At 59.6% G+C, this 114256-nt stretch carries 106 protein-coding genes (2 of these 106 running past the window's edge); 25 read left to right on the top strand and 81 right to left on the bottom strand.

The window, feature by feature from the left end:
• The 5 genes from ACP7BS_RS12100 to ACP7BS_RS12080 all read right to left on the bottom strand — a co-directional run.
• Positions 1-510, bottom strand: partial view of an OmpP1/FadL family transporter gene (locus ACP7BS_RS12100; protein WP_426238305.1) — the beginning only. Its footprint begins 732 nt before the window's first position; 510 of the gene's 1242 nt are visible here — the first part of the coding sequence; the start codon lies at positions 508-510; its stop codon lies off the left edge, out of view.
• Positions 511-967: 457 nt separating this feature from the next.
• Positions 968-3808 (bottom strand): valine--tRNA ligase, encoded by a 2841-nt coding sequence (locus ACP7BS_RS12095; RefSeq protein WP_426238304.1) that lies wholly within the window; start codon positions 3806-3808, stop codon positions 968-970.
• A gap of 127 nt (positions 3809-3935) precedes the next feature.
• Positions 3936-4778 carry a DUF2497 domain-containing protein gene (locus ACP7BS_RS12090; protein WP_426238303.1) on the bottom strand — a complete coding sequence of 281 codons (843 nt, stop codon included), beginning with the start codon at positions 4776-4778 and terminating at the stop codon, positions 3936-3938.
• Between the two features lie 221 nt (positions 4779-4999).
• Positions 5000-6421, bottom strand: a complete 1422-nt coding sequence (locus ACP7BS_RS12085) for a TolC family outer membrane protein (protein WP_426238302.1) — start codon at positions 6419-6421, stop codon at positions 5000-5002.
• Positions 6422-6634: 213 nt separating this feature from the next.
• A complete protein-coding gene (locus tag ACP7BS_RS12080; RefSeq protein WP_426238301.1) occupies positions 6635-7300 on the bottom strand; it encodes a protein-L-isoaspartate O-methyltransferase family protein in 666 nt (221 codons plus the stop codon).
• A gap of 266 nt (positions 7301-7566) precedes the next feature.
• Between ACP7BS_RS12080 and ACP7BS_RS12075 the strand changes: the two genes are divergently transcribed.
• Positions 7567-8154 carry an acyloxyacyl hydrolase gene (locus ACP7BS_RS12075; protein WP_426238300.1) on the top strand — a complete coding sequence of 196 codons (588 nt, stop codon included), beginning with the start codon at positions 7567-7569 and terminating at the stop codon, positions 8152-8154.
• Positions 8155-8184: 30 nt separating this feature from the next.
• Here ACP7BS_RS12075 and exbD read toward each other — a convergent pair whose 3' ends face one another.
• The 3 genes from exbD to ACP7BS_RS12060 all read right to left on the bottom strand — a co-directional run bounded on the left by exbD (position 8185) and on the right by ACP7BS_RS12060 (position 12345).
• Positions 8185-8610, bottom strand: coding sequence for a TonB system transport protein ExbD (exbD, locus tag ACP7BS_RS12070; RefSeq protein ID WP_426230210.1), 426 nt, complete (start codon positions 8608-8610; stop codon positions 8185-8187).
• A 3-nt stretch (positions 8611-8613) separates the two neighbouring features.
• A complete protein-coding gene (gene exbB, locus ACP7BS_RS12065) occupies positions 8614-9621 on the bottom strand; it encodes a tonB-system energizer ExbB (protein WP_426238299.1) in 1008 nt (335 codons plus the stop codon).
• 225 nt (positions 9622-9846) lie between these two features.
• The gene (locus ACP7BS_RS12060) at positions 9847-12345 is read right to left on the bottom strand and encodes a ComEC/Rec2 family competence protein (protein ID WP_426238298.1); all 2499 of its coding nucleotides are present in this window, start codon (positions 12343-12345) and stop codon (positions 9847-9849) included.
• A gap of 312 nt (positions 12346-12657) precedes the next feature.
• On the opposite strand from ACP7BS_RS12060, the gene gltA reads away from it, so the two are divergent.
• On the top strand, positions 12658-13947 hold the full coding sequence (gene gltA / locus ACP7BS_RS12055; RefSeq protein WP_426230207.1) for a citrate synthase: 1290 nt from the start codon (positions 12658-12660) through the stop codon (positions 13945-13947).
• 30 nt (positions 13948-13977) lie between these two features.
• On the opposite strand, the gene lpxB is transcribed toward gltA, so the two are convergent.
• The 14 genes from lpxB to ACP7BS_RS11985 form a co-directional block, all read right to left on the bottom strand.
• The gene (gene lpxB / locus ACP7BS_RS12050) at positions 13978-15162 is read right to left on the bottom strand and encodes a lipid-A-disaccharide synthase (protein ID WP_426238297.1); all 1185 of its coding nucleotides are present in this window, start codon (positions 15160-15162) and stop codon (positions 13978-13980) included.
• Positions 15159-16040: an LpxI family protein gene (locus ACP7BS_RS12045; protein WP_426238296.1), complete on the bottom strand. Its 882-nt coding sequence runs from the start codon at positions 16038-16040 to the stop codon at positions 15159-15161. The genes lpxB and ACP7BS_RS12045 overlap by 4 nt, the downstream gene beginning before the upstream one ends.
• Positions 16041-16045: 5 nt before the next feature.
• A complete protein-coding gene (gene lpxA / locus ACP7BS_RS12040; protein ID WP_426230204.1) occupies positions 16046-16858 on the bottom strand; it encodes an acyl-ACP--UDP-N-acetylglucosamine O-acyltransferase in 813 nt (270 codons plus the stop codon).
• A 2-nt stretch (positions 16859-16860) separates the two neighbouring features.
• Positions 16861-17328, bottom strand: coding sequence for a 3-hydroxyacyl-ACP dehydratase FabZ (gene fabZ / locus ACP7BS_RS12035; protein ID WP_426230203.1), 468 nt, complete (start codon positions 17326-17328; stop codon positions 16861-16863).
• On the bottom strand, positions 17321-18388 hold the full coding sequence (gene lpxD, locus ACP7BS_RS12030; RefSeq protein ID WP_426238295.1) for a UDP-3-O-(3-hydroxymyristoyl)glucosamine N-acyltransferase: 1068 nt from the start codon (positions 18386-18388) through the stop codon (positions 17321-17323). The genes fabZ and lpxD overlap by 8 nt, the downstream gene beginning before the upstream one ends.
• A gap of 48 nt (positions 18389-18436) precedes the next feature.
• Positions 18437-20785: an outer membrane protein assembly factor BamA gene (gene bamA, locus ACP7BS_RS12025; protein ID WP_426238294.1), complete on the bottom strand. Its 2349-nt coding sequence runs from the start codon at positions 20783-20785 to the stop codon at positions 18437-18439.
• A 248-nt stretch (positions 20786-21033) separates the two neighbouring features.
• Positions 21034-22167 (bottom strand): RIP metalloprotease RseP, encoded by a 1134-nt coding sequence (gene rseP, locus ACP7BS_RS12020; protein WP_426230200.1) that lies wholly within the window; start codon positions 22165-22167, stop codon positions 21034-21036.
• A 28-nt stretch (positions 22168-22195) separates the two neighbouring features.
• Entirely contained in the window at positions 22196-23029 is an 834-nt protein-coding gene (locus ACP7BS_RS12015; protein WP_426238293.1) for a phosphatidate cytidylyltransferase, read from the bottom strand.
• Positions 23029-23772 (bottom strand): isoprenyl transferase, encoded by a 744-nt coding sequence (locus ACP7BS_RS12010; protein WP_426238292.1) that lies wholly within the window; start codon positions 23770-23772, stop codon positions 23029-23031. Before ACP7BS_RS12010 ends, ACP7BS_RS12015 begins: the two co-directional genes overlap by 1 nt.
• Before the next feature lie 37 nt (positions 23773-23809).
• Entirely contained in the window at positions 23810-24370 is a 561-nt protein-coding gene (frr, locus tag ACP7BS_RS12005) for a ribosome recycling factor (protein ID WP_426230197.1), read from the bottom strand.
• 49 nt (positions 24371-24419) lie between these two features.
• Entirely contained in the window at positions 24420-25142 is a 723-nt protein-coding gene (pyrH, locus tag ACP7BS_RS12000) for a UMP kinase (RefSeq protein ID WP_037100954.1), read from the bottom strand.
• A 210-nt stretch (positions 25143-25352) separates the two neighbouring features.
• Positions 25353-26279 (bottom strand): translation elongation factor Ts, encoded by a 927-nt coding sequence (gene tsf, locus ACP7BS_RS11995; RefSeq protein WP_426238291.1) that lies wholly within the window; start codon positions 26277-26279, stop codon positions 25353-25355.
• Between the two features lie 255 nt (positions 26280-26534).
• Positions 26535-27302 carry a 30S ribosomal protein S2 gene (gene rpsB / locus ACP7BS_RS11990; protein WP_264218918.1) on the bottom strand — a complete coding sequence of 256 codons (768 nt, stop codon included), beginning with the start codon at positions 27300-27302 and terminating at the stop codon, positions 26535-26537.
• 193 nt (positions 27303-27495) lie between these two features.
• Positions 27496-28323 (bottom strand): cell envelope integrity EipB family protein, encoded by an 828-nt coding sequence (locus tag ACP7BS_RS11985; RefSeq protein ID WP_426230195.1) that lies wholly within the window; start codon positions 28321-28323, stop codon positions 27496-27498.
• 154 nt (positions 28324-28477) lie between these two features.
• Between ACP7BS_RS11985 and ACP7BS_RS11980 the strand changes: the two genes are divergently transcribed.
• The 4 genes from ACP7BS_RS11980 to ACP7BS_RS11965 are packed head-to-tail and all read left to right on the top strand — an operon-like array spanning position 28478 to position 31332.
• Entirely contained in the window at positions 28478-28945 is a 468-nt protein-coding gene (locus ACP7BS_RS11980) for a RidA family protein (RefSeq protein ID WP_426126181.1), read from the top strand.
• A gap of 14 nt (positions 28946-28959) precedes the next feature.
• Positions 28960-29685, top strand: coding sequence for a glycerophosphodiester phosphodiesterase (locus ACP7BS_RS11975; protein WP_426238290.1), 726 nt, complete (start codon positions 28960-28962; stop codon positions 29683-29685).
• A gap of 3 nt (positions 29686-29688) precedes the next feature.
• Positions 29689-30882, top strand: a complete 1194-nt coding sequence (locus ACP7BS_RS11970; protein ID WP_426238289.1) for a GNAT family N-acetyltransferase — start codon at positions 29689-29691, stop codon at positions 30880-30882.
• 24 nt (positions 30883-30906) lie between these two features.
• Entirely contained in the window at positions 30907-31332 is a 426-nt protein-coding gene (locus ACP7BS_RS11965) for an HIT family protein (protein WP_426238288.1), read from the top strand.
• Here the strand turns inward: ACP7BS_RS11965 and ACP7BS_RS11960 are convergent.
• The 9 genes from ACP7BS_RS11960 to ACP7BS_RS11920 form a co-directional block, all read right to left on the bottom strand.
• Positions 31329-32252, bottom strand: coding sequence for a phosphatase PAP2 family protein (locus tag ACP7BS_RS11960; RefSeq protein ID WP_426238287.1), 924 nt, complete (start codon positions 32250-32252; stop codon positions 31329-31331). The two genes, ACP7BS_RS11965 and ACP7BS_RS11960, sit on opposite strands and share 4 nt — an antisense overlap.
• 74 nt (positions 32253-32326) lie before the next feature.
• Positions 32327-32671 (bottom strand): AzlD domain-containing protein, encoded by a 345-nt coding sequence (locus tag ACP7BS_RS11955; protein WP_426238286.1) that lies wholly within the window; start codon positions 32669-32671, stop codon positions 32327-32329.
• Positions 32668-33405 (bottom strand): AzlC family ABC transporter permease, encoded by a 738-nt coding sequence (locus ACP7BS_RS11950; RefSeq protein WP_426238285.1) that lies wholly within the window; start codon positions 33403-33405, stop codon positions 32668-32670. Before ACP7BS_RS11950 ends, ACP7BS_RS11955 begins: the two co-directional genes overlap by 4 nt.
• A gap of 80 nt (positions 33406-33485) precedes the next feature.
• Entirely contained in the window at positions 33486-36005 is a 2520-nt protein-coding gene (gene clpA, locus ACP7BS_RS11945; protein ID WP_426238284.1) for an ATP-dependent Clp protease ATP-binding subunit ClpA, read from the bottom strand.
• A 9-nt stretch (positions 36006-36014) separates the two neighbouring features.
• The gene (gene clpS / locus ACP7BS_RS11940) at positions 36015-36368 is read right to left on the bottom strand and encodes an ATP-dependent Clp protease adapter ClpS (RefSeq protein WP_426230187.1); all 354 of its coding nucleotides are present in this window, start codon (positions 36366-36368) and stop codon (positions 36015-36017) included.
• Between the two features lie 249 nt (positions 36369-36617).
• Positions 36618-36971: a phasin family protein gene (locus ACP7BS_RS11935; RefSeq protein WP_426238283.1), complete on the bottom strand. Its 354-nt coding sequence runs from the start codon at positions 36969-36971 to the stop codon at positions 36618-36620.
• Positions 36972-37203: 232 nt separating this feature from the next.
• Complete coding sequence (locus ACP7BS_RS11930; RefSeq protein ID WP_426230185.1) at positions 37204-37407, bottom strand: DUF3126 family protein; 204 nt, start codon at positions 37405-37407, stop codon at positions 37204-37206.
• 95 nt (positions 37408-37502) lie between these two features.
• Entirely contained in the window at positions 37503-38330 is an 828-nt protein-coding gene (cysE, locus tag ACP7BS_RS11925; RefSeq protein ID WP_426126172.1) for a serine O-acetyltransferase, read from the bottom strand.
• A 102-nt stretch (positions 38331-38432) separates the two neighbouring features.
• Positions 38433-39218 carry an alpha/beta fold hydrolase gene (locus tag ACP7BS_RS11920; protein ID WP_426238282.1) on the bottom strand — a complete coding sequence of 262 codons (786 nt, stop codon included), beginning with the start codon at positions 39216-39218 and terminating at the stop codon, positions 38433-38435.
• Between the two features lie 164 nt (positions 39219-39382).
• Here ACP7BS_RS11920 and ACP7BS_RS11915 point away from each other — a divergent pair, with 164 nt between their 5' ends.
• Entirely contained in the window at positions 39383-39628 is a 246-nt protein-coding gene (locus tag ACP7BS_RS11915; RefSeq protein ID WP_037100916.1) for a zinc-finger domain-containing protein, read from the top strand.
• Between the two features lie 18 nt (positions 39629-39646).
• A complete protein-coding gene (locus tag ACP7BS_RS11910; RefSeq protein WP_426238281.1) occupies positions 39647-40807 on the top strand; it encodes an FAD-dependent monooxygenase in 1161 nt (386 codons plus the stop codon).
• Positions 40808-40810: 3 nt separating this feature from the next.
• Here the strand turns inward: ACP7BS_RS11910 and ACP7BS_RS11905 are convergent, their stop codons facing one another.
• Complete coding sequence (locus ACP7BS_RS11905) at positions 40811-42001, bottom strand: cystathionine beta-lyase (protein ID WP_426238280.1); 1191 nt, start codon at positions 41999-42001, stop codon at positions 40811-40813.
• 345 nt (positions 42002-42346) lie between these two features.
• Here ACP7BS_RS11905 and ACP7BS_RS11900 point away from each other — a divergent pair, with 345 nt between their 5' ends.
• From ACP7BS_RS11900 to ACP7BS_RS11885, 4 genes are all read left to right on the top strand, one after another.
• On the top strand, positions 42347-43372 hold the full coding sequence (locus ACP7BS_RS11900; protein WP_426238279.1) for an amino acid ABC transporter substrate-binding protein: 1026 nt from the start codon (positions 42347-42349) through the stop codon (positions 43370-43372).
• Positions 43373-43468: 96 nt separating this feature from the next.
• Positions 43469-44662, top strand: coding sequence for an amino acid ABC transporter permease (locus tag ACP7BS_RS11895; RefSeq protein ID WP_426230180.1), 1194 nt, complete (start codon positions 43469-43471; stop codon positions 44660-44662).
• Between the two features lie 4 nt (positions 44663-44666).
• Positions 44667-45824, top strand: coding sequence for an amino acid ABC transporter permease (locus tag ACP7BS_RS11890; protein ID WP_426238278.1), 1158 nt, complete (start codon positions 44667-44669; stop codon positions 45822-45824).
• An 18-nt stretch (positions 45825-45842) separates the two neighbouring features.
• Positions 45843-46619, top strand: a complete 777-nt coding sequence (locus ACP7BS_RS11885) for an amino acid ABC transporter ATP-binding protein (RefSeq protein ID WP_113243548.1) — start codon at positions 45843-45845, stop codon at positions 46617-46619.
• A gap of 91 nt (positions 46620-46710) precedes the next feature.
• On the opposite strand, the gene ACP7BS_RS11880 is transcribed toward ACP7BS_RS11885, so the two are convergent.
• The 5 genes from ACP7BS_RS11880 to ACP7BS_RS11860 all read right to left on the bottom strand — a co-directional run bounded on the left by ACP7BS_RS11880 (position 46711) and on the right by ACP7BS_RS11860 (position 55317).
• Positions 46711-48252 (bottom strand): caspase family protein, encoded by a 1542-nt coding sequence (locus tag ACP7BS_RS11880; RefSeq protein ID WP_426238277.1) that lies wholly within the window; start codon positions 48250-48252, stop codon positions 46711-46713.
• On the bottom strand, positions 48252-49790 hold the full coding sequence (locus tag ACP7BS_RS11875; protein WP_426238276.1) for a caspase family protein: 1539 nt from the start codon (positions 49788-49790) through the stop codon (positions 48252-48254). Before ACP7BS_RS11875 ends, ACP7BS_RS11880 begins: the two co-directional genes overlap by 1 nt.
• A complete protein-coding gene (locus ACP7BS_RS11870; protein WP_426238275.1) occupies positions 49791-50687 on the bottom strand; it encodes an OmpA family protein in 897 nt (298 codons plus the stop codon). It abuts the gene before it with no gap.
• Positions 50688-50759: 72 nt separating this feature from the next.
• Entirely contained in the window at positions 50760-54014 is a 3255-nt protein-coding gene (locus ACP7BS_RS11865; protein WP_426238274.1) for a c-type cytochrome, read from the bottom strand.
• 43 nt (positions 54015-54057) lie between these two features.
• Positions 54058-55317 carry a ferredoxin reductase family protein gene (locus ACP7BS_RS11860; protein WP_426238273.1) on the bottom strand — a complete coding sequence of 420 codons (1260 nt, stop codon included), beginning with the start codon at positions 55315-55317 and terminating at the stop codon, positions 54058-54060.
• Between the two features lie 278 nt (positions 55318-55595).
• Between ACP7BS_RS11860 and ACP7BS_RS11855 the strand changes: the two genes are divergently transcribed.
• Positions 55596-56216: a GntR family transcriptional regulator gene (locus tag ACP7BS_RS11855; RefSeq protein WP_426238272.1), complete on the top strand. Its 621-nt coding sequence runs from the start codon at positions 55596-55598 to the stop codon at positions 56214-56216.
• 82 nt (positions 56217-56298) lie between these two features.
• On the opposite strand, the gene ACP7BS_RS11850 is transcribed toward ACP7BS_RS11855, so the two are convergent.
• From ACP7BS_RS11850 to cysG, 5 genes are all read right to left on the bottom strand, one after another.
• The gene (locus ACP7BS_RS11850) at positions 56299-57111 is read right to left on the bottom strand and encodes a ferredoxin--NADP reductase (protein ID WP_426238271.1); all 813 of its coding nucleotides are present in this window, start codon (positions 57109-57111) and stop codon (positions 56299-56301) included.
• 137 nt (positions 57112-57248) lie between these two features.
• Positions 57249-57746, bottom strand: a complete 498-nt coding sequence (locus ACP7BS_RS11845) for a DUF934 domain-containing protein (RefSeq protein ID WP_426230171.1) — start codon at positions 57744-57746, stop codon at positions 57249-57251.
• Positions 57747-57763: 17 nt separating this feature from the next.
• Positions 57764-59437: a nitrite/sulfite reductase gene (locus tag ACP7BS_RS11840; protein ID WP_426238270.1), complete on the bottom strand. Its 1674-nt coding sequence runs from the start codon at positions 59435-59437 to the stop codon at positions 57764-57766.
• A 14-nt stretch (positions 59438-59451) separates the two neighbouring features.
• Positions 59452-59766: a DUF2849 domain-containing protein gene (locus ACP7BS_RS11835; protein ID WP_426230169.1), complete on the bottom strand. Its 315-nt coding sequence runs from the start codon at positions 59764-59766 to the stop codon at positions 59452-59454.
• Between the two features lies 1 nt (position 59767).
• Positions 59768-61246, bottom strand: a complete 1479-nt coding sequence (gene cysG / locus ACP7BS_RS11830; protein ID WP_426238269.1) for a siroheme synthase CysG — start codon at positions 61244-61246, stop codon at positions 59768-59770.
• 246 nt (positions 61247-61492) lie between these two features.
• Between cysG and ACP7BS_RS11825 the strand changes: the two genes are divergently transcribed.
• Both ACP7BS_RS11825 and mazG read left to right on the top strand, forming a co-directional pair.
• A complete protein-coding gene (locus ACP7BS_RS11825; RefSeq protein ID WP_426238268.1) occupies positions 61493-62080 on the top strand; it encodes a deaminase in 588 nt (195 codons plus the stop codon).
• Positions 62081-62085: 5 nt separating this feature from the next.
• Positions 62086-62919 carry a nucleoside triphosphate pyrophosphohydrolase gene (gene mazG, locus ACP7BS_RS11820; RefSeq protein ID WP_426238267.1) on the top strand — a complete coding sequence of 278 codons (834 nt, stop codon included), beginning with the start codon at positions 62086-62088 and terminating at the stop codon, positions 62917-62919.
• Positions 62920-63135: 216 nt separating this feature from the next.
• Here the strand turns inward: mazG and hflX are convergent, their stop codons facing one another.
• The 8 genes from hflX to dusB form a co-directional block, all read right to left on the bottom strand.
• On the bottom strand, positions 63136-64461 hold the full coding sequence (hflX, locus tag ACP7BS_RS11815; protein ID WP_426238266.1) for a GTPase HflX: 1326 nt from the start codon (positions 64459-64461) through the stop codon (positions 63136-63138).
• Positions 64462-64539: 78 nt separating this feature from the next.
• On the bottom strand, positions 64540-64782 hold the full coding sequence (gene hfq, locus ACP7BS_RS11810; protein ID WP_018325164.1) for an RNA chaperone Hfq: 243 nt from the start codon (positions 64780-64782) through the stop codon (positions 64540-64542).
• 110 nt (positions 64783-64892) lie between these two features.
• Positions 64893-65756 carry a D-amino-acid transaminase gene (locus tag ACP7BS_RS11805; protein ID WP_426238265.1) on the bottom strand — a complete coding sequence of 288 codons (864 nt, stop codon included), beginning with the start codon at positions 65754-65756 and terminating at the stop codon, positions 64893-64895.
• Positions 65757-65788: 32 nt separating this feature from the next.
• The gene (locus tag ACP7BS_RS11800) at positions 65789-67153 is read right to left on the bottom strand and encodes a sigma-54-dependent transcriptional regulator (RefSeq protein WP_426230163.1); all 1365 of its coding nucleotides are present in this window, start codon (positions 67151-67153) and stop codon (positions 65789-65791) included.
• Positions 67143-69416 carry an ATP-binding protein gene (locus ACP7BS_RS11795; RefSeq protein WP_426238264.1) on the bottom strand — a complete coding sequence of 758 codons (2274 nt, stop codon included), beginning with the start codon at positions 69414-69416 and terminating at the stop codon, positions 67143-67145. The genes ACP7BS_RS11800 and ACP7BS_RS11795 overlap by 11 nt, the downstream gene beginning before the upstream one ends.
• A 217-nt stretch (positions 69417-69633) precedes the next feature.
• Positions 69634-71088 carry a nitrogen regulation protein NR(I) gene (gene ntrC, locus ACP7BS_RS11790; RefSeq protein ID WP_113315674.1) on the bottom strand — a complete coding sequence of 485 codons (1455 nt, stop codon included), beginning with the start codon at positions 71086-71088 and terminating at the stop codon, positions 69634-69636.
• Positions 71085-72242 (bottom strand): two-component system sensor histidine kinase NtrB, encoded by a 1158-nt coding sequence (locus tag ACP7BS_RS11785; RefSeq protein ID WP_426230161.1) that lies wholly within the window; start codon positions 72240-72242, stop codon positions 71085-71087. Before ACP7BS_RS11785 ends, ntrC begins: the two co-directional genes overlap by 4 nt.
• The gene (dusB, locus tag ACP7BS_RS11780; protein ID WP_426238263.1) at positions 72239-73264 is read right to left on the bottom strand and encodes a tRNA dihydrouridine synthase DusB; all 1026 of its coding nucleotides are present in this window, start codon (positions 73262-73264) and stop codon (positions 72239-72241) included. Before dusB ends, ACP7BS_RS11785 begins: the two co-directional genes overlap by 4 nt.
• Positions 73265-73508: 244 nt before the next feature.
• Between dusB and ACP7BS_RS11775 the strand changes: the two genes are divergently transcribed.
• Both ACP7BS_RS11775 and ACP7BS_RS11770 read left to right on the top strand, forming a co-directional pair.
• Entirely contained in the window at positions 73509-74723 is a 1215-nt protein-coding gene (locus tag ACP7BS_RS11775) for a bifunctional 2-C-methyl-D-erythritol 4-phosphate cytidylyltransferase/2-C-methyl-D-erythritol 2,4-cyclodiphosphate synthase (protein WP_426238262.1), read from the top strand.
• Positions 74720-75220, top strand: coding sequence for a CinA family protein (locus ACP7BS_RS11770; protein WP_426238261.1), 501 nt, complete (start codon positions 74720-74722; stop codon positions 75218-75220). Before ACP7BS_RS11775 ends, ACP7BS_RS11770 begins: the two co-directional genes overlap by 4 nt.
• A 7-nt stretch (positions 75221-75227) precedes the next feature.
• Here ACP7BS_RS11770 and ACP7BS_RS11765 read toward each other — a convergent pair whose 3' ends face one another.
• The 18 genes from ACP7BS_RS11765 to ACP7BS_RS11680 all read right to left on the bottom strand — a co-directional run bounded on the left by ACP7BS_RS11765 (position 75228) and on the right by ACP7BS_RS11680 (position 91989).
• Positions 75228-75680: a type II toxin-antitoxin system RatA family toxin gene (locus ACP7BS_RS11765; RefSeq protein ID WP_426238260.1), complete on the bottom strand. Its 453-nt coding sequence runs from the start codon at positions 75678-75680 to the stop codon at positions 75228-75230.
• 83 nt (positions 75681-75763) lie between these two features.
• Positions 75764-77179, bottom strand: coding sequence for a pyridoxal phosphate-dependent decarboxylase family protein (locus ACP7BS_RS11760; protein WP_426238259.1), 1416 nt, complete (start codon positions 77177-77179; stop codon positions 75764-75766).
• Between the two features lie 63 nt (positions 77180-77242).
• Complete coding sequence (locus tag ACP7BS_RS11755; protein ID WP_426238258.1) at positions 77243-77809, bottom strand: AAA family ATPase; 567 nt, start codon at positions 77807-77809, stop codon at positions 77243-77245.
• Positions 77799-78380: an AAA family ATPase gene (locus ACP7BS_RS11750; protein WP_426238257.1), complete on the bottom strand. Its 582-nt coding sequence runs from the start codon at positions 78378-78380 to the stop codon at positions 77799-77801. The genes ACP7BS_RS11755 and ACP7BS_RS11750 overlap by 11 nt, the downstream gene beginning before the upstream one ends.
• Positions 78381-78445: 65 nt before the next feature.
• Positions 78446-79423 (bottom strand): lipoyl synthase, encoded by a 978-nt coding sequence (lipA, locus tag ACP7BS_RS11745; protein WP_426126144.1) that lies wholly within the window; start codon positions 79421-79423, stop codon positions 78446-78448.
• Positions 79424-79518: 95 nt separating this feature from the next.
• The gene (lpdA, locus tag ACP7BS_RS11740; protein WP_426238256.1) at positions 79519-80964 is read right to left on the bottom strand and encodes a dihydrolipoyl dehydrogenase; all 1446 of its coding nucleotides are present in this window, start codon (positions 80962-80964) and stop codon (positions 79519-79521) included.
• A gap of 20 nt (positions 80965-80984) precedes the next feature.
• Positions 80985-81566: a GNAT family N-acetyltransferase gene (locus ACP7BS_RS11735; protein WP_426238255.1), complete on the bottom strand. Its 582-nt coding sequence runs from the start codon at positions 81564-81566 to the stop codon at positions 80985-80987.
• Positions 81567-82208 (bottom strand): SGNH/GDSL hydrolase family protein, encoded by a 642-nt coding sequence (locus ACP7BS_RS11730; RefSeq protein ID WP_426230150.1) that lies wholly within the window; start codon positions 82206-82208, stop codon positions 81567-81569.
• Positions 82209-82212: 4 nt separating this feature from the next.
• Positions 82213-82728 (bottom strand): hypothetical protein, encoded by a 516-nt coding sequence (locus ACP7BS_RS11725; protein ID WP_426238254.1) that lies wholly within the window; start codon positions 82726-82728, stop codon positions 82213-82215.
• 21 nt (positions 82729-82749) lie between these two features.
• Positions 82750-84099, bottom strand: a complete 1350-nt coding sequence (locus tag ACP7BS_RS11720; RefSeq protein WP_426238253.1) for a pyruvate dehydrogenase complex dihydrolipoamide acetyltransferase — start codon at positions 84097-84099, stop codon at positions 82750-82752.
• 14 nt (positions 84100-84113) lie between these two features.
• Positions 84114-85496, bottom strand: coding sequence for a pyruvate dehydrogenase complex E1 component subunit beta (locus ACP7BS_RS11715; protein WP_426238252.1), 1383 nt, complete (start codon positions 85494-85496; stop codon positions 84114-84116).
• Between the two features lie 21 nt (positions 85497-85517).
• Positions 85518-86564 carry a pyruvate dehydrogenase (acetyl-transferring) E1 component subunit alpha gene (gene pdhA, locus ACP7BS_RS11710; protein WP_426230146.1) on the bottom strand — a complete coding sequence of 349 codons (1047 nt, stop codon included), beginning with the start codon at positions 86562-86564 and terminating at the stop codon, positions 85518-85520.
• Positions 86565-86711: 147 nt separating this feature from the next.
• Positions 86712-87020, bottom strand: a complete 309-nt coding sequence (locus ACP7BS_RS11705) for an FtsB family cell division protein (RefSeq protein ID WP_426238251.1) — start codon at positions 87018-87020, stop codon at positions 86712-86714.
• Between the two features lie 134 nt (positions 87021-87154).
• Positions 87155-88429, bottom strand: a complete 1275-nt coding sequence (gene eno, locus ACP7BS_RS11700; protein WP_113315658.1) for a phosphopyruvate hydratase — start codon at positions 88427-88429, stop codon at positions 87155-87157.
• 133 nt (positions 88430-88562) lie between these two features.
• Positions 88563-89405 (bottom strand): 3-deoxy-8-phosphooctulonate synthase, encoded by an 843-nt coding sequence (gene kdsA / locus ACP7BS_RS11695; protein WP_426126350.1) that lies wholly within the window; start codon positions 89403-89405, stop codon positions 88563-88565.
• Positions 89405-90298 carry a VOC family protein gene (locus ACP7BS_RS11690; protein WP_426238250.1) on the bottom strand — a complete coding sequence of 298 codons (894 nt, stop codon included), beginning with the start codon at positions 90296-90298 and terminating at the stop codon, positions 89405-89407. The genes kdsA and ACP7BS_RS11690 overlap by 1 nt, the downstream gene beginning before the upstream one ends.
• Before the next feature lie 147 nt (positions 90299-90445).
• Complete coding sequence (locus ACP7BS_RS11685) at positions 90446-91186, bottom strand: SDR family oxidoreductase (protein ID WP_426238249.1); 741 nt, start codon at positions 91184-91186, stop codon at positions 90446-90448.
• A gap of 38 nt (positions 91187-91224) precedes the next feature.
• Positions 91225-91989, bottom strand: a complete 765-nt coding sequence (locus ACP7BS_RS11680; protein ID WP_426238248.1) for an SDR family oxidoreductase — start codon at positions 91987-91989, stop codon at positions 91225-91227.
• 140 nt (positions 91990-92129) lie between these two features.
• Between ACP7BS_RS11680 and ACP7BS_RS11675 the strand changes: the two genes are divergently transcribed.
• The gene (locus tag ACP7BS_RS11675; RefSeq protein ID WP_426238247.1) at positions 92130-93041 is read left to right on the top strand and encodes a LysR family transcriptional regulator; all 912 of its coding nucleotides are present in this window, start codon (positions 92130-92132) and stop codon (positions 93039-93041) included.
• A gap of 10 nt (positions 93042-93051) precedes the next feature.
• On the opposite strand, the gene ACP7BS_RS11670 is transcribed toward ACP7BS_RS11675, so the two are convergent.
• From ACP7BS_RS11670 to ACP7BS_RS11660, 3 genes are all read right to left on the bottom strand, one after another.
• Positions 93052-93624, bottom strand: a complete 573-nt coding sequence (locus ACP7BS_RS11670; RefSeq protein WP_426238246.1) for a transglycosylase SLT domain-containing protein — start codon at positions 93622-93624, stop codon at positions 93052-93054.
• A gap of 118 nt (positions 93625-93742) precedes the next feature.
• Positions 93743-95434 carry a GH32 C-terminal domain-containing protein gene (locus ACP7BS_RS11665; protein WP_426238393.1) on the bottom strand — a complete coding sequence of 564 codons (1692 nt, stop codon included), beginning with the start codon at positions 95432-95434 and terminating at the stop codon, positions 93743-93745.
• A gap of 666 nt (positions 95435-96100) precedes the next feature.
• Positions 96101-96694 carry a TetR/AcrR family transcriptional regulator gene (locus ACP7BS_RS11660; RefSeq protein ID WP_426238245.1) on the bottom strand — a complete coding sequence of 198 codons (594 nt, stop codon included), beginning with the start codon at positions 96692-96694 and terminating at the stop codon, positions 96101-96103.
• Between the two features lie 154 nt (positions 96695-96848).
• On the opposite strand from ACP7BS_RS11660, the gene ACP7BS_RS11655 reads away from it, so the two are divergent.
• Together ACP7BS_RS11655 and ACP7BS_RS11650 are read left to right on the top strand one after the other, a co-directional pair.
• On the top strand, positions 96849-97247 hold the full coding sequence (locus tag ACP7BS_RS11655; protein ID WP_426230137.1) for a RidA family protein: 399 nt from the start codon (positions 96849-96851) through the stop codon (positions 97245-97247).
• A 203-nt stretch (positions 97248-97450) separates the two neighbouring features.
• Positions 97451-98455, top strand: coding sequence for a methyltransferase (locus tag ACP7BS_RS11650; RefSeq protein ID WP_426238244.1), 1005 nt, complete (start codon positions 97451-97453; stop codon positions 98453-98455).
• Between the two features lie 89 nt (positions 98456-98544).
• Here ACP7BS_RS11650 and ACP7BS_RS11645 read toward each other — a convergent pair whose 3' ends face one another.
• From ACP7BS_RS11645 to tpiA, 3 genes are all read right to left on the bottom strand, one after another.
• Positions 98545-100173 (bottom strand): CTP synthase, encoded by a 1629-nt coding sequence (locus tag ACP7BS_RS11645; RefSeq protein WP_113318494.1) that lies wholly within the window; start codon positions 100171-100173, stop codon positions 98545-98547.
• A 153-nt stretch (positions 100174-100326) separates the two neighbouring features.
• Positions 100327-100806 carry a preprotein translocase subunit SecG gene (gene secG / locus ACP7BS_RS11640; RefSeq protein WP_426238243.1) on the bottom strand — a complete coding sequence of 160 codons (480 nt, stop codon included), beginning with the start codon at positions 100804-100806 and terminating at the stop codon, positions 100327-100329.
• A 267-nt stretch (positions 100807-101073) separates the two neighbouring features.
• Positions 101074-101844: a triose-phosphate isomerase gene (gene tpiA, locus ACP7BS_RS11635; protein ID WP_426238242.1), complete on the bottom strand. Its 771-nt coding sequence runs from the start codon at positions 101842-101844 to the stop codon at positions 101074-101076.
• Positions 101845-102037: 193 nt separating this feature from the next.
• Between tpiA and ACP7BS_RS11630 the strand changes: the two genes are divergently transcribed.
• The 3 genes from ACP7BS_RS11630 to ACP7BS_RS11620 all read left to right on the top strand — a co-directional run bounded on the left by ACP7BS_RS11630 (position 102038) and on the right by ACP7BS_RS11620 (position 104016).
• Positions 102038-102604: a cytochrome b gene (locus ACP7BS_RS11630; protein WP_426238241.1), complete on the top strand. Its 567-nt coding sequence runs from the start codon at positions 102038-102040 to the stop codon at positions 102602-102604.
• 64 nt (positions 102605-102668) lie between these two features.
• On the top strand, positions 102669-103262 hold the full coding sequence (locus ACP7BS_RS11625; RefSeq protein ID WP_426238240.1) for a YceI family protein: 594 nt from the start codon (positions 102669-102671) through the stop codon (positions 103260-103262).
• Between the two features lie 277 nt (positions 103263-103539).
• Positions 103540-104016, top strand: coding sequence for an OmpA family protein (locus ACP7BS_RS11620; RefSeq protein ID WP_426238239.1), 477 nt, complete (start codon positions 103540-103542; stop codon positions 104014-104016).
• A gap of 73 nt (positions 104017-104089) precedes the next feature.
• On the opposite strand, the gene ACP7BS_RS11615 is transcribed toward ACP7BS_RS11620, so the two are convergent.
• The 6 genes from ACP7BS_RS11615 to ACP7BS_RS11590 form a co-directional block, all read right to left on the bottom strand.
• Complete coding sequence (locus tag ACP7BS_RS11615; RefSeq protein WP_426238238.1) at positions 104090-105541, bottom strand: aspartate aminotransferase family protein; 1452 nt, start codon at positions 105539-105541, stop codon at positions 104090-104092.
• A 17-nt stretch (positions 105542-105558) separates the two neighbouring features.
• Positions 105559-106569 (bottom strand): NAD-dependent epimerase/dehydratase family protein, encoded by a 1011-nt coding sequence (locus ACP7BS_RS11610; protein ID WP_426238237.1) that lies wholly within the window; start codon positions 106567-106569, stop codon positions 105559-105561.
• Positions 106566-107006 carry a transporter gene (locus ACP7BS_RS11605; RefSeq protein WP_426238236.1) on the bottom strand — a complete coding sequence of 147 codons (441 nt, stop codon included), beginning with the start codon at positions 107004-107006 and terminating at the stop codon, positions 106566-106568. Before ACP7BS_RS11605 ends, ACP7BS_RS11610 begins: the two co-directional genes overlap by 4 nt.
• Before the next feature lie 115 nt (positions 107007-107121).
• A complete protein-coding gene (locus tag ACP7BS_RS11600) occupies positions 107122-108444 on the bottom strand; it encodes an FAD-binding protein (RefSeq protein ID WP_426238235.1) in 1323 nt (440 codons plus the stop codon).
• On the bottom strand, positions 108441-109883 hold the full coding sequence (locus ACP7BS_RS11595) for a UbiA family prenyltransferase (protein WP_426238234.1): 1443 nt from the start codon (positions 109881-109883) through the stop codon (positions 108441-108443). The genes ACP7BS_RS11600 and ACP7BS_RS11595 overlap by 4 nt, the downstream gene beginning before the upstream one ends.
• A gap of 125 nt (positions 109884-110008) precedes the next feature.
• The gene (locus tag ACP7BS_RS11590) at positions 110009-110893 is read right to left on the bottom strand and encodes an alpha/beta hydrolase (RefSeq protein ID WP_426238233.1); all 885 of its coding nucleotides are present in this window, start codon (positions 110891-110893) and stop codon (positions 110009-110011) included.
• Between the two features lie 240 nt (positions 110894-111133).
• Here ACP7BS_RS11590 and parE point away from each other — a divergent pair, with 240 nt between their 5' ends.
• Complete coding sequence (gene parE / locus ACP7BS_RS11585; protein ID WP_426238232.1) at positions 111134-113212, top strand: DNA topoisomerase IV subunit B; 2079 nt, start codon at positions 111134-111136, stop codon at positions 113210-113212.
• A 105-nt stretch (positions 113213-113317) separates the two neighbouring features.
• Here the strand turns inward: parE and ACP7BS_RS11580 are convergent, their stop codons facing one another.
• Positions 113318-113776 (bottom strand): GNAT family N-acetyltransferase, encoded by a 459-nt coding sequence (locus tag ACP7BS_RS11580; RefSeq protein ID WP_426238231.1) that lies wholly within the window; start codon positions 113774-113776, stop codon positions 113318-113320.
• A gap of 249 nt (positions 113777-114025) precedes the next feature.
• Here ACP7BS_RS11580 and ACP7BS_RS11575 point away from each other — a divergent pair, with 249 nt between their 5' ends.
• Positions 114026-114256, top strand: partial view of a hypothetical protein gene (locus ACP7BS_RS11575; RefSeq protein ID WP_426238230.1) — the 5' portion only. The gene runs 216 nt beyond the window's last position; only the first 231 of its 447 coding nucleotides appear in the window; its start codon is at positions 114026-114028; its stop codon lies off the right edge, out of view.

Here is a 114256-nt window from a genome sequence, read left to right as displayed (position 1 = left end):
GAAACCGCCAACTTCCTGGTAAAAGCCACCACCGATTATGCGGAACTGCCCTTTGCCCGCATCCCATTTATAGGAGCAGGTGGCCGCGTAGTTGTCGCTCTCGATCTTGGTTTCAATATTGTCGTTGGCACCCGCCCAGCTTGAGCCCGGGTTGGTATGCGCACCCCATGGCTGCGAATAGTCTGCCATGCAGTCGATGCTGTCGCCGAAACCGGCCTTCACGCCGATGCGCGGCACCCAATACCCCTCAGTTTCACCAACACCATTGGTCTGACCGCCGCCAATACCATTGGAACCAAGGCCGTTCGCCGGATTTACGTCCACCACATTATCAAGCTCGCGCTGCGGATTGACGTATGTGGCCGCGGCCTCAGCGGCATAGGTCGATGGATCAAACAGCAGGTCAATATTGTAGCCGCCGCGCTCGAGACCGCCAGCATTTGCGGCCGTGCTCGTCAAAAGCACAGCAAGCGCCGCCGTGATCGTCGCCTTGATTTTCGTGTGGATCATCCGTTTCCCCCCTGAACACAGATCATTGGCCGACGCGAACGCCGACCTGTCGAAAAGAACTATCGACTGCGAATGGCGAATGGCAAATACCTAGATCTCGCAATTGGACACATCAGCGCAACAAAAATTTACGTAAGAAAATCCAGATTCGCGTCAAAATGAGAAGATGGGGTAAATAATTTTACCTTTGCATCACGAAATCGCCGAAAAAGGAATAATCCTCCATAAATCACGGCGACTGTAACTTCGACACAACAATGCCATTTTTTGCCCCCCAGCCGCGGCGTCGAAGACATGAGGAGAGGCAGAGGGCACGTTTTCGGGCGTCAGAGGCTCTGCGGCATGGAAAAATAGAAACAGAAAAAGGCGGCCGAAACCGCCTTTTATGATCATTTTCAAATATATATCAGTGGCATAAGCATGCCGAACAGCATGCCTCCCCGTAGATGCTTCAACCTCAAACGGCGTCAGCGACCGTCGCCAACGCGACGGCGAGAGACGCCTTCTGGCCATCGAGTTCAGCCAGGCGTTCACGCTCGGCATCGACCACATCCGGGCGGGCGTTGGAGACGAACTTCTCGTTCGACAGCTTGCCGAGGATGCGCTCGCGCTCCTGCTCGACCTTGCCGATCGCCTTTTCCAGCCGCAGCTTTTCAGCCGACAGATCGACCAGGCTGCCGAGTGGAAGGCAGACCGTTGCCTCGCCAACGACGATCTGCGCGCTCCCCTTCGGCGCAGCCGCCGCAAGATCGATCGCATCGACACGCGCCAAACGGCGGATAGCCGCGGCATGGCGTTCCAGGCGTTCCTTTGTCACCATGCTGGCTTCAACGACAACCAGGGGCGCGATCGCAGCCGGGGGAACGTTCATTTCCGAACGGACAGACCGGATGCCCGACACCAGGTCGATCAGCCAGTTGATCTCACCGGCAGCAGCGTCATCGGCATAAGACGCAGCCGGCCAGTCTGCGTGGCAGAGCAGGCCGTCGCGTGCCGTGCCTTCGCCTGCGGTCTGGGCCCAAAGCTCTTCCGTCATGAACGGCATGAACGGATGCAGGAGCTTGTAGGTCTCATCGAGGATATAGGCAACGCAGGCCCGCGATTCGGCCTTTGCGGCCTCATCATCGCCGCCGAAAACGGGCTTCAGCAGTTCCAGATACCAGTCGCAGACCTGGTTCCAGACGAACCGGTACAGGCTGCCCGCAGCTTCATTGAAACGGTAGTTCTCGATCGCCTCGGTGACGTCGCGGATCGTGCGCGACAGCTCGGTGAGTATCCAGCGGTTGATCGTCAGCGAAGATGTTTCGGGCACGAATTTCGGATCGTTGGCGACACCGTTCATGCCGGCAAAGCGCGTGGCGTTCCAGAGCTTGGTACCGAAATTGCGGTAGCCGGCGATACGGGCCGGATCGAGTTTCACGTCTCGCCCCTGCGCCGCCATGATCGCCAGCGTGAAGCGCAGCGAATCGGCGCCGTACTCGTCGATCAGGTCGAGCGGATCGATGACGTTGCCCTTGGACTTCGACATCTTCGCGCCGTTCTTGTCGCGAACCAAGGCGTGAATATAGACGGTATGGAAGGGTTCCACCGGATTTCCGGCATCGTCCTTCATGAAGTGCAGGCCCATCTGCATCATCCGGACAACCCAGAACGGGATGATGTCAAACCCGGTCACCAGAACATTCGTCGGATAATATCTTTCCAGCTCCGGCGTCTTGTCGGGCCAGCCCAGCGTCGAGAATGGCCAGAGGGCCGAAGAAAACCACGTGTCGAGAACATCTTCGTCGCGCGTCAGAATTTCACCCGGCCGAAAGTTCTCCAACAGATCCTCGACATAGGCCTTCATTGGCCCTTCATGGGAGAGATAATGCTGAATGGCCGCATGCAGCGCTTCTTCTTCGCTCTTCTCGACGAAAACCTGGCCATCCGGGCCATACCAAGCCGGTATCTGGTGTCCCCACCAAAGCTGCCGGGAAATGCACCAAGGCTCGATGTTTTCCAGCCACTGGAAATAGGTCTTTTCCCAGCTCTTCGGAACGAACTGCGTGCGGCCCTGCCGAACCGAGGCAATGGCCGGCTTGGCCAGCGTCTTGTTGTCGACCCACCATTGTTCTGTCAAACGAGGCTCGATCGGTACACCGCCGCGGTCGCCGTGCGGAACCGTATGCTGGTGCGGCTCGATCCTGTCGAGAAGGCCACGCTCCTCGAACATCGTGACGATCGCCTTGCGCGCAGCAAAGCGCTCGACGCCATCGAGCGCCGAGACAACGGCCTCCAGCTCGTCGGTGGCCGGCAGGCCTTCGAGAAAATCCTCGTTGCCGGCAAGCGTCAAATGGCCCTCGATCGTCAGGATGTTGACCTGGCGGAGATGACGGCGCTTGCCGACCTCGAAGTCGTTGAAGTCGTGGGCCGGCGTCATCTTGACGGCGCCGGTTCCGGCCGTCGGATCAGGATATTCGTCGGCGACGATCGGGATGAGACGGCCGACCAGCGGCAGAACGACATGCTTGCCGACGATCGCCTTGTAGCGCTCGTCGTCGGGGTGAACGGCAATGCCGGTATCGCCCAGCATGGTTTCCGGCCGGGTCGTCGCCACGACCAGATAGTCACGCGTTTCCCATTCCGTCGCCTTGCCGTCCTCGTCGAAGGCGATGGGGTGCTGATAGGTGACGCCGTCTTCCAGCGGATAGCGCAGATGCCAGAGACTGCCTTTCATCTCGACCTGCTCGACTTCCATATCGGAGATCGCGGTCAACAGCTTCGGGTCCCAGTTGACCAGCCGCTTGTCCTTGTAGATCAGGCCGTCCTTGTAGAGCGAGACGAAGACTTCGAGGACGGCTTTCGAAAGCCCCTCGTCCATGGTGAACCGTTCGCGCGACCAGTCGCAGGAGGCGCCGAGACGTTTGAGCTGATTGAAGATCAGACCACCGGATTCGGCTTTCCACTCCCAGACCTTGTCTATGAAGGCCTCACGGCCCATCTCGCGGCGGTGCAACTGCTGTTCCATCAGCTTGCGCTCGACGACCATCTGCGTGGCGATGCCGGCATGGTCCATGCCGGGCTGCCAGAGCACGTCCTTGCCGCGCATGCGCTCGAAGCGGACCATGATGTCCTGCAGCGTATTGTTCAGCGCGTGGCCCATATGCAGGGAGCCCGTGACGTTTGGCGGCGGGATGACCACGCAGAAGCTCTCGGCGCCCGGTTTTGCCCCTGCACCTGCACGGAAGGCGTCCTCGTCATCCCAAATCTTGGCGATGCGCGGTTCGACAGCGGCGGAATCATAGGTTTTTTCAAGCATTTTGGAGCCAAACTTGCTGATTGATATCGGTGGTTTGTAAATCTGAACGGGGCATTGCTGTCAACAATAACAGCAAAAAAGCCGCCAGTGTGATTGCTGGCGGCTTTGCAGGGAAGAAATGCGTGGTCTAACGCCTCGGACCGCGCGCAACGCGCTCGATTTCCTCGCGCACGAGCCGCTCGACGAGCGGCGGCAGGTTGTCGTCGAGCCATTCGTGCAGCATCGGGCGCAGCATGTCTTCGGCGATTTCATCGAACGAACGGCGGGAGCTGCTATCGACAGCGAGGGCCAGATCGCCAAAGGAGCGCGCGACCTGTTCGCCGACGGCAGGCGAAACAAGCGCCGCAACATCCTTTTCCGTCACGATGGACAGCGGCTGGCGCAGCACCGGCGCCTGTTCAAAAGGAACGGCAACGGGTTCAACCGCTTCACTGCGCACTTCGGGAGCAACAATCGGCTGAACCACGGAAACCGTGGGTGCCGCTGCCGTATCCGGCTTGCTCTCAGCCTGCAAAGGCAAGGACGATGGTGCCATACGTGATGTGACCATCGGATTATCGGATTTGGCACGGGGCGCGGCAGGCTGGTTTTCCGGCTCGCGAAACGGTGCCGAATGCCGCTCAGAGGCTGCCCGAACGCGCGCGGCGACATCGGCAAGCGACATTGGCGGCGCGGCTACAGCTGGTTTTGCGTTGACGTCTTCAAACGCACGCACCGGGGGTTCGGCGGGGGTAAAATGCTTCTGCTCCTCGTCTTCGAACTCTTTTGCAAGAACCTCGTCGTCGATCGTCAGGTGAATGTCTTCGGCGGCTTCGTCCTCGTCATAGCCGCGATAGGCATTGTCCGGAGCCGGGCCGAGATCGTTGGCGGGGAAACCGGGAATGCCGGGCTCGTTGCTTTCGATGATCTTTCGAATGGACGCCAGAATTTCGTCCATCGAAGGTTCACGCGCTACATTGGGCTGTGCCATCATTATCCCCGTTTCTGCGGTCGCGCTTGATCGAAACATTGCCGCGCAGTCAGTGGCCGGACTGTATGCGAGTTCGGCGCCGAACAAAACGCTGCGAATCATCTAGTTGGAATCTTGCACAGATTTGTTGGCGGCGTCACCTATCACATGGCGGCAGCACAAAGCCGCCCGGGTGGCATGCGCGGACGGCTCAGAAAATAGGCTGACATCAGGCGCTGCGGTCAGCGACCATCGACGGTTCTCAATCCGAACCATTTGTCCTTGACGGCTTCGTAATGTTCTTCGGCACGGTACTCGACAACCTGAAGATTCTGGCTCTGGATTGTCAGACGGCCCATGGCGGCAAGCAGCGAATAGCTGGCAACGACGGCATTGCGTTGCGATGTCACGAGGCTCTCTTCGGCCACCAGCACGCTCTGCTGCGCGTCGAGCACGTCAAGCGTCGTGCGCTGGCCAACCTTGCGTTCCTCTATGACCCCCGCCAAGGCTTGGTTTGCCGCGCCGACCTGGGACTTATTGGCGGCAGTCGTGGCAAGGGCTGCCTCAAATTGCGCATGGGCGGTGATAATCGTCTGCTGAACTTCGGCGCGAGCCGAATCGACCAGAATGCGCTGCTGGCCCATCCGTTCCTTGGCCTGGCGAATCTGCCCGTATTCGGCACCACCCTGATAGAGCGGAACTTCAAGCCTGGCGGTGATGGAGGCGTTCGCGGAGTCGCTGCCATTATCACGATCGGTCGTGTTGCGTGACACTGATCCCTGCACCACCACACCTGGCAGCATTGTCCCTTCGGCAGACTTCACCCGGTATCCAGCGGCATCGACATTGTACTGCGCGGCGGCAATGGACGGATGATCGCGCAAACCTGCGGCAACAGCCTGATCAAGGCTTTTCGGAAGTGCTTTCGATGCCGGTGCTGGTTGCTTTATACCCTTTGGCACATCGCCGACGATCTGCACGTAGACGGCCTCGCTCTGTTTCAATTGCGCTACGGCATTGACGAGAATAGCCTGGGCTCCTGCCAGTTCCGCTTCGGCCTGGCTGACGTCGGTACGGGTCCCCTCGCCGACGTCCAGCCGTGACTTCGCGGCACTCAACTGCTCCCTGAGAAAGGCAAGGTTCTGCTTGCGAATCGACACGATGCGTTGATCGCGGGCGATGTTGGCATAGGATTGCGCCGCCGCCAAAAGGATGGAAATCTCATTTGCCTTCAACGTTTCGCGACTTGAAAATACCGTGGATTCTGCGGCCCGAACGTTGTTCAGGGTTTGAAAGCCATCGAAAATCTGTTGAGTAATGGTGATCCCGGCAGATCCATCGGTAAAGTCTTGGTTGATAAGCGGAGTTCCGGGCCGAAAGCTCTCCTCACCCAGCCGTGTCGCTGATCCGGTCACGGTAGCCGAGATTTGCGGACGGTAACCGGACTTGGCGATCGGCACACCTTCGTCGGTGGCGCGAAGCCCGGCACGCGCGGCATTCAAATCCGGGTTGTTCTGATAGGCCTTTGCCATTGCGGCCGAAATGGTTTCCGCAAGAACGGTATGCGGCACAAGCCACAAGGCGGAGGAAAAGGCGGCCGCCACAGCCGTTTTACGAAAAATCGACACTAAACTCACTCCAAAATAAAGGCCGGCAGGGCACATCCTATTTGCGAGAACGTGACGCCCCGGCTATGCCGGATTTGCTTGTCACGCCTTGTCCCGTCGCGATATCGAGGAAAAATGGTCAAAGTGTCGCCTTTTTACGATCCTCATATTATTTTTAACTAATATTTAATTATAGGATTGGCAAATCGTATTTTCGCCAATCCCATGCCCACGATCAGATGTCGTGTCGTTCACTCGCAGGACGACGTATTAAAATACAAATTCCCGCGTCAGGCGGAAACCCGGCAGCGGCTTGACGGCTGTATTGAACGCCAGGCGTTCCGAGGTCCTGCCGTTTTCACGCAGGAAGAGCTGCGCCCTCGACGCGTTGCCGAGGCCGACCACGGCAACCAGACGGCCGCCATCATTCAACTGGGCCAGCAGCGATTCCGGTATCGTCTCGACGGCACCGTGAACAAAGATCACGTCATATGGTGCACCAGCTGCATGGCCCTTTTCAAGATCGCCGCTGACCACCGAAACATTCGCGTGGCCAAGGCGGCCCAAAGTTGCAGACGCCTCCGACACAAGGGCGGCATCACTTTCAAGCGCCACGACCGAGGCTGCAAGTTCCGACAGGATTGCCGACGCATACCCGGTTCCGCAGCCGATCTCGAGAACCTTGTCATCCTTGGAAATTGCGGCCAGCTGAAGCAGCTTTGCCAGCGGCGACGGTTCCATCAGGTACCGCCGACCGCCGGCAGCGTCTGCCGACAACTCGATATCGCTATCGATATAGGCGAGCGGCTTCAGTGCAGCAGGCACGAATTCTTCTCTCGGTACTGACAGGAATGCCGCGAGAACGGCGTGCGATGTCACATCCGTGGTGCGGATCTGATTATCGACCATCTTGATGCGTGCTGCTTCGAAATTCATCTTGCCTGCCTTTGTGATCCGGATCGTCTTCCGGCGTGTGCGCGCTTTTTGGCTTGCGCAGATAAAACAACCCGGCGGCGCTTCAGCTGTCCGGGCAGGGCAAGCTCATAAATCCGCGCATCTACCGTTTCAAGCTATGGAATGCAGTTCTTGCAAAAAAGCAAGCTTCACAACAGCCGGTTCGCATATTCTGCCCTTCCCGTGGGCAAGAAATTTGGGCAGATTCGCAGCATCGACGCGAATCACCGGAAGTGGAGATCGATAAAGTGGCAGGACGTTTCAAACAGCCAAATCATTTCGCGTCCCGGCTTCTCCTTCTATCGGCCAGCGCGTTGGTTTCCGTCTCAAGCTTGAGCAGCGCAGTGGCGGCTGAAACGATTTTCGACGAACTGCGCTTTGGTGCCAGTGCATCCCTTAGCAACGGCAGCTCTTCTGAGCCCGGCATCTTCCCGTCCGCCACCATCTTCTTCGATCCGTTGTCGAGCGGCACTGCGACGACATGGCAGCAGACAATTCTGGAACCAAGGATCTATCTTGGCGCCTCGGTTGGTACCGGCGATGGAGTGGATCAGATCTTTGGCGGCTTCAGCTGGACCGCCGACATCACCAGCCGCCTGTTCGTTGAACTTGGGCTTGGCGGAACCGTTCACAATGGCAAGCTGGACGGCAGCAACGGCAAGGGCCCGGATCTCGGGTGCCGCCTGCTCTTTCGCGAACAGATCGCGCTTGGTTATCGCGTCACGGACAATTGGCAAATCCTCGCGACAGCCGACCATTCGTCGCATGCCAATCTCTGCGATGGGCCGAACGATGGCCTCAGCCATGCCGGCCTTGCCATCGGCTACAAGTTCTAACCTGACTTGATCGTACCTGAGCTGCCGGCATCACCCGGCCGGCGCGGCTTCAAGGCCAACCAATCCGATCTTGGTGTATCCGGCCCGTTGGATGAGGTTCATGACCGTCATCAGCTCACCGTAATCGACGGCCTTGTCAGCCCGCAGAAGAATGCGGGTTTCCACATTCCCCTCAGTCATGCCGTTGAGTTCGGCGACGAAACCGTCGCGATCGATTTCATTGTTCCCAAGCGCCAGGGAAAGATCCGCCTTGAGGGTGACGAAAACCGGCTTGTCTTCACGTTTCACCGGAGCAGCTGCCGATTGCGGCAGATCGACCTTCATATCGACGGTGGCAAGCGGCGCCGCCACCATGAAGATGATCAGGAGAACGAGCATGACGTCGATGAAAGGTGTGACGTTGATCTCGCTGTTTTCTTCGAGGTCGCCACTGCCTTCGCTGATTTTGCTGGCCATGTCTTATCCGATCCGCGCGATGCCGGCTTCCGAATGCACGTGGCTTTCGGCCTTGCGCGGCGCCAGGCGGCGTGCCTGACGGAAATCGAGATCGCGGCTGACGAGGCGTTCGACCGCAGCCGAAGCATCGGCAAGGATGAGACGGTAGCCGCCGATCGAGCGGGCGAAATAGTTGTAGATCACGACGGCAGGAATTGCAGCAACAAGGCCGATGGCCGTTGCCAGCAATGCCTCTGCGATGCCCGGCGCGACGATCGCCAGGTTGGTCGTCTGCGCTTTGCTGATGCCGATGAACGAATTCATGATGCCCCAGACAGTCCCGAACAGACCGACGAACGGAGAGATCGAGCCGATCGTGGCGAGAATACCGGTGCCACTGGCAATGCGCTTGCCGGCACCGGCCTCGATGCGGGAGAGCTGCGAGGAGACGCGCTCCTTAACCCCTTGAGTCGAGACCAGATCCAGTATGGCCTCCGACTTCGACAGTTCATCGCTGGCGGCCGCGATCATCTCTGCAGCCGGTCCCTTTTTCACCGTGGGCGTCTCGCGCATGTCCCGCAGCACCACCGCATCGGACAAGGCACGCACCGCCCGCTTGGCACTGCGCTTGGCGGCAGCAAGCTCGAAAGACTTGGCAAACAGGATTGCCCAGGTCGCAACCGACGCCAGGGCCAAAGCCGCCATGACAGCTTTGACGACAATGTCGGCAGCCATGAACATGCCGAGCGGCGAAAGATCATGCGGCAGGACCGGGTTGGGCGCGGTCGCTTCGGCACTGTCCGGGACGGTCCCGTCCGCAGCCGCTGCCTGATCGTTCAACGGCGCCGCCGGCGTCGCTTCATTGGCAGGCGTGACCGGCAATACGCCAGCTTGCGGCGTGACCTGAACCGGCTGCTGTGTTTCATTGACCGTGGCAGCCGGGGCTTCCTGCGCGCGAAGCGCTCCGGCATTCGAGAACGCCAGCAGCACGGCCGCCAGCATCATCCATTTCGGCATTGCACGGTTCGGCATGACTTATCCCTACCTCGTCTTTGCCCGCCGACCCCTTGGGAGGATAAGATGGCGGGACCATGTAAATCCATCGTTTGACGGCCGGCGCCGAACGCGCCTGCATCAATTGCGGCTTCATATGACATACTATGGCTGAAAGACAAGTATTTGTGGAGTGCTTTAATCAAGAATAAACAATCTTGCAAAAATCGATGTCACTCCGAGCAGGCCGACAGGGTAGAACATTCATTCATTCGCTTCCCCAGCGTCGAACAGCCCTGTTCGCCAATCATAAGTCCTGTGTTGTGCCCATGGCCGCTGCAAATGCTCCTGCGCAGTCACCACCCGCATGTCCGCACGATCGGCCGTATTGTCCACAGAGCGGAGGCTGACGCCATAAATCTCGACCGCCCCCGTGCGGCGCAAACTGTGGCCGCTCAGCAACAGCGCTCCAGAGCGGCAGGTGCGAAACCGCAGCCGAACCGGCGTCACGACGATATCAGCCTCTTCGCAGGCGATGCCGATGAAACGCGCATCGTCAACGGTGACGATACGCCAGCCTTGCTGCGCCATCGCTGCACACCACTGCTTTGCAACGCAGACAAAACGTCCGGGTACCGCGTCCGCCAAAAGCCTGCGGATGACCGCGCGTGCCGCACCCGGGTCGATTGGAGGCTTTGTTTTCCTTGCGTCGGCCGCTTGTCCACCGCTTGATGCTGGTTCAACGGCGTCCCTGATCGCCAGTTCAGGCCGTTGCTGCGGCTGTCGATGATCCTTGAGGCGCAGAGCGCGCTGCCATTGGGAAAATACAAAATCCGGAGGCTTGGTCCGGTTACTGGCTGCCTCCGCTTGCCTGATCATGGCCACCAGGCGACCATCTTCGGCGATCACGATATCCGGGCGAACAACCGCACTTGTCGAGGTCACCACAAGACCGGCAGCGATGATCAAGAGGCCGGATGCGGCGAGCCATGTCCGGAACAGGCAGGCCAAAACACCACCGGCGGCAATCAGCATGAAGGCGTGATCCGGAATGCGGCCGGTTGTCACCTCGCCGCCCCAGGAGGACACCATCCGCGCAATGGATATCATCCACTCGAGCCCCTGCCCCATGACCAGCAAGGGGTAACGATCAAGACCGAACGGCATCAACAGCATGGCCAGCAAACCAAAGGGCATGACGAAAATGCTGATGATCGGCATGGCCAGCACATTGCCGATCAAACCGTAGGCCGCCAGCCTGTGGAAATGGCCTGCCGAATAAATCATCGTCGATAGGCCGCCGATCACCGAACTGAGCAGCAGGCCGGCGAAAAAGCCGCCGACTGCCTTCAACGGACCGACGCTGCGGCTTTTTGGAAGAATGTCGCGGGCCGGCCGGTCGCGCCAATGGGCATAGCCTGCAACCAGAGCCAGCGTTGCCGCAAACGACATCTGGAAGCCCGGCCCCGTCACGGCCGATGGTGTAATGACCAGGATGATCAACGCCGACAGTGCCACATTGCGCAGGCTGATCGACGGCCTGTCGAAGAACATGGCGATCAGCATGATGGAGATCATGATCCAGGACCGCACCGCCGAAACAGCGCCGCCCGAGATGAGGATATAGGCAAACACCATCACAAGCGCCCCGGCGGCGGCGAGTTTCTTGATCGGAAAACGATGGGCCAGCCCGGGAACAAGGCTCAGCAGCGTGCGCGCACCGATCAGGAAGGTTCCGGCGGCCAGAACCATGTTCAATCCGGAGATCGCCAGCACATGCGCAAGTCCCGCCTGGCGCAGCGCCTCGATCGTCGGTCGGCCGATGGCCCGTTCCTCGGCCGTGACCAGCGCTGCCGCTATTGCTCCGGCGTCGCCCCCGATCGTACCGCGAATACGCGTGCCGACGGCCTCCCGCCAGCGGGCGATCGTTTCGCCGATATCAGCGCGCCAAGCGGCAGTCCCGCTTCTGTCCAGGTCTTCGACGTCTGAAACAGCCTGCGGTTTTCCGTAGAAATAGCCGACAGCGCCAATACCCTTGAAATAACTGTCGAAGGCGAAATCATTGAGGCCGGGAAGGGCAGCCCCGGACGGCGGCGATAATCGCGCCCTGCCCTCGATCCCGCCACCGATCCCGACAGGCGTTTCGCGGCTGCGGGACAAAAGCGTGACCTTGGCTGGCGGGCGTTTCAGTTCCGGCTCCGAGGTCTGGCTGACAGCGACGGTATATCGCCAATAGCCGCGATCCGTGGTTTCCCGCGCAGTGACGGTACCCCGCACCCATGTCGTCACCGGCGTGTCGAGCACTACGGTTTGCAGACGCGCGGTCTCCCATGCGGCAAGCCCCATGCCTGCGGTCAACAAAGCGGCAATCAACATGCCCGTGCGTAAAAGGGCCGGACGGTGGCGAAGCGCAAAAGCGGCCATGCCGAAAACGCACATCAGCAGTGCAAGTTTGAGATGGCCCGGCGTCTGCGGGAGCCGAAACCACACAAGCGAGCCTAGACCAAGGAAGACAGGAACGAACAGCAAGGCGTGCCCGAAGGCCACTTCCTCCAATGCAGCCCGTTTCAGCTCAGCATGCCAGTGAATGGCTCGCAATCTCTTGCGCGTCGATGTAAAATCGCCAAGGGGACTGCGCCAGGCCCGGTTTTCCGGCTGTTTCGTCGCAATGTCAGGAAGGGACGAAACGCTCGCTAAGGCGTGGAGATGCACTCTGTCGGGCTGCACACCCGGTGCCACCCCTGGCTCCTGCCCCTGTGTCATGGATGCCGTTCCACCCGCCAACGTCTCGCCACATTCTGCAACCGGAAAGAACGAAATGCAACCGACGAGATTGGTGCACAAAAAACATGCAGAACTTTTCCACGCGGTGGAAGCCAACCAGTCTTCGAACGATTATGTCATTGGACATATAGCCCGAACGTGTAATTATTGCGTCGCCATATGCCTATTTTTGCATCGCACAATTTGCCTTTGGTTCAACTTGGCAGCCGTGAGTAAATCGGATAGCACATGGTCGGCGTTAATATCTGCGGCATAATTGTGTGCCAATTTGCTGCAAACGGAGGATCCCCCATGACAGGAAAAAGCGCAGTCGTAACCGTGGACGACAAAACGGTGGAATTGCCGGTACGATCGGGGTCGATCGGTCCGGACGTGGTCGATATCGGCACGCTCTACAAGCAGACCGGCCAGTTCACCTACGATCCCGGCTTCACGTCGACCGCATCATGCGAATCCAAGATCACCTATATCGATGGCGACCAGGGTATCCTCCTGCATCGCGGTTATCCGATCGAACAGCTCGCCGAGCACGGCGATTTTCTCGAAGTCTGCTACCTGCTGCTATACGGCGAACTGCCGACAGCAGCCCAGAAGAAGGATTTCGACTATCGCGTCACGCATCACACCATGGTGCACGAGCAGATGTCGCGCTTCTTCACCGGCTTCCGCCGCGATGCCCACCCGATGGCCGTCATGTGCGGCTGTGTCGGCGCACTGTCCGCCTTCTATCACGACTCCACCGACATCACCGATCCGCACCAGCGCATGGTCGCAAGCCTGCGCATGATCGCCAAGATGCCGACGCTCGCCGCGATGGCCTACAAGTACCATATCGGCCAGCCCTTCGTTTATCCGAAGAACGACCTCGACTACGCATCGAACTTCCTGCGCATGTGCTTTGCCGTTCCCTGCGAGGAATACACCGTCAATCCGGTGCTTTCGCGCGCCATGGACCGGATCTTCATCCTGCATGCCGACCACGAGCAGAACGCCTCGACCTCGACCGTTCGCCTTGCCGGTTCGTCAGGTGCCAATCCGTTTGCCTGTATCGCCGCCGGCATTGCCTGCCTTTGGGGTCCGGCCCATGGCGGCGCAAACGAAGCCGCGCTCAACATGCTGGCCGAAATCGGCACGGTCGATCGTATTCCGGAATTCGTTGCCCGCGCCAAGGACAAGAACGATCCGTTCCGCCTGATGGGCTTTGGTCACCGGGTCTACAAGAACTACGATCCGCGCGCCAAGATCATGCAGAAGACCACGCATGAAGTGCTGGCCGAACTCGGCCACAAGGACGATCCGCTGCTGGAAGTGGCAATGGAACTGGAGCGCATCGCGCTGACCGACAGCTACTTCATCGAGAAGAAGCTCTATCCGAACATCGACTTCTACTCCGGCATCACGCTGAAGGCGCTCGGCTTCCCCACGACCATGTTCACGGTGCTGTTCGCGCTCGCCCGTACGGTCGGCTGGATCGCCCAGTGGAACGAGATGATCGAAGATCCGGAACAGCGCATCGGCCGTCCGCGCCAGCTCTACATCGGCGAACCGGAACGCGACTACGTCCCGGTTTCCAAGCGCTAAGCCAAGGAAATACCCATTGAAAAAGCCCGGTCAGAAATGGCCGGGCTTGTTTGTATTCAAAACATCAAGAACGATGCGGGCGGCTGTCTCGCCCGGCGGTTTCTCCGTCTTCATGCGTTGCCAGACGGTGCTGTATCCAGCGAGCATGGCGGCGCGCTCCGGTGTATTGCCGGTCAGTCGCTCTATCCAGCGCGACAGCGCTCCGGCGCGAATGGCCTCGTTCAGATATTCCGGCACGAGGGCATAATCCGCCACCAGATTGGGAACGGCTGCCGTCCAGATCTTGATGCGCTTGTGCATCAGGCGGATGATCCAGTCGGCCTTGTAGGTCGAGACGACGGGGATCCCGGCGAGGGTAAGCTCCAGGATCACCGTGCCGGACGCCGCAACGGCTGCGTCGGCCTCAGCGAAAGCCTTCCATTTGGCGGCGGCTCCGACTGTTATTTCCGGCTTTACCGGCCAAGACGCGGTTATCTCGCGCACGAGCTTTTCCTGCCGTGGAACTGTGGGGAGCAGGAACCGCATATGCGGATGCCGGCTGCGCAATTCCTCCGCAGTCTCGCCGAACGCCGGCAGCAGACGGCTGATTTCGCTGCCGCGAGACCCCGGCAGAAGCAGGCATGTTGCCGAATCCAGGCTGACGCTTGCAGCACGCTTGTCAATTTGCCGTTGCCGCACCGCCAGGACATTGGCGTCCATTGCCAGCCGATGTCCGACATAGGTCGTCGGCGGACCGCCGAGCCGTTGCATCACCTCCGGCTCGAAAGGAAGTACGGCGAGAACGTGATCGACATAAGCAAGCATCTTGACGGCGCGTTCGGACTTCCAGGCCCAGACGCTCGGGCAGACGTAGTTGACGATCGGCAAATCCGGTAAAGCCTTGCGCACGCGGCGCGCGACGCGGTGGGTGAAATCAGGGCTGTCGATGATGACAAGGATATCCGGTTTGGCCGCGATAATGGCACTCGCCGTCTGGCGGATACGCAGGATCAGTTTCGGCAAGCGGGCAAGAACCTGCGAGATCCCCATGATCGACAGCTCGGAATAGTCGAACAGCGAATTCAGGCCTTCAGCCTCCAGCCCCTCGCCGCCAACGCCAAGCAGCGAGAGATCGCCCTTCACCAGCGGGCGCAACGCCTTGACGAGATCGGCGCCAAGCAGATCACCGGACACTTCGCCTGCGATGACAGCGAGCTTCAGACCGTTTGCGCTCATTTCCCGCCTCGCAAGAGGGCGCGGTCCACTCCCGTGATGAAGAGACCAGCCTCGTTGGCCAGCGCAATCATTTCCTCCCGATCAAGAACGAGCGCCCGGCCAGCTTCAATCGCGATACCGGCAAGCCCGGCCGCCTGTGCACCCTTGATCGTCGATGGACCGACCGAAGGAAGATCGGCGCGCAAATCCTGTTGCGGCTTGCAGAGCTTGACCAGCACGCCGCGACGGCGGCTGGAGATGCGTCCGTCGGCCTTGAGCCGCGCGACCCGCTCCAGCATCGCATCGGTGCCCTCCGGCCCCTCGAGGGCCACGACACGGCCACCGACAGCAACGGCGCCCTGCCCGACGTCCAGATGACCAAGGGCGATGGCAGCAGCTTCGGCGGCCTCGATATCTGCCTGATCTTCCGCACCCGGTGTGCGGGCGCCCAGCGTGCCGATCTCGGCCAGAAGTTCCGGGACGATGTCCTGCACGCCGATCACGCGTGCGCCGTTGGTTTCGATCAGTTCGATCGCCATTTTCAAAACCGCGTCATCGCCCCCGGACAGGAGCGTGCGCAGAACACTGGGTATCTTCACCAGGCTTTTCATCGTCGGCTTGATGTCGCGCCAGTCCGGCCGGCGGCGGACGGCGCCCGACATGACAACACGGCCAATGCCAATATCGCGAAAGACGCCGCTGATTGCCTTGAAATTACCGATGCCGAGTGTCGTGTTATCGAAGGACGACCAGTCCCGATCCGACTCGTTGGCAAGTGCGATGATGAATGGATTTTCGCCGTGCGTGCGTGCAGCTTCGGCAACATGCAGCGGCAGCAAACCGCTGCCGGCAATGATGGCCAGCCGGTCTTTGATCTCTGGCCGGCTGTGCATGCTCATCTGCCTCAGCCCTTGCTGCCCCGTGTCGGGGACGACAGCGCCCGGTCGCTCTCGGCCGCGATGAAATCGAGGATTTCCAGCGCCGGCGGGCAATCAAGGTAGTCGTTACGGATTGCCGCGGCATTGACGCGGATTGATTCCGGCCCTTCGAAAATCTGCTTATAGGCACGCCGTACGGCGTGGATAACCGGTTTCTCAATGCCGGAGCGGCTCATGCCGACGACATTCAGGCCGCCAAGCAAGCCCGGATTGCCATTGAGCATACCGTAGGGAATGAGATCATAGGAAACGGCGGAGAGGCCGCCGACAAAGGCATGGCGGCCGATGCGGGTAAACTGGTGAACAGCCGAGCCGCCGCCGAGGATGGCGCGATCACCCACCGTGACATGGCCCGCGAGCATGACGTTGTTCGACAGGATGATATTGTTGCCAAGACGGCAGTCGTGGGCGACGTGCGCATAGGCGAGGAAGAGGTTGTTGTCTCCGATTATCGTCGCGCCGCCATGTTCGACGGTGCCCGTATTCATCGTCACGCCCTCACGAATGGTGCAGTTTTCCCCGATCACCAATGTCGTATCGACGGCGCTGTGATGCACACTCTGCGAATCGCCGCCGATCACCGCAGACGGGAAAATCTTCGATCCCTTGCCGACCGTGGTGCGGCCGAGCACGACCACATGGCTGATCAATTCGACATTGTCTGCGAGCGTCACCTTAGGGCCAACGTGACAGAATGGCCCGACAACGACGTTGTCGCCGATCACCGCTCCGTCTTCGATGACCGAGAGCGGATGGATCTTCGCAGTAGAGGCAATCATGTTCAGGCATTTTCCTTGCTGATGATCATCGCGCCGATATCAGCTTCTGCGACAAGTTGCCCGTCAACTTTTGCATCACAATGAAATTTCCAGATATTGCCGCGCTGCTTCTGCTTGACGACATGAAACTCGACCCGGTCGCCCGGAATGACCGGTTTGCGAAATCGGGCATTGTCGATAGTCATGAAATAGACGAGGTTGCTGCCGCCGCCATTCTTGCGGGCGCAGATCGCGCCAGCCGTCTGGGCCATGCCCTCGATCAAGAGAACGCCCGGCATGATCGGTTGTTCGGGGAAATGTCCGGTGAAGTGCGGCTCGTTGGCCGTGACGTTCTTGATGCCGATCGCCGAATTGTCGCCATCGATCTCGATGATCTTATCGACCAGCAGGAACGGATAGCGATGGGGCAGAAGTTTCAGGATTTCCCTGATGTCAGCCGTACCGAGAACGGTTGTTCCAGCTTCACTCATCTTTGCCTCCTGATTTCTTCTGCCTGTTGTGCGCGCGCGCCGTGATCTCTGCAATCTCACGCAGGAAGTCGCGCATGGGACGCGCTGGAATGCCGCCATAACGTTCGCCGGCCGGCACATCCGACGCGACACCGCTCATGGCGCCGATCTGGGCCCTGTCACCGATGGTAATATGTCCGTTGATCGCCGCAGCCCCGCCGATCATCACCCCGTCGCCGATACGCGTGCTGCCGGCAATACCGACCTGGGCCGCGATACCGCAATGACGGCCAACGCGAACATTGTGGCCAAGCTGGACGAGATTATCGATCTTGGTGCCTTCGCCGACGACCGTATCGTCCATTGCACCACGGTCGATCGTCGTGCCGGCACCGATCTCGACCCTGTCCTGCAGGATGACGCGGCCGATCTGGACGATCTTGATCATGCCACCCTTCGGTCCCGGCGCGTTGCCGAAGCCGTCCTGGCCGATCCGCGCGCCGGGGTGGATGATGACTTCGTTGCCGACCAGCGCGTACATGATGCTGGCTCCGGCCGAAATCGTGCAGTCCCGGCCAATGCGCACGCCTGGGCCGATGACGGCGCCAGCGGCAATCCGCGTACCCGTGCCGATATGCGCACCGGCGCCGACAACTGCGGTCGCCTCGATATCGACATCCTCCTCGATCTGTGCCGATGGATCGATAAAAGCTGCGGGAGATATTCCACCCGGCCCCGACAGGTTTTGCTCAGGGCGCACGGCCTGCGGATGCAGGATTGCACCGGCAAGGGCGAAAGCCGTGTGGGGATAGCGGGTCAAAAGAACCGGAATGTGTGGCGGGACGATCGCGGCGATCGTATCGTCGCAAATGATCGCGCCTGCTTTCGATGTGTCAAACTCATCGCGAAAGCGCCGCTGCAGCATGTAGCAGACATCGAACTCGCCAGCCCGATAGGTCGGCGCTACGGACCGGACAAGCCGGTCGCCCAACTCTGGGGTCTGTAGCACCGCACCAATCTGATCCGCCAGATCGCTCAGGCGGATCCCATCATGTGGTGGGAAGAACCAATTGTTTTCCATGGCCAACACTCCAGAACAGTTTTGGCAGGCAGTTCTGGACTGCAGGGATCAGAAGGACGACGAGATACCGAACTTGAGGTTCTGTACGCGGTCGAAATCTTCCTTGGCGATCGGGAACGCATAATCGACGCGCAGCGGACCGAAGGGCGACGCCCAGATCAGCCCCAGACCGACGGATGCACGCAGCGAACTGTTGGTGCCCTGGATCTGGTCGTCAGGCGTCGTGTCGACTTCATTACCATACAGTGTGCCTGCATCTGCAAAGATCGCCCCGCGGAAACCGGCATCGCGCGAAACGAACGGCAACGGGAACGTCGCTTCGGCCGAAGCGGTGAAGTAGGTCGTGCCGCCGATGGAGTCGCCGTACTTGCCGCTGCGCGGACCGACACCGTTACGCTCGAAGCCGCGAATGTCGTTCTGGCCCAACTGGAACTGGTCAAAGACTTCCATCTTGCCGCCCGTGTTGAACACATGCCCTGCGCCGGCAGCAAGCGATGCAATGATGTCGGCATCGTCGTTGACGGTGTAGTACCACTTGGCCTTACCGGTCAGCTTGTAGAAATCGGAAGTACCGCCGAGGCCAGCATATTCCTGCGTTGCCGAAGCGAGAATGCCCTCATGTGGCAAAGTCGAGTCGTCGAGCGAATTGTAGGTCAGCGTCTGCGAGATCGACGAGCGGGTCCAAGTGCTGCCATTGATCGCATTGATGTATGGCGACGACAGATCCTGCCCTGCACCCACGGCGGTATTGCCATGATAATCCATCTGCGTCAGGTTGTAACGGAACGTCGTCGATATGCGCTCGGTGATCGGCGCCGTTACGCGCAGGCTGAAGCCCTTGTCTTCGTAGCTATAGTTGTCGTCGTCATAGTCGTTTTCGTTCTGGAAGATATCGAAACCGGCAGCCAGACGATAGCCGAGGAAATAGGGCTCCGTGAACGATACGTTATACGTACGGCTGTCCTGACCGCGACCTGCAGCAAGACGGATGTACTGGCCACGGCCAAGGAAGTTCTTTTCCTCGATCGAGGCTTCCAGCAGGAAGCCGCCGCCGCTACCGGCCGAATAGCCGGCACCGATACCAAACGAACCGGTTGACTGGTCCTGCACATCGACGATCACGACGACGCGATCGGACGCACTGCCAGGCTGGGTCGAGATATTGACGGTCGAGAAGTAACCCAAGGCATCCAGGCGGCGCTTGGCCGTCGTGATCATTTCCTGGTTGAACGCATCGCCTTCGCTCATATCGAATTCGCGACGGATGACATAGTCACGTGTGCGCGTGTTGCCGCGGATTTCGATACGCTCGATATAGGCGCGCTCGCCCTGGTCGACGAGATAATCGACAGCGATCGTGCGGTTGCCGAAATCGCGGTTGCCGCGCGGCGTTACGCGAGCGAACGGATAGCCTTGCGACGCGACACGTTTTGAAATCGCGGAAATGCTGTCCTGAACGTCCTTAGCCTTGTAGATCGTACCTTCCGATGTCCGGACGAGACCCTTCAGTTCCTCGGCATTGACGCCTTCGACGGTCGATTCAACATTGACCGTTCCGAAGTCGTAGCGCTCACCTTCTTCGACGGTGATCGTGACCGTGTATTCGTTGGTGGCCTCATCCAGCACTGCGTCCGAGGACACGACGCGGAAGTCGGCATAACCGCGGTTGTAGTAGAACTGACGCAGCAGCTCTTCGTCCGCGCGAAGCTTGTCGGCGTTGTAAACGTCCTTGCGATTCAGGAAGGAGAATATCCCCGATTCCTTCGTCGAGATCACAGCTTCGAGGCGGCCATTGCTATAGGCGTTGTTGCCGACAAAATTGATTGCGGTGATCTTGGTGCGGTCACCCTCGTTGATCACGAAGGCGAGATTGACGCGGCCTTCCGCGATCGGAACGACCTGCGTTGTCACCGTCACATCTTCACGGCCGATGCCGGCATAGGCATCCTTGATGGCCTGGATATCAGATTCGGCAGTCGCTTCGCTGTACGGACCGAGCGAGCGCGTGCGCACGACAGCCTGCAGCTTGTCGTCCTTGATCTTGCGGTTGCCGTTGAAAACGACCTGGTTGACCAGCTGGTTCTCGCTCACGGTGACGACGAGCGTGCCACCGGAGACATTGATGCTGACATCGGAGAAGTAACCCGTCGAATACAGACGCTTTACGGAAGAATCGATGTCGCCGTTGCTGAAGCTTTTGCCGGGAACGATTGTGATGTTTGCACGCACCGTTTCGGGGCTGACGCGGGTTGCGCCGCGAACTTCGACACGGTTGATCGTTGCAGCTTCAGCGACCGTCGCACTTGCAAGCGTTACGATGCCAGACCCCGTTGCGACCATACTTGCAGACAGCGCAACCGCCGACACCGCGTTCAAAAATTTTGAACCAGCTTTCATAAATCTTACCTTCTTCCCAATGCCCCGCAGCGAACTCGTACCGACTCCGGTCACGGCTGCCGTTTTAACCGCTTTTCATATACAAGCAAGCCAGCTCGTTAATTTCTGTTTACTTCAATTGAAACCGTGTCCTAACGGCCACTACAGAATTGCTTTATCGTAAACAATTCCTTTCGATCAACCTGTTGAACTTCCAACAAAGCTGATCATCCCTCTTGCGCCCGTACCATCGCCACAGGCCTTAAATACTAGCCTAAGAGCGAACTTATGTCGTTCCATGTGGCAAACACCATCAGCATCAGCACCATGGCAAAACCGATCCGAAACGCGACGTCTTGTGTGCGTGGTCCGACCGGTTTCCCACGAACGGCTTCCACCGCATAAAACATCAGATGCCCGCCATCAAGTACGGGAACCGGCATTAGGTTAAGAAGTCCAATGGAAACTGACAGAACCGCCGCCAGCTGCAGAACGGCAGCGACGCCGATCGTCGCCATCTGTCCGGACGCCTGGGCGACACGGATAGGGCCCCCCAGCTGATCGGCCTTCATCCGGCCGGTCACCAGGTTCGCCAGGTAGTTGAACGTGCCGGTGACGATGTGCCAGCTTTCGACAGCACCCTGCCCCACGGCTTCGATCGGACCAAAGGTTTCAAGGCGGAAATTTCCGGTTTCCTGATTCGTCAGGATGCCGATGATGCCGAGTTCCATCTTGTTGCCGAACTGGTCGGTGATTTCGGTGCGCTGGGGCACCATCGGCAGATCCAGCAATTCGCCCTTGCGCTTGATCTGGATTGTGATCGGCGTTTCCGGTCGGATGCTGACATAGCGGCGCACATCGTCAAATGTCGTGACGTGCGTGCCGTCGATCGCCACGAGCAGATCACCCGGCAACACGCCTGCCTTGGCGGCAGCGCTGTTTTCCTTGACTTCCGCCACGACCGGATCGGCAATCGGCTTGCCGTAGACCGTAAACAGCACAGCGAAGATCGCAATCGCCAGAATGAAATTGGCGATCGGCCCTGCAGCAACCGTGGCGGCGCGCTTCCAGAGCCTGGCACCGAGGAAGGTCCGGTCGCGATCCTCGGCTGAATATTGGTCCAGCTTGCTATAATCGGGGACGCTGGCCGCATCCTCGTCGCCGAAGAACTTCACATAGCCGCCGAGCGGGACGGCACAGAATTTCCAGCGCGTTCCCTGCTTGTCGGTATAGCCGAACAGCTCGGGGCCGAAACCGACGGAAAAAGCCAGGATACGGATGCCGGACCAGCGGCCGACAAGATAGTGTCCCATTTCGTGCACGAAGACGAGCAGCGTCAGCACCAGCAGGAACGGCACGATGTAGCCGACAATCAGTTGAAGTGTATCGGCCAGGTAAGCCATAAGGTCCTCGATCAGGTATGCGGGCGTTTTACGGCGTCAGCAGGATTGCCCCCAGGGGCACATTCTGTCCACCGGTGGACACGACTTGCACCAAAGCAATTAAAAGCGCGGCAAAACAGGCAAAAACAAGTCCGTCAACCCGGTCCATGACGCCGCCGTGCCCGGGAATAAGCTTGCTCGAATCCTTCACGCCAAACCGGCGCTTAATATAGGATTCAAAGAGATCGCCAATCTGGCTGGATACCGAGAGCGCCAGCGCCAGAAGCGGAACGCGTGCATCGTTGAGCGAAAAATAGCTCATGAACACCGCAACGCCCGCGATCACCCCGCAAATCGTGCCGCCGACTGCACCGGACCAGGTTTTTCCGGGTGAAATGCGGGGCGCGAGCTTCGGGCCGCCGATCGCCCGGCCGGTAAAGTAGGCAAGGATATCTGTCGCCCAGACCACGGCAAAGATGAAAACCATGGCGATCAGGCCGATATCGCCCTCGCCGCGGATAGCCGAGAGGGAAATACCGGTCAGCCCGGCATAGACAATACCGCTAGGCAGCCACCAGCTACCGCCGCGCACAAACACCCAGACCGCTGCCATGGCCGCGCATGCGGCCAAGACGAGCAGGGTAACATGAGCGCCATCAAACAGAATGAGACCGGAAATGACCGCCTGTGAAAGCCAACCGAAAGCGTTGCCCTGGAAATCACGCTCGGCAAGCCGGGTGATCGTCGACCATTCGTAATAGACCAGAACGGCAATGGCGACGGACAGAAGTTCGAATACCGTGCCGCCGGCCCAGGTCGCACCGAGGGTGATTGCAGCAAGGATGATACCGGAGATGATGCGCAGTCTCAGTTCGCTCTGCATCAGGAACCAACCGCAAGCGTTGGCTGCGACAGGCCACCGAACCGGCGTTCCCGCCCGGCATAGGTCTTCAGGGCATTGAGGAAGACTTCGCGGTCGAAGTCAGGCCATAGTTCCGGGACAAACAACAATTCGGAATAGGCGGCCTGCCAGAGCAGGAAGTTCGACAACCGCTCCTCGCCGCTGGTGCGCAAAACCAGATCGGGGTCCGGAATACCTGCCGTATCGAGCTTGCTGGCAATCCGCTCCGGCGTGATCTGGTCGGCCGTCAATCGCCCCTGGGCGACGTCAACCGCCAGAGCTTGCATGGCGCGGGTCATTTCATCGCGAGAGCCGTAGTTGAAGGCGATAACCAGTGTGATACCCGTATTGTTGCGCGTCGTATCCTCTGCCTCCAGAAGCAGAGGCAAGATATCGCCGCGAAGATTGTTCTTGTCGCCGATCACCCGGATGCGGACATTCTGCTGATGCAGGTCCGCCAGGTCGCGCCGGATGAAAGCTTTGAGCAGTCCCATCAAGTCGGACACTTCGGCTTCCGGCCTGCTCCAGTTCTCAGATGAGAAAGCAAAGAGCGTCAGATACCGGATACCGACCTCGCCTGCGGTGCGGACCGCCTCGCGCACGGCTTCCACGCCTTTCCGATGTCCCATCGTCCGCGGCAGTCCGCGCGAATTGGCCCAGCGTCCGTTGCCATCCATGATGATGGCAACGTGCGTGGGGACATTTCTAAGCAATGGGTTTGACATCGGTGGCCCGAAAAACAGAGACTCGGAAAAAGGCAGACTAGACCTGCATGATTTCCTTTTCCTTATCGCCGAGCAAGCGGTCGATGTCGGAAATCATCTCATCTGTCATTTTCTGGACCTTTTCGGACTGGCTCCGGCTGACATCCTGACCGATATCGCCATCCTTTTCGGCTTTTTTCAGACTGTCCATGCCGTCGCGGCGGACGTTGCGCACCGCGACCTTGGCTTTTTCGCTATAGTCGTGCGCGACTTTCACCAGTGACTTGCGGCGCTCTTCGTTGAGTTCCGGCAATGGAATGCGCAGATTTTGACCATCAACGATCGGATTGAGGCCGAGATTGGATTCACGGATGGCGCGATCGACGGCGTTGACCATCGACTTGTCCCAGATCGAAACACCGAGCATGCGGGATTCGGGAACAGTGATGTTGGCAACCTGGTTCAGCGGTACACGCGAACCGTATGCCTCGACCATGACCGGATCGAGAACGTTGGCCGATGCCCGGCCGGTGCGCAGCGAGGCGATATCGCTCTTGAACGCGGCAATGGCGCCATCCATGCGGCGCTTCAGGTCATTTAGGTCAATACCTTCACTCATGGATCAAACTCCCGTTTATCGCGGCGGTCTTGCGACCGCCCTTAACTGCTCAATTGTCGGTTACGATGGTTGCCCGGCCGCCGCCGGTCAAGATTTCCGCGAACCCGCCCTTCTCGTGGATCGAGAAGACGATGATCGGAATGCTGTTTTCGCGCGCCAGTGCGACGGCGGCGATATCCATCACGGCGAGGCCCTTCTGCAGGACTTCGCTATGCGTCAGGCGGTCGAAGCGGGTGGCCGTCGGATCCTTCTTCGGATCGGCGGTATAGATGCCGTCAACCTGCGTGCCCTTGAAGATCGCTTCCGCCCCCATCTCGGCGGCCCGCAGGGCGGCTGCCGAATCGGTGGTGAAGAACGGATTGCCGGTGCCGCCGGCAAAAATCACGACGCGCCCCTGGGATAAATGGAACAGCGTGGCGCGCTGCGAAAAACTCTCGCAGATTTCCGGCATGGCGATAGCCGAGAGCACGACGGTATCGACATCGAGCTTGCGCAGCGAGGTCGCCAGTGCCAGTGCGTTGATGATGGTCGCCAGCATGCCCATATGGTCGCCGGTCACCCGGTCGCCGCCCTTGGAGGCAACCGCGACGCCGCGAAAAATGTTTCCGCCGCCAACGACGACGCCGACTTCGACACCCATGGCGCGGGCTTCGGCAATGTCCGAGGCAATCCGGTCAGCCACCGCGACATCGATCCCGAACCCCTGGTTGCCCATAAGCGCTTCGCCCGAAGCTTTCAGCAGCACACGTTTATAGAGAGGCTCGGCCGACATCGTCACTCCTGTCCAAGAAGGCACACATGCGAGATGGTGCATAAAACTGGTCCGTTCACCCCAGCGCGGCCGATATCATCCGGATGTTCCCCGAAGGAGCCTGCGCCAATGTGATGATAATGCCGGATACACGAAGGGCACCGCGTTGTCACGCGATGCCCCGGATGTTTCCCAACAAGGATGGCGGTTTTCCCAATCAGGATGAAGAAATCAACCCTTGGCGACAGCTGCAACTTCAGCTGCGAAGTCGGTTTCTTCCTTTTCGACGCCTTCGCCGAGAAGCAGGCGGGCCATGCCGACAACTTCGATCGGAGCGCCGACAGTCTTTTCAGCTTCCTTGACGGCAGCTTCGACAGTCAGGTCTGGGTTCATGACGAAAGCCTGCGACAGAAGGGCGACTTCTTCGAAGAATTTGCGCATGCGGCCATCAACCATCTTTTCGATGATCGCATCCGGCTTGCCGGATTCGCGGGCCTGTTCGATGAAGATGTTGCGCTCGCGCTCGGCGACGGCTGCATCGACTTCCGTCGAGCGGATGGCCAGCGGGTTGGTCGCAGCAATATGCATGGCAACCTGGCGGCCGATGGCGTTCAGGGCATCCTTGTCGCCGGTCGACTTCAGCGCGACGAGAACGCCGAGCTTGCCGAGGCCGTCAGCAACGGAATTGTGGATGTAGGTGGCAACAACACCCTCTTCGACCGACAGCAGGGCCGAACGGCGCAGAGCCATGTTCTCGCCGATGGTTGCGATCGCGTCGGTGATGCTTTCAGCGACCGACTTGCCGGTTGCCGGATAGGTGGTTGCGCTGATGGTTTCGACAGAACCGTCGGTGCCGACAGCAACAGCTGCGACGCCACGAACGAGGTCCTGGAAGGCATCATTGCGCGCAACGAAATCGGTTTCCGAGTTCAGTTCGATGACGACGGCCTTGGTGCCGCTGCTGGCGATACCGATCAAGCCTTCGGCAGCTGCACGGCCCGACTTCTTGTCGGCCTTGGCGATGCCCTTGGCGCGCAGCCAGTCGATCGCGGCTTCCATGTCGCCATTGGTTTCGCCGAGTGCCTTCTTACAATCCATCATGCCTGCGCCGGTCTTTTCGCGCAGTTCCTTCACCATTGCTGCAGTAATAGTGCTCATCTTTTTTGCCTCTTCGTTTGTTCGGCTGGCGCGCTGCCAGAAAGCCGGCGCGATACCAGGAGGATGTGGCAGGGCATGACCCCTGAATGTGACATCGTGATGAAAGGGTTCATCGCGGTGGTGGGCATCGTTGAGACCGGCACCCGATGGGCTGGTCCGATGCAAAAGAACAAGGCCGTTCACTTTTTCAGTCGTAAACGGCCTTATCCTGATCGTGTCTAAAGGAACGGCGGGATGAACCGCCGCCCCGCCCTATCAGGCTTCAGCGGCTTCTTCGAGAGCCGGCTCAAGCGGCAGATCGGAGGAAGCGCCGAGGTCGCGGCCCGACGAGCTCTGCTGACGGGCAATGCCGTCAAGCGCTGCACGCGAGATCAGATCGCAATACAGCGAGATCGCACGCGAAGCGTCATCGTTGCCGGGGATCGGGAAGTCGATACGGTCCGGATCGCAGTTCGAATCAATGATCGCGACAACCGGGATGCCGAGACGCTTTGCTTCGTCGATGGCAATCGATTCCTTGTTGGTATCGATAATGAACATCAGGTCCGGAACGCCGCCCATATCGCGGATACCGCCGAGTGCGCGGTTCAGCTTTTCGCGTTCGCGCTCGAGGTTGAGGCGTTCCTTCTTGGTGAAGCCGGACGCTTCCGAGTTCAGGATTTCGTCGAGCTTGCGCAGGCGCTGGATCGAGTTCGAAATCGTCTTCCAGTTGGTCATCATGCCGCCGAGCCAGCGGGCGTTGACGTAGTACTGAGCCGAACGCTTGGCAGCGTCAGCGATGATTTCGGATGCCTGGCGCTTGGTTCCGACGAACAGAACGCGGCCGCCCTTGGCAACCGTGTCGCTGACAACCTGCAGCGCGCGCGACAGCAACGGAACGGTCTGTGCGAGGTCGATGATGTGAACGTTCGAACGATCGCCGAAGATGTACGGCTTCATTTTCGGGTTCCAGCGGTGAGTCTGGTGACCGAAGTGAACGCCAGCTTCCAGAAGCTGACGCATGCTAAAATCGGGCAATGCCATGCCTTTTTCTCCTTTTCCGGTTGAACCTCCGCAAGGCAAACAGCACTCTCTTCGAGAGTACCACCGGGTGGAACTGCCCGGATTTCTCCCGGACGGTCCCAAACCTTACGTGTGGAATGCGCTGCCCTTACCCCCTGCCAGCCGATAAATCAAGGGCGAACTCGGAAAATAGCGGCAGGCCGGTCGCTCGGACCTATTTGCACTTTTCCTGCTTGAAGACTTCCAGATCGGCGAGTTTGCCCGTCAGGACGAAATCGCCATAGTCCATGGTGAGGTCGCGGGTGATGCCGTTTTCATAGAGCTTGAACTCCATGCGGTAGATCGGCACGGCGTCTCCGGTGGCATTGTCGTTAAAATAGGAAATGGTCACCGGCCAGTAGGGTTTTGCGGCCATGGCGGCTGCCTTGTCGGCGTCGGCGTCGCCAGCAGCAGCCTTCTGCGGCTTGCCGATCATGGTGGTGGTGATCAGCGTCTTGTCGCCGGCGTCGGAGCCGTCGAAGATCCGCGATTCAAACAGCGTCTCGCCCTTCTTTGCCCGGTCGATGACGTCGAGCATATGCTCGGTCGGAAATAGGCCCTGCGCGAGATCGACCTGGCGCTTGTCCGGAGAAGTCAGATCGACCGTCAGGCCCTGCTTGGCCTCATGGGCCGAGCCGCGCACTTCCTTGTCGAGCTTTTCGTCGGTGAAGGAACGTGTCAAAAAGCGGAAATTTCCGTTCTTCAGGTCCTCGTAGGTCGTCGTCTGCTGGTCCGTCAGCTTGACCTCGTCGCCCGTATCGACCTTGGTCACAAACCGGAAACTGACGGTATAGCCTTCGCAGGCCGAGCCATTGAATTCATAGACCATCCGCCCATACATACCGGAAATTCCAGAGCGCTCCGATGCGTCCTTCAATTCCAGATCATAGACCGCGCGGTGAGGCACCAGGATGTTGGCTGACGCAGCGGAAGCCCCGCCGACCGTCACACCCGATAAACACGCCCATGCCAGAATGACAGAGGCAAAGCCTGAACGAAACATCCGTTTCCTCCTGTTGGATTCGCTGATGATGCTATAAGAACACATCGGGCAAAAGCGAGGCATCACTGTTCGAGATGCGGTATTTTACCACTTCATGAAACATGCTGTGCATGCAGCATTTGACGACAAAACACAACAATGACCGGAGTTATCCATGTCTGCAGATATTGAAGCACGCATCACGGAACTGGGAATCACATTGCCACAGGCTGCAGCGCCCGCCGCCAATTATGTTCCCTTCGTCATCAGCGGATCGCACCTTTATATCTCCGGCCAGCTCCCGATGGAAAACGGCAAGGTGGCAGTCACCGGCCATCTCGGCGACGGCATCGATGTCGCCACCGGCCAGCGTGCTGCCGAACTCTGCGCCATCAATATTCTTGCCCAGGCCAAGGCAGCGCTGGGCGGCGATCTCTCGCGCATTCGCCGCATCGTCAAGCTCAACGGCTTCATCGCCTCCAAGCCGACCTTCATCGAGCAGCATCTGGTCATGAACGGTGCCTCCAACCTGATCGCCAAGGTCCTCGGCGATGCCGGCATTCATGCGCGCGCCGCTGTCGGCATGGCCGCCCTGCCCTTCAATGCCGCCGTCGAAATCGACGCCGTAATCGAAATCGCCTGAGCGGAACGATATCCATGAAAGATCTGTCCTGGCTGACGGCGCAACCGGTCGCTCATCGCGGCTATCACGACATGAACCATGCCATCTGGGAAAATACGCTTTCGGCGTTTTCCCAGGCGGCGGAAAACGGCTTCGCCATCGAATGCGACCTGCAATACACCGCCGACAGCGTGCCGGTGGTTTTTCACGATGACGACATGCAGCGGCTTTGCGGCATCAAGGGCGACATCCGCGAAAAGACCGCTGGCGAACTCGGGCTCATCGCCATCGGCGGCACCGCCGACAAGATCTCGACGCTCGGACAGCTTTTGAGGCTGGTCAAGGGCCGGGTGCCGATCGTGCTCGAACTGAAAGGCCGCAAGGGCGACGACGAGGGCTTTGCCGACGCGGTGCTGGAGGCGCTGGAAAGCTATGACGGCCCTATTGCCCTGATGAGTTTCGACCATTGGCTGCTGAAAGATCTCAAAGCCCAGGACCCGCCCTACCCGATCGGCCTCACAGCCGGCGGCAACCAGCCGGAGCAGTTCCTCGTTCACGAAGACGCGATGCAGCTCGGGCTTGATTTCATTTCCTATTTCTACGGGGATTTGCCAAACTCGTTCATCACCAAGGAACGTTCGCTCGGCCGGCCGATCCTGACCTGGACCGTGCGCGATCAGGCCGGCGTCGATCACACCTATGCTCACGCCGATCAGATGACATTCGAGGGTTTCGATCCCAAGGAAAGGCTTATCGCTTAAAGAATGACCGGTGACGTCAAAATCCGCGTCGAGACATCCTTTCAGGATATTTCGAAGGACAGCTGGGACGGATTGTCAGGCGCCGCCAAGGGGCAACCCGGCGGCCTCTACAATCCGTTCATTTCGCATGCCTATCTGTCATCTCTGGAAGAATCCGGCTCGGCGACTGCCGATACTGGCTGGCTCGGCCAGCATCTGCTGATGGAAGACGGCCATGGCGGCCTGGCGGGCGGGCTGATCTGCTATCTGAAAAATCACAGCCAAGGCGAATACGTCTTCGATCACGGCTGGGCCGACGCTCTAGAACGGGCGGGTGGGCGCTATTATCCGAAACTGCAATGCTCGGTTCCCTTCACACCGGCAACCGGGCCACGGCTACTGACCGCCATGACGGCCGATGCCGGTGTCGTTCGCAGTTCGCTTGCCGCCGGTCTCCAGGAACTTACCCGCCGTCACCAGGTCTCGTCAGCGCATGTGACATTCCTGCCGGACGAGGAGGTTCCGACCTTCGAACAAGCCGGTTTCCTGCATCGGACCGACCAGCAGTTCCATTTCCTCAACGACGGCTACGCGTCGCACAATGACTTTCTCGAAACGCTGGCGTCGCGCAAACGCAAGGCGTTGAAGAAGGAGCGCCGTGCCGCACTCGAAGGCGGTATCAGCATCGACTGGCTGACCGGCAGGGACCTGACCGAAAGCATCTGGGACCAGTTCTTCTCCTTCTACATGGACACGGGCAGCCGCAAATGGGGCCGCCCTTATCTGACACGCAAATTCTATTCGCTGATCGGCGAACGCATGGCCGATGACATCCTGCTGGTCATGGCCAAGCGCAACGGAAAATACATCGCCGGGGCCATCAACTTCATCGGCAGCGATGCGCTTTATGGCCGTCACTGGGGCGCGGTCGAAGACCACCCCTTCCTGCATTTCGAGGTCTGCTACCATCAGGCCATCGATTTTGCCATCGCCAAGGGATTGCAGCGTGTCGAGGCGGGCGCCCAAGGCGAACACAAGCTGGCGCGAGGATACTTGCCTGCGACCACCCATTCGGCGCATTTCATCGCCCATCCGGGGTTGAAACGCGCCGTTGCCGATTATCTCGAACGCGAACGGCAGGAGGTCGAGCAGATGAGCGATATCCTGGCCGAGCACAGCCCGTTCCGCAAAGGCGAGCGGCAAGAGACCGACGATTGAACAGGATTTTGAGGAGAGATCCAGATGACCAGCGCCGCCTATGACAGCAACAATATCTTCGCCAAGATCCTGCGCGGCGAAATTCCCGCCCACAAGGTCTATGAAGACGACAATGTCCTTGCCTTCATGGATGTGATGCCGCAGGCGCAAGGCCATGTTTTGGTCGTTCCGAAGGCCGCCTCCCGCAATATTCTCGACGCGAATCCGGCGACGCTCAGCGCTCTCATTGCTACCGTACAGACAGTGGCGATCGCCACCCAGGAGGCCTTCGACGCCGATGGCGTGACGATCATGCAGTTCAACGAGGCACCCGCAGGTCAGTCGGTCTTTCACCTGCACTTCCACGTCATTCCGCGTCACGAGGGCGTGCCCCTGCGGCCGCATTCCGGCCAGATGGAAGATGGGACCGTGCTTGCGGCCAATGCGGAGAGGATCAGGGACGCGCTTTAACTTGAAGTGGCTGGCATGGTCTGTCTCGCGTTTGCTTCACCCACAACGATACCGGACAGCCAATACGCCAAACCAAATGTAACGAAACCACCGAACAGGTCAGTCAAATGATGCCCACCTTGGACAACGATCGCGGGCAGCATCACTGAATTGATTGCCAAACTGATAAAAAACAGAACGCGCGAATGCCGAAGAAAGTAGACCGACATGCACGCCATGACGGTGTGAAAAGATGGGAAAGCGATAAGCCCAAGCACATCTTTTGGCGTTAGATAAGACACACCATGGAGCGCAAGGCGGTTCAATTGCGCGCCGTATTCCGGCCCAACCGCGAGCGGCATGGCATCACGGACAGCAGGCGGTAGAGAATATAAGGCTGCGGTGCCGAATGATGGAAAAAAGAACCAAAAAATCATCGCGACCAATACGCCGATCATGCCCGTCAACAGAAACCGGTACAGCGAATGTGTCTTGCCGCTGAAGCCGAGAATGAGAATGACGATAATCATCTGGGGCAGAGAGCTCACATAGATGATGTGAAACAGCCCGACCAACAGAGGGTATCCTGACAGCCAGATCATCGTCTCAAGCCAAGAAAAACCGATGGCTGTATCGATTTGCGCAAGCACACCATCGATTGTCGGGAAGTGAACAGGCAAAAGCATATAGTTGAAAATCGAGCCGCCAAGAGTGAAAATGATGAACAAACCTGTTGCCGTTACAGTAGCAGAAACGCGCAAGTCGGGCCGGATAGTTCGATAATATTGGCCCAACGCGATCATTGCCAGACCGATCGCCGCGACGCTTGCATACCCGTAGAAATCAATTTCAACGCCCTTGAGAATAATCAGCGTGAAATCCAAAGAGAAAAGAGTGGCGATCACGATCAGAATAAACCGCTCGACGGGAAGAAAAATCATAGCTGTGCCCCTCTACGCGCAGCATGCTATGCAGCCTCGCTTAAGAATTGGATAAACGGCGCTGCAAAAGGTCCTCAGAAGCCAAGGAAATATAGACCAATCGCCAGCACACCAATCGCCGTGGCGATGCCGACGGCCGGTTTCTGGCGGCTGATGAAGAAGGCGGCCGCACCAGCCGCGATCGATCCCAACCGCAGCCAGAGTGGCGACTGCTCGAGAATGCCGGTCGGATAGAGGATCAGCTTGGCGATGACGGCTGCCACCAAGGCTGTTGCAACCGCCCTCACCCAATTGAGGACTTCGGAATCCTCGCGCAGACGATTACCGGCGAGAACGCCGAGCCAGCGCCAGATATCCGTTGCAAGCCATCCGGCAATAGCAATGAACACATAGGCCCACCAGCCTTCAAGCACGGTCATGCCCGAACCTCCCCGCGCTTGCGCCAATTGCGTTCTGCCAGCCAAGCCAATGTTCCACCACCGACACCGGCCAGCAGAATATCGAATTCCGGCGCAAGCCAGTAGAAGAACGGCCCAGCCACAAGACCGGCGATCATTGCCACGTAGATGACCGGATGACGCGCGGAGCTCCAGATCGACACCAGGAAATAGACCGGCGTCAGGAAAAACAGGCAGCCTGCGACAATCGGCGGAAACTCTGCAACGAACTGGTAAACGGCGGCCACAAGAAGCATGTTGACCAGAACAAGCGTGATACCGAAACCGGCGAAAAACGTGACGCGATGTTCGCGCGGCACCGCCTGCACCTTTTCCATGGCAAACACCCAAGCCGTGATCGCGACAAAATGCGAGAGGACCAGCAGCAGCCAAGTGGGCGTTTTTTCGGTGCGAATTTCAGGGACGAGCGCTGCGACCATCGGCATCAGCCGAATGGACGACAGCGTCACCGCGACAAAGGCGGTGAGCAAATTGGCACCGCCAAGGATCGAGCTGACAAGGATGACCTTGGCCGGCAAGGCCCAGACGACGCCCGTCATGAACACGACCTGCTCGACAGGGATACCGGCCTGGGCGGTAAAGGCGCAAAAGCCGACAAACGACAGCATCAGGATGATTGCCGGCAGGCTGAAAATTCCCCGCATGCCCGCCACGAACCATGTCCGCCCCGAGCCGGTCGTCTGGCCATCGTCCATCAAAACATCCGTCTGTTCATTGCCACAAAAAAACGGTGCCGGACAATCAAGTCCGGCACCGTGTCTCTATTGGGGATGCGTCATTTCTTGCGCGGCACCTTCGGCACCGTGCTGCCCTTGCGGGGCGGCTCGGCCGCCTTGGCACTGACCGGTTCGTCAGCCTTGGTTGCCTTGGCTGCCTTCTTCGGCTTGGCGGGCGCGTCAGGCTCAGCGCCGACGCTTTCCAGTTCCTTCGGCTTGGCTGCCTTCGACGCCTTTTTTACGGGGGTCACTACCTCCGCCTTCGGCTTGATCCGCGCCGTCTCCGGCACGTAGTCGAGCAACAGGCCCTTGGCGCCATCCGGTTTCGTCCCGACAGTCACCTTGACGACGCCACCCTTCTTCAGCTTGCCGAAGAGGATTTCGTCGGCCAATGGCTTCTTGATGTGTTCCTGGATGACGCGCGCCAGCGGCCGCGCACCCATCTTTTCATCATAGCCCTTGTCGGACAGCCAAGCGATGGCTTCCGGCTGCAGGTCGAAGGTGACATTGCGTTCGGCCAGCTGGGTTTCCAGCTGCATGACGAACTTCTGCACCACCTGGTGGATGACCGGCGTCGGCAGCGAAGCGAACGGAATGACCGCATCGAGACGGTTGCGGAATTCCGGCGTGAACAGCCGGTTCAGCGCCTCCACATCGTCACCTTCGCGCTTGGCAGAGCCAAAGCCGAAGGCAGCCTTTGCCATCTCCGACGCACCCGCATTGGTCGTCATGATCAGGATGACGTTGCGGAAGTCGATCTTCTTGCCGTTATGGTCGGTCAGTGAGCCGTGATCCATAACCTGCAACAGGATGTTGAACAGGTCCGGATGCGCCTTTTCGATTTCGTCGAGCAGCAACACAGAATGCGGATGCTGATCGATGCCATCGGTCAACAGGCCACCCTGATCGAAGCCGACATAGCCGGGAGGTGCGCCGAGTAGACGCGAGACGGTATGGCGCTCCATATATTCCGACATGTCGAAGCGGATCAGTTCGACGCCGAGCGACGCCGCCAGTTGCTTGGCAACTTCCGTCTTGCCGACACCGGTCGGGCCCGAGAAGACGTAGGAGCCGATCGGCTTGTTGGGTTCGCGCAAGCCGGCACGGGCCAGCTTGATCGCCGACGCAAGCGCCTCGATTGCCAGGTCCTGGCCGTAAACGACAGAGCGCAATTCCTTTTCCAGATTGGCGAGAACGGCCTCGTCGTCCTTGGAAACGGATTTCGGCGGAATGCGGGCCATCGTTGCGATCGTCGCTTCGATTTCCTTTTCGGTGATCAGCTTGCGCCGCTTGCTGACGGGCAGCAGCATCTGGGCCGCACCGGTTTCGTCGATCACGTCGATCGCCTTGTCCGGCAGCTTGCGGTCGTTGATGTAGCGGGCAGACAGCTCGACAGCCGACTTGATCGCCTCGTTCGAGTATTTCAGCTTGTGATAGTTCTCGAAATAGGATTTCAGGCCCTTCATGATCTCGATGGCATCGTCGATGGTCGGTTCGCTGACGTCGATCTTCTGGAACCGGCGCACGAGCGCACGGTCCTTTTCGAAGAACTGGCGGTACTCCTTGTAGGTGGTCGAACCGATGCAGCGGATCGCCCCCGAGGACAAAGCCGGCTTCAACAGGTTGGACGCATCCATGGCGCCGCCGGACGTTGCACCGGCACCGATGACGGTGTGGATCTCGTCGATGAACAGCACGGCACCCGGATATTCTTCCAGTTCCTTGACAACCTGCTTCAGACGCTCTTCGAAGTCACCACGATAGCGGGTGCCTGCGAGCAGCGTACCCATGTCGAGCGAAAAGATCGTCGCGTCCTGCAACGCTTCGGGCACCTTCTTCTCGACGATGCGCTTGGCCAGACCTTCGGCGATCGCCGTCTTGCCGACGCCGGGGTCGCCCACGTAAAGCGGGTTGTTCTTGGAGCGGCGGCAGAGAATTTGAATGGTCCGGTTGACCTCGGCATGGCGGCCGATCAGCGGATCGATCTTGCCGACCTTGGCCTTCTCGTTGAGATTGACGCAATAGGCCGTCAGCGCATCCTGCTGCTTCTTCGGGCCGCTTTCATCATGTTCGCGTGATGCCTTCTGTTCGGATTCCGGCTCATCGGCGCCGCGTGGCGGGCGCGCCTCGGATGCGCCAGGGCGCTTGCCGATACCATGAGAGATGAAATTGACGGCGTCGTAGCGCGTCATTTCCTGTTCCTGCAGGAAATACGCTGCATGGCTCTCGCGTTCGGCAAAGATCGCAACAAGCACGTTGGCGCCGGTGACTTCCTCGCGCCCGGACGATTGGACATGGATGACCGCACGCTGGATGACGCGCTGGAAACCGGCCGTCGGCTTGGAATCCTCGTCGTAGCCCGTGACCAGATTGCCCAGTTCATTATCGACATAGTCGGAGACGGTCTTGCGCAATGCGTCGAGATTGACGTTGCACGCCCCCATGACCGCCGCTGCATCGGCATCGTCGATCAATGCCAACAGGAGGTGCTCCAGGGTCGCATATTCGTGATGGCGCTCATTGGCTAGCGTCAGAGCCTGGTGCAGGGCTTTTTCAAGGCTTGTTGAAAATGTTGGCACGTCAGTTCCTCATTTCTTTTCCATGACGCATTGCAGCGGATGCTGATGCTCGCGGGCAAAATCCATCACCTGCGTCACTTTGGTTTCGGCAACTTCGTAGGTGAAAACACCGCATTCACCCACGCCGTGATTGTGAACATGCAGCATGATCAGAGTTGCCGCTTCGCGATCCTTCTGGAAAAAACGCTCCAGAATATGAATCACGAATTCCATAGGCGTATAGTCGTCGTTCAGAAGCAGGACTCGATAAAGGCTCGGCTTCTTGGTCTTCGGCTGTGTCCGAGTGATGACGGACGTGCCACGGCTGGCCTTGCCCCCATCCCCGTCGCTGTCTGCTTGCATCCGGACCGGCATGGCGATCATTCTACTTCATTCCCTTGTCCAGCCGCAAATGCTTGGGAGAAATTCGCGGCCTGTTCGTGACACTTAATCTAGTGGTTCTTTTTTAGATTTTAAGGCTGTTCGTCTGCACTGCAATCACATTTGCGTCGTGAAGCACAAGATTGACCAACTTTCTTCGGGCCGCCTATCGCCAATGTCGCGCATAGACAACAAAAAACCGGCTGCGGGGCGCGCAGCCGGTTTTTCAGGGATAAAGGGCGTGATGGCGCCTTAAGCGGCGACGGCGGCCTTTACAGCGGCCGTGGCCTTGGCAACCGGCGCTTCGTAAGGCTTGTAGGTGTCCTTGGCGAGATCGACATACATTTCGCCAATCTTGGTGGCTTCGGCGACATAGCCTTCGTATGCGGTCTTCACGTAGCTGGTCTGCAGCTCGAAAGCGGCTTCGACGCTCTTGACGGTGCTGATCTTCTCGATGTGGGCAACGCTGTCCTCGAACGCCTTCTTGGAGTAGTCGGCAGCTTCTGTGGCGATTGCCTGGAAAGCCTTCGTCAACGACGCATAGCTTTTCAGCAACGTATCCATGTTCTCTTTGCTTTTCTTATTCGCATCTTCGAAATTGAACATCAGGCTGCTCCTTTTGTGACGCTCGTAATCACAATATTTTATGTGCACTGCACCATAAAGTCAATGTATACGTGCACCGCAATAAAACGCTTTGATTGCAACAGCTTGATGAAAGACGAGTAAATCTGACCGTTTACTGTCAAAAAAACAATCAAAAAGTATGATTTTATCAAAAAACCCGGCCTGAAGATCAGGGCCGGGTCAAATTCACGTGCTCAACCGAAGATGGCGTTTACAGGTCGATATCGAGAATTGCCATCGAGAAGCTGTAGGACAGCTCTCCATCTTCCTCATCGCGAAAGATCACGCCCAGAAACTCGTCGCCCAGGTAAACCTCGGCAGATTCATCCTTTTTCGGCCGCGCCTTGATGACTATTGCCTGGTTAAAAGTACGCTTGAAATAAGCTTCGAGCTTTTTGATTTCTTCGGGCTTCAAGTCTTTTCTCCATGACGGTTGATTTGCGCCGCTTTTCGCACAGCGGCTCAATCGATGTAAACCCCCGGCTGGCCGCCAAGTGGCCAGTCGCCGGTTCAGATCTCGAAGGAAACCAGCAGTTGATCCATCGAACGGGACGGTTCAGAGCAGCCGGCCTCACCGACGACTCGGGCGGGAACACCGGCGACCGTGGTCTTGGACGGAACTTCCTTGAGAACGACGGACCCTGCGGCCACTCTTGAGCAATTTCCGATGTGAATATTGCCGAGAATTTTTGCGCCGGCGCCGATCAACACGCCATTGCCGATCTTCGGATGACGGTCGCTGCCCTCCTTGCCGGTGCCGCCGAGCGTCACACCATGCAGAATGGAGACGTTATCGCCGATGACAGCCGTTTCGCCAACGACAAGCCCTGTCGCGTGATCAAGGAAAATGCCCTTGCCGATACGCGCCGCCGGATTGATGTCGGTCTGGAAAACCGACGAGGAACGGCTTTGCAGATAGAGCGCAAAATCGCGGCGCCCCCGGTTCATCAGCCAATGCGCCAGGCGATGGGTCTGGATGGCATGGAACCCCTTGAAATAAAGGATTGCCTCGAGAAAACGCGTGCAGGCCGGATCACGGTCGTAAACGGCCTGAATATCGACGCGAAGGATGCTGCCCCATTCCGGCCAGTCCTCGAGCATTTCCGAAAAGGTCTGACGCAGGAGATTGGCCTGAAGGTCGGGATGATCGAGCCGCTCACAAATTCGGTAGATGACGCTGTCTTCCAGCGAACGCTGATTGATGATGGTGGAATAGAGGAAAGCCGCAAGCAAGGGATCCTGCTGGGCAGCGATCCGTGCTTCCTCCTGCAGACTATCCCAGATCGGATCCATGATCTTCACGGTTTCGGTCGGGCGTATGTCAGTCCTGGCGACCATCGCCACTCTCCTTCGTAGTCCGTCTATGCGTCAGGTATAGGCCAAATCGCACTGGATATAAATGGCCGCCCCGAAATAGACGCTCAAAACGCTTATGCAGCGCTACGCTTGCCCGACCTTGGCCCAAAACTCAAGCGCCGCCTTCTTGAAGACCCTGTCGCCGACCGCAAGCATGTGGTCACGGCCGTGAATATCCAGCGCCACGGCATCGGGGATCAGGGCGGCCAGTTCCTGCGGCGAGCCGGCAATATCATCCTTGGTTCCGACGGCGATCAACACCGGCACATCGATGCGGCCCATGTCTTCGACAGTGAGCAGGTCGCGCGAGGTCGAGATACAGGCGGCCAGCGCCTTGCGGTCGCTTTTCGTCTGGTCGGCAAAAGCGCGAAACATCCGTCCCCGCTCATGGGTGACCACATCGAGAGACGGCGCGTTCAGCGCGTCGGCAATCGGATCCCAGTCGCCGACGCCGGTCACCATGCCGATACCAAGCCCACCGAGAACGAGCGAGCGCACGCGGTTCGGATGCGCCAGCGTCAGGAAAGTCGAAATGCGCGCACCCATCGAATAGCCCATCACATGGGCTTCGGCGATGCCGAGGTGATCGAGCAGCGCCACCGCATCGCCAGCCATCGCCGCGGGATGATAGACACTCGGATCATGCGGCTTGTCGCTGGCGCCATGGCCGCGATTGTCGAGTGCTATGACCCGGTATCCGGCATCGCCCAGCGTCTTCAGCCAACCCGGATAGACCCAGTTCACATTGGCGCTGGAAGCAAACCCGTGGATCAGCAGGACCGGATCGCCGGACGGATCGCCTTCGTCGAAATAGGCGATCGACAGGCCATCATGGGTGAAGGTGGAAAAGGCGGGCGGATTGAGATCCATGGCAAGCGTCCTGTTTTGAGCGAACCTATGACAGCGGCAGCGTGGGGAAAACCCCGGCCCGCCAAAAAACCCACAGGCGCGGCATCTTTGCCGCTACACTTTTGACGCAAAGCTTTCTATGGTGCGGCCAAATTCGACACTTCTTCTACACGACGGAGCATGACATGGCCGGGCACGGTATTCCCCACTTTCAAAACGATGGCGGCCACGCGGTGATCGAGGTCGGCGTCAAGGAGTTCATGTGCACGGGCGCATCCGTGCCCTTCGATCATCCGCACATCTATATCGACATGGGCGACGACAACGAAAAAGTCTGTTCCTACTGCTCGACGCTGTACCGGTACAATGCCAAGCTCCATGCGGATCAGACGGTCCCGGACGGCTGCACGTTCAATGCGAAGGCGGCCTGAGCGGCAAACGCTCCCGGCATGAACAGGCACCAGCCCGTTGCGATCGCCGGTGCCGGCATTGCCGGCCTGACGGCAGCCCTCAGTTTTGCCCGCAAAGGTATTTCCACTGAGATTTTCGAGCGGGCGGCCGTCCTCAGCGAGGCCGGCGCCGGGCTGCAGCTGTCGCCCAATGCGACACGTATAATGACGAAGCTCGGGCTTCTCCCACAACTGCAAAACGTGTGGAGCGAGCCGCAAGCGATCACTCTGGTCAGCGGCGTATCGCTGAAAACGATCGCATCCGTGCCATCCGGGGAATTCGCGCGCAATCGCTGGCGCGCGCCCTATGGTGTTCTCCACAGAGCCGACCTCCAGAAGACGCTGCTTGATGCCGTCAGCGCCAATCCGCTGTGCCGCCTTCATCTCGGCACGGAGATCGATGATGGCGACCAATACGATTTTACGAGCATGATCGGCAGCGAACCGCGCCTTTTGGTTGGAGCCGATGGAGTCTGGTCCAAAGTCAGGAAGCGGATAGAAGGTGCTGGAAAGGCGAGATTTTCGGGAAATATAGCCTGGCGCTTCACCCACGGTGAGGCTGAGGCTCCGGCTTTTTTCGACACAACCAAAGTCACCGCCTTTCTTGGCAGCGGCTCGCACCTTGTCGTCTACCCCCTGCAGCGCGCGCGCAGTTTCAACGTGGTGGCTATTACGAGCGGCGCCGATCCCGGAGAACCATGGGACAACACCCTGCCCAAGCAGGAAAACCGGCAGCGACTGTTCGAAGCCTTTTCCGGATGGCACCCTCAGATTGTCGAGATGCTGCGGCACGTTATTGAGCCGACGATCTGGCCACTCTACGAAGTGAATGACGGCGCCTGGAATCAGGGCGACGATATTGTTCTGATCGGCGACGCAGCCCATGCGATGATGCCGTTTGCCGCGCAGGGTGCCGCAATGGCGATCGAGGATGCGTTTGAGCTTGCGTCCTTCGTGGCCGATGGAAAGCCGCTGAGCGCCTTTGCCGATCACCGCAAAAGCCGTGTGGCGCGCGTCCGCTCCCGTGGCGCTTTCAATCGTTTTGCCTATCACGCCCGTGGCCCGGTGCGGCTCGGGCGTGATCTGGTGCTGTCGCTTCGGCGGCCGGAAAGCCTGGCCGCCGATTTCGACTGGCTCTACGGATACGAGCCGAAGGACTGACGATCAGACGGCCTTTGCCGCCGCAAACCCGGCTTCGATATCCTTGCGCAGGTCCGCCACATCCTCTAGCCCGATCTGCAACCGGATGACCGGACCTTCCGTCGGTGCCTTGCTGATTTTGCGGTCGGAAAGACCGACATGGACGGCCAGGCTCTCAAAGCCACCCCAGGACCAGCCGAGCCCGAAGATCGACAATGCGTCCAAGAAGGCATGCGCCTTTGCCTTGAACTGTTCCGGACCGTGGGCCTTCAGAACGAATGAGAAGATGCCGCTTGACCCGGTAAAATCGCGCTTCCACAGATCGTGGCCGGGAAAGCTTGGCAGCGCCGGGTGCAGCACACGGGCGACATCGTCGCGCTCTTCCAGCCAGCGGGCAATATTGAGCGTGCTTTCCTGATGGCGCTCGAGACGGATGCCCATTGTGCGCAGACCGCGCAAAATCTGATAACTGTCATCGGGTGCGCCGCACAGACCAAGGGCCCCATGCGCCTCCAGCAATGGCTCCCAATGGGCAGCATTGGCCGAGACGGTGCCCATCAGAATATCGGAATGACCGGACGGGTATTTGGTCGCAGCGTGGATCGAGATGTCAACGCCGTGATCCAACGGCTTGAAATAGAGCGGTGTCGCCCAGGTATTGTCCATCGTCACCACGCAACCGTGGCGATGCGCGACAGCAGAGATGCCGCGGATATCCTGCATTTCGAATGTGTTGGAGCCGGGTGCTTCGGTGTGAACGAGCTTGGTGTTCGGCTTGATCAGGCTTTCGATGCCGGCACCGACCATCGGGTCGTAATACTCGACGGTGACGCCGAGCCTTTTCAGCATCGTGTCGCAGAAATGCCGGGTCGGGAAATAGACCGAATCGACGATCAGCGCATGATCGCCGGCCGACAGAAAGGCCAGGAACGGCACGGCGACGGCGGCCAGCCCCGACGGCACGAGGACGGTACCTGCCGAGCCTTCCAGCGCATCTATAGCTTCGCACAACGCATCGGTCGTCGGCGTTCCGCGCGTTCCATAGGTGTATTTCTGCGACTTTGTTTCCATGGCTTTTGCATTTGGAAACAATACCGTAGACGCGTGCACCACAGGCGGATTGACGAAACCATGAAAGTCGGAGGGGGAGTTGCCGATATGCGACAGCCGGGTGTTCACGCCGGCGCCGGCAAGGAAATCATTCTTTTCAGTCATGGGATAGCGTCCGCTTGTAAAATTTCATGTCCGCAGACTTTTCGGCCCGCAGACCCGGGGGGTCAAGGGACTTCCGTTGCGGCACTCCGGCACGGGGGTGGAAAACTCAGTTTCTGGCAAATTTTTGAACAGAAAAGTGCACCAAACGATCAAAAGCTGCCTAAACATGCGGCGCAGTCAACGATTCTGGGAGACCAACCCGGAAAATCGGCAACGCGTCTTGACCCTGCGCGGTTTTGAGCATGAGATAGACGGTACTCGCGCCAGGAGGGTGGCGGGGGCCGTCGCTGCATCCAAGCGCAGCTGTGCGGGACAAGAACAAAGACAACAGAAAAAGGTTCTAAAATGGCTAGAAGAATTCTGACAGCGCTTATCGGCGCTGCCGTCATGGGGATTGGCGCCCAGGCCGCATCGGCAACGACACTCGGCGACGTTAAGGCGAAGGGGTTCCTTCAATGCGGCGTCAACACCGGCCTGACCGGCTTCGCCTCCCCGGATGCATCCGGCAATTGGAGCGGCTTCGACGTCGATTATTGCAAGGCAATTGCCGCTGCCATCTTCGGTGACGCTACCAAGGTGAAATACACCCCGACATCCGCCAAGGACCGCTTCCCGGCTTTGCAGTCCGGCGAAGTGGACGTATTGGCCCGTAACACCACCTGGACAATCAACCGCGATACAGCACTCGGCTTCAACTTCCGCGCCGTCAACTATTATGACGGCCAGGGTTTCATGGTGCGCAAGTCGCTGAACGTGAAGTCGGCGCTTGAACTGTCCGGCGCTGCCGTCTGCGTCCAGACCGGCACGACGACCGAACTGAACCTTGCCGACTACTTCAAGGCCAATAACCTGCAGTACAACCCGGTGGTCTTCGAAAAGCTCGAAGAAGTGAACGCTGCCTATGACGCCGGCCGCTGCGACGTTTACACGACCGACCAGTCGGGCCTGTACTCGCTGCGTTTGACGCTGGCTGCTCCGGATGATCACATCATCCTGCCGGAAATCATTTCCAAGGAGCCGCTTGGACCGGCCGTTCGTCAGGGCGACGACCAGTGGTTTGACATTGTCAGCTGGGTTCACTACGCGCTTGTCGGTGCTGAAGACTTCGGCATCACTTCGGCCAATGTCGAGGAAATGAAGAAGTCGACGAACCCGGACATCCAGCGCTTCCTTGGCGTTGAGGCGGACACCAAGATCGGTACCGACCTCGGCCTCGAAAACGATTGGGCCGTCAAGGTCATCAAGGCCGTCGGCAATTACGGCGAAGTGTTCGACCGCAATATCGGTACGGGCAGCCCGTTGAAGATCGAACGCGGCCTGAACGCGCTGTGGAGCAAGGGCGGCATCCAGTACGCACCGCCGGTGCGCTAAGACCATACGACAATCGGGAAAGCGGTTTCGGCCGCTTTCCCTCCCAAAAATAAGAATCGCTCGAAACAGGGCGATCAGGGGATTATGAGGCTCTGCATGACGATCGACGCCACGATTCCGCCCGGCAAGGACAAGCCGACCGGCTCAATTTTAAACGACCCCAAAGTTCGCGGCATCATCTACCAAGCCGTGACTCTGCTGTTGCTGATTGCTTTCATCTACTGGGTCGCCATGAACACCAGTGAAAACCTGAAGCGGGCCAACATCGCCTCCGGTTACGGCTTTCTCAACGGACGTGCCGGCTTTGATGTCGGCCAGTCGCTGATCGCGTATTCCAGTGACTCGACCTATGGCCGCGCGCTTGTGGTGGGCTTCTTCAACACCATCCTGGTCGCCGTTGCCGGCATCATCACCGCGACAATCATCGGCTTTCTGGTCGGTATCGGCCGGCTGTCGAAGAACTGGTTGATCGCCAAGCTGTCGATGGTCTATGTCGAAATATTCCGCAACATACCACCGCTCCTGGTGATTTTCTTCTGGTATTCGGGGGTTCTGGCAGTTCTGCCGCAGCCCAAGGAATCGCTGGCGCTGCCACTGGATATGTACATCAACAATCGTGGACTGGCCTTCCCGCGGCCGGTCTTCGACAGCGGTTCGCAGTTCATTCTTCTCGCCTTTGTCATCGCGGTCGTCGGCAGCTTTCTCTTTACCCGATATGCAAATAGGAAGCAGATGGAGACCGGGGAACGCCTGCCTGTGCTTTGGACGGTGCTTGGCCTGCTGATCGGCCTGCCCTTGCTCACCTATTTCGCAACCGGCATGCCGATTTCCTTCGATGTACCGGTCGCCGGCAAGTTCAACCTGACCGGCGGGTCCGTCATCGGCCCGGAATTCCTGTCGCTGTTCCTGGCGCTGTCGTTCTATACGGCATCCTTTATCGCCGAAATCGTCCGCGCCGGCATTCGCGGCGTCAGCCATGGCCAATCGGAAGCAGCCCACGCGCTCGGCATCCGGCCCGGCCTGACCACCCGTCTCGTCGTCGTGCCGCAGGCCATGCGGATCATCATCCCGCCACTGACCAGCCAATATCTCAACCTGACGAAAAACTCGTCTCTCGCCATCGCCATTGGTTATTCGGACCTGGTGTCGACCGGGGGGACAATCCTCAACCAGACCGGTCAGGCGATCGAAATCGTCAGTATCTGGATCGTCGTCTATCTGACGCTCAGCCTGTCGACATCGGCGATCATGAACTGGTTCAACGCCAAGATGGCACTGGTGGAGAGATAAGATCATGAACACACATCAGACCAACTTCGTCCGCACCAGCATGCTCGAACAATCGACACCGCCGGTGCTGGAGAAAGGCTATATCGCCTGGATCCGGAAAAACCTCCTGGCCACGCCGTTGGACGCGGTGCTGACGATCATCGCCATCCTCGCACTTGCCGCATTTCTGCCGCCTGCGATCAAATGGCTGTTCATCGACGCTTCCTGGACAGGCGGCGGGCGTGGCGTTTGCGCAACGGCCGCTCAAGGCGGCTCGCAACCGGAAGGCTGGAGTGGCGCCTGCTGGGCTTTTGTCGGCGCAAAATTCGACGTGTTCATGTTCGGGCGTTATCCGATCGATGAACGCTGGCGTCCAATGCTGGTGGGCGCCCTGTTCATAGCACTTCTGGTCCCGATCCTGATCCCGAAGGTTCCGTACAAGGGCCTCAACGCCATCCTGCTGTTCGGCGTTCTGCCCGTCCTGTCATTCTTTATCCTGATCGGCGGCGTTCTGGGCCTTCCCTATGTGGAAACTCCGCTCTGGGGCGGCCTGATGGTCACGCTGATCCTGTCCTTCGTCGGTATTGCGGTGTCTCTGCCGCTTGGCATCGTGCTGGCGCTCGGCCGGCGATCGACGATGCCGGTCATCCGCCTGCTCTGCACCGTCTTCATCGAGATCGTCCGCGGTATTCCGCTGATCACCGTGCTGTTCATGGCCAGCGTCATGCTGCCCTTGTTTCTGCCGCAGGGCATGACGGTCGACAAGTTCCTGAGGGCCGTGATCGGTGTCTCGCTGTTTGCCTCCGCCTATATGGCCGAAGTGGTGCGCGGCGGCCTGCAGGCCATTCCCAAGGGACAGGCGGAAGGTGCCGATTCTCTGGGCTTGAGCTACTGGCAGAAGATGCGGCTGATCATTCTGCCGCAAGCGCTGAAGCTGGTCATTCCCGGCATCGTCAACACATTCATCGGCCTGTTCAAGGACACGTCGCTGGTATCGATCATCGGCATGTTCGATCTGCTCGGCATCGTCCGGCAGAACTTCTCGGACGCCAACTGGGCATCGCCGGTGACGCCGCTGTCGGGTCTCGTGTTTGCCGGATTCACTTTCTGGCTTTTCTGCTTCGGCATGTCGCGCTATTCAGGGTTCATGGAACGAAAGCTCGACAAGGGCCACAAACGATAACGAGTGAGGGGAAATACAATGGCAGCTGAAGCCAAACCGCTAAAAATCGAAGTGTCGTCCACGGACGTCGCCGTCGAAATCGTCGGCATGAACAAGTGGTATGGAGACTTCCACGTTCTGCGCGATATCAATCTCAAGGTCATGCGCGGCGAGCGTATCGTTGTTGCCGGTCCGTCGGGTTCCGGCAAGTCGACGATGATCCGCTGCATCAACCGTCTGGAAGAGCACCAGAAGGGCAAGATCGCCGTTGACGGCATCGAGCTGACCAACGACCTGAAGAAGATCGACGAGGTGCGCCGCGAAGTCGGCATGGTGTTCCAGCACTTCAATCTCTTTCCGCACCTGACGATCCTGGAAAACTGCACGCTGGCGCCGATCTGGGTTCGCAAGATGCCGAAGAAGCAGGCCGAGGAAGTGGCCATGCACTTCCTCAAGCGCGTCAAGATCCCAGAACAGGCCCACAAATATCCGGGACAGCTCTCCGGCGGTCAGCAGCAGCGCGTGGCGATTGCCCGTTCGCTGTGCATGAACCCGCGCGTCATGCTGTTCGATGAGCCGACATCGGCGCTCGACCCGGAAATGATCAAGGAAGTGCTCGACACCATGGTCGGCCTTGCTGAAGAAGGCATGACGATGATCTGCGTCACCCATGAAATGGGCTTTGCCCGCCAGGTCGCCAACCGCGTGATCTTCATGGACCAGGGCCAGATCGTCGAACAGAACGAGCCGGCTGCATTCTTCGACAACCCGCAGCACGAGCGTACCAAGCTGTTCCTCAGCCAGATCCTGCACTGAGGCCAAGCGGTCTCCAGCATTGAATCAGAGAGGCCCGCGCGGCGTGTTCGTCGCGGGCCTTTCTGATTCAAAGGTTCTGCTCTTGCGACGATTACTCGACAGTATATTTCAACGTTCCCAACGACCAATGCACGCCGCGGTTTTCGGCATCGCCGGTCCAGGTCTTCTGGAGCTTGGCAATAATCCCGCTGATAGACTGGCGGGCATCGAGTTCGGCATTCAGGCCCTGCGCCGAGGGTGCAACGTCTTTCAGGTCCACCGCATCGCCAACGACGATGGCAACGAGCATATTCTCGCCATTGCCATCAGCCTCGAAATCGAAGCCGTAATAGTCGTCCGGTATGGTCAATGTCGAACCGGCCGACAGCGGCGTGATTTTCTGCGCCATATCGTTCGGGAAAATCTGCGTCGCTGTCCCTTCGCCGTTCACATCGAGAAGGACGAGATTTCCCGCATATTGGCTGGTGACCGAAATCTTGAAGGCTTTCCCCTTCCTCAGCTTCGAACCGGTATCCAGCGACACCGTAACCGCGCCAGAATCCGCCTTGCCGACGATGTCTCCGACCGCTCCGATGGGATCGCCATCGACATACGCCGGTGCACCGCCTGCCTCGACCTTGGCCTCCTGGTACACCGGCTCCGGCTTGTTTGAAGGTTGATGCGCCGCCTGTTCCACCCTGTCTGGCTCCGGCTTAGCGACGCTGGTTCCCAGCGCCTCCGGCACGCTTTCCAGCTGCGGATCGAGATTGTCGCAGCCTTCCAGCGTCGAACAATAGTCTTTCGATTTCCGGGTTACATATTCGAAAAGCTCGGCATTGCTGACGAGACCGTTGCCATTGGCGTCGGATTCCTTTGGTGTGTAGCCGGCTATGTAAGCCGAGGTGAAAACGCCGTGCCGCTCCTCGATCGGCAGGCGGACATCGTCCCACGCCACCTGGTAGGCTGCAGCGGCACTCCAGGCCGTCAGGCCGCCGGCCGTCAACTGCGCCGGTTTATCGACGACACCCAGATCGATACGCAATCCCCGCGTTGCTGGCTGCTTGGGCGTCTTGGCAAAGGGGCGCGGCAGATAGCGCGCACCATTCAAGCCTGACACCGCCTGCGGCGACAATGACCGCGAGATCGTGCCCGAATGACAGGCATCGATCACTAGCATCACCGCCCTGCCCTTCAACTTCTCCAGCACCGCTTCAAGATCGTCATCGAGGATGACGTTCATCCAGTCGTCGTCGCCGGCCCTGATGTCATAGGTCGAAATGGCCTCGTCCATTCCGTCCTCCTCATCGCCACTGACATCCTTGACCTGCAGACCGTGCCCGGAGAAATAGAGATAGACCCGGTCGCCCGGCGCGGTTCCGGCCACCAGCCATTCGTCCATCGAGGATAGCATCGCCTGCCGGGTGGCTTTTTCGTCCGTCAGGACCCGGATTGCTTCAGGTTTGAATTGCAGCGTCCCCGTCAGCAGCGCCTCGATTGCCTTCACATCGTTTTTCGGGCCATGCAGAAACATTTCTTCCGGCAGGTTTTCGTAAGTGCCGATACCAATCACCAGCGCCCGGTCTTCCGCCCTTGCCGCGCCAAGCGATGCCAAGCAACAGAGCGAGGCGATGGCAGTGGTTCGCAAAGCGGTCATCACAGTTTTTCCCGGGTATAGAGCGGCTGGATCGCCACGCTCGTATCGGTGCCGTCGATGCGGGTGGACAGAAGCTGCAACACGGCCGCCGCATCGACGCTTTTGCTGACCAAGGCCGCGCCAATCGCATCAATGGGTTCATTGGTGGAAATGACGATCAGATGGTCGGCGCCGAAGGGTTCCACGACCTGCAGATTGCTCAGCTTGAACTCGACACTCGTTGTACCCTCTGACTGGACGTCCAACAGCTGCACCTGGCCGGTATTGGCAAGATTGAACACCACCATGTTCTTGTAGCCTGACGCTGGGGCATCGAAGGAAATCTTGTCGCCAGCGGCATAGATGTCCTTCTGCGGCGTCAAGGAGACGGTGCCGGGGTTCTGGCTTGCCATCACTTTCAGAAAATCGAGCAGAATGAACTTGTTGACAACCGCTTGGATCATGCCGGCGTCGATATGCTCGCCGGCAACATCACCATTCGGCGTGTAGAAGATGCCGCTGGCGGCATCCCAGCGATAAGGTACGCCCGTTCCACCGGTATTGTCCGGCACGGTTTCCGAGCCATCGACAGACAGCGCCAGCTTGCCATCCCAGCCGGTTTCGCGAACGGATTGATAGGTCTTTTTCGCGCCCGGCTCAGTGGCAACCGCTGCACTCCGGGTCAGCGGCATGACCATTTCATCCTCGGACCGCGGCAGTTGCGGCGTAAAATTCGGAACCTGCAACGCCTCGGACTGGTTCTTCACATTGGCAAAGACATAATCCTCCAGCTCCACCCGCGACAAGCGGCCGTCACCATTGCGATCCGCCGATCCCTCCACGGCCCGGGCAAAACTCCAGCTCAGGGCACCGCGCGGCTCGCCGTCAATGATGACCTCGGGCGACGGCTGGCTTTCCAGCGAAGCGGCAAGCACCGTCACGTTGCGGAACTGCGCTTCCTTCACTTCAGCCCCCGACACCGCCTCTTCCGACGGCGGCGGCAGCTTGACCGTGACGGCCTGGGCAAGACGTGTCTTGCCGGAAAAGGACCGGCTCATGCCGCCGGAATGGCAACTGTCGGAGACGAACAGAACCTGCACCCCCTTGGCCTCGGCTTCGGAAAACCAGGCGTTCAACTCGTTATCGACGATGATCTCGTGATCGGTTTCCGCAGCCCGGCTGCGGTCGAAGCCCGGCAGTTGCAGGAACTCGTCGAGCCCATCGGCCTCATCACCGGCAACGAGCTCCGGCATCTGGGCACCGTGCCCTGCATAGGTGAAAATGATCGTATCGCCCTTGCCGGCGCTACCGACAAAATCGGTCCAGGCCGCGCGAATATCGTCCTTGCGGGCGGCGGCGTCAAAGAACGTCGCTATCTGATCGACGCCCGCCCGCCGCAGGGCGCTTTCCACGTCCTTGGCATCCTTGACGGCGCCATCCAGACTGATTTCGTAGGGATAGGCATCGACGCCGACGACAAGAGCAAAGGTCTTGGCCGATGCGGCAGCGAGCGGCGCTGCGGAAATCAGAAGAACAAGAGCCAGGCGGCGCAGCATCATTCAGTTCTCCACATCGACGTCGACGCGCCGGTTCATCTGGTTCAGCGTCTCCTCGTCATAGGCGCTGGCATCGTCCGCCCTGAACGGCTCGTCCTCACCCTTGCCAACCGTTTTCCATTGGCCTGCGTAGCCTTCGGCTACGAGATACCCGGCCAGAGCATCGGCGCGTTCCAGCGAAAGTATCCGATTGGCCTCAGCCGTGCCGACCGGATCCGTATGACCGGTCAGGGTAATCGTCTTTGGTTTGACCGATTTCAGGCACTCGGACAGGTCTTTCGCCGATTCCAATCCCTCCGGGGTAAACTCCGCCGTGCCGAAGACGTAGCGTACCGGCGTCGATTTTTTCTTCAGCGACACGCCGCGATAGCTGATCTTGCAGGCGCCGCGCACGGTAAGCTTCACCGGCTTGGGTGCGGCAAGCCGCATCTCGGTCGCCATATGATCGAGCCGCACGATGTAGGCTTCGTCCGGTGCCATCCACTGAGGCGTCAGCACCGCGTTGGCGGCATCCTCCAGTGCCAGCTGGTAGTAGCGCGCCGCAGTCTCATAGTCTCGGCGATCCCGGTTGATATCGCCGAGCGCGTCATAAACTTGCCAGGGTGCCGAATTGCTGGTGCGGATCGTCTCGAGCTCCTGCTCGAAATCCGCCAGACTGGCACCCTGCCCGACGGCACCGACGATCCGGTTGAAAGATGAAAGTGCCGCGACGCGATCGATCATCGCCTTGTCATCAGCCGTGCAGCCGGGCTTCGGCCTGCCGGCAATCTGTTTTGCCAGCGCCTCATTTCCGGCATTGGTGGCCTCAGCGACCTGCGCCAGCGCATCGCACGCAGCCGAAGCCGTTCCCGCAAGGAAAAATGCCAGCAGAGATGCCCCGGCCAAAACCTTCAATGTCATCACGCTGCCTTCCCATGCCATTCCAAAATAATACTTACACAGGCCCACGACATCTGGCAGCCGGCCTCTTCGCTATTGTCTGATCTCGAACGTCACGACCTGCAGGCCGCTGGCTCCGTTATCGTCCTCCGCCTTCTTGGCAAGGTTGATCGCCAATCCACGCGTCGGCGGCAGATGCGATTGCGCCACCAGTTGGCGCGCCCGCTCGACCGAGAGTTTCTGGTCTCCGAGCCCGCCTTCGCGGCAATAGGCGATCATCGTTTCGGCAGGTGCCGGCGTATCGAACGTCAAATTACCGGTGCCGGGTTGCGGGATCTGCCGCTTTTCGCCCGCCTGCAGCGTCGTGTTGCCGATCATTTCGTCCGGAATGACCTCGACATTGCCGGTCTCCTCAACATAGAGGATCTGCAACTCGCAAGCCTTGTTGGAGCTCAGCTCGAACGACAATTGATCGCCGACCTTCGCCGTGGTCGTCGCGACATGCAGCGCCAGTTCAAGCTTGTTGTAGTCGGCGGTCTGTTCCTGGCGATAGGCAGGGGTTGCCGCTGCGACTGTCGCAGGCTTGACGTAACCCTGCTGCGCCGTTTGACCGGCCACATCCGGGCTCTGGCTGGCCGCCGCCACATGCACCGCAGTCGTATCGAGCGGCTTCAACTGCATCAAGGGATCCAGCAGCAGCGGAAACTGCTGTTCGACTTCGGCGCGCGGAATGGTTCCGCCGGCTTCCAGCGTCGTCACCCAGTCGATGCCAAGCCGCAAGGTATCGACGTCCTCCACCCGCTTGATGGCGGAAGACAGCTCGGCCGGCGTCATGTCGAATTCCGCCGCCAGCGCGTCGAAATCGAGCTCGTCCTCATACTTGTCGCCAAAATAGGTGACGAGTTCGGCGTTGCCCGGTGCTTGCATGCTCTGGGCGCTGCCATCCGGCGTCGGTTCGGTCACTCCGAGCTTGACCAAAGCTTCGACAAACCGCTGCCGGTCCTTGTTATAGGCCGCGTCAAGCTCTTCCTGCGGTACATACATGTCGAGCAGGATGGCCTGCTGATCCTTGTTGAACAGCGTCGATGTCTGGATGTGTTCGCGCAGCTGGTCGCGCTTCGACAGGATGCCGTTGGCATGGCAATCGAAGCACGAGCGGGCGTTGATGATCTCGACGCCCTTGCCGATCGGCCGCTTGCGGAACGACACGATCGTCGTCGGTCCGACATCCAGCTGCTTGCCCGCCGCTGTCGACAGGTAATAGCCCTGCAGCCCGTTCGGCAGCGAGAAGATCATTTCGCCGCCGTCATGTTCGAACGCCGTCAGCCCGGCATCGAACGGCTCCAGTTCCTTTGGTCCCTGCGGAAACCGTTTCAACACCTGACGGCCGACATCGCCGCCGAAATCGTAGGATTTCCAATAATAACCGCCGAACGGCATCTCATGACGCTCCAGCATGCGGTTATGATCGGAAACACCCGATGAGCCGTCGGCAAACCCCGCACGCAGCACCTGGCGGCGGCGGATATTGTCGTCGACGTTGATCTGGAACCGCTGTTCCAGTTCGCGGATATGTGTCGGCAGCTTCATCAGCTGGTTGTAGATTTTTGGCTTGGCCGCATTGGCCATGAACCAATCGATACGCATGATCGGCAGGACGGTGTCGGTCTGCTTGGTCAGCGCCAGCAGCGAAGCGTCGCTGCCGGGATCGACACCGTAGAAATATTGCGAAATCAGGAAATTATAGTCGTCCGCCGACCATTGCAGATCGCGCAGATCGACCCGGACCATCAGTCCGTTGGTACCTTCCACTTCCTGTGGTAAGACCAGTTTCGGCCCGTAGGAGAGCGAGTTCAAGAGCTTTTTGAAGCCGCCGGCCAAAACGTCCATGCGCTTCATGAAGGTCTTGTCCTCCTCGCAGCCCATCATGGCATTGTATTGGTTGCGGTAAGAGAAATAGCGCATGTATTGGCGGTCGAGATCGTTGACCTTGGAAATGTCCTTCAACCCGGCCTCGATGAAATCGCGATAGGACAGCATGGGACGCGTGCGTTCGGGTTTGCTGGCCGCAGTCTGCGGCAGGTCCGATTGCTTGAGCGAATTGATCCAGTCCTCCAGGCTCTTGACCTCTTCAGCAGTCGGGCGCTTGCCAAGCGGCATGCGGCCGCTGGTCACCGAGGTGAACAAGCGGGACTTGGCGGCATCGCCCGGAACCACGAAGGCGGCGTCGGCCGCAATCGTGCTGAGGTCACCGGCCGGATAGGACCCTTGCGAGCTTTCGCCCGGGCCATGGCAATTGCGGCAATATTTGCCGATGAAAGCGTCGGCCTGCGTTGCCAGACCCGCATTGTCACCGGCAAGAGCCGAGGCGGGCGTGCTTTCCTTGCAGACGGCCGTTGCCGATTGCGCCACCGGCTGCGGCGGCTTGACCTCGCGGTCGGACAAAAAGGCATAGATCGCGGTGCGGTCCTTCTCGGTCAGCGCCGACAATCCGTGAGCGATCTCGCGCATAACCGGATCGGTCAGCGGTGCACCCGAGAGCTTCTTGCCTTCGTCGATCAGGCCGACGGTGAACACGTCTGGCGACGCGAGACCGGCCATCCGCGCCTTGGAAATATCCGGCGCAACCGCGCCTGTCAGGCCCTTCTCGCCGGTATAGGCGTTGTCCATGTCGAGCCCGTAGGTCGTCGTGCGCGGTGTGTGGCAATCGCCGCAGCCGCCGACGTTTTCGACAAGGTAGCGTCCGCGCTCCATCTGCGTTTCTTCGCGCGACTGATATTCCGGCACATTGAAATGACTGCGTTTCCACAGCGTAATGGTCGTCTGGCGGCTGTATGGAAAGGCGATCTCGTGTTCCTGCGACACGGCATCCGACGCGATCAGCGTGTCGATATGGGCCTTGATGTCGAGCACATCCTCCGGCTTCATGCCACCGTAGGACGTGTAGGGCATGACCGGATAGAGGTTGTTGCCCTCACGATCGATCCCCTGCATCACAGCATTGAGAAACTGGGCATTGGTCCAGCCGCCGATGCCATTGGCATGGGGCGAGATGTTCGGTGCATAGAATTTGCCGATCGCCGTATCCATCTCAAGTCCGCCGGACAGGACCTCGGTATTCCTGACCGATCCGTGGCAGGCGCCGCAGCCGGATGCGTTGAACAAATATTTGCCGTTGTCGGTATCCGCCTTGTAGGTCGCATAGGCATCGTCAGCAAAGGCATCGCGGGCCGATGCCGCAGCCGGACACTGGGTCAATGCCAGAACGGTCGCTGCCACCGCCAGGACGGAGCGCGGCAGGCTCAGGCTAGGGATGATTTTCCCAAACAATTGATCGAACATGCGCATGGCTTGTTCTCCTTGCTTTCTCAAACGATAAATAGGCAATGCGTTACCGGAACTCGAACTGCTCGAACTCGACCCGTTTGGGTTTCTTGCCGAGGTCCTTCAGTCCCTTTTCAATGGCTTTTCTCAACAATGGCGGACCACAGAACCATAGGTCTGCACCGGCGGGATCGACAGCGCTCGATGCCGCGAGCTTTGCCGCGTCGAGCCGTCCGTCGATTTTGGAATCATGCAAAGTGAAACTGAAATTCGATAGCTTTTCCGCTTGCGTTTCGAACGTGTCGAGGCCGATGGCCTCGCTGCGATCGCGTACGCAATAGACAAGGTGAATATCCTGGCCTTCATCACCCTTCAGGCGCCCCGCCATCGCCAGAAACGGCGTGACACCAATGCCGCCAGCCAGCCATATCTGTTTCTTGCCGCCCCGGCGATGGTTGAAATGACCATAGCCGCCCTCGAGCTTCAGGCGGTCGCCGATAGCGATGCCATCGCGGAGCGCTTTGGTATAATCGCCCAGAGGCTTGATCGCGAAGCGGACCACGCCATCGTCATCCATGCCGGCAATCGTAAAGGGATGCGGTTCGCGCAGGCCCGGCTTGCTGACCCGGAAAAACCCGAACTGGCCAGGTTTGGCGCGCAACGGCCGCCGTACAGGCCGGGCCGAAATGATCGTCGCTCCTTCGTGGCGCGTCACGTCGAAGACCTCGTAGGTCCGGGTGCGCAACCAGGGGAAAAGCTGGGTGTAGATATAGCTCAGCGTCCCGATCATCGCGAAAATGTTGAGATAGGTCGCCAGCATCGCGGTGCCGTCATAGGGCCGCTTGATGAACGTCTGGTGGAAGGCGACCATGATGAACAGCAAGCCGATGAACCGGTGCGTCAGGCGCCAGAAATGGTAGGGTATCTCGATCTTGGTTTTCGGGATGATCTTGACGATGCTGAGCACCAGCAGCACCACGAGAGCATAGAAGGCGTATTCCCCCGCCTGCGCCGCCAGCTTGTTCAGCCCGCCGGTCAGCGACAGCCCCTTGAAATCCGGTGTGATGAAATAGTGCACGAGGATCAGCACGAGGACCGTGATGCCGACCCTGCGATGCGTCTGGTAAATCCGGTCGAGCCCGCTAAAAAGGCGCTCGACGAACGGCGGGCGGGTTGCCATGAGCAGTGCCAGCGCCATGCCGGTAAAAGCCATCGACGACGCCATCAAAGAAAACGTGGTGCCCGCATTGGTGTGACTGACCGCGGGGATGGCCAGAAGCCCCGCAAATCCCATCAGCGACCATACCAGAACAGCACCCGCGCTCACGCAATATCCCCCACCATTCCGCAGCAGCGGAGCCCCGAAGGCAAGACTGGCAAGGCCCTGAAGCTTCGTCAACTGCTATTGTAGAACATACGATTTTGCGCCGGGCTTTATTCGCCGCATTCGGGCTTCCGCGGTTGCGGAAATCTCGCCCGGAGTGGACCGGCGAAACTCCGCCCCGCTATCTCGGTTCAGACTCCAGCTCGATTTCATGATATATCAGGCTGCTTGCCATCTGTTTCGAACTGTGCCAATCTCTGATATATCAGGATCTGGAAAATATGGCGGGATCATCATCGCGGGCACATCTGGCTTATCTGGCGCTGGAAAGCCTCATTGTTACGCTCAAGCTAAAGCCGGGATCGCTGGTCACGGAAAAGCAGTTGATCGATCTCACCGGTCACGGGCGCACGCCGGTGCGCGAGGCGATCCAGAAGCTGGAATGGCAGGGCCTAATCACGGTACGCGCGCGCGTTGGCCTGCAGATCACGCTGATCAAGCCGGACGATCATGCGAATGTCATGCAGGTGCGGCGTAAGCTGGAGCCGCTCGCTGCCGCGCTTGTGGCCAAGCACGCCAATGCCGAGGCGCGGGCATCGATGATCGAATGCGCGCAGACGATGACGGCCTGCTCGATCAATGCGGATATGGAAGGGTTTCTGGCTGCCGATAAGGCCTTCGACGAAATCATGGAGTCCGCCTGCCCCAACATCTTCCTCACATCAACGCTGGCCCCGCTGCAAACCCATGCCCGCCGGCTCTGGTTCAGCGCCGCCTCGACGCAGCGCATGGACCGGGCTGTCGATCTGCATGTCAAGGTCATCCGCGCCATTCATCAGACCGATCCGAAGGCTGCGGCGATCGCCATGGAAAATCTGATGGACTATCTGGGCGAAGTATAAACGCCCTGCATGCAGACTTTATTGCCAACAAAAAAGGCGGCTCGCACGCCGCCCTTTTCACACGTTTATCGAAACGTCGGCCTTAGCCAACGAAGGCGCGTTCGATGACGAACTCGCCCGGCTTGTTGTTGGCACCTTCGTGCAACCCGGCCGCTTCGAGAATTTCCTTGGTTTCCTTCAGCATCTCGGTCGAGCCGCAGATCATGCCGCGATCCACCGCCGGGTCAAAAGCCGGAAGGCTAAGGTCTCGGAACATCTTGCCGTCGCGCATCAGGTTGGTGATGCGGCCCTTGAACGGATAATCCTCGCGGGTGACCGTCGCATAATGGCGCAGCTTGTCGCCGACCAGTTCGGAAAGGAACTCGTGGTTGCGGATTTCCTCGATCAGGTCAAAACCGTATTTCAGCTCGGCCACATCGCGGGTCGTGTGGGTGAGGATGACCTCCTCGAACTTCTCGAAGGTTTCCGGATCGCGGATCAGGCTGGCAAACGGTGCGATGCCGGTCCCGGTCGAAAACATATAGAGGCGCTTGCCGGGCGTCAGTGCGTCAAGCACTAGCGTGCCGGTCGGCTTCTTGCGCATCAGCACCTGATCACCGGGCTTGATGCTCTGCAGATGCGAGGTCAGCGGGCCATCCGGCACCTTGATCGAGAAGAATTCAAGCTCTTCGTCCCAGGCCGGGCTTGCGATCGAATAGGCGCGATAAATCGGCTTGCCATCGACCATCAGGCCGATCATGGCAAATTCACCCGAGCGGAACCGGAATTCGGTCGGACGCGTCATTCGGAAGCTGAACAGCCGGTCCGTGTAATGCGTGACCTTCGTTACCGTTTCAGCGAACACGCCCGCAGGCACGGTTGCGGCAAATTCTTCGATCTTGGCAGGAGCATTCATTTCGGCGACAGGTCCTGTAATGATGAGTAATCTTTTCAGGTATCAGCTGATAGTCCAACAGGCGCTGGTTTGGAAGCAATTCCGTTCCAATTATAGCGCCTTTTGCAGATTGATGCGTGCTTCAGTATGTCGCGGCTTCAGGAAACCCGGCGCCAGCTGTAGGATTTCGCATCCGCCGACGGTTTTGCCGTCGGCTGATAGTGATTATCGATTCCCGGCAGCCGGCCTTCGGACAGACGCTTCAGAGCCGTTTCATTGCTGACGGCGAAACTGTCGACACCACAGCGCAGCATCAGCGGCACCTGGTCGATCAGCACATCGCCCACAGCGCGGATTTCCTTGCCGTAGTGAAGACGAACGCGCAGCAGCGACGCATGGCTGAACGCCCGGCCGTCGTTGAACGCCGGGAAAGCCACCGCAATCAGCGACACCTGCTCCAGAAACGGCTGCAATCGCGTCACGTCGTCGGCGGGGTTGATCAAAACGCCGAGCCCGCTGTCACCGGACGATGCTTTTTCAATGAAGGCATCGATCCCGAGAATGGCTTTCTCGTTCGAGCCGGCCTTGGTTTCATCGGTTTCGACGACCCAGGGATCGTCGGTCACGAAGCCGGTTTCTTTCCAGATCTGTGTCATATGCTTGTCCTTGAACCTCAGGCCGCTTCCTGGGCATTGCCGCCGTAGAGCGCATCCTTGAAAGGCTGTGGCCCAACCCGGCGATAGGCGTCGAGGAAGATTTCCGACGCATCCTTGCGCAGACCGAGATAGGTGTTGACGATCGTCTCGATCGCGTCCGTGACCTTTTCGGGCTCGAACCCGCGGCCGATGATCTCGCCGATCGAGGTGTTCTCGTCGCCGGAACCGCCAAGCGTGATCTGGTAGAGCTCGGCGCCCTTCTTTTCCACACCCAACAGGCCGATATGGCCGACATGATGGTGACCGCAGGCATTGATGCAGCCGGAAATCTTGATCTTCAGCTCGCCGATTTCGGCCTGCCGCTCCGGATTGCCGAAGCGCGTCGAGATTTCCTGCGAAAGCGGGATCGAGCGCGCATTGGCCAGCGCGCAGTAATCCAAGCCGGGACAGGCAATGATATCGGTGATCAGACCGGCGTTGGCAGTCGCCAGACCGATCGAAACCAGACCGCGATAAAGCGCTTCCAGATCGGCCAGCGCCACATGCGGTAGGATGATATTCTGCTCATGGCTGATGCGGATCTCGTCGAAGGCGTATTCCTGCGCCAGATCGGCAATCGCATCCATCTGGCTATCGCTGGCATCCCCCGGAATGCCGCCAATCGGCTTCAGTGATACCGTCACCATGCCATAGTCCGGATGCTTGTGCGGCTGGACGTTTTGCTGCACCCAGCGGGCAAATTCCGGATCGGCCTTCTTCCACCCGGCCAGATTGGCCCAGCCTTCAGGACGATCGTTCAGCGGCGGCAGCGTGAAATAGCCGGTGATCGCCTGGATATCGGCGTCGGGCAGTTTCAGCTCGGTGTTTTTCAGCTGCAGGAATTCCTGCTCGACCTGCCCGGTGAGATTTTCCACACCGGTTTCGTGCACGAGGATCTTGATGCGCGCCTTGTACTTGTTGTCGCGGCGGCCGTGCAGGTTATACACGCGCATGACCGCTGTCGTGTAGGACAACAGATCCTCTTCCGGCAGGAAGTCGCGGATCTTCTTGGCGATCATCGGCGTGCGCCCCTGCCCGCCGCCGACATAGACGGCAAAGCCGATCTCGCCCTTGTCGTTCTTCTTCAGATGAAGCCCGATGTCGTGGACCTGAATGGCCGCACGGTCACGCTCGGCGCCGGTGACGGCGATCTTGAACTTGCGCGGCAGGAAGGAGAATTCCGGATGAACGGACGACCACTGGCGCAGGATTTCGGCATAAGGGCGCGGATCGGCGACTTCGTCGGCAGCGGCACCGGCAAAATGGTCGGCGGTGACGTTGCGAATACAGTTGCCCGATGTCTGGATGGCATGCATCTCGACCGAGGCGAGCTCCGCCAGGATATCCGGCGTGTCCGACAGTTTCGGCCAGTTGTACTGGATGTTCTGGCGCGTGGTGAAATGGCCATAGCCACGATCGTATTTGCGGGCGATATGGGCAAGCATGCGCATCTGGTTGCTGTTCAGCGTGCCATAGGGAATGGCGACGCGCAGCATGTAGGCGTGAAGCTGGAGATAGACGCCATTCATCAGCCGCAGCGGCTTGAAGGCATCTTCGGCAAGCTCGCCAGACAGGCGGCGTGTCACCTGATCACGAAACTGGGCGACACGGTCGGCAACAAAGGCATGGTCGAATTCGTCGTAACGGTACATCGGTCTTCTTTTCCTTAAGCCGCGTGCACGGGGCCGGTCAGGCCCTTGTATCCCGGCGCATAATCGATCGTCGGGCCTTCGGCGCGAACGCGCTCGCGCAGACGCAAGGGCCGCAGCACGCCGTCCACTTCTTCAATATCAATGACATTCACGTCAACCACCTTGTTGTCGGCAAAGGCGGCCTTGCCGGTCGCTTCGAGAGCGGTGACGGCTTCGGCATGGCGGGCGACAAACGCATCCTGCAGCGATTCCACCCAGTGGCCCGAGGCATCGAGCCAGACGGAAATGCCGTCGGACAGGCGGTTTGCGGTCAATACCTTGTCGGCCATGTCAGTTCCTCACTTCATCAGTCTGTTTGTGCGGCACGCCTATGCGAGCGGCAGCGCCGATCGTCTTGCCCTTCACCAGTGGCTGCCCTTTCACAAGTGGTTGGGAGCGCTCGAAATTCGCGCCGGCGACCGCATTGCCGATGATCACCATCACCGGGCCATCCAGTTCGTCGCGATATTGCAGGTCCGGCAGATCCTTCAGCGTGCCGTGCAGCAGCTTGCGCCCGGCGCGGCTGGCATTTTCCACCACCGCAACCGTGGTCTCAGCCGGCAAGCCGGCCTCCATGAGGCGGGCGGCAACGGACGCGGCAACGGTGCGGCCCATATAGACGGCAATGGTGGTGCCGGAAATGGCAAGACGCGCCCAATCCGGCAAAACATCTCCGGTCAGGTCGTGACCGGTGGTGAAGATCAGCGACGATGCGACCCCGCGCAGCGTCAGCGGCAATTCGAAATCGGCCGCAGCGGCAAAAGCGGAGGTTATGCCGGGCACGATCTCATAAGTGATACCAGCCTCGCGCAGCGCGGCCATTTCCTCGCCGGCGCGGCCATAGACCAGCGGATCGCCCGATTTCAGCCGCACGACGCGCTTGCCGTCCTGGCCGAGCCGTACCAGTAACTGGTTGATCTCGTCCTGCGATTTCGAATGGCAGCCCTTGCGCTTGCCGACCGACAGGCGTTCGGCGTCACGGCGGCCCATATCGACGATCGCCTGCGGCACCAGCGCATCATAGACGATGACATCGGCTTCCATCATCACGCGCTGGGCGCGTAAGGTCAAAAGGTCCTCGGCACCCGGACCGGCGCCGACCAGCCAGACATGACCGGGAACACGGTCGACCGACTGCAGCAGCCGCGATGCCTCGCGGCGGGCTTCGGCCACGTTTCCGAGCGATACCTGATCTGCGACCGGGCCTGAAAAGAACCGGCGCCAGAACACGCGGCGGGAAACACCGCGCGGCAAAACACGGTCGGCGGTATCGCGATAAGCCTGCGCCAGCGATGCAAGCGCACCAAGAGACGGGGAAAGCAGCTGATCGATCTGCGCACGGATCATCTGGGCGAGCACGGGACCTGCGCCCTCCGTGCCGATGGCGACGGCGACAGGCGCGCGATTGACCAGTGCGGGCGTCAGGAAATCGCAGAATTCAGGTTGATCGACCGCATTGGCAGGGATTTTCTGGGCGCGGGCTGCCGCAACAATCAGGCGATCCTGCGCGGCGTCGCCGGTGGCGGCAAACACCAGCGTTGCGCCATCGACCTGACCTGCCTCGAAGGGCTTCTTCACCAGTTCGACCGCGTTGGTTGACAGGAAAACGGCAAAGCCGGCTTCCGGCTCATCCGCATAGGCAACAATTCTGGCCTGCGTGTTCAAAAGCAGCCGGACCTTGGCGAAAGCCTCGTCGCCATTGCCAAAAACCGCCACACATTTCTGCGCAACGCGGAAGAAGGCCGGAAAGACGGTCAGTTGCTCGGTCATAACGTGGAAATCTGATCCTGTTACAGGTTCTGCGGAATATCTCTTTTATACAGTGAAAATTGAAGAAACAGAAATTCCGATGCCTTTGCGGGCGGATATTCTTTTGCTCGACTTCAGCATAAATTGAGCAAATATCACCGGCCAGGGGCGTGTTGCAACAGTCTACCCGAACGGCGACGCGGCATTGCCTATTCCAGCCGATATCCGTTAAATGCCACCATTGCCAAAGTCTGGAGCCCTGTGCTGATGAAGAATTCTGCCCTTGCAGACCGCCTGCTGACCGTCATCGAAACGGATATCCTTCCCCTGACGGAGAAAGGCGTGGCTGCCGGAAACAAGGTTTTTGGCGCAGCGATCCTGCGCAAGTCGGATCTGTCGCTGGTGATCGCAGAGACCAACAACGAGACGGAAAATCCGCTCTGGCATGGCGAAGTGCATACGCTGAAGCGCTTTTACGAGCGCGCGGAAAAACCCGACACCAAAGAGCTGATCTTCCTCTCGACCCATGAGCCCTGTTCGATGTGCCTGTCGGCGATCACCTGGGCCGGCTTCGACAATTTCTATTATCTGTTCAGCCACGAGGATTCGCGCGACGCTTTTGCGATCCCGCATGACCTGAAAATCCTCAACGAGGTCTTCCGGCTCGACCCCGGCGGTTATGCCAAGACCAACGCCTTCTGGCGGTCGTCCTCGATTGCCGATCTGGTAGCGACGTCGGATGAAGCCGGCAAAGCAGCCCTTCGGGCACAGGACCAGCGCATCCGCGCAAGATATCAGTCGCTGTCGGAGACCTACCAGTCCGGCAAGGACGACAACGCCATTCCGCTGAATTGAGCCCCATGCAGCCCTCCAAGGACATCACCCGTCTGCTCGACATCATGGAAGCCCTGCGCCAGCCGGAGACCGGCTGCCCCTGGGACATCGTCCAGACCTTCGAGACCATCAAGCCCTATACGTTGGAAGAAGCCTATGAGGTTGCCGACGCCATCGAGCGCGCCGACATGGACGATCTCTGCGACGAGCTCGGCGATCTGCTGCTGCAGGTGGTTTTTCATGCCCGCATGGCTGAAGAAGCCGGCAATTTCGCCTTTGGCGATGTGGTCGAGGCGATCACCCGAAAAATGATCCGCCGTCATCCGCACGTGTTTGCCCGGTCCGATGTGAACACGCCCCAGGCCGTGAAACTGCAATGGGACGAAATCAAGCAGGCGGAAAAAACCGAGCGCCGCGAGCGGCGGGCAAAGCGCGGCCTGCCGGAAGATGTCAACAAAGGGCATCTCGGCTCCGTTCAGCGCAGCTTTCCGGCACTGGTCGAGGCGTTGAAGCTGCAGGAACGGGCAGCCAAGGTCGGTTTCGATTGGTCGTCGCCCGAACCGATCCTCGACAAGATCGAGGAAGAGATCGCCGAACTGCGGGAGGCCCTTGCATCGAACGACAAGGCAAAGGTAGCGGACGAACTTGGCGACCTGATCTTCGCCGTCGTCAATATCGGCCGCCATGTCGGCGCCGATCCGGAAATGGCATTGCGCGGCACCAACACCAAATTCCGTCGCCGTTTCGCGCATATCGAGACGGAACTGGAGACGGCTGGAAAAACGCTGGAGGAAGCCACGCTGGAGCGGATGGAAGAGCTCTGGCAGGCGGCCAAGGCGATCGAGCGGCAGCTGAGTTAACTGTTCGTGCGCAAGTCAGCTCTGAGGCTCTGAAATCGGGGAAGCCTACCCCCCTCTGTCACTGCGTGACATCTCCCCCTCAAGGGGGGAGATCATTCTTTCCTCACCAGCCTCAATGTCAGGCAGGCGCAATAGATGCGGCCAATCTCCCCCCTTGTGGGGGAGATGTCGGCGTCGCCGACAGAGGGGGGTAGCCTCCTCGATCCCGTTAATAAACTACCATTCCTGCGCCGCCGCCTTCGGGCCATTTCCGAGACGACGATCCAGTTCTTCCGATTCGCTTGGCGTCATGCGCAGATCAAGGCTGACGGAACCATCTTCCAGGTCTTCCCGGCCATCGACCATCGTATGTTCGTAAACCCATGACAGCAGCTGCAGCTTGTTGGCCGGCAGCACGACGTTGCATTCCATCAGGACGCCGGACAACCGCTTGTTGATCTTGTCAAGCAGGTGATCGACACCCTCGCCGGTCACGGCTGACACAGCGACGGTATTTTCGCTGTTTTCGGCCTTCTGGACGAGGCTTTCATGGGCTTCGGAATCCAGCAGGTCGATCTTGTTCCATATCTCGATGATGCGCTCGGAGCGCGCCTTCTCGTCGATGCCGAGGTCTTCAAGAATACGCACGACATCCTGCGCCTGTACCTGATTGTCCGGATCGGCGAGATCACGGACATGCAGGATCAGGTCGGCTTCCAGCACCTCTTCCAGCGTCGCGCGGAAGGCGGCAACCAGATGGGTCGGCAGGTCAGAGATGAACCCGACGGTATCCGACAGCATGACCATGCGGCCATGCGGCAGCTTCATCCGGCGCAACGTCGGATCGAGCGTTGCAAACAGCATGTCTTCGGCGAGAACGCCGGCACCGGTGATGCGGTTGAACAATGTCGATTTGCCGGCATTGGTATAGCCGACGAGGGCAACGATCGGATGAGGCACCTTCTTGCGCTTGGCGCGGTGCAGCTGACGGGTGCGACGCACCTGCTCCAGCTCCTTCTCGAGCTTGACGATCTTTTCCTGCAGCAGCCGGCGGTCGGCTTCGATCTGGGTTTCACCCGGACCACCCATGAAGCCCGCACCACCGCGCTGGCGTTCCAAGTGGGTCCAGCTGCGAACCAGACGGCCCTTCTGGTAGTTCAGATGCGCAAGCTCGACCTGCAGCGTACCTTCCTTGGTGGAAGCGCGGCGGCCGAAAATTTCGAGAATGAGACCGGTCCGGTCGATGACCTTGCAGTTCCATTCCTTTTCCAGGTTGCGCTGCTGAACCGGGGTCAGCGGATGATCGATGATGACAAGCCCGGCATTGTGCTCGCTGAGCAGATGGCCGATCTCCTCGATCTTGCCGCTGCCGAGCAGCGTGCCCGGCTTCGGCTGGGCGACAGGCACGATCATGCCGTGCACGACTTCGAGATCGATGGCGAGCGCGAGCCCGATCGTCTCTTCCAGCCGGCTTTCGTCGCTGCGCGTCGAAGTCGCGGCAATGATGTCTGCATTCTGTCTGCCGGTCTTTTTCAGGACCGGGACGATGACGACAGCGCGCATATCATCACGCAGCTTTTCAAGCTCCGGGATGATCGACGCCGATTTTGTATCACGTTTGGTAATGTGTCTTGTATCCCGTCAGGATGCGGATTCTTCGCTCTCGAACATCTGCATCGGCTGGCCCGGCATGATTGTCGAGATTGCGTGCTTGTATACGAGCTGCGAATGCCCGTCACGCCGCAAAAGCACACAGAAGTTGTCAAAAGACGTGACAACGCCCGTCAGTTTCACACCATTGATAAGAAAAATTGTCAGAGATATCTTCTGCTTGCGGACCGTGTTGAGAAAAAGATCCTGCAAGTTCTGAGAACGTTCCGCCATAGCGCCGCTTCTTTCTTATTGTCCGGTCCGATTTAACCGGTTGATTATACGATCTGAATAGCCCGAACGCTGAAAAAACTGGTCTTTAAAGCGTCCCCCCGGATTTGGTATCAAATCGCGGTCTTTTCCGCAATGTCGAAAAAGGCTTCACGAATTTTCTGTGACACGCTGCCCGGATGGCCATTGGCGATGGTTTTACCGTTAACGGCAACGACGGGAAAACAGATGCTTGTGGCTGCCGTAATGAAGACTTCGCGCGCCTCCAGCATGTCTTTGACGGAAAAAGCCTGTTCAACAATTTCCAGCCCGATCGCAGCGGTGACATCCTTCAGCGTCGTCCGGGTAATGCCGCGCAGGATGCCGTGCTCCGCATGACGGGTCCGCAACCGGCCGTCCCTGTCGACGATCCAGACATTGGTCGCCGCCCCTTCCTTCACCGTGCCGTCGGCATCGACAAAGATCGCCTCCTGGGCGCCCTGCTCCTTGGCGGCCTGGCGTGCCAGCACATTCGGCAGCAATCCGACGGACTTGATATCGACGCGGTCCCAGCGGTTTTCCGGAACGGTAATCGCACTGATGCCGGCGGCGTTCTTCCTGGCGATCACCGACGCATCGGTTCTTTTCGCCGTGACCACGATCGTTGACGGTGTATCGGCCGCAGGAAAGACATGGTCGCGGCGTGCCGCACCGCGCGTCACCTGCAGATAGAACATACCGTTCCTGACCCGGTTACGGCGCACGACCTCGCGAATGACCAGGATGAGCGCCGTCCGCGTCATCGGCCAGGCCATCCGCAGCTCGCTCAGCGACCGGTCCAGCCGGTCGAGATGGCGGGTCAGATCGACGATGAAGCCGTGGCGAATCTCGCAGACTTCATAGACGCCGTCGGCGAGCTGGAAGCCGCGATCCTCGATATGAACGGCAGCTTCGGTATGGCGCTGGTAGGCACCGTTGACATAGGCAATGCGCGACATGGACGACCTGTCTTACAAGGATAATACTATGGTTAGACACCGAGCGATTTCAGTTTGCGATGCAGCGCCGAGCGCTCCATGCCGACGAACTCGGCGGTACGGGAAATATTGCCGCCGAAACGGTTGATCTGGGCAATCAGGTAATCCCGCTCGAACATTTCACGCGCCTCCCGCAACGGCAGCGTCATGATGTGATGGTCGCCCTGCGTCGAAATCTTCGGCAGACTATCACCGACCTCGCTCGGCAGCATGTCGGCCGATATCGCCGTATCGGGACCATCACTGCGGGCGAGAATCATCAAGCGCTCGATATTGTTGCGCAACTGCCGGATATTGCCCGGCCAGCCGTGAGATTGAAGTACCGCCAAGGCATCATCGCCGATCTTGCGGGTGCGAATACCCGCCTGCTCGCTGATCTGGCGCATGAACATATCGACCAGAAACGGAATATCCTCTCGCCGTTCCGCCAGCGGCGGCACACGAACAGGAATGACGGCCAGGCGGTGATAGAGGTCCTCGCGAAAAGCGCCTTCGGCGATCTGGCTTTCGAGATTGTACGCTGTCGATGAAATGATGCGGACATCGACCTTGACGCGCTTGGAGCCCCCAACGCGCTCGAATTGCTGATCAACGAGGACGCGCAGGATCTTGTTCTGCGTCTCACGCGGCATTTCACCGACTTCGTCGAGATAGAGGATACCGCCATGGGCCTCTTCAAGCGCGCCGGTCTTGCGCGGCTGACCCGGGGTTCCCTCGGTGCCAAACAGCGCCATTTCCATGCGATCGGGGGTGATCGCCGCAGCATTCAGCGCCACGAACGGTCCGCCTGCCCGCGAGGACTTGCGGTGGATCATCCGGGCAACCAGTTCCTTGCCGGAACCCGACGGGCCATGGATCATGATGCGGCTGTTGGTCGGCGCAACCTTCTCGATCGTCTGGCGCAGCTGCGACACGGCAACGGAAGTCCCGATCAGCTCGACGGGATCGCCCGAGCGTTTCTTCAGCTCGGAAACTTCCCTCTTCAGCTTGGAGTTTTCCAACGCCCGCTCGGCAATGAGAATCAGCCGGTCCGCCTTGAACGGCTTTTCGATGAAGTCATAGGCACCGCGCCGGATCGCCGAAACCGCGGTCTCGATATTGCCGTGCCCGGAAATCATCACCACCGGCAGGTCCGGATAGCGGCTCTTGATCTCGTCGAGCAACGCCAGGCCATCGAGACGGCTGCCCTGCATCCAGATATCCAGGAAAACGAGGCGCGGCACGCGATCGCTGATGGCGGCAAGCGCGCTGTCACTGTCGAACGCTGTGCGGGTTTCGTGCCCCTCGTCGGACAGGATGCCGGAGACGATTTCGCGAATGTCTTCTTCGTCGTCCACAACCAGAATGTCAGCGGCCATAGGAAGTATCCTTGTCTTGTCTGTCTTCGTTGCCGCTGCTCTGTCCAGCCCGCGGCAAAATGATGCGAATCATCGCGCCCTGGCCACGATCGAAATCGGCCGGCGCGTCATGCAGTTCCAACTGCCCACCGTGGTCCTCGATGATCTTCTTGACGATGGCGAGACCAAGGCCGGTGCCTTTTTCACGCATGGTCATATAGGGTTCGAGAATGCGATGGCGATTTTCGGTCGGCAGTCCCCGGCCATTGTCGATGATATCGATGACGAACTGGCCGGTCGTCTCATTCAAACGCGACCGCACCATTACCTTGCGATCGCCGCGAACGGCGTCCGCAGGCAGGGCCTCGATCGCCTCGACCGCGTTCTTGATGATGTTGCCGAAGGCCTGACCGAGCATGCGGCTGTCGAACGTCCCGTCGAGCGGTTCCTCGCCGAGGTCGCGAATGAAGGTCACATGGGTATTGCCCATCTCCCGCAGGAAGATCGCGTCCTTCAGGATATTGCGGAGATCAGCCTTCTCCTTGGTCGGCTTCGGCATCCGCGCGAAACCGGAGAATTCATCGACCATACGGCCGATATCCTCGACCTGGCGAACGATCGTATCCGTACACTGATCAAATACCGCGCGGTCGTCCTGATTGATCTGCTTGCCATACCGGCGCTTCAGCCGCTCGGCCGACAGTTGGATCGGCGTCAACGGGTTCTTGATTTCATGGGCGATGCGACGCGCCACATCGGCCCAGGCGGTCGAGCGCTGGGCGATGACGAGGTCGGTAATGTCATCGACGGTAATGACGTAGGAATCCTTGGCATCGTGCGATTCCTCGCGCGTCACCTGAACATTCAGCGTCCGCTCGGTGCCGCCGCGCATGATGTTGATCTGCTTGCGGTAATCGTTGCGATGGCGGCTGGCGGCCTCACTGAGGACCTGTTCGATCTCGGGCGCCACATCGGCAAGCCTTTCACCCACCAGTTCCAATGTCGTACGCGACAGGAAGTGCTCCGACGACGGATTGGCGATGGTGATGCGCCGGTCGTCCTCGACGCCGATCACGGCTGCCGTCACGCCGGAAAGCACCGCCTCGATGAAACGGCGCCTATCATCCATCTCGTCCTTCGCCTCGAGGATCTGGTCGCGCTGCGTGCGGATTTCGGCGATCATCTTGTTGAACGTGCGCGACAGGCTGCCGACATCCCCGTCCACCGCATGCACAGGAACGATGACATTCAGGTTGCCGCTCGCAACGCTATCGGCTGCGCCGATCAGAAGCCGGATCGGTCGGACGATCCGGTCAGCGACCGCGATAGCCGTCCAGATAGCAGCCAGAAGCACGATCAGCGCAAAACCGAGATAAAGCACCCCGAATGCCACCTGCAGCGATGTGCGGCCTGCCTCCAGGTTTTTGTATTCGGCGGTATTTTCCTCCATCAGCCGCATCGAGCGCATGACCTTCGGATCGACGCTGCGGACGGTGTAGAGATAGGCACCCTCGATATTGTCGATCGGGATAATCGCACCGACGAGATTGGTTACCCCTGGAGGAATAAGGGTCGGCTGCCCGGATACCGTGCTCAGCAGCGCATCCTTCGGAATGGCCGGCAGCGGCCGCTCCGTCGGGATATTGGCCTGGAGGATCGGCGAACCATCGCCACGCACGAGAAAGGCGCCGAGCATGCCGCGGCCGCGGGCCTGCCGCGTCATCAGTTCAATGAAGCCGGTGCGGTCGAGGCTGTAGAGCTGGCGGTTGCGCTCCAGGTCATTGGCCATGGAGACGGTCTGCCCCTGCAGATAGCTGGCATTTTCGAGCATATAGGCCTGCGCCACATCGAGCGAGGAACTGACGATCGACTGTGTGCGCAACGAAAACCATCGATCAAGACCGACGTCGAGCGTGATGCTGGCAAAAATTGCCACCAGAATGGCAGGCGTGATCGCGACGATCGAAAACAGCGCGACGATGCGCACATGCAGGCGGGCAGCCGCCCTGCCGCGGTTACGAGCCTTCAGCAGGCGCAGGATTTCCCGGCCGATCAGAAATAGCAATCCGATCACGAACAGCGCGTTTATCGCCGCCGAGCCGATGATGATATTGGTCTCCGGCTTGATAGGCGTCAGCCCGAGAAGAATCAGCAGCGATACGATCGCGCAAAACAAAGCCCCGGTCGCCAGCACAAGGCCCGGCAACGCGAAAGATGCGCGCCGGTCATGGCCGGCCACGGCAACGTCTTCTTTCACCAGTGGCACAATCAGCCCTTCGGCCATCAAAAAAGCATCCCCGTCCCGCCTCGCCTTCTATGGGAAAGCAGCGGACATATTACGCGCCGTGGTCAAGAAATGACCGCCATGACCCGATCGACTCACTGCTTGCAAAGGCAAAGAGGCCAGATCCGGCGGATGACGAGCGGAAAGACTCAGCCGTCACCCGTGTGCTTTCTAAGCAACATATTGTGGCGAAAATGCAACGGTTGTGGGTGCCGAGTCAAGCGCTGCGGGAGCTCCGGTAGACTGATACACCAAGTTCACGGATTTTCTTGCGCAAGGTGTTCCGGTTGAGGCCAAGCAGGTCGGCTGCCTTGATCTGGTTGCCGCGGGTTGCCGTCAAAGCAGCCAGTATGAGCGGATATTCCATTTCGGCCAGCACGCGGTCATAAAGGCCTGCCGGCGGCAACCCCTCGCCGAAACCGGCAAAATACTGCCGCATGTTCTCTTCCACAGCCTGCGAAATCGACATCGACCCGGAGCGGCTCGATGCCTTCTCGATCGGACTGTCGGGAATGTCGGAGCGCAATTCGCTTTCGATGATTTCACGGGTGATGACGTCCTGCGGATAGAGGGCCGTCAGGCGGCGCACGACGTTTTCGAGCTCGCGGACGTTACCGGGCCACGGATGCGCCTTCATCAGTTCCAGCGCTTCCTGATCAAAGCGCTTGACGTCGAGCCCTTCCTTTTCGGCCTGCTGGACGAAATGACGGACGAGATCGGGAATATCCTCGGCGCGATCGCGTAGCGGCGGCAAGCGTAGCGGCACGACGTTGAGGCGGTAATAGAGATCTTCGCGGAACAGACCCTGGTTGATCGACTGCTTCAGATCCTTGTTGGTTGCCGCGACGATGCGAACATCCGAGCGGATCGGCGTGCGGCCGCCCACGGTGGTGTATTCGCCCTGCTGCAGCACGCGCAGCAGACGCGTCTGCGCATCCATCGGCATGTCGCCGATTTCGTCGAGGAACAGCGTGCCGCCCTCGGCCTGTTCGAACCGGCCGGTCGAGCGGTTCTGCGCGCCGGTAAAGGCGCCCTTCTCGTGACCAAACAATTCCGATTCGATCAGGTCACGCGGGATGGCCGCCATGTTGATGGCGACGAAGGGGCCGTTGCGGCGCTTGCCGTAATCGTGCAGCGCCTTGGCGACCAATTCTTTGCCGGTGCCGGATTCGCCGGTGATCATCAGCGTCAGATCGGTCTGCATCAGCCGCGCCAGAACCCGGTAGATTTCCTGCATGGCGGCAGAGCGGCCAACCAGCGGCATACCATCCTGCGGGTCGTCTTCCAGCTTCACCGGCTTGCGCCTGGGCTCGGCCAGCGCCCGGCCGATGATGGCGATCAGTTCGGTCAGGTCAAAAGGTTTCGGCAAGTAATCGTAGGCACCTTTTTCCGAGGCCTTGATCGCCGTCATGAAGGTGTTCTGGGCGCTCATCACCAGCACCGGCAGATCCGGCCGCGCCTTCTTGATCCGCGGCAAAAGATCGAAGGCATTCTCGTCCGGCATGACCACGTCGGTCACGACGAGATCGCCGTCGCCAGCCGAGATCCACCGCCACAGCGTTGCTGCGTTCGAGGTGATGCGAACGTCGTAACCGGCGCGGCTGAGCGCCTGGTTGAGAACGGTACGGATGGCAGCGTCGTCGTCAGCGACGAGGATGGTGGCGCCAGTCATCGGGATTGTCCTTTTATGATGGTCAGTGGCTCGCTGTCTTCGGCCGTAGGCCCTTTCGAAGCGGGCATCAGAACGCGAAATGTCGTGCGGCTCGACTGGCTGTCGCATTCGACGATGCCCCCATGGCCACCAATGATCTTGGCGACGAGGGCAAGGCCGAGGCCGGAGCCATTGGTCTTGGTGGTGATGAACGGATCGAACAGATGCGGCACCAGATCGGAGGGCACGCCCGGCCCGTTGTCGTGGACGCAGAATTCGAGCGGCAGCGAAATCTTTTCCCGCGTTCCGGCAACCGACAGGCGGATACCCGGCCTGTAGGCCGTCGTCAGCATGATCTCGCCGTCCGGCTTGTCGGCAACCGCTTCCGCCGCGTTCTTGATCAGGTTGAGGAAGACCTGGATCAACTGGTCGCGATTGGCATAGACCGGCGGCAAGGATGGGTCGTAATTCTCGGTGATCCGGATTTTTCGGGCAAAGCCGGCCTTAGCAATGGCTTTTACATGATCGAGCACCGAGTGGATATTGACCGGATGGCGATCGACTGGCCGCTCATCGGAAAACACTTCCATGCGATCCACCAGCGACACGATCCGGTCGGTCTCGTCGCAGATCAGCCGCGTCAGCGCCCTGTCCTCGTCATTGACGGATGTTTCCAGCAGCTGGGCTGCACCACGGATACCCGACAGCGGGTTCTTGATCTCGTGGGCAAGCATCGAGGCAAGGCCGGTGACCGAGCGGGCCGCCGCCCGGTGGGTCAGCTGGCGGTCAATCTTGTCGGCCATCGAACGTTCCTGAAAGACGATCACGACGGACCCAGGCTCCGACAGGACCGGCGCCACATAGAGATCGACGAGCTTGTCGGCACCGAGCCGCGGCGAGCTTAGATCGACCCGGTATTCGTTGACAGCCGCACGCCGTTCGCGGACCTGCTCGATCAGCGTCAAAAGCGGGCTGCCGAACGGAATGAAGGCGCTGATGTCGTGGCGGGCGAGATGATTGGCGCTGGCGCCAAAGAATGCCTCCGCTTCCCAGTTGGCAAAGGCGACGAGACCGTTTTCATCGACGAGGATCACCGGATTCTGGATGGCATTCAGAACCGCCATCGGCAGCGAATTGACCGCCCTCCGTTCCTCGTCGCCCATTTTCTCGGTCATGCCGCATCCTTTTGTTCGACGAGGCCAGCCCCGGCCGCAATGGCAGCCACAGCGCCGGACAGGGCGGTGGCCGCGGCAGTGGAGGTCATGATTGCCGCCTTCTCCTGCGCTGCGAGTTGCGGCGCAAACCGCCCAAGATACCAGCCGAGATGTTTTCGCGCATGGCGAAGGCCGATATCGGCTCCGTAGAAGTCCAGCATCATGCCGTAGTGCTCGGAAACGATATCCGCGATCCCTCGTGCATCCGGATGCTCGACCCCACCGGCGAGCACGCCGGCATGCCAGGGGCGCCCCTGGCTGGAGCGACCGATCATCACCGCATCGGCGCCTGAGCGCCTGAGAATCTCGTTGGCATCGTCGCGTGTTGCCACATCGCCATTGGCGACCAGCGGTACGGAGATCACCTCGCGCACGGCGCGGATCGCATCCCAATCGGCGGTGCCGTTGTAGAACTGCATGCGGGTGCGGCCGTGAATGGTGATCATCTGGACGCCAGCGTCTTGCGCCCGCTTGGCAATCAGTGGCGCGTTGATGGAGTTTTCGTCCCAGCCGAGCCGCATCTTCAACGTCACCGGAACATCAACCGCCTTGACCGTCGCCTCGATCAGCGACAGCGCGTGATCCGGATCGCGCATCAGTGCGGAGCCGGAATAACCGCCCGTCACCTTCTTGGCCGGGCAGCCCATATTGATGTCGATGACATCTGCGCCATTGTCGGCGGCGATCTTTGCCGCTTCCCCCATCCAGTACGCCTCGCGCCCGGCCAACTGAACCATATGCGGATCAATGCCGGAACTCTTCAGCCGCGACCAGCTTTCAGATGCATTGCCGACCAGTTCGCGGCTTGCTACCATTTCGGTCACGACGAGGCCTGCGCCGAACCGCCAGGCCAACTGCCGGAAGGGCAAGTCCGTCACGCCTGACATCGGCGCAAGCACGACGCGGTTCCTGAAGGAGAGCCGGCCAACCCGAAACGGGGATGACAAATCCGGTATCTGCAAATGATTATCTTTCGGGCACATCTTTATTCTGCACTATTTTTAGACATACTTGGCGGGCTTGCCAAGCGATTTCAGAGCTCTACGACAAAATTCTCGGGACAACTGGTAAAGCCCACCCCTTCGCGGTAAATCACCACTACGAATTGAAGCACCGCCTGCCGAGCCGGCATGCGCCTGGTGTTTGACGAAGACTGGAGCGAAAGACCCGCCCGTACACTTGGTAGCGGGCCGGGCAGCGACCTATTTGCAGGAACCCATATAGAAGATGCGCGCAAAAGAACAGTTTTCCTGTGGTGTCGTCATTGTCGCTGCCGGCCGGGGTGAACGCGCCGGTTCGCTGCAGGATGGACCGAAGCAATACCGCACCATCGGCGGGCTGCCGGTTATGACCCATACGCTTAACGTTTTTGCGATATGGCCGCGGGAAAAGACGATTGTGGTCGTCATCCATCCCGATGACGAAGCCCTTTTCATTCAGGCGTGCAGCCGTGTTTCCGGCGATACTTCGAACATTACATTCGTCCATGGCGGGCCGACGCGGCAGCTTTCGGTGCTGGCGGGACTGAAGGCGCTGGAACAGTCCGGCGTCACCCATCTGATGATCCATGATGCAGTCCGGCCGTTCATCGACCATGCGTTGCTCGAGCGCTGTGTCTCTGCACTGACCGAGGGTGCCGACGCCCTCCTGCCCGCCATTGCGGTTGCCGATACGTTGAAGCGTGGCTCTGCTGACGGAAAGGTTGTGGAGACGGTGCCGAGGGTGGGCCTTTACAGCGCCCAGACGCCCCAGTGCTTTCGCTTCGCATCGATCCTGGAAGCGCACATGAATGCCGCCGTCTCCGGCCGCTCGGATTTTACCGACGACGCCTCGATTGCCGAATGGGCCGGAATGCCGGTGACGCTGATCGAGGGGTCGGTGGACAATGTAAAACTGACGATCAAACGGGATATCACCATGGCCGATGAAAAACTGAACCGGAACGCGCTTCCGGACGTGCGAACCGGCAATGGCTATGACGTGCATCAGCTGATCGACGGCGACGGCGTGACGCTCTGCGGTATCTTCATGCCGCATGACCAGACGCTGCTTGGCCACTCCGATGCCGACGTCGCCCTGCATGCCTTGACCGACGCTCTGCTCGCCACCTGCGGTGCCGGCGATATCGGCGATCATTTTCCACCGTCCGATCCACAGTGGAAGGGTGCCGCGTCGCGCATTTTTCTCGAACACGCGGCCAAGATCGTTCGGGACAATGGCGGCACAATCATGAATGCCGACGTTTCGCTGATTGCCGAGGCACCGAAGATCGGCCCGCACCGGCAGGCGATGCGCGAAAACCTTGCTGATATGCTCGGTATCTCGCTGGACCGCTGCTCGGTGAAGGCAACGACAAACGAGAAAATCGGCTTCATCGGCCGCCGCGAAGGCATTGCCGCAATCGCCACGGCGACGGTTGTCTATGCTGGAGGCATCAAATGAGTGGCTGGCCGAATGATATCGAAGCCAAAGCAGGCATGTTGATCGCGGAATTTTCAAAACGTGGGCTGATGATCGCCACGGCTGAATCCTGCACCGGCGGCCTGATTACCGGTATCCTGACGGAAATTCCGGGCTCCTCATCGGTGGTCGATCGCGGCTTCGTCACCTATTCCAACGATGCGAAGATCCAGATGCTCGGCGTCCATACCGCAACACTTGAAACGCACGGCGCCGTATCGCGCCAGACGGCGATCGAAATGGTGCGCGGCGCGCTTGGCCATTCAAAGGCGGATGTGGCGGTTGCCGTGACCGGCGTTGCCGGTCCGGGCGGCGGATCGGACGAAAAGCCGGTCGGCCTTGTGCATCTGGCGGCAGCCAGCCGGAACGGCGCGGTGCATCACCGCGAGATGCGCTATGGCGACATCGGCCGCGACGCAGTCAGGATGGCAACGGTGCGCACGGCACTCGATATGCTGGAAGAGACGGCAGGAAGCTGAGCTTGTACTACGCCGTCGCGTAGATCGTATCGGCACGTTTCTCGAAGGCTTCGGAAAACATCCGGAATGCCCGGTCGAACATCGAGCCCATCAGGGCGCCGAGAATACGGCTCTTGAATTCGTAGTCGATGAAGAAGTTGACGGAACAGCCGCCCTCTCCCATCGCTTCGAAACTCCAGCGATTGTCGAGATACTTGAACGGTCCATCGATATATTTGACGTCGATGATGCGCTCTGCCTTGTTCAGCAGAACCTGCGTGGTGAACGTCTCGCGGATCGCCTTGTAGCCAACGGTCATATCCGCGACGAGCAGTTCCTTGCCGTCACGTTCCTTGCGCGAACGCACCGTCAGGGCCTCGCAAAGCGGCAGGAATTGCGGGTATTTTTCAACATCGGCAATGAGGTCGAACATCTGGTCGGGTGAATGCTTGACGGGGCGGCGGGTCTCGAATTGTGGCATGGCGTTTCAGATATTCAATGATGTGCGGAAAAACAAGATGGCATGCCGCCACACCTTATTGACCACATGAACCGGACGTTACGTCAGGCAGGGCCATTTTGCTGCGTGACGTTACGATAGGCGTTGATGACGGCTTGTGCTGAAATATCGGCTTGTGCTGCATCCGTCTGGTAATTGCTGAAGGACAGCCGCATCACCTGTCTTTTCCGCCAAAGCGCCCCGGCGGCAAATGCGGTGCCGTCTTGCTGCAGACGTGCAATCGTCCGTCTGGTCGCGGTGTCGGCATCATCGGCGGACATGTCGGTGCCGAAGCGGACAATGACCTGGTTGAGAACGACGCTGTTGACAATCTCGATGCCGGGTTCTTTCGCCAGCCTTCCGCCAAAGACAAAGGCCGCTTCGCAGTTTCGGTCGATCAATGCGGCAATGCCGTCACGCCCAAGATGCTTGATCATCGACCAGGTTGGAAATCCCCGCGCCCGTCGCGACAGCTCGGGCACGTAATGCGATGGGTCGCGCTCGCCCTGCGCAACCAGCGGCAGATAGCTTGCGGCGATGGACATTGCACGGCGATGCGCCAGTTCGTCGCGGACGATCGCATAACCGCAATCATACGGCGTTTGCAGCCACTTGTGGCCATCGGTTGCCCAGCTGTCGGCCAAGCCGACGCCTGCCGTCAGGTTTCGTTTTTCCGGGGACGCTTGAGCCCATAGCCCGAACGCGCCATCGACATGAACCCAGGCGCCATGCGATTTTGCGATGGGAATGAGTTTGGCGAAAGCGTCGCAGTCCCCGGTATTGATCTGCCCGGCCTGCAGGATCGCAATGGATGGGCCATCGATCGACCTGAACGCCTCGGCGAAGGCCTCGGGTACCATTCGCCCCTGATCGTCTGTCGCCACCCGCAAGACACGGTCATGGCCGAGCCCCAGAAACTGCAGGGCTGAAAATATCGTGGTATGCGCATCATCGCCGATGACGACCGTGATCTGCGGCGCGCCGAACAGGCCTTGGCTATCCGCATCCCAGCCGACTACGCGCAGCACCGCACCGCGCGCGGCCGCAAGACAGGTGAAATTGGCCATCGTCGCGCCGGTGACGAAACCGACTGAACTGTCTCGCGGCAAGTCGAGCAAGTCCAGCAGCCAGCGTGCGCACACCGCTTCGACGGCAGCGGCCGATGGAGCAACCACGTGATTGCCGGTATTCTGCCCCCAGGCCGATGTCAGGAAATCGGCGGCGACGCCTACGGGATGAGATCCGCCCATGACCCAGCCAAAAAACCGGGGCCCCGTCGGCATGTGCAAACCGGGCTCTGCCTTGTCAACCAGTGTATCGAGCACATCGCCGGCCGACGATCCGTGTTCCGGCAGTTCCTCGGAAAATGCGGTGAAAGCTTGAGAGTAGTCCCGTAGCGGCCGTTGTGGCCTGTCACCGGGCGAGTGCCGGAATTGCGCCGCATAGGCGGCAGCCTTGAGGAAAAGTGCACCGACATCCATGCCCGTCTCCCAGGATTTTCTGCCCCACGCCTGGTCGAAGAATAGATGGAACTGTCGGCTGCTTCAAGGACGGCGAAGTTGTGCCTGCAGGCTTCTCGTGTCGGCATGCGACCGGACAACGAACACAGGCACTTCAGAACCGTAATCCGCCAGATTCTGCTCGATCTCCGGGCTTTCCGTCTTCTCGAAATTCCAGATGTATGACAGGAACTCGAGCGTCAGGCGCTCCGGGCAGTTCTTGGCCATTTCCGGTCGCGTCCTGCCGCGAAATCGCAGCCAGCGGCTGACGACTCCATAGAGTGAAACATGACGGCGCGGCCGCATCCAGATGACGAGATCGGTGCGCGGCAGGCGCAGCGGCAAGGTGCCGGGGCTTGTGCCGTCCATGATCCACCGCGGCCGGGCCACCGCCCGCTCGACGATCTCAAGCGCCTCGCCCCTCGGGCGCTGCGTCCATCCCGGCATCCAGAAAACGTCGCGGTCCATGGAGACATAGGGAAGCGTAAACAGCACGGAAAGCGCCTGCGCCAATGTGCTCTTTCCGCTACCGGAACAACCGATCACGAGAACACGATCGGCGGTGCGAAGGGCCGCCGCCGCCTGAACAACGTTCAAAAGCCTATCGGACATTTGCAAATTCCTGCACGCGTTCGGTCAGAGCATCGATGTCCCGCCGGCTCTTAAGCGTCAGCACCGGCATGTCCGGTGCGTGCCGGTCGAGCATATTGACGATCACGGGAGAAATGCGCCGTTCGAAATTCCAGATATAGGAGAGAAATTCACGATCAGGCAATTGTTCAGGGCAGCCCGGCGCCACATCGGGACGCACGCGGCCAAAGCTCGATGCAACGCGACAGACAAGCCCCCAGAGGCAAACCAGGCGCGGTAGGCGAACCCAGATGACCAGGTCCGTTCGTGGAAAGCGCAGGTCAAATGTCGATGGGCCGCTGCCGTCCATGATCCAGCGATCCTGCGCAACACTGGCCGCGATGAGCACCCGCTCTTCAACCTTCGGCCGCTTAACCCAGCCCGGCAACCAGAAAAAATCCCGGTCCATCGAGATGTAGGGCAGATTAAGTTTTGCAGAGAGTTTTCTCGAAAGCGTGCTCTTGCCGCCGCCGGAGCAGCCGACCACCAGGATGCGGCGCGCCGTCTGCAGGATCGGCAAAACATCCTCGATTTCCGGGATATAAGACGGCATCACGGCTCCCAACAGCGAAGCCGCGCACCATAGAGTTCAAATTCGGATTGGCAACGTCTGGATGATTATCCGGCCACGGCCAAAAGCTTTTTCTCGCGGTTTGCCTTCAGCCGCGCAAAATCGTCGCCGGCATGGTGCGACGAGCGGGTGAGCGGGCTGGAGGCGACCATCAGGAAGCCCTTGGTATAGGCGACCGTCTCGTAGGACTTGAACTCTTCCGGCGTGACAAAGCTCATCACCTGATGGTGCTTGCGGGTCGGCTGCAGGTACTGGCCGATGGTCAGGAAGTCGACATCGGCGGTTCTGAGGTCGTCCATCAGCTGCAACACTTCGTTGCGCTCTTCGCCAAGGCCGACCATGATGCCCGATTTGGTGAACATCGTCGGATCGAGTTCCTTGACCCGCTGCAAAAGGCGGATCGAGTGGAAATAACGTGCACCGGGACGCACCGTCAGATAATTGCCCGGCACGGTTTCCATATTATGGTTGAAGACGTCAGGCTTGGCGGCAACGACGCGCTCCAGCGCACCGGGCTTCTTCAGGAAGTCGGGCGTCAGAATTTCGATGGTCGTCAACGGCGACGCGGCGCGAATGGCCCAGATCACCTTTTCGAAATGCTCGGCGCCGCCGTCGGCCAGGTCGTCCCGGTCAACCGAGGTGATGACCACATGCGACAGGCCCATCTGCTTGACGGCCTTGGCGACGTTTTCCGGCTCGGCCATATCCAGCGCGTTCGGCTTGCCGGTGGAGACGTTGCAGAAGGCACAGGCGCGGGTGCAGATCTCGCCCATGATCATGAAGGTCGCGTGCTTCTTGTCCCAGCACTCGCCGATATTCGGGCATCCCGCCTCTTCACAGACCGTGACGAGCTTGTGCTCCTTTACGATCGATTTGGTTTCGGCATAGCCTTTCGAGGTCGGCGCGCGGACCCGTATCCATTCCGGCTTGCGCAGCATCTCGGTATCGGGCTTGTGGGCCTTTTCCGGATGACGGATACGCGGAGCGTTGGGATCGAGAGTGGTGCGGTCGAGGATCGTGACCATCAATGGCTTCCAATTTTGCTTCAAGCGCAACAGCGCGCCCGTCAGGGCCGGATAGAATGGCCCGCCTTTTCAGATGGAGGCGAGCCCTAGCACAATCAAGCGTTCAGCGCACGTCCGTAGGCATCGAGCACGCTTTCCTTCAGCGTCTCCGAAATCGTCGGATGCGGGAAGATCGTGTGCATCAGGTCTTCTTCGGTTGTCTCAAGGTTCATGGCGACGACGAAGCCCTGGATCAGTTCGGTGACCTCAGCGCCAACCAGATGCGCGCCGAGCAATTCGCCGGTCTTCTTGTCGAAGATGGTTTTCACCAAACCCTGATCTTCGCCAAGCGCGATCGCCTTGCCATTGGCAACGAACGGAAAACGTCCGACACGGATGTCGCGGCCTTCCGCCTTTGCCTTGGCTTCGGTCAGACCAACCGAGGCGACCTGCGGGTTGCAATAGGTGCAGCCCGGGATCTTCAGCTTGTCCATCGGATGCACATTCGGCAGGCCGGCGATTTTTTCGACGCAGATGACCGCCTCGTGCTCGGCCTTATGGGCGAGCATCGGCGGGCCGGCGACGTCGCCGATCGCGTAAACGCCCGGCACGTTGGTCTTGCCGTAGCCGTCGATGACGATGCAGCCACGGTCGGTCTTGACGCCGAGCGCCTCGAGACCGAGGTTTTCGATATTGCCCTGGACGCCGACGGCCGAAATCATCCGGTCGGCCGTGATCTTTTCGACCGAGCCGTCCTTCTTCTCGACATGGGCGGTGACAGAATTGGCTGATTTTTCGACCTTCGTTACCTTGGCATCGAGGATGATCTTCATGCCCTGCTTGTCGAACTGCTTCTTGGCGAAGGCGGAGATTTCCGCATCCTCGACCGGCATCACTTGGCTCATCAGTTCAACCACGGTCACATCGACGCCCATGGTGCGGTAGAACGAGGCGAACTCGATGCCGATGGCGCCGGAGCCCATGACCAGCAGCGATTTCGGCATTTCCTCCGGTTTCATCGCCTCGAAATAGGTCCAGATCAGCTTGCCATCCGGCTCGATGCCCGGCAGCGCGCGCGGACGGGCGCCGGTAGCAACGATGATGTGCTTGGCGGTATAGGTGCCCTCGCCCAGCGTGTTCTTCGGGATCGGTCCCTGCGGCTGGACGATCGCCTTGGTGGTCTTGGCAACGACGATCTCGTTCGGCTTGGTGAGCTTGGCCTCGCCCCAGATGATATCGACCTTGTTCTTCTTCATCAGGAAGGCGACGCCGCCGTTCATGCGCTCGGCAATGCCGCGCGAACGCTTGACGATCGCCTGCAGGTCCGGCGAGATCTTGCCTTCGAGCGTCAGGCCGTAGTTCTTGGCATGCTCGGCAAGGTGAAGCACTTCGGCGGAGCGCAGCAGCGCCTTGGTCGGAATGCAGCCCCAGTTGGAGCAGATGCCGGCCAGATGCTCGCGCTCGACCACGGCGACCTTCAGGCCCAGCTGTGCTGCGCGGATGGCCGCGATGTAGCCGCCGGGGCCGGAACCGATGACGATGACGTCGTAGGAATTTGCCATTCTTGTTTCCTGCCTCTTCCTTAGGTCATGTTCCGGGCCAAGAGGACCCATTCATGCCTTTTGCTATCTTCAAAGAGCGGCACGGCCGGAAGCCGCGCCTGCTCGGCAAATCCGTTGGCCGCATAAAGCGCCAGCGCCGTATCATTGTGGCTTTCGGTGATCAGGCTGACCTGCCCGCCCTTGGCCTTGTCGATCTCATGGGCAAGCAGCGCTCGTCCGATACCCTTGCCGCGATGGTGCCGGTAGACACCCAGGCTGTCGATGAACCGGCTGCCGATTACCAGAACCTGCAGGTCCAGCAACGGCTTGATCACCGGATGGGGTGCCACGATATCGCGAACATTCTCATCCAGGCCGTAACCGATCGATGCACCGGCAATCTCCCCGTCCCATTCGGCCAGCATTGCATCTTCCCAGGCGCCGGGCTCGTCGTCCATCCGCAATCGCGACCGCCCCTGCTCCATGGCGGTATCCTTGCTTCCGCGCATCACCGCGCCGTGCCAGAGCCAGGTTGCGAAACCATGCGAGGCGATGTCGACCAGTATGGCCAGATCAGCCGCATCCCGCCGTTCCGCCGCCCGTATATGCAGAGCCACAGTCATTCAGAGCCCGAGCATCATCCGGACCATCGGCTCAAGGCCGCGTCCGATGGCGCGCGTATTGTCCATATCCAGATGCACGCCATCGAGCGGCGTCGTCCGCGCCACCGAACCGGCATCGAAGAAGCCGCAGCCGAGTTCATCGGCAAGATCGGCATAGAGCGAGGCCATCATCGACGATTGCTCGACAGCGCCTGCGAACATTGCCGCAAAATTTGCATTCGCTGTCTCGCAGATTGCCGGTGGAGCAACGATCAGAATTTCCGGGGCCTCGGCCTGCACGTCCGGCCAGCTGTGGTGCCAGACGAGCTTGACCAGCCTCTCGATGCCCTTGACCGCGCCAAAGGCGGTTCCGTGCACCAAGGGTTTCATATCGTTGGTGCCGAGCAGAAAAATAACCAGATCGATCGGGGCATGGGTCTGCAGGAGCGTCGGCAGGATGCGCGCGCCATTGCGGTCACAGTCGGCGAGATGATCGTCATAGGCGGTCGTGCGGCCATTCAGGCCCTCGGCGATCACCTGCACGCCATTGCCGAGCGCTTTCTGCAGGACACTTGGCCAGCGGTCGTCCAACGCATGCCGGCCGCCCGTTTCCGCGTCATATCCCCAGGTCAGACTGTCACCGTAGCAGAGGACTGTTTTCATCGCGTCATTCCCGTCCCAATAACCGGTCGATATCCGCCAAACCGTCCACGTCCTGCGGCAGCTCCGCCTTCATTTGCGTCACGTCCGTGAGACCATAAGGGTCGCCATCACGGGCGTCGCGAATACCGGACACAACAATGTCCAAGCCATCACACATCCGGACGTCCTGGGCCGTACCGATATCCGCGCCTTTAAACAGCAGACAGAGAGCGCCCTTGCCGTCATCGCCGTTGCTCGCGGTCCAGACGACCGGCACCACCTTATCGCCCAAAGCCGCCGACCAGACGACACCGGTGCCGTCGGGCCGAAGATATTCGAGCTGGGGTATCCGGTCGCTGTCGTTGCGAAACAAAAGCGTCTTGCTGGTGATCTGTCCGATACGCTGGGCAACCTCTCCGCTCAGCTCGTCAGCTTGCGCCGAAGTCACTGATAACAAGGGAAAAAGAGCAACGACAGTTGCGGCGCAGAAGCGCCGCAACGTCAGTGTCTTTTCAGCCGTGTTTCCCACCTTGGAAGACATTGTCGCGACGCTCTCTCCCGGTCAGACCAGCATGCCCATCGGGCTTTCGATGTAGCGCTTGAAGGCGCCGAGCAGTTCGGCCCCAAGCGCGCCATCGACGGCACGGTGGTCGGTCGACAGCGTCACGGTCATGACGGTGGCAACGACCATCTGGCCCTTCTTGACAATCACCCGCTCCTCGCCTGCCCCGATCGCAAGGATCGTCGCATGCGGAGGATTGACGACGGCGGCGAAGTTCTTGACGCCCATCATGCCCATATTCGACACCGCAGTCGTGCCGCCCTGGAATTCCTCGGGCTTCAGCTTGCGGCTCTTGGCGCGGGCGCCGAGATCTTTCATCTCGTTGGAGATGGCCGACAGGCTTTTCAGTTCGGCACTGCGGACGATCGGCGTGATCAAACCACCCGGGATCGACACGGCAACGCCGACATCGGCGTGCTTGTGCTTGACCATGTTGGTTTCGGTCCAGGACACATTGGCATCCGGAACGTCACGCAGTGCAAGCGCCAGCGCCTTGATGACCATGTCGTTGACCGAAAGCTTGTAAGCGGGCTTGCCGTCCTTTTCCGGGCTTGCAGCATTGAGCTGGGCACGAAGAGCAAGAAGGGCATCCAGTTCGCAATCGACGGAGACGTAGAAATGCGGAATGGTCTGCTTGGATTCCTGCAGGCGCTTGGCGATCACCTTGCGCATGCCGTCATGCGGCACGAGCTCGTAGGAGCCTTCGGCGAAGTTCTTCAGAACGGCTTCGTCCGACGCGCCCTTGGCAAGCGGAGCCGGAGCAGCGGCGGTTGCTGGAGCTGCGGCCGCAGGAACAGCCTTTGCGCCACCGCCGGCAACTGCGGTTTCCACGTCCTTCTTGATCACGCGGCCATGCGGACCGGTGCCGGAAACAGCCGAGATATCGATGCCTGCGTCCTTGGCCAAACGGCGGGCCAGCGGCGACGAGAAGGTCCGTGCACCGGATGATGCCGACGCCTGAGCGGCAACCGGGGCTGGAGCAGCGGCAGCAGCAGGTGCGGCCTCTGTCTTTGCCGGGGCTGCTTCAGCCTTTACTTCCGTCTTGGCAGCCTCGGCCTTTGCAGCCGGAGCCGCACCACCGCCGGAAGCGGCAGCAGCGACGTCTTCACCGTCGGCAGCGAGGATGGCGATCAGGGCATTGACCTTGACGCCTTCGGTGCCAGCGGCAACGACGAGCTTGGCAACCGTGCCTTCATCGACGGCTTCGACTTCCATCGTCGCCTTGTCGGTCTCGATCTCGCACAGAACGTCGCCGGCGGAGACCTTGTCGCCTTCCTTGACCAGCCACTTGGCGAGGTTGCCCTCTTCCATGGTCGGCGAAAGGGCTGGCATGGTGATGTTGATAGGCATCTCTTCACCCTCCCTTATTTGTAGCAGACGGTCTTTACCGCCTGGACGACTTCGCCGACATTCGGCAGAGCCAGCTTTTCAAGGTTGGCGGCGTACGGCATCGGAACGTCCTTGCCGGCGATCGTCAGGATCGGCGCATCGAGATAATCGAAGGCCTGCTGCATGACGCGGGCGGCAATTTCGGTGCCGACGGAGGACTGCGGATAGCCTTCCTCGACGGTGACCAGACGGCCGGTCTTCTTGACGGATTCGATCACTGCCGGCAGGTCCATCGGACGGATGGTGCGCAAGTCGATGATCTCGACGTCGATGCCTTCCTTCTCCAATTCGGCCGCAGCCTTGACCGCATAGGTCATGCCGATGCCGAACGAAACGATGGTCGCATCCTTGCCGACGCGGTGAATACGCGCCTTGCCGATCGGCAGGACGAAATCGTCCATCTTCGGCACGTCGAAGGAGTGACCGTAGAGGATTTCGTTTTCGAGGAAGATCACCGGGTTCGGATCGCGGATCGCAGCCTTGAGCAGGCCCTTGGCGTCGGCTGCCGTGTAGGGCATGACGACCTTGAGGCCCGGAATATGGCTGTACCATGCCGCATAGCACTGCGAGTGCTGGGCGCCGACGCGTGCGGCCGCACCCGACGGACCACGGAACACCATCGGAGCGCCCATCTGGCCACCGGACATGTAGAGGGTCTTTGCCGCCGAGTTGATGATCTGGTCGATTGCCTGCATGGCGAAGTTGAAGGTCATGAACTCGACGATCGGACGCAGGCCCGTCATCGCAGCGCCGACGCCGATACCAGCAAAACCATGTTCGGTGATCGGCGTATCAACGACGCGGCGGGGACCGAATTCCTGCAGCAGGCCTTGGGTGATCTTGTAGGCGCCCTGGTATTCGGCGACTTCCTCACCCATGACGAAGACGTCTTCGCTGCGGCGCATTTCTTCGGCCATCGCATCGCGAAGCGCTTCGCGAACCGTGGTCGAGACCATTTCGGTACCGGCCGGAATATCCGGATCGGACGGAACAGCGGCCTTCGGCTGAGCCGGAACGGTTGCCGGGGCTCCCGACTTGACCGGTGCTTCCGTCTTGGCAGGCTCTGCCTCAACAGGCGCTGCAGCCTTGGGGGCAGCAACATCGCTGGCGCTCTCGCCGTCCTGGAGCAGGACCGCGATCGCGGTGTTGACCTTGACGCCCTCGGTGCCGGCGGCGATCAGGATCTTGCCGATGACGCCTTCGTCAACGGCTTCCACTTCCATGGTCGCCTTGTCTGTTTCGATTTCGGCGATCACGTCGCCGGAGGTGACCTTGTCACCCTCGTTTTTCAGCCACTTGCTGAGCGTACCTTCTTCCATCGTCGGGGACAGAGCGGGCATCAGAATTTCAATAGGCATGATGTTTTCCTCGTCCCGGTCTTAAAGCAGAATATCGGTGTAGAGCTCGGATACATCCGGCTCCGGATCGGCCTGGGCAAAATCGGCGCTGTCGGCGACGATGTCGCGAACGTCCTTGTCGATTGCCTTCAGCTCGTCTTCGCTCGCCCAGCCGTTTTCCAGCAGGCGCACCCTTACTTTTTCGATCGGATCGTTCTCGGAGCGCATCTTCTGCACCTCGTCCTTCGAACGGTACTTGGCCGGGTCCGACATCGAGTGACCGCGATAGCGGTAGGTCTGCATCTCGAGGATCATCGGACCCTTGCCGGCGCGGCAATGCTCGACAGCCTCGTCTCCCGCAGCCTTGACCGCACGGACGTCCATGCCGTCAACCTGGTAGCCGGGGATACCGAGTGCCACGCCGCGCTGCGAGAAATCATGACCGGCAGAGGCGCGCGACACCGAGGTGCCCATGGCATAGCGGTTGTTCTCGACGATGTAGATCACCGGCAGGTTCCACAGAGCCGCCATGTTGAAGCTCTCGTAGACTTGGCCCTGGTTGGCAGCGCCGTCGCCGAAATAGGCAAGCGACACATTGTCATTGCCGCGGTAGCGGTTGGCAAAGGCCAGACCTGTACCGAGCGACACCTGCGCGCCGACAATGCCGTGGCCGCCGTAAAAGTTCTTTTCCTTGGAGAACATGTGCATCGAGCCACCCTTGCCGCGGGAAAGCCCGCTGCGGCGGCCGGTCAGCTCGGCCATGACGCCGCGCGCACTCATGCCGCAGGCCAGCATATGGCCGTGGTCACGATAGGCGGTGATGACCTGATCGCCTTCCTTCAGCGCCATCTGCATGCCGACGACGACAGCTTCCTGACCGATGTAGAGATGACAGAAACCGCCGATGAAGCCCATGCCATAGAGCTGGCCCGCCTTTTCCTCGAAACGGCGGATGAGGAGCATTTCGCGGTAGGCCTTCAGATCGGTATCGCGATCGAACTCGGCGATCGTGCCGTTTGTGAAGTCTTTTTTCGCTGGCTTGACAGCGGCCTTGCGACTGGAAACGGACGCGGATTTTCGCGGTGCCATTCAATCCTCCCTATGGTTGGCTTTTGTGGTACCATAGGGAAAGAATGCCATCACAGCAATGCCATATTTGCATGGCTTATATTCTCATCAACCAATTGATAAGATTATGGTATTTCAAATTAACCGGTTTTCGGTTAATGTGGCAACTCAGTGAAAAATAACGATTTCGTCGCTGCGGGACATATTCAGGCCGAACCGTGCTTTTTCATCCAGCATGTCCCGCTCAAGCGAGCCATCGCTCAGCAGCGCGACTTCCTTTTCCAGCGTCTGACGCTTGGCAGTCAGCTCGTCGAGCCGCGCCTGACGCTCCAGGCGCTGCCGGTCGAATGTCTCCGTCGCCTTCAGCCCAAAATCTCCATGAATGGAATGATAGCCGAAATAGGAAAGAAACGCGACAGTGATGAGCGGCATCACAAACCGCCCGAGCTGCCGTTTTTTATGGTGTTTGGTCCACATAGATCATGCCCTGATACGCAATACCTAAACACGCTACCAGCCATTGATTAACCGACCGTTGACCATAAGACCGGCAACAAAAAACCCGCGTCCGTTTCCAGACGCAGGTTTCATCATTTCAAGGCGTTTGCGTATCAGCCGCGCAGGATCGAGCGGCCGGCATATTTCGCCTGCGGACCGAGCTGTTCCTCGATGCGGATCAGCTGGTTGTACTTGGCAAGCCGATCGGAGCGCGACAGCGAGCCGGTCTTGATCTGTCCGCAATTGGTGGCAACGGCGAGATCGGCGATGGTCGAATCCTCGGTTTCGCCAGAGCGGTGCGACATGACGGCGGTGTAGCCGGCCTTGTGCGCGGTCTCGACGGCATCAAGTGTTTCCGACAGCGAACCGATCTGGTTGACCTTAACGAGGATCGAGTTGGCAACGCCCATCTTGATACCATCGCGCAGGCGCGAGGAGTTGGTGACGAACAGATCGTCGCCGACCAGCTGGCACTTTTTGCCGGCGAGATCGGTCAGCGTCTTCCAGCCTTCCCAATCGTCTTCAGCCATGCCGTCTTCGATCGAAGCGATCGGGTACTTGGCGGCAAGCTCCGCCAGGTATTCGGCCATGGCGCCCGGCTCGAGTGTGCGGCCCTCGCCTTCCATGACGTACTTGCCGTCCTTGAAGAATTCGGTCGAGGCGCAATCGAGGCCGAGGAACATGTCTTCGCCCGGTTTGTAGCCAGCCTTTTCGATCGACTTCATGATGAAGTCGAGGGCTTCCGACGCACTGTTCAGGCCCGGGGCAAAGCCGCCTTCGTCGCCGACATTGGTGTTGTGGCCCTTGGCCGACAGTTCCTTCTTGAGAACATGGAAGACTTCCGCGCCCATGCGAACGGCGTCACGCAGGCTATCGGCGCCGACCGGAAGGATCATGAACTCCTGGAAGTCGATCGGGTTGTCGGCATGGGCGCCGCCGTTGATGATGTTCATCATCGGAACCGGCAGCAGGCGGGCGTTCGGGCCACCGACGTAGCGGAACAGCGGCAGGTTGGAGGCTTCCGCAGCGGCCTTGGCCACGGCGAGCGACACGCCGAGGATGGCGTTGGCGCCGAGACGCGACTTGTTGGCCGTGCCGTCCAGTTCGATCATCGTTGCGTCGATGTGGAGCTGGTCTTCGGCATCCATGCCGCCGATGGCCTCAAAGATCTCGCCGTTGACGGCTTCGACTGCCTTTTCGACACCCTTGCCATGATAACGCTTGCCGCCGTCACGCAGTTCGACGGCTTCATGGGCGCCGGTGGAAGCGCCCGAGGGAACTGCGGCGCGGCCAAAGCTGCCGTCTTCGAGATGGACGTCGACTTCGACGGTCGGGTTGCCCCGGCTGTCGAGAATTTCGCGGCCGATGATGTCGATGATTGCAGTCATGATCTCTTCCCTGCTTCAAACATGGTGGTGGAGGATGGCCCTGTCATAATTCATGGACCGGAAATTACAATGGCGGGGCCTGAGCAATCGCAGCCAGCGCCCGGCCTTCAAGAAAAATTCACAAAGCCCGCTATCAGCGTTTTGCCACGGCGTCGAATGCCAGCAGCGTCTCCAGGAGGCGCGGCATGTCCTTCAGGTAAACCATGTTCGGACCATCGGAAGGGGAATTGTCGGGATCCTCATGGGTCTCGATGAACACACCTGCGACACCGACGGCAACGGCTGCACGTGCCAAAGTCTCGACGAATTCGCGCTGGCCACCCGACGAAGCACCCTGCCCGCCCGGCTGCTGCACGGAATGGGTGGCGTCAAAGATCACCGGCGCGCCAAGGCTTGCCATGATCGGCAGCGAACGCATGTCGGAAACCAGTGTGTTGTAGCCGAAGGACGCACCGCGTTCGCAAAGCAGCACGTTCGGATTGCCGCTTTCGGTGAACTTAGCGAGCACGTTCTTCATGTCCCAGGGAGCCAGGAACTGGCCCTTCTTGACGTTGATGACACGGCCGGTCTTGGCAGCAGCAACCAGAAGATCTGTCTGGCGCGAGAGGAAGGCCGGGATCTGCAGAATATCGACGGTCGGCGCCACCAGTGCACACTGTTCTTCCGTGTGGATGTCGGTGATGACCGGAAAACCGAATTCCTTCTTCAGATCGGCAAAGATTTCCATCGCCTTTTCCAGGCCGATGCCGCGCTTGCCGGAAATCGACGTGCGGTTGGCCTTGTCGAAAGAGGATTTGTAGACATAGCCAAGGCCGAGCGACTTGCAGAGCTCAACCATCGTGCCGGCGATCATGAAGGCGTGATCACGGCTTTCCATCTGACAGGGACCGGCGATCAGTGACAGTTTCTGGGTATTGGAAAATACCACCTGACTGGCGCCGCTGCCGGCAACGACATTTGCATTGGTCTGCATGATTATTCTCCGAATGCGAAGATGACACCCTGCCCCGGCGCTTCCGCAACGAGCAGGCGATTGTCTTTTCTGATGAAGGGCACCGCGTTGGCATTAAGAAGATGTTCGGTCACAGCCAGATCGGCGACCTTGAAGACGACGGCCCGACCGCGCAGGCCGCGCGAATGGCCGGTGGTCTTCATGTCGAAAAATCCGGACATGCCGGCCTGATTGAGGACGGAAATCTTTACGCCGTTGCGTGTCTCGATATCCATGCCGAAGGAATGCGCCGAGACTTCGCGCTCATCGACCACCTCCTGCAGGATATACTGGAAATCGGTCGGGTTCGGTTCCGACAGTACCACCTCGGCCAAGCCCGTTACACCATTGGCATGGGTTTCCAGCGCGGCGCGGTCAGATGGCAGCGGCATGACGCGCTGACAGCTGAAAAAGAAGAAATCCGGCGAACGCAGATCGGCGGCAAACGACAGGCGAAAACTGCCGACAGCCTCGGAGCCATCGGGCAATTTCATCGGCCGCGAAAACTCGAGCATGTCGCCGGCCGAAATGCCTTTTTCCCGAAAACGGGCATGGTCGGCAACTGCATCGTCCGTGCTTAAGACGAAAGCCGAAAAGCCGTCCTGTCCACGCCGGAACCGGTAGGCCTGATCGCGCGCAATGAAAACATTGCCGGCGAGCGCCGCCGCTTCGCATTCCTCACGCTGGGCGATGCCGATGGGCTCGAGATAGGTCTTATCGGAAAAGAACACGCAGGCGTTTTCAGTTCCGAAGGGGTGGCGGGCATCTGCAGCGACGGTAAAACCCAGCTGCTGCAGCCGGTTGCGGGCAGTTGCGAGTTCACCGACCGGCAGGACCAGATGGTCAAGCTGGCGGGACGTGCGAGGAGCAACGGTCATGAAATTCCTTGAGGCTCAGCGTTGGCAGGTGCTTTGCCCGTTTTATACGGCATTTTCAAGAAAATTTGGACCGGCGGGGAAAATGGACGGCGGCAATTGTCAAATGCCAAAGGCCGGCGCTGGGTGCCGGGCCTTTGGCTGGATCGGTCAGAGGTTGCTCATGCCTCCGTCGATGATCAATTCGCTGCCAACCGTATAGGCCGCCTCATCGGAAGCGAGGAATACCACGGCCTTGGCGATTTCGGAGGGATTGCCAAATCGTCCGGCCGGGATCTTCGCTGCCGCCATGGCGTCGGTATCGGCGGCCGACATGCCGAGCTTGCCGTAGAGCGGCGTTGCAACCGGACCGGGACTGATAGCGTTGACGCGAATGCCGCGACCGATCAGTTCACCGGACAGGGTTTTGGCAAAAGATAGCAAGGCAGCCTTGGTCAGCGCGTAGACGCTGGTGTTCGGCATGCCGATATGGGCATTGATCGACGTGTTGAGCACGATCGAGGCCGGATTGGCCAGAATCGGCAAGAGCGCCTGGATCAGGAAGAACGGGCCTTTGACATTGATCGCGACGGAGCGATCGAAGGCCTCCTCGTCGAACGCTTCGATCGGCCTGAAATCGGCTGCACCCGCATTGACGAACAGGATGTCGAGATGGCCAAAGGCGGACTTCACTGCCTCGACGACGGCCTTTTGTCCGGCAACGTCGCCCGCATTGGCCTGAATGAAGAGAGCCTTGTCGCCAAGGACGGCACGGGCCTTTTCGATGGTCGCCGGATTGGTGCCGGTGACCGCGACGCTGGCGCCCTCGGCGATGAACTGGCGGGCCGTTTCAAGGCCGATGCCGCTGGTACCGCCGGTGATCAGCGCTGTCTTGTTCTGCAAGCGTGACATGGTGAAATTCCTTCTGTTTGCCGTTCGGCCGATCGGGTTCAGGTGCGGGTAATCGAGGCGCCGCCGTCGACAAGCGAAGCCGTACCGGTGACGAAAGCGGAATCATCGGATGCGAGATAAAGCACCGAGCGGGCGAGCTCTTCGGGCGAAGCAACCCGTTTCAAGGCATGCAGGTTGGTGATGAAGGACTGCGATTCCGCAGTGTTGTTCATCTCGCGATACATGTCGGTATCGACAGCGCCGGGCAGGATGGCATTGACGCGCACGCCCTGCGGACCGAATTCAGCGGCGAGTGCCTGGGTCAGGCCGATCAGGCCAGCTTTCGAGGCAGCGTAGGCCGCAACACCCGGGAAGGCGAAGCTATAGCCGACAAAGGTCGAGGTGAAGATTACCGAGCCTGCGCCATGCTTGACCATTTCGGCGATCTGGTGCTTGGCGCCGAGGAACGATCCGGTGAGATTGATGGCGATCGCATCGTTCCAGCCCTGCTCGGAGACACCTGTGGAGGGACCGGCCTCGCCAAGCGTTCCGGCATTGTTGAAAGCGACATCGAGGCGGCCGTATGTTTCGACGGCAAGGGCGACGAGCGCCCTGGCATAATCTTCCGAGCGGACGTCACCGGCAAGCGCGACGGCGTCGCCGCCCGAAGCCTGGATCTCGGCAACCAGCGCGTCAAGCTCGCTCTGGCGGCGGGCGCCAACGACGAGCTTTGCCCCTTCAGCAGCGAACAGTTTTGCCGTGGCGCGGCCGATACCGGCGCTGGCACCGGTGACGATTGCGACTTTGTTGGATAGGCGTTCCATGATCTTTTCCTCTTTTGGCAGAGCGGTTGAGAGGCCGTGTGGCCATCTCTTCATGCCGTTTGCTTGAGGCGAATATGGCTTTATTCAAACGTTCTGATTAGTCTGCAAATCAAGGAACTCGTATCCGGAAAACCCGAACGATGATGAAGCTCGATGGTATTGCCAGTTTTGTCGCCGTTGCCGAAAGCGGCTCGATCAGCGAGGCGGCGCGGCGGCTTCGATTGTCGAAATCCGTCGTCAGCGAGCGGCTTGCCGAATTGGAGCGCAGCCTTGGTGCCGGCCTGCTTCATCGCACCACCCGCAAGCTCACTTTGACGGAAGATGGGACCGCTTTTCTTGAGCGCGCCAACCGCATTGTCCAGGAGATCGAGGCGGCGGCATCGGACATGGCCGAACGGCGCGGCACGATCTCCGGCCCTTTACGCATTTCCGCACCGGTCACGTTCGGCCGCATGCATCTCGGCCCGGCGCTCTATCCCTTTCTGGCTGACCATCCCGACCTGCAATTGACGCTCGATCTCGACGACCGGCGTGTCGATGCGGCGGCAGACGGGTACGATGCCGTGGTGCGCAACGGCCCGATCGCCGACTCGCGGCTGATGGCTTGGCGGCTGGCGCCAAGCCGGCGCGTGCTGGTCGCCTCGCCCGCATATCTTAGGGACAACGGCAGGCCGGCATCCATCGAGGAACTCGAGCAGCATCGGGGCATCTTCTACACCAACCGCGGCGTTGCCGACTGGCGTTTTCCCAGCGTCGGCGGGGCCGTCATCGTGCGTGGCAAGATGGGCCTTGGCCTCAACAATGGCGACATGTTGCGCGACGCCGCGATCGCCGGCCTCGGCATCGCGCTCATTCCGATGTTCATTGTGGGGGCAGAGGTTGCAGCGGGGGAGCTAGAGACGGTCGATATCGGCGTGCAGCCGGAGCTTGAATATATCCACGTCGCCCATCCGGACGGGCGGCGGCCGTCGGTAAAGCTGCGGGCGCTTGCCGATCATCTGCGGGCCGCATTCGGCAGCCCACCCTATTGGGATCCAGCATTTTCAAGCTGAGGGATCGGCATCAGTTGCACGAGCGCAACTGCTTGGCATAGGCATTGGCGATGTTTGCCGAGCGCTGGGCGGCTTTCTGCAGTTGCGCATTACCGCGCCAGGCGCCTTTTCTAAAGCCGGCGTCGCCAAGGTAATACGCCAGATAGAGATTGTAGGCATCGTTGCGGGCGATGCCGTTCTTTCTGCTGTTCTTGTTGTGGTACCAGGCGACGAAGTGGATGGCGTCGGAGAATTTCGTCCGCCGTGCCATCAGGTTGCCGGTCGATTGTTTGTATTCCGACCATGTGCCGTTCAGCGCCTGCGAGAAACCGTAGGCGGTCGATTGCCGTTTCCAGGGGATGAAGCCGAACAGTTTGGTGCGCGGCGGCCGGGCATTCGGGCGGAAACCGGATTCGGTGTAGATCGTCGCCATCAGGATATGCACGGGAACGCCATATTGGCGCTCGGCGTGGTTTGCAGCGCGCTGCCAATTGTTGAACCAGCCGTCACGCTGCTCGAAAATCGCGCAGGCGTTGCGGGTATCCCGGGGTGCACTCGCACAGCCGGCCAGCAGCAGAAGGGCGACGATAAACGCAATACGCATCGCTTGAGATCTCTCACTTTCAGAGAGATTACTAACCGGTAAACGTTAAAGAGACGTTTTTAGACAAATCGGCACGGCTTTTTCCCGGTTTTTCAAATGATCCCTGGCGGCAAAAACCCTAAAGTTTGAGCGCGTAAATCCGGCCTGACGTTACGTAACCCTCCGCCGCCTCAAGCCGCACCGCACGAACCGGCTCGAAGCCTTCGATGCGCTTTGTCCCCGCCCAGCGGCCGTGATCGGCAAACACCTCGATCGAGCCGGCATCAAGGAAAATCCGCAGGCTGAGGGGGTGGGCGCCGCGCGCGATGTAGCGTGGCTCGGTCATCACGCCCGGCAGCGTGTAGAGGATCGACAATCCTTCCGCATCGAGCTGAAGGGCCAGATCGACATCCGGATGATCGAAATGCAGCATGAAGGATGCGCCGGGCCACGACAGTTCCAGCAGGATTTCGACCGCGCCCGTTTCCAGTCCGACCGTTTCGCCGCTGGCCAGTCTCGTCTCGTCGATCAGATCATGGCGCAGGCTCTCGACGGCTGCGACCGGCGGCGTCAGGATGGCGCCATCGGCAAGACGCAGGTTGCGCGGCAGTGTCATCGCAGTTGGAAAATCGATCGTGTGGGAAACATCCGCCCAATTGGCGAGCCAGCCGATGCCGACCGGCAAACCCTCATCGACAAAGGCCTGAAAGGCATAATTGTCGGTGCCGAAATCAAGCTCCTGCTCAAAAACCGTCCGGAAGCGGACCCCGTCGAAATGGCCGACCGCGATCAATGTCAGGTTCTTGCGGCCGGTATCGGCATGGGTGCTGTTCATCAGCCCGTAGATCAGCGCCCAATGGGTATCGGGGTCCTCCGCGGGACCGTCGAGCGGCAACAGGCACGGGCATTCGATGACAGCTGTGCCGAACCGTTCCTCCAGAAGCAACGTGCCGACGAAGCGCCAGCCATCGGCGGCCGTCGGATCGTCGGTTTCATAGAGAAGAATAACGCCACCCTGCTGGCTGAGGCTGCCGAGCACCATTTTCCACAGCCCGTCGGGGCCTTTGACCACATAGGGGTCGCGAAAGTCGAGCGTCAGGCCGAGACCCACCGGGCGGTTTGCAAGAATGATCTCGGCCTGGCTGGCAGTGATGATGTTGTGCGAGGTAGCGGTCAGCTGCACCTGGGTTTCAGGTGTGCGATCGATCACCTGTTCGGTGAAGAAGACGCGGATACCGCCCTCGTCGCCGATCGGGATCGCCGAACCGGAAAAGGCCCCGCCCCGCCGGTCCGGCCGGGCCGTCAGGTCTTCGGAGGGAAACAGGAAGATCGGCATGTGATGCCAGTGGATGTAATCTTCGGACACCGCATGGCCCCAGTGCATGGTGTTCCAGCGAAGGCCATGGGAATAGTGCTGATAGAACAGATGCGGACGGCCGGCGAACCGGCCAAAGCCGTTGGGATCGTTCATCCAGCCGAAGGGCGGGCGGAAATGATAGCCGTGCGGCACGGGCGCGGGCGCATTGGCGGCGCTGGTATGCATCACGGTAATGCCCTTTTCCACCACCTCGGCCGCGTTGAAGAAATAGGCGACGGAGACTGCTGTGGTCGCCGTATCATAGACGCAGGAGAGCGCGCCGCCGCTGGTGGCGACGAAGGTGCGGAAGACATATTCCTCGGCATTGCTGACGGAGACCTCGCCAATCTTGTCACCGCCGAGCACAAACGCCATCGTCCCCGGCGCATCCGGCGTCAATGCCTTCAGCCAGACATGCAGCGTCGCGCTGAGCGGGACGTCTGCCTGCAAGACTTTAAGTGTTTCCGTGGTCATAACGTCCGTCAATCTCGCGTTCCTCCTTCAGCGCAGAGCCGCCTTCCGAACGAGGAAACGATGCGCGCCTTTCTCAAAGCCATCCTTGCGACCTAGTGCCTGATCGCCGGATGTAAAGACGACGATCCGACGCGCAAGACGGCAAAAAACATCCCCGCGCGGTGTTCGCCGTGGTTTTGAAAACATGCACTCAATCGGACGGGGCACTGGAAACCGCCTCTAATGAGTAAATATATTTGACGCCTTCCAGCGCCCCGTTTGGCGTTCTCTCGGGAGCTTTCCTCCCTACAGACCCCGACTGCGGATTCTCTGACCCGGGGCGATCGCCGCGACATAGGGTTCCGGTTCCGGCGTTAAGCTCACGGCTCCGGTACGTCACGCTTCTCGACCCGGCATGCGTGCCACACAGGCACACCCGCCCCAGAAGGACAGGGGGAATCCATTTTCCGGGGGCTCTCCTTCCGGTCCGCCTGACGTTCGCAGCCTCCTCATCGGAGACCACGAGGCTTTGCGTGGAGCGCCAGCCCTGCCTCGCCGCAAACGTCTTGCGGTGCATCCGTGACAGAACGCCATGATCATGGCACGGTTTTTTTGGGCGGGGATTTGCGGGGATGATTTTTTTTGAGGTGGGGTGTTATTTTTGGAATTGGAGTAAGCGAGCGCCGTTTATCCGAGCCTCACCAGAAGGCCAGTGGCCAGGGACCGGAATGCCTCAACAGCCTTCGGCAGGACATCCTGCGGATCGTCACTGGCAGCGATCCAGAGAGCAGCATTGAGCGCTGCGCCACTGAGGAGGCGGGCGGCGGCTTCGGCATCGACCGGTTTGAGAATTCCTTGTGAAATCAAGCGCTCGACCGTTCGCCTGGTCGCCTGCAGACAACTGCTTTGGCTCGGCCATTGCGATGGATCACCCAACACTGCAGGTCCGTCGCGCAAAACGATGCGTTGCACTTCAGGATCAAGCGCCATCTCGATATAGGCCACGCCTTCGGCCAGCAGGCACTGCCAATCGTCTCCCGCCCCTGCCCCGATCTGTTGCGCGCGCGACGCCATTTCAGAATCGATCTGATCGACAACCGCCGCCAGAAGCCCGCGTTTATCCCCGAAATTGTGATAGAGGGCACCCCGTGTCAGACCGACTTCAGCGGTCAAATCGTCCATTGACGCGGCCGAATATCCCTTTTCGGCAAAGGCCCTGCGTGCGGCCGCAATCAGCTTGACGCGGTTTTCTTCCATCATCTCGACGCGCCGGTTCACCATCGTATCCTCAAATTCATATACGGTTCGTATATTAAATTGACATGCGGGATGCATGCTGCTATTTCATATACGAACCGTATACCAAATGACGTGACCTGTGAAGCATAAAGCTCCGCTCACCGGATACGGCCCCCGACAATTGCGAGAGATGAAAATGACCCAGCGCCAAGCAATCTTCCCCCCGAACAGACATGCTCTCTACGAGGCGCACGGCTATTCGGCTGCCATTCGATCCGGCGACCTCCTATTCGTGTCCGGCCAGGTCGGCAGCCGTGCCGATGGAACACCGGAACCCGATTTTGAACAGCAGGTCCGGCTGGCCTTCGAAAACCTTGAGGCCACGCTGGGCGCGGCCGGCTGCACGTTCGACGATATCGTGGATGTGACGTCGTTCCACACAGACCCCGAAAACCAGTTCCCAACCATCATGACCGTCAAGCAACAGGTTTTCAGCCAGCCGCCGTACCCGAACTGGACCGCAATCGGTGTCAATTGGCTCGCCGGCTTCGATTTCGAGATCAAGGTTATCGCGCGTATTCCAACCGACGCGTGATTTTTTCGCGGCAACCTAGCTGTCGCGCCAAACAGCAATTGATTGTAATCAGGACGTGTCTGTCGCAAATCGCCCGCAGAAGTTTGACTTTTGCGGGCGATTTTCGCAGCTACAAATGCTCGCCATCCACCGAACAACCGCTCGACAGAGCCATTGCCTACCAATAAAGTTGTCAGAGTTTTCTTCGGTCGAGGGTACTTGCGATGGCGTCGGAGAGTGCGATTCCGGAACCCACTCTCATTCAATCGCTTCAGGCGTCCATCGCTCCGGCATTCGCCATGCATGCCGGCGTGATACTCGGCGTGTTTACCGCACTTGGCGACGCTACTCTCACGGGCGCTGAAGTGGCCCGTACTCTGAATGTCGATCCGCGCCGCCTCGAACGATTGCTTTACGCGCTGGTTTCGGCAGGTCTGCTGGAAAGCTGTGACACCGGTTTTTGCAATGGTCCGGAGGCGGCGACTTATCTTGTCCAGGGAAAACCCGGCTATATCGGCGAGGAGCACCAGCTTCTCGATGAACTCTGGCGCGCCGACCTGCTGACCGCCACATCCATTCGCGAGGAACGACCCGCCGCGAAACATGATTTCGCCACGTCCGATCCCGAGGCATCGCTGGCATTCTTCCGCGGAACGGCGCCGAGTGCATTGTCCTTCGGACGCCGGCTGGCGGACATGATCGACTTCGAAGGTGTGCACTCCGCCATCGACATCGGTGGCGGGCCAGGCCATTCCCTCATCGGACTGCGCGAGACCAAGCCGGACCTTCAGGTGACCCTGCTCGAACTGCCGGCGAGCATCATGCTTGCAAAGACACTCCTGGCAGACGAGCCATTGGCCAATGGAGTGCGATTCGAGGCCGGCAGCATCGTGGAGGCACCGTCGAGCACCACCCACGACCTTGCCATTCTGAAGGCGGTAATCCAGGTGCTGTCGCGCGAGGACGCAGCCAAAACCATTCGCAACACCTATGCCAGTCTGAATTCAGCAGGAAGAATATTGATCAGCGGTGTCGGCATTCTCAACGATGACCGTGTGTCGCCGTCGGAGGCCGTCTTCTACGACTTGACCTTCATGAACCTGTACCCGGAAGGCGCGTCGTATACGCGACGCGAATACCGCGACTGGCTGTCGGAGGCGGGCTTCGTCGACATTGCATTCGATGCGATGCCATCGGGAAGCCAGTTGATCTCCGCAAGAAAACCATAGCTACAAACAAAAACCGCCCGCAACGGCTTGTTGCGAGCGGTTTAGGTATCCTCAACTCATGGAGAGTCAGCGGCTAACGCCGCATCTCGTCAGACCAGACGGCTCTGCTCGACGGCTGCTTCGATGAAGCTGGCGAACAGCGGGTGCGGGTCGAGCGGGCGGCTTTTCAGTTCCGGGTGGTACTGGACGCCGATGAACCACGGGTGATCCGGGTACTCGACGGTTTCCGGCAGGACGCCATCCGGTGACATGCCGGAGAATTCCAGGCCGCAGGCTTCCAGGCGATCCTTGTAATCGACATTGACCTCATAGCGGTGACGGTGACGCTCGGAAATCTCCGTCGAGCCGTAGATATCGGCGATCTTGGTGCCCTTCTTCAGGCTCGCCTTATAGGCGCCAAGACGCATGGTGCCGCCGAGATCGCCCGACGCTGCGCGCTTCTCCAGCGCATTGCCCTTGACCCATTCGGTCATCAGGCCGACGACCGGCTCTTCGGTCTTGCCGAATTCGGTCGACGAGGCCTTTTCGATGCCGGCGAGATTGCGGGCCGCTTCGACGACCGCCATCTGCATGCCGAAGCAGATGCCGAAATAGGGCACCTTGCGCTCGCGGGCAAAGCGCACCGCCTGGATCTTGCCTTCGGAGCCGCGCTCGCCAAAACCGCCGGGAACGAGGATGCCGTTGACCTTTTCGAGATAAGGCGACGGATCTTCCTTTTCGAAGACTTCCGACTCGATCCACTCGAGCTTGACCTTGATGCGGTTGGCGATGCCGCCGTGATACAGCGCCTCGATCAGCGACTTGTAGGCATCTTTCAGGCCGGTATATTTGCCGACGATGGCGATGGTCACCTCGCCTTCCGGGGTGCGGATTCGGTTGGCGACTTCAAGCCAGTTTTCGATGCGTGGCGCCGGTGCCGGCTCGATGCCGAAGGCGGCAAGCACCTCGTTGTCGAGGCCTTCGCGGTGATAGGCGATCGGCACGTCATAGATCGAGGCCACATCGAGCGCCTGGATGACGGCGGACGGGCGGACATTGCAGAACAGCGACAGCTTGCGGCGTTCGGCCTCCGGAATTTCGCGGTCGGCACGCACCAGCAGGATATCGGGATGAATGCCGAGCGCCTGCAGTTCCTTGACGGAATGCTGGGTCGGCTTGGTCTTCAGCTCGCCGGCAGCCGCAATATAGGGCATCAGCGTCAGGTGGAGATAGATCGCGGTGCCGCGCGGAAGATCGTTCTTCAGCTGGCGGATCGCCTCCATGAACGGCATCGCCTCGATATCGCCGACCGTGCCGCCGATTTCGCAGATGACGAAGTCGAAATCGTCATTGCCTTCGGTGACGAAATTCTTGATCTCGTTGGTGACGTGCGGAATGACCTGGACGGTGGCGCCGAGGTAATCGCCGCGGCGTTCCTTGTCGATGATGTTCTTGTAGATGCGGCCGGTGGTGATGTTGTCGGTCTTGGTCGCCGAGCGGCCGGTAAAGCGCTCGTAGTGACCGAGATCGAGGTCCGTCTCCGCGCCATCGTCGGTCACGAACACTTCGCCGTGCTGCGTCGGGCTCATGGTGCCCGGATCGACGTTGAGATAGGGGTCAAGTTTGCGAAGCCGCACCCGGTAGCCCCGGGCCTGCAGCAACGCTCCGAGAGCAGCTGCGGCTATCCCTTTGCCAAGGGAAGAAACCACGCCGCCAGTGATGAATACATATCGCGCCATGGGCTTCACCGGATACCGTTTCAAAAATGATTCCGCCACCGAAAAATTCATCTTTCAGAATTTTTCCGTTCAAAAGGTTCGGGTGGCAAAATTCAAACAAAAGAAAACCGGCGGAAGACTGGCTTCCGCCGGCGATTATATCTGCTTTGAGCCTTACTGGCCGCTTGGGACTTCCGAACCGGATGTCGCCGGCTTTGTTTCGGTCGTCGCAGGCGTCTGCGTTGCAGGCGTCTGTGTGGTGGTCGCAGGCGCCTGGGTGTTGGCGCCGGACTGTGCCGGTGTCTGGGCAGGCGTCTGTGTCTGGGCAGGCGTCTCGCCAGCCGGCGGGGTCGCGCCGCCGCCAAGCGAATCAAGCACGCCCTTGCCGTTGTTGGTCGTGCCCGGGATACGATCGAGAACGTCGGTCGCGTTCGGCTGGTAACGGGCGAGAATGCCCATGCCGAGCGCCAGCACGAAGAACAAAGCTGCAAGGATGGCGGTGGTGCGGGTCAGCGCATTGGCCGTGCCGCGGGCGGACATGAAGCCCGAGCCGCCGCCGATGCCGAGGCCGCCGCCTTCGGAGCGCTGAATGAGCACGACGCCGATCAGCGCCAGCACAACCATGAGATAGATGACAAGCAATACGGTCTGCATTTTGTCCAGTCCTGCCTTAGATCACGTTCCGTCCGGCTTGAAAAAGCCAGAGAGCAGACACGCAATCGGGTGATCGTCCGGCATGGGAGACACATTGAAATTGCAACGCAAGTTTCAGCGTCCGCTCCACGCGGCAAAGATTAGTGTTGGCGGCTGCATATACCAAGCCACCGCGCATTAAAAGCCCCTGCCCGCCTTACCATGGACTTAATACCAGGGATCGGCGGACAGAAACCCAAAGGACGGCTTATCGCCAGTCCGCCGGCATCATGCCGTCAAGTCTTCATACGCCCGGTAGATGGCGAGGAAGTCGCCGGCTTTCAAGCTTGCGCCGCCGATCAAAGCGCCATCGACATTGGCAATGCCCATCAGTTCCCTGGCATTGCCCGGCTTGACCGAGCCACCGTAAAGGATGCGCATCTGCGCGCCGGCAGGGCCAAAACGTGCAACGAGCTCGGATCGCTGGAAGACATGGGCCTCTTCGACGTCGGCTGCCGTCGGCGTCAGGCCGGTGCCGATCGCCCAGACGGGCTCATAGGCAATGACGGTGTTTTCCGCGGTGGCGCTATCGGGAATGGAGCCCGCCAGCTGGCGCTTCAAGACGTCCAGCGTCTGGCCAGCCTTGCGCTCGTCACCCGTCTCGCCGATGCAGATGATGGCGATGAGATCGGCGGCATAGGCAGCTTCGGCCTTGGCACGCACCAAAGCGTCGGTTTCCTTATGATCGGTGCGGCGTTCGGAATGGCCGACGATCACGTGGGTGCCGAAGCAATCGGCAATCATTTCGGCGGAGATATCACCGGTATGGGCGCCCGAAACCTTTTCGTGGCAATCCTGCCCGCCGATCAAAAGCGGGCTGTCGTCGCAGAGCGCGGTTGCCACATAAAGCAGCGTCGCCGGCGGGCAGATCAGCGTTTCGACCTTTGCCGACAGGTTTCCCTTGACGCCTTCCGCCATCGCCTTGATCTGATCGAGCGACGCCCGCAGACCATTCATCTTCCAGTTTCCGGCAACCAGCGGCTTTACGTCGGGCGTCATGTCGTCTCCTTAAGGGTATTGTCCTTTTCCCGGCAAAGGCCCTAGCAAATAAGCAGGGCAAAGAAAAGCAGGCCGCCACGCTGCGGCCGGTTTACCCTGAGCTTGGTATCGAAACCGTGATGGCCGGACGGCTTGTGGGCACCCCGCGAAAGAGCGATGATTCGGCGGAGCTTTTGACAATCGGAGATCGATGATGCTGCGCAATGGGCCGGACACGTTCGGATGGGTGACCATTTTCCTTCACTGGACGATTGCCCTTCTGATCGCCGGGCTGTTGGTCCTCGGCTATGTCATGACCCGGCCGGACATCGACCCGGCGCTGCAATTCAACCTCTTCCAATGGCACAAGTCCCTCGGGTTCACGGCCCTTGGACTTTGTATCATCCGGGTCCTCTGGTGGCTGGCGGGCAAACATCCGGCGGCTGTTGCCGGGCTCTCCGTCACGGAAAGACGTGCGAGCTTTCTCGTCCACATCCTGCTTCTTTGCCTGACGCTGGCAGTGCCGGTCACCGGGTGGGCGCTCGCGTCAGTCTCGACGCTGGATATTCCGAGCTTCTATTTCAATCTCGTCGTCATCCCGCATCTGCCGCTGGAGAAATCCGCCGTCGCTGAGGCCTTGTGGACAACGACCCATGCGGTTCTCGCCTATAGCCTGGCAGGGCTTGTGCTGATGCATGCAGGGGCTGCCTTCCACCATCACTTCATCCGCCACGACGCGGTGCTTGTTCGCATGCTGCGCAACAGGTGGCGGGACGGCTAGGAATATTCCAGCGGCATCTTGCGTCTTACAAAGCGCAAACCAGACATCGGGAAGGACCGCAGATATGTCCGCACGTTTGACCACAATCACCGCCACATTGATAAGCCTTACAGGTCTCGTGGCTCATCCGTCTTTGTCCGAAGCCAAGGCACCGACGCTGGATGACGCAGCCGGCCGCTACGATATCGATGGGTCCTCGCAGATCAATTTCAAAGTCGGCCAGGTCGGCGGCGGTGGCATTTCCGGCAAGTTCACGAAATTTTCGGGCACATTCCAGCTGGACGGCGGCGACATCGGCAAGTCCGTGGTGGAATTTGCGCTCTATCCGGAAACCGTTCAGACCGGCGAGCCGCGCATCGAGAATTTTCTGCGCTCCACCGCCGTGTTCGACACCGCGAACCATCCGAAAATCGTCTTCCGCTCGACGAAGATCACTCGAACCGGTGAAAACACCGCCGAAATCGAGGGCAATCTGACGGCCAAGGGCACGACCAGGACCGAACATTTCGACGCGACACTGACCAAATGGAACCGGCGCGTCATCGGCTTTCGCATCCAGGGCGGCGTCTACCGCACCCGTTACGACATGTCGGTCGGAATACCGATCTACTCGAATATCGTTGAGTTCGACATGATGGTGAACGGGCAAAAACACTAGCCTTTGCCATTCTCGCATGCCGCATTCTTACAAACCTGCACACTGTTCCGGCGGGAACATGTCGGCGGCCCGATCCAGAGCCATGATATATTGAAACCGTCACTCCCCGTTTGGGAATTGACGGCCTAAAAATGCACTCTTACTCTTCTCAGCATTGCTCATTCTTCACTTGTTACATGGCCTGGAAATCCGGGGCGAACCTATGCGGTGTGCTTTCTTCAAATCTCTGGTTTTCAGTCTTAGCCTGCTTCCGGTCGCAGCGGGTGCGCAAGACGTATTGACCACGGCGACGCCAGGTTTGCTGGTTCGCTCGCTCGACCCCGTGCTGGTGCAAAAGGAAAAGACCCGCGGCTTGAAAATCATCGGCGCCAAGGATCTGGAGAAGGTCAACATCTATGGCGACAGGCTTGCGGCAACGGTCAATCTCGCGGTCAATTTTCATTTCGGCTCGGCCGAGCTGACACCGCAGGCAGAGCGCCTTCTCGACAATGTCGGCATGGCGCTGCAATCTAGCGACCTTGCATCTTATCTCTTCCTGATCGGCGGCCATACGGATGCGACCGGCACCAACGCCGAGAATCTCGACCTCAGCCGGGCGCGCGCTGCATCGACGACGCAATATCTGCTGGCACATTACAAGATCGATCCAAGACGGCTGGTTTTGCGCGCGTTTGGCGAAACCGCCCTGCTCTTCCCAGCGGATCCCGAAGACGGGCGCAATCGCCGGGTCGAGATTTCGACGCTGAAACAATAACCAGCCGGACAGCCGGAATCAGAAAGGGCGCGGTGCATCGGCACCGCGCCCTTGTTTCATTTTTCTGCGGCAATCAGCCGATCTGGCTGCCGACGAAATCCTTGACGATGCGGATGATGCCGCGGCCAAGCAGGTCATCGAGCGCATCGACGAACTGGTCGACATGCTGACGTTCGCAGATAAGCGGCGGCTCGAGCCGGATGACGTTGCGATTGTATTCGGTGAAGGCAACCAGCGTGTCGTAGTCGCGCAGAAGCAGCGCCCCGATGAAGCCGGACAGCGAGCCCTTGAGCTTGTCGTCCAGCACGGCAACGACCGGGCGCAGGACCATCGGCAGGGTCTGGCTGAAATCCTGGAATTCCAGGCCGACCATCAACCCCTGGCCGCGAACATCCTTGATGATCTTCGGATATTTCGCCTTCAGCGCGTTCAACCGTTCGAGCAGGTATTCGCCCTGAACCGCAGCGTTTTCGATCAGGTCCTCGTCATACATGATGTTGAGGCCTTCGATCGCGGTGATGCATGCCTCGCCGATGCCGCCGAAGGTGGCATGGGCGTGGATCATCGCCGTCGCCTTGGTGCCATAGGCCTTCATGTAGACCTCGCGCCTCGCAATCATTGCTGCCATCGCGGACTTGCCGCCGCCGAGCGATTTCGCCAGCGCCGTCACATCCGGAACGACGCCGGCATGTTCGAAGGCAAAGAAACGGCCCGACCGGCCCATGCCGCACTGAACCTCGTCGGCAACCCAGATGACGCCATGCTTGTCGCAGAGCGCGCGCACTTCGCGCCAGAATTCCGGCGATGCCTGAACGATGCCGCCGCCGCCCTGGATGGTTTCGAGAACCAGGACACCGATGGTCGGATCGCGCTCGAACGCATTGCGGATCGCATCGATATCTCCGAACGGGACCTTGACGTTGTTGTCGAGCAGCTTGAATTCGCCGCGATAGAGCGGGCCGTCGGTGATCGACAGCACGCCCTTGGTTTTGCCGTGGAAGGAATTTTCGGCATAGACGATGCGCGGACGTTTTGGGCCAGCCGCACGTTCGGCAACCTTGAGGGCTGCTTCCATGGCTTCCGAGCCGGAAGAACCGAGAAAGACCATGTCGAGATCGCCGGGCGCGATCGTCGCAAGGTTCTTGGCCAGCGCCGCCGCATATTGCGACAGGAACGCGATGGCAATCTCGTGACGGTTTTCGTCCTGGAATTTTTTGCGCGCCGAGAGGATGCGGGGATGGTTGTGACCGAAGGCCAGCGAACCGAAACCGCCGAAGAAATCGAGAATCTTGCGGCCGTTCTGGTCGGTGTAATGCATGCCCTCGGCACTTTCGACCTTCACCTTGTTGAAACCGAGCAGCTTCATGAAATGAAGCTGGCCCGGGTTCAGGTGCTCCTTGAAGAAGGTCGTCATGTCGGCAAGGCTCATGGCCTTGGCCTGTTCGACGGTGATGAGGTCCGGCTTCCTGATTGCGCCGGCAAGGGCGGATGCCTCGATGGCGACGTGTTGGGTTTTGTCGAGCATTGTCGTGATCCCCTGGTTCATTCGGCCGGTACGGCGGCTGTGTGTGCGAAAGCCTTGCCGGCCTTTTTGACGCGGTATTCATCGTAGGCTGCGATCAGCATGGCGCCGTCATTGTACTCAGCCTTCCAGCCCAGCTCCTTCTTCAGCTTGCCGGTTTCGCGGATGCACATCTCGTCGGCGATCAGATACTGTTCCGGATCCATGATCGGCATGTTGACGAAGTCGAAGGCTGCGAGCGTCGCCTTCACCGCGAAGGCCGGCGTCGGCACCAGGAACGATTTCGAGCCGGCATGGACGATCAGGTCGCCAAGCAGCTTCTTTACCGATGGCGGATTGTCGGAACCGAGATTATAGGCCTCGTTCGGCACGCCACCCTTCCAGGCAAGACGCGCTGCCTCGGCGCAATCGAACACCGAGATGAACTGGTACGGGTTCTTGCCCGAACCGATCATAGGCACCGGCAGGTTGGCGTCGATCAGCTTGAACAGCTTTTCCAGAATGCCGAGACGGCCAGGCCCGATAATGAGGCGCGGGCGAAAAATCGAGATGTTCATGCCCTGCTTGCGCCATTCGGCCGCGAGCTGCTCGGTTGCCCATTTTGACTTGCCGTACTCACCGAGCGGCTTTGCCGGATGCGCCTCGGTCTGTGGCGACATGATGGTGTGGCCGTAGATCATGTCGGTGGTGAACTGCACCATCCGGTTGGCGCCGGACTTTGCCGTCGCCTTCATGATGTTTTCGGCACCGTAATAATTGACCGGCCAGAAGAACTGCCAGCGCTTGGAGCGCACCTGCAATGGCGACAGCATCTTGGCCGCCATGTTGTAGACCATGTCGTCCGGGCCGATCTCGACCTTCATCACATCGTCGGCATTGGTGACGTCGCAATGGACGAAACGGGCACGGGCGTAATGCGGCAGGTCGGACTTGGCGATGTCGGCAACGAGAACCTCTTCACCGTCCTGGACCAGACGTTCTGCGAGATGACGGCCGACGAAGCCGTCCCCGCCGAAAATGATATGTTTCATGATGCGCTCCCGATTTTTACTGTTTTTGCGCCCGCGGCTTCAAGCGATGGCTGGTCTTCATGCGAAGACATGCCAGACTGGGCAATGAGAATGGTGCCGACGCAGATGAAGCCGATGCCGGCGATGCGCCAGGCGTTCAGATCCTCATGGAAGACGAAATAGGCAAAGACGGCCACAGCCACATAGGCAAGGCTCAGAAATGGATAGGCGAAGGAGAGTTCCACCTTCGAAAGCACGTAGAGATGCGACACCATCGAAATGACGAAGGTGGCAAGTCCGGCAAAGACCCAGGGGTTGAAAACCACCTGGAAAATACGGGCAATGAAAGTATCAGCCGTGAAGGTCAACGGTCCAAGCGACAGCATGCCCTGTTTTAGCATGACCTGTGCTGCAGCATTGGTAATCACGGTGAAGAGAATGAATACAATATACTTCATGTCGATGTTCCCTGTTCCCGTCGCAACACCTACACGCAAGAGTCGTATATTCGGTGAAATTCGGGCGTTTATTTAATTCAAATTGTTCCTATTCTCATTTTGGCAAAGCCCATTCTCATTTCGGCAAAGAAAGGGCCGTCCGCTTCCAGAAGTTGGAAACCATGGCCGGATCGCGCAATGCTTCCAGCTGCCGCCAGCGCGGGAACGAGAAATCAAAGGTTTGCGGACTCATCCGGGCATCCTTGTAGGGATTGATGGCGCCACCGGCCTCGACAACCATGGCGTCCAGCCGGTTGAGAAGTTTAAGGGTCTCTTCACCCTGATTGACGAAATCCAAAGTCAGCGTAAAACCGGGCCTCGGGAAGGATAAAAGCCCGCCGGAAGTCTGCTCGCCGAACTTCTTCAGCACGGTGAGGAAAGACGCGTGGCCAGCCTTGCGGGCAGTCTCCAGCAGCCGTGCCGTCAGCTCCGGGGCGTTCCCGGTGGGATAGACGCTCTGGTGCTGGTAGAGGCCCTTGGGACCATAGAGCCGGTTCCAGTTGCCGATGGCATCCAGCGGGTGGAAATAGCCTGGCCACTTGACCGTCTTGACCGTTTCGCCGCGCTTTTCCTTGCGGAAATATAGCTCGTTGAATGCCTTCAGCGTCACCGTGTTCAAGAGATTGAACGGCGGCGCAAAAGGCACCGACAATTTTCTCGCACGCGGCATGTCGGGAAATTCGCAGGACGCATCGGCATGATCGCCGGCCAGAAGAACGCCCCTGCCCGCCCGCTTGCCGGTCGCCAGCTGATCGATCCACGCGACGGAATATTCATGCTCGCCGTCGACTGTTTCGACCATGCCGAAATAGTCTGTGAGGCTGTCGAAGCGGATCGCATGCTGCTGGATATGGGCGGATGGTACCTTCATCAGCTGCAAGTCAACCGACAGGATCAGTCCCGTCAGGCCCATGCCGGCGATGGTGGCAAAGAACAGTTCCCGGTTTTCCGTGGTCGAGCATGTCAGCACGTCGCCGCTCGATCGCAGCAATGTCAGGCCAAGGACATGCTTGCCGAACGTCCCGCGCGCGTGGTGGTTCTTGCCGTGAACATCGTTGGCGACAGCACCGGCAACGGTCACGGATGCGGTTCCCGGCGTTACCGGCAGGAAAAAGCGGTGCGGGATCGCCGTTTCGAGGATGGAATGAAGCGTGACGCCGGCGTCGCAGGAAATGATCCCGGTTCCCGGATCGAAACCAAGGATACGGGTGCGCACCCGGCTCTCGATCAGCCTGCCCTGGTCGTTGTGGCAGCTATCGCCATAGGAGCGGCCGTTGCCGAAGGGCAGGAACGCACCGGGTGCTGCATTTTCGCGCAGGTTCTCATAGGCATCGGGGGATACGGACTGGCGCTCGCGGCAATCGATCCGGCCCCAGCTGTCGAATTCGCGAGTGGTCATGGCGTTCCCATAGCACCGGCGAGCACGAAGCCTGCGCCGATCGCCATGGTCACGAGGCTGCGCCAGTCGCGCATGATGAACACCACCGGATCCTCATGCAGCATGCCGCGGCGGGCCAGCATCCAGATGCGCAGCAACATGTAGAGGACAAGCGGGCAGAGCGGCCAGAGCGCCCAGTCCAGCGTGTACATCTCCTGCATTTCCTTGCTGTGGATATAGAGCGCCAGAACCAGCGCCGAGGCGAAGGCCGAGGAGACGCCGGCCTGCCCGACCATTTCGAAATCGACGGCCAGATAGCCGCGCCCAGGCACCTGGTTGCCGTCACGGCCGTCATATTCGTCGAGTTCGACATAACGCTTGACCAGCGCCAGGCTGAGGAAAAAGAAGATCGAGAACGACAAGAGCCAGAAGGAAAGCTCGGTGCCGGTCGCGGCTGCGCCGGCGATGATGCGAACCGTGTAGAGCCCTGCCAGCGTGAAGACATCGACCAGCAGCTTGCGTTTGAGCACGAACGTGTAGGCGGTGGTCGCCAAGGCATAGAATCCGAGCACAAGCGCGAAATCGGAGGGCAGCACAGCCGTCAGCGACAGCGAGGCAAGGAGCAGGCACAGCGCCAGCATCAGCCCCATCGGCACCGACATCTGGCCACTGGCCAGCGGCCGGAGGCGCTTCTTGGGGTGGCGCCGGTCGTTGGTGAGATCCGACAGGTCGTTGATCACATAAACGGCCGAGGCAAGAAAACTGAAGGCGAAGAACGCCAGGATGACATTGACCACCGCATCCATGTGCAGAATGTCGTGGTTGAGGATCATCGGCACGCCGATCAACACATTCTTTGCCCATTGATGCACCCGGATCGATTTCAGGGCGGCGAAAGGTGCGGCGCTGCCGAGATCGAGCCGCTCGGCATCATGGGCCCGCCGCCATTTTTCGGCGGCGGCATCGGGTGCCACGACAATCGCCTTGCGCGCGGCATCAAACACCGGCACGTCATCGCGGCTGTTGCCCATATAGTCGAACCCGCCCTCGCCGAACTGTTCGATCAGTTTTTCCCGCTTGCGGCGGCTGGTGAGGTTGATGTCCGTGGTGCTGTGCAGGACGGAGGAAAAAGCGCCGGTATGAGCTGCGACCCCGAGCGCGACGCTTTCGGCGGCGCCGGTGACCAGAATGACCTCCCGGCCGGTTTCGCGTTCGCGCGCCAGGCGTTGGAGTACCGCCTCGCGATAGGGCCAGTCGGCCGCCTGACGTCCGGAGCGCGCGGCAACCTCGTATTTCAGCCGCGCCTTGCCCTTCGCCATCCAGACAAGGACTGCAAACACCATCAACGGATTGCGCAAGAGAATGATCGCCACGCCCTCCCAAAGCGTGTCGGCGGCAAGCAACGTGCCATCGAGATCGACGCACAGCGGAATATGCCGCGTTTCTGTCCGAGCATCCATAGATCAAACCCCGATAATATACGCCTGGGACAGTCCCATGATCAGGTTTCGAAAAAGCAAACAGCGCTCGCCTTAAAGTTTCAAACTACGGCGTTGGTTAACGAATCCCGGATATATTAGGAGCTTCAGTCAAGCCCGATCCAGTTTAACGCATCGCGCCAGTCCGTCATGCGAACGGGGGTGCCATGCGATCCGGTCTGGAACAGCACGAAGCGGCTGGGATAATTGGCTTTCTTCAACGACCGGTAGAACGCAATCTGATCGGCTGCTGCATAGACGCTGTCGTCGCTGCCGTGACTGAAGAAGATCGGCAGTTTCTTTTTGTAGGCGGCACTCTTGTTGAACGTGGGATCGGCAGGCCCCCCCATGATCATCATGCCCTTCAGGGCCGCAACCGCCTGCGGATTTCGGGTGATGCCCCAGCAGATGAAGCTGCCCATCGAGGCACAGGCCAGCACCACCGGCCTGCCCGGTGATTGCTGTCGGGCAAAGGCGACCAGTCCGGCGATATCTGCGACACCCGCATCATCGAAGGAGCGGATGCTCGGGGCATAGTAGGCACCGCCGTTTCCAACAGCGAGGTTCTTCAGGCGATTGAAATTGCCGCCGAACGACCAGTCGTTGGCGCCGAGCCGCCGGTCGCCTCCCCGGCCGTGGACGAAGATGACCGTGAATGCCGCACCACTCGGGGCACCGACCCGCATCACATCGAGCGGCCGGTTGGCCAAATCAAGCGTCTCGTTGGCCTGTGCGCGCTTGACGCCAAGCGAGACATAGGCCCGCCTTACCCGGCGTTCCGGCTCCTGGTCACGGCCGTGGATATCGCGCATCTTATCGTAATCGATGACGCGGTAATCGCCGCCATCCCCGGTTTCCAGCACCGTTCCGTAGGAAAACAGCTCATCCTTGAATGGCTTCAGCGGTGCTGCCTGCGCTGGCAAGGCCAAGGCGATCATGACAATTGAGGCAAAAACAACGCGAAAGGTGAAATGAGCTGTGGACAGGTGCATCCGGAATGTTCCTCTTTTGATCCAAGCCTTGCCATCGGACCTTCCGCAAAGCAACAGTTGGGGCTATTGAAGGCTCGATCGGCGTTTTGGCGCGTGCGGCTGAATCCCTTGGGTTGCCTGGTCGCTCTCGCGCCGAGATTTGGCAGAATTCCGGCGATTCGTGCAGACATTCATGACGGCCCAGTCCGCACCCCGGCCCGGATCTGAAGCCGCCACCACGGAAAGACATCAAAACAGACTATGACCGACAGCAACGATCTCTTTTCAGCATTGCCCCTGGTACCGAAGCCTGCGACGGATGCCGTCGTGCCGAAGCCGGTCGTTGTGACGCCCGCCGCCGCTCCCGTGGTGGAACAGCGCAGCGGCGCCTCCACGACGCTGAAGGCCGATACCGGCGATTACAATGCCTCGACGATCGAAGTTCTGGAGGGGCTGGAGCCGGTGCGCCGGCGGCCGGGCATGTATATTGGCGGCACCGACGAAAAGGCGCTGCATCACCTGTTTGCCGAAGTCATCGACAATTCGATGGACGAAGCGGTCGCCGGACACGCCAATTTCATCGACGTCCATCTCGACGCCGAAGGCTGCCTGTCGGTCACCGATAACGGCCGCGGCATCCCGGTCGAGAACCATCCGAAATTTCCGGGCAAGTCGACGCTCGAAGTCATCATGACCATCCTGCACGCAGGCGGCAAGTTCGACAGCAAGGTCTACGAGACCTCAGGTGGTCTGCACGGCGTCGGCGTTTCCGTCGTCAACGCGCTTTCGGACATTCTCGAAGTCGAAGTTGCGCGCAATCGCAAGCTCTACCGCCAGCGCTTTTCGCGCGGCATTCCGCAAGGCGGGCTGGAAGAGCTGGGCGATATCCAGAACCGGCGCGGCACCAAGGTGAAATTCCACCCGGACCCGGAAATCTTCGGTTCACACGCAAAATTCGACCCGGCCCGGCTGTTCCGCATGGCGCGGTCCAAGGCGTACCTGTTTGGAGGCGTCGAAATCCGCTGGTCCTGTGATCCGGCACTGATCGAAGGCACGGATACGCCGGACAAGGCGGTGTTCCACTTCCCCGGCGGCTTGAAGGACTACCTTCAGGCGACGATGGGCAAGGAATTCACCGTTACCCGCGAAATCTTTGCCGGAAAGACGGAAAAGACCGGCGGCCACGGCGCGATGGAATGGGCGGTCACCTGGTATGGCGGCGACAGCGTCGTGCATTCCTATTGCAACACCATTCCGACACCCGAAGGCGGCACGCATGAAGCCGGCTTCCGCATCGCGCTGACCAAGGGCCTGAAGGCCTATGCCGAACTGACACAGAACAAGCGCGCGGCGATCGTCACCACCGAAGACGTGATGATCTCGGCGGCCGGCATGCTGTCGGTGTTCATCCGCGAACCGGAATTCGTCGGCCAGACCAAGGACAAGCTGGCGACCGTCGAAGCCCAGCGCATCGTCGAAAACGCGCTGCGCGATCCCTTCGACCATTTTCTCGCCGACAACCCGCAGGAAGCCCATAAGCTCTTGGAATGGGTGATCGAGCGCGCCGACGAACGGGTGCGCCGCCGCAAGGAAAAAGAGGTCACCCGCAAATCGGCGGTGCGCAAGCTGCGCCTGCCGGGCAAGCTTGCCGACTGCTCGCAGAATTCGGCCGAAGGTGCCGAATTGTTCATCGTCGAAGGCGATTCGGCCGGTGGCTCGGCCAAGCAGGCACGCAACCGCTCCAACCAGGCGATCCTGCCGCTGCGCGGCAAGATCCTCAACGTTGCCAGCGCCGGCCGTGAAAAGCTTGGAGCCAACCAGCAGATCAGCGACCTCATCCAGGCGCTCGGCTGCGGCACGCGCAGCAAGTACCGCGAGGAGGATTTGCGCTACGAGCGCGTCATCGTCATGACCGATGCCGACGTCGATGGCGCCCATATCGCCTCGCTGCTGATCACGTTCTTCTACCAGGAAATGCCGGAGCTCGTGCGGGGTGGCCATCTCTATCTGGCCGTGCCGCCGCTCTACCGCATCACCCAAGGCGCCCGGACGCTCTACGCCCGCGACGACGCCCATCGGGTGGAACTGATGGAGACGGAATTCAACGGCCGCGGCAAGGTCGAGATCGGCCGCTTCAAGGGACTTGGCGAAATGATGCCGGCGCAGCTGAAGGAAACCACCATGGATCCGGCCAAGCGCACGCTGCTGAAGGTTGCCATCGACGAGGTGGATTTCGAAGGCACGCGCGAAGCCGTCGACAACCTGATGGGCACCAAGGCCGACGCCCGCTTCCGCTTCATTCAGGAACGCGCCGTGTTTGCGGACAACCTGGACATCTAGGTCAAAGCCTTGATAGGCCGATTCAACACGCTGTTGAATTGATTCAACTTTCCGCTCCAACTGACGGAGCGGAAACGATTTCCCCTGCGAGGAACTGACTCTGCGTCAGGCGATGGCTTTTTCCATGAACAGGCTGAGCGGGTCCGGTTGATAAGAACCGAACGGCCCGATCTCGACATAGCCAGCGGTCTTGTAGAGGCCGATCGCCTCGGGCTGGTAGATGCCGGTCTCAAGCCGGATCACCGACAGGCCGGCCTCGCGGCCGTGACCCTCGAGATGCTCGAGCAGCTTGCGGCCGATTTTCAGGCCGCGCGCCTGCGGATCGACGAACATGCGCTTGATCTCGGCGCTGCCGTCACCTGCATCCACCAGCGCACAACAGCCGACAACGTTTCCTTCGTGACGGGCGACGAAGAAGGAGACGGACGGTTTTTCCAGTGTCGATACATCGACGAGATGATTGCTTTCGGCCGGATAGAGCGACTGCGCATAGGCGTCGGACTGGTCGAGCAGGTGCAGGACACCGGGCTGGCGTGGCGATTCTTTTTCAATGGTCAAAGTCACTTGGCGTTATTCCTTCACAGATCGATTCATGCCGCTTCCAGTCAACACTAAAGCACAGCGCTGAAAACGACAGACGGCAAATCTCGCCATACTCGACCACTGCCCCTCACCCAGCGCAACCGGCAGAAACAAATTGTTTCCAAGCTTTCCCCACTTTGCCTTACTTCCGGAGCAAACAGACTTTTAGTTCAGCGAACTCAGAATCGCTCCTTACCGAACGATCTTCACCGAATTGGAGAAACATCCGCGATGGTTCCTGCCCTGATCGTCATGACAATTCTCGGCTGCGACGACAGCGTCAGCCAGTGCCACTACGTCTCAACCGTCAGCGGCACATGGCAGAGCATTGCCGTCTGCGATGCGGAATCGCAGAAACAATTGCCGAAATTCTCCAATGCCAACTATCCGGTGATCGTCGCGGTCTGCGAAACTTCCGGCGACAAGATGGCGGAAGCAAAGGATCCTGCACCTGTGCCCGCA

The organism is Pararhizobium sp. DWP1-1-3 (assembly GCF_049896125.1).
GTDB lineage: Bacteria > Pseudomonadota > Alphaproteobacteria > Rhizobiales > Rhizobiaceae > Pararhizobium.
Note: the sequence above shows the minus strand (reverse complement) of the source record. Positions and strands in the feature narration are given on the sequence as shown.

Excerpts from the sequence above, each read along its gene's own strand:
- ACP7BS_RS12095 (WP_426238304.1), bottom strand. The coding sequence starts at position 3,808 with ATGCTTGAAAAAACCTATGATTCCGCCGCTGTCGAACCGCGCATCGCC.
- ACP7BS_RS12090 (WP_426238303.1), bottom strand. The coding sequence starts at position 4,778 with ATGGCACAGCCCAATGTAGCGCGTGAACCTTCGATGGACGAAATTCTG.
- ACP7BS_RS12085 (WP_426238302.1), bottom strand. The coding sequence starts at position 6,421 with ATGTGCCCTGCCGGCCTTTATTTTGGAGTGAGTTTAGTGTCGATTTTT.
- ACP7BS_RS12080 (WP_426238301.1), bottom strand. The coding sequence starts at position 7,300 with ATGAATTTCGAAGCAGCACGCATCAAGATGGTCGATAATCAGATCCGC.
- exbD (WP_426230210.1), bottom strand. The coding sequence starts at position 8,610 with ATGGCCAGCAAAATCAGCGAAGGCAGTGGCGACCTCGAAGAAAACAGC.
- exbB (WP_426238299.1), bottom strand. The coding sequence starts at position 9,621 with ATGCCGAACCGTGCAATGCCGAAATGGATGATGCTGGCGGCCGTGCTG.
- ACP7BS_RS12060 (WP_426238298.1), bottom strand. The coding sequence starts at position 12,345 with ATGACACAGGGGCAGGAGCCAGGGGTGGCACCGGGTGTGCAGCCCGAC.
- gltA (WP_426230207.1), top strand. The coding sequence starts at position 12,658 with ATGACAGGAAAAAGCGCAGTCGTAACCGTGGACGACAAAACGGTGGAA.
- lpxB (WP_426238297.1), bottom strand. The coding sequence starts at position 15,162 with ATGAGCGCAAACGGTCTGAAGCTCGCTGTCATCGCAGGCGAAGTGTCC.
- ACP7BS_RS12045 (WP_426238296.1), bottom strand. The coding sequence starts at position 16,040 with ATGAGCATGCACAGCCGGCCAGAGATCAAAGACCGGCTGGCCATCATT.
- lpxA (WP_426230204.1), bottom strand. The coding sequence starts at position 16,858 with ATGATTGCCTCTACTGCGAAGATCCATCCGCTCTCGGTCATCGAAGAC.
- fabZ (WP_426230203.1), bottom strand. The coding sequence starts at position 17,328 with ATGAGTGAAGCTGGAACAACCGTTCTCGGTACGGCTGACATCAGGGAA.
- lpxD (WP_426238295.1), bottom strand. The coding sequence starts at position 18,388 with ATGGAAAACAATTGGTTCTTCCCACCACATGATGGGATCCGCCTGAGC.
- bamA (WP_426238294.1), bottom strand. The coding sequence starts at position 20,785 with ATGAAAGCTGGTTCAAAATTTTTGAACGCGGTGTCGGCGGTTGCGCTG.
- rseP (WP_426230200.1), bottom strand. The coding sequence starts at position 22,167 with ATGGCTTACCTGGCCGATACACTTCAACTGATTGTCGGCTACATCGTG.
- ACP7BS_RS12015 (WP_426238293.1), bottom strand. The coding sequence starts at position 23,029 with ATGCAGAGCGAACTGAGACTGCGCATCATCTCCGGTATCATCCTTGCT.
- ACP7BS_RS12010 (WP_426238292.1), bottom strand. The coding sequence starts at position 23,772 with ATGTCAAACCCATTGCTTAGAAATGTCCCCACGCACGTTGCCATCATC.
- frr (WP_426230197.1), bottom strand. The coding sequence starts at position 24,370 with ATGAGTGAAGGTATTGACCTAAATGACCTGAAGCGCCGCATGGATGGC.
- pyrH (WP_037100954.1), bottom strand. The coding sequence starts at position 25,142 with ATGTCGGCCGAGCCTCTCTATAAACGTGTGCTGCTGAAAGCTTCGGGC.
- tsf (WP_426238291.1), bottom strand. The coding sequence starts at position 26,279 with ATGAGCACTATTACTGCAGCAATGGTGAAGGAACTGCGCGAAAAGACC.
- rpsB (WP_264218918.1), bottom strand. The coding sequence starts at position 27,302 with ATGGCATTGCCCGATTTTAGCATGCGTCAGCTTCTGGAAGCTGGCGTT.
- ACP7BS_RS11985 (WP_426230195.1), bottom strand. The coding sequence starts at position 28,323 with ATGTTTCGTTCAGGCTTTGCCTCTGTCATTCTGGCATGGGCGTGTTTA.
- ACP7BS_RS11980 (WP_426126181.1), top strand. The coding sequence starts at position 28,478 with ATGTCTGCAGATATTGAAGCACGCATCACGGAACTGGGAATCACATTG.
- ACP7BS_RS11975 (WP_426238290.1), top strand. The coding sequence starts at position 28,960 with ATGAAAGATCTGTCCTGGCTGACGGCGCAACCGGTCGCTCATCGCGGC.
- ACP7BS_RS11970 (WP_426238289.1), top strand. The coding sequence starts at position 29,689 with ATGACCGGTGACGTCAAAATCCGCGTCGAGACATCCTTTCAGGATATT.
- ACP7BS_RS11965 (WP_426238288.1), top strand. The coding sequence starts at position 30,907 with ATGACCAGCGCCGCCTATGACAGCAACAATATCTTCGCCAAGATCCTG.
- ACP7BS_RS11960 (WP_426238287.1), bottom strand. The coding sequence starts at position 32,252 with ATGATTTTTCTTCCCGTCGAGCGGTTTATTCTGATCGTGATCGCCACT.
- ACP7BS_RS11955 (WP_426238286.1), bottom strand. The coding sequence starts at position 32,671 with ATGACCGTGCTTGAAGGCTGGTGGGCCTATGTGTTCATTGCTATTGCC.
- ACP7BS_RS11950 (WP_426238285.1), bottom strand. The coding sequence starts at position 33,405 with ATGGACGATGGCCAGACGACCGGCTCGGGGCGGACATGGTTCGTGGCG.
- clpS (WP_426230187.1), bottom strand. The coding sequence starts at position 36,368 with ATGATCGCCATGCCGGTCCGGATGCAAGCAGACAGCGACGGGGATGGG.
- ACP7BS_RS11935 (WP_426238283.1), bottom strand. The coding sequence starts at position 36,971 with ATGTTCAATTTCGAAGATGCGAATAAGAAAAGCAAAGAGAACATGGAT.
- cysE (WP_426126172.1), bottom strand. The coding sequence starts at position 38,330 with ATGGTCGCCAGGACTGACATACGCCCGACCGAAACCGTGAAGATCATG.
- ACP7BS_RS11920 (WP_426238282.1), bottom strand. The coding sequence starts at position 39,218 with ATGGATCTCAATCCGCCCGCCTTTTCCACCTTCACCCATGATGGCCTG.
- ACP7BS_RS11915 (WP_037100916.1), top strand. The coding sequence starts at position 39,383 with ATGGCCGGGCACGGTATTCCCCACTTTCAAAACGATGGCGGCCACGCG.
- ACP7BS_RS11910 (WP_426238281.1), top strand. The coding sequence starts at position 39,647 with ATGAACAGGCACCAGCCCGTTGCGATCGCCGGTGCCGGCATTGCCGGC.
- ACP7BS_RS11905 (WP_426238280.1), bottom strand. The coding sequence starts at position 42,001 with ATGACTGAAAAGAATGATTTCCTTGCCGGCGCCGGCGTGAACACCCGG.
- ACP7BS_RS11900 (WP_426238279.1), top strand. The coding sequence starts at position 42,347 with ATGGCTAGAAGAATTCTGACAGCGCTTATCGGCGCTGCCGTCATGGGG.
- ACP7BS_RS11895 (WP_426230180.1), top strand. The coding sequence starts at position 43,469 with ATGACGATCGACGCCACGATTCCGCCCGGCAAGGACAAGCCGACCGGC.
- ACP7BS_RS11890 (WP_426238278.1), top strand. The coding sequence starts at position 44,667 with ATGAACACACATCAGACCAACTTCGTCCGCACCAGCATGCTCGAACAA.
- ACP7BS_RS11885 (WP_113243548.1), top strand. The coding sequence starts at position 45,843 with ATGGCAGCTGAAGCCAAACCGCTAAAAATCGAAGTGTCGTCCACGGAC.
- ACP7BS_RS11880 (WP_426238277.1), bottom strand. The coding sequence starts at position 48,252 with ATGACCGCTTTGCGAACCACTGCCATCGCCTCGCTCTGTTGCTTGGCA.
- ACP7BS_RS11875 (WP_426238276.1), bottom strand. The coding sequence starts at position 49,790 with ATGATGCTGCGCCGCCTGGCTCTTGTTCTTCTGATTTCCGCAGCGCCG.
- ACP7BS_RS11870 (WP_426238275.1), bottom strand. The coding sequence starts at position 50,687 with ATGACATTGAAGGTTTTGGCCGGGGCATCTCTGCTGGCATTTTTCCTT.
- ACP7BS_RS11865 (WP_426238274.1), bottom strand. The coding sequence starts at position 54,014 with ATGCGCATGTTCGATCAATTGTTTGGGAAAATCATCCCTAGCCTGAGC.
- ACP7BS_RS11855 (WP_426238272.1), top strand. The coding sequence starts at position 55,596 with ATGGCGGGATCATCATCGCGGGCACATCTGGCTTATCTGGCGCTGGAA.
- ACP7BS_RS11850 (WP_426238271.1), bottom strand. The coding sequence starts at position 57,111 with ATGAATGCTCCTGCCAAGATCGAAGAATTTGCCGCAACCGTGCCTGCG.
- ACP7BS_RS11845 (WP_426230171.1), bottom strand. The coding sequence starts at position 57,746 with ATGACACAGATCTGGAAAGAAACCGGCTTCGTGACCGACGATCCCTGG.
- ACP7BS_RS11840 (WP_426238270.1), bottom strand. The coding sequence starts at position 59,437 with ATGTACCGTTACGACGAATTCGACCATGCCTTTGTTGCCGACCGTGTC.
- ACP7BS_RS11835 (WP_426230169.1), bottom strand. The coding sequence starts at position 59,766 with ATGGCCGACAAGGTATTGACCGCAAACCGCCTGTCCGACGGCATTTCC.
- cysG (WP_426238269.1), bottom strand. The coding sequence starts at position 61,246 with ATGACCGAGCAACTGACCGTCTTTCCGGCCTTCTTCCGCGTTGCGCAG.
- ACP7BS_RS11825 (WP_426238268.1), top strand. The coding sequence starts at position 61,493 with ATGAAGAATTCTGCCCTTGCAGACCGCCTGCTGACCGTCATCGAAACG.
- mazG (WP_426238267.1), top strand. The coding sequence starts at position 62,086 with ATGCAGCCCTCCAAGGACATCACCCGTCTGCTCGACATCATGGAAGCC.
- hflX (WP_426238266.1), bottom strand. The coding sequence starts at position 64,461 with ATGCGCGCTGTCGTCATCGTCCCGGTCCTGAAAAAGACCGGCAGACAG.
- hfq (WP_018325164.1), bottom strand. The coding sequence starts at position 64,782 with ATGGCGGAACGTTCTCAGAACTTGCAGGATCTTTTTCTCAACACGGTC.
- ACP7BS_RS11805 (WP_426238265.1), bottom strand. The coding sequence starts at position 65,756 with ATGTCGCGCATTGCCTATGTCAACGGTGCCTACCAGCGCCATACCGAA.
- ACP7BS_RS11800 (WP_426230163.1), bottom strand. The coding sequence starts at position 67,153 with ATGGCCGCTGACATTCTGGTTGTGGACGACGAAGAAGACATTCGCGAA.
- ACP7BS_RS11795 (WP_426238264.1), bottom strand. The coding sequence starts at position 69,416 with ATGGCCGAAGGGCTGATTGTGCCACTGGTGAAAGAAGACGTTGCCGTG.
- ntrC (WP_113315674.1), bottom strand. The coding sequence starts at position 71,088 with ATGACTGGCGCCACCATCCTCGTCGCTGACGACGACGCTGCCATCCGT.
- ACP7BS_RS11785 (WP_426230161.1), bottom strand. The coding sequence starts at position 72,242 with ATGACCGAGAAAATGGGCGACGAGGAACGGAGGGCGGTCAATTCGCTG.
- dusB (WP_426238263.1), bottom strand. The coding sequence starts at position 73,264 with ATGTGCCCGAAAGATAATCATTTGCAGATACCGGATTTGTCATCCCCG.
- ACP7BS_RS11775 (WP_426238262.1), top strand. The coding sequence starts at position 73,509 with ATGCGCGCAAAAGAACAGTTTTCCTGTGGTGTCGTCATTGTCGCTGCC.
- ACP7BS_RS11770 (WP_426238261.1), top strand. The coding sequence starts at position 74,720 with ATGAGTGGCTGGCCGAATGATATCGAAGCCAAAGCAGGCATGTTGATC.
- ACP7BS_RS11765 (WP_426238260.1), bottom strand. The coding sequence starts at position 75,680 with ATGCCACAATTCGAGACCCGCCGCCCCGTCAAGCATTCACCCGACCAG.
- ACP7BS_RS11760 (WP_426238259.1), bottom strand. The coding sequence starts at position 77,179 with ATGGATGTCGGTGCACTTTTCCTCAAGGCTGCCGCCTATGCGGCGCAA.
- ACP7BS_RS11755 (WP_426238258.1), bottom strand. The coding sequence starts at position 77,809 with ATGTCCGATAGGCTTTTGAACGTTGTTCAGGCGGCGGCGGCCCTTCGC.
- ACP7BS_RS11750 (WP_426238257.1), bottom strand. The coding sequence starts at position 78,380 with ATGCCGTCTTATATCCCGGAAATCGAGGATGTTTTGCCGATCCTGCAG.
- lipA (WP_426126144.1), bottom strand. The coding sequence starts at position 79,423 with ATGGTCACGATCCTCGACCGCACCACTCTCGATCCCAACGCTCCGCGT.
- lpdA (WP_426238256.1), bottom strand. The coding sequence starts at position 80,964 with ATGGCAAATTCCTACGACGTCATCGTCATCGGTTCCGGCCCCGGCGGC.
- ACP7BS_RS11735 (WP_426238255.1), bottom strand. The coding sequence starts at position 81,566 with ATGACTGTGGCTCTGCATATACGGGCGGCGGAACGGCGGGATGCGGCT.
- ACP7BS_RS11730 (WP_426230150.1), bottom strand. The coding sequence starts at position 82,208 with ATGAAAACAGTCCTCTGCTACGGTGACAGTCTGACCTGGGGATATGAC.
- ACP7BS_RS11725 (WP_426238254.1), bottom strand. The coding sequence starts at position 82,728 with ATGTCTTCCAAGGTGGGAAACACGGCTGAAAAGACACTGACGTTGCGG.
- ACP7BS_RS11720 (WP_426238253.1), bottom strand. The coding sequence starts at position 84,099 with ATGCCTATCAACATCACCATGCCAGCCCTTTCGCCGACCATGGAAGAG.
- ACP7BS_RS11715 (WP_426238252.1), bottom strand. The coding sequence starts at position 85,496 with ATGCCTATTGAAATTCTGATGCCCGCTCTGTCCCCGACGATGGAAGAA.
- pdhA (WP_426230146.1), bottom strand. The coding sequence starts at position 86,564 with ATGGCACCGCGAAAATCCGCGTCCGTTTCCAGTCGCAAGGCCGCTGTC.
- ACP7BS_RS11705 (WP_426238251.1), bottom strand. The coding sequence starts at position 87,020 with ATGTGGACCAAACACCATAAAAAACGGCAGCTCGGGCGGTTTGTGATG.
- eno (WP_113315658.1), bottom strand. The coding sequence starts at position 88,429 with ATGACTGCAATCATCGACATCATCGGCCGCGAAATTCTCGACAGCCGG.
- ACP7BS_RS11690 (WP_426238250.1), bottom strand. The coding sequence starts at position 90,298 with ATGACCGTTGCTCCTCGCACGTCCCGCCAGCTTGACCATCTGGTCCTG.
- ACP7BS_RS11685 (WP_426238249.1), bottom strand. The coding sequence starts at position 91,186 with ATGTCACGCTTGCAGAACAAGACAGCGCTGATCACCGGCGGTACCAGC.
- ACP7BS_RS11680 (WP_426238248.1), bottom strand. The coding sequence starts at position 91,989 with ATGGAACGCCTATCCAACAAAGTCGCAATCGTCACCGGTGCCAGCGCC.
- ACP7BS_RS11675 (WP_426238247.1), top strand. The coding sequence starts at position 92,130 with ATGATGAAGCTCGATGGTATTGCCAGTTTTGTCGCCGTTGCCGAAAGC.
- ACP7BS_RS11670 (WP_426238246.1), bottom strand. The coding sequence starts at position 93,624 with ATGCGTATTGCGTTTATCGTCGCCCTTCTGCTGCTGGCCGGCTGTGCG.
- ACP7BS_RS11665 (WP_426238393.1), bottom strand. The coding sequence starts at position 95,434 with ATGACCACGGAAACACTTAAAGTCTTGCAGGCAGACGTCCCGCTCAGC.
- ACP7BS_RS11660 (WP_426238245.1), bottom strand. The coding sequence starts at position 96,694 with ATGGTGAACCGGCGCGTCGAGATGATGGAAGAAAACCGCGTCAAGCTG.
- ACP7BS_RS11655 (WP_426230137.1), top strand. The coding sequence starts at position 96,849 with ATGACCCAGCGCCAAGCAATCTTCCCCCCGAACAGACATGCTCTCTAC.
- ACP7BS_RS11650 (WP_426238244.1), top strand. The coding sequence starts at position 97,451 with ATGGCGTCGGAGAGTGCGATTCCGGAACCCACTCTCATTCAATCGCTT.
- ACP7BS_RS11645 (WP_113318494.1), bottom strand. The coding sequence starts at position 100,173 with ATGGCGCGATATGTATTCATCACTGGCGGCGTGGTTTCTTCCCTTGGC.
- secG (WP_426238243.1), bottom strand. The coding sequence starts at position 100,806 with ATGCAGACCGTATTGCTTGTCATCTATCTCATGGTTGTGCTGGCGCTG.
- tpiA (WP_426238242.1), bottom strand. The coding sequence starts at position 101,844 with ATGACGCCCGACGTAAAGCCGCTGGTTGCCGGAAACTGGAAGATGAAT.
- ACP7BS_RS11630 (WP_426238241.1), top strand. The coding sequence starts at position 102,038 with ATGCTGCGCAATGGGCCGGACACGTTCGGATGGGTGACCATTTTCCTT.
- ACP7BS_RS11625 (WP_426238240.1), top strand. The coding sequence starts at position 102,669 with ATGTCCGCACGTTTGACCACAATCACCGCCACATTGATAAGCCTTACA.
- ACP7BS_RS11615 (WP_426238238.1), bottom strand. The coding sequence starts at position 105,541 with ATGCTCGACAAAACCCAACACGTCGCCATCGAGGCATCCGCCCTTGCC.
- ACP7BS_RS11610 (WP_426238237.1), bottom strand. The coding sequence starts at position 106,569 with ATGAAACATATCATTTTCGGCGGGGACGGCTTCGTCGGCCGTCATCTC.
- ACP7BS_RS11605 (WP_426238236.1), bottom strand. The coding sequence starts at position 107,006 with ATGAAGTATATTGTATTCATTCTCTTCACCGTGATTACCAATGCTGCA.
- ACP7BS_RS11600 (WP_426238235.1), bottom strand. The coding sequence starts at position 108,444 with ATGACCACTCGCGAATTCGACAGCTGGGGCCGGATCGATTGCCGCGAG.
- ACP7BS_RS11595 (WP_426238234.1), bottom strand. The coding sequence starts at position 109,883 with ATGGATGCTCGGACAGAAACGCGGCATATTCCGCTGTGCGTCGATCTC.
- ACP7BS_RS11590 (WP_426238233.1), bottom strand. The coding sequence starts at position 110,893 with ATGCACCTGTCCACAGCTCATTTCACCTTTCGCGTTGTTTTTGCCTCA.
- parE (WP_426238232.1), top strand. The coding sequence starts at position 111,134 with ATGACCGACAGCAACGATCTCTTTTCAGCATTGCCCCTGGTACCGAAG.